Genomic DNA, 113,719 nt, shown 5'->3' with positions numbered 1-113,719 from the left:
GTGGTCGTCTCGGCATGGTCACGGCGGCCGGGCAGGCGGAGCTTCACGGCCCGGAAGTCTACGTGTGTGAGCAACGGAGCCCCGGACGTCGCGCTCGGAGCCGTACAGTGGGTGCGCACGGGAAGCGGAGCCGTTCCGACGGCGTTCGTCCGCGGCAGGACGCGCCTACGCGGACACCCCGGAGGGAGAGGACAGAAATATGACGGTGCAGGACACCACGGCCACCGGCGTCGTGCTCAGCGACGCGGCGGCAGCCAAGGTCAAGGCACTGCTGGACCAGGAGGGCCGCGACGACCTCCGGCTGCGCATCGCCGTCCAGCCCGGTGGCTGCTCCGGCCTGCGGTACCAGCTCTTCTTCGACGAGCGGTTCCTCGACGGTGACCAGACCTACGACTTCGACGGCGTCGAGGTCATCGTCGACCGGATGAGCGGTCCCTACCTCGGCGGCGCGGTCATCGACTTCGTCGACACCATCGAGAAGCAGGGCTTCACCATCGACAACCCCAACGCGCAGGGCTCCTGCGCGTGCGGCGACTCCTTCAACTGACGAAGGACCCCTCTGCCCCGCCGCTCGCGGCGGGGCAGAGGGGGCGTACGAGGCCCGGTTCCCCTTCTGGGGAACCGGGCCTCGTGGTGTTCGCGGGCACCGGTCATGACGAGGGGAGGCCCGGAGTGTCCGCGCGGGCGTGACGAAACGGCTCCACGTGATCGGGGGACGGCACGTGGCCGCGGTGCGATCGGCGAGGATCGCGGTGTCAGAGCCGGACGGGGTAGACCGTCTCCGGGATCTCGGGCGTGATCCGCTCCTCGACGAAGATGCCGTGCCAGACCATGAAGACCAGCAGGGTCCACAGCTTGCGGGAGTGGTCGACCGGTGAGCCGGCGCGCTGGTTCTGCCGGTGGGCGGTGAGCATGGCCAGGACCTGCTGCTTGTCCAGCCACTCGTCGGTCTGGCTGTCCTCGATGATCTGCCGGGCCCAGTCGTGCAGGTCCTCGGCCAGCCAGTGGCGGGTGGGGACCGGGAAGCCGAGCTTGCGGCGGTTCAGCACGTGCGGCGGCACGATCTGCTCCAGCGCACGCCGCAGGGCGTACTTCGTCGTCTCCTTGGTGACCCGCTGGTCCACCGGGATGGTCGAGGCCACCCGGAAGACCTCGGGGTCGAGGAACGGGACGCGCAGCTCCAGCGAGTTGGCCATGGTCATCTTGTCGGCCTTGACCAGGATGTCGCCGCGCAGCCAGGTGAAGAGGTCGACGTACTGCATCGCGGTGACGTCGTCGTAGCCGGCGGCGCGGGTGCGCTCGTACAGCTCCCGGGTGACCGCGACGTGCGAGAGGTCCGGGTCGCGCTTCTCGAGGAAGGTCAGCTCCTCGTCCCGGAAGATCCGCGCGTTGCCGTAGTAGCGCTGCTCCAGCGGGATCGAGCCGCGCCGCAGCAGGTCCTTGCCCCGCATCCCGTCGGGCAGCTTCGTCGACAGCGTGCCGAGGGCACGGCGGAGACCTCGCGGCAGCCGGTCGAAGGCGGCCAGGGACAGCGGCTCCCGGTAGATGTTGTAGCCGCCGAACAGCTCGTCCGCCCCCTCGCCCGAGAGCACCACCTTGACGTGCTTGCGCGCCTCGCGGGCGACGAAGTACAGCGGCACGAGCGCCGGGTCGGCGACCGGGTCGTCGAGGTACCAGACCACCAGGGGGATCGACTCGGCGAACTCCTGCGCCGTGACGACCGTGGTGATGTGCTCCACCCCGATCGCGGCCGCGGACTCGGCGGCGACGTCGATCTCGGAGAAGCCCTCGCGCTCGAAGCCGACGGTGAACGTCCTCAAGTCGGGGTTGTAGCGCTTGGCCAGCGCCGCGATCGCGGTGGAGTCGATGCCACCGGAGAGGAACGAGCCGACGGTGACGTCGGCCCGCATGTGCACGCGGACGGAGTCGTCGAGGACCTCGGCGATCCGGTCGTACAGCGCCTGCTGCTCGTCCTTCGCCACCGGCCGGAGCGGGAAGTCCGGGTGGAAGTACCGCTGCGTGGTGAGCTCGCCGTCGGCGACGGTGAAACTGGTGCCGCTCTCGATCCGCCGGATCCCCCGGTGCAGGGTCGCGGGCTCCGGGACGTACTGCAGCGTCAGGTAGTGCTGCAGGGACGCACCGTCCACACCCCCGGCGGCGACGCTGCCGCCGAGGAGCTCCAGCAGCGCCTTCTTCTCGGAGGAGAAGGCGATGGCCCCGTCGGCGAGGCGGGTGGTGAACAACGGCTTGATGCCGAAGGGGTCGCGCGCGCCGAACACGGTGCGGGTCTGGCTGTCCCAGATCACGAACGAGAACATCCCGCGCAGCCGGGTGACGACGTCCTGTCCCCAGAGGTGGAACCCGGCCACGATCGCCTCGGTGTCGCCCTCCGTGGCGAAGGTGGCGCCCGCCGCGGCCAGCTCCTCGCGCAGCTCGAGGTAGTTGTAGATCTCGCCGTTGAAGACGATGCGGTACCGGCCGTCGGCGTAGGGCATCGGCTGGTGGCTGTGCTCGATGTCGATGAACGACAGGCGGTTGAACCCGTAGACGACGCGGTCGTCGTGCCAGACCTCGTTCTCGTCCGGGCCGCGGTGGCGCAGACAGTGCAGGGCGCCACGGACGTCGGCGACGACGTCGTCGGTCACGCGGGGGGCGTCGGTGGAGAAGTAGGCGAGCAGGCCACACATGGGGCGCGGGACTCCGGGGGTCGGGGGAGGGGTGGCCAGGTCAGACGCGCTCGCCGGCGCGGGTCTTCGCGGTCGCCTTCCGCTCGGCGAAGAACGACAGCACCGGCACGGTGCCGGCGACCAGCGTGAGCACGGTGCCCTTGAACGTCCAGCGGGCGCGGATCGCCAGGTCGACGGTGGCCAGGAAGAAGAGCCCGTACAGGAAACCGTGCGCGGTGCCGAGCACCGCCGACGGCTCCGGGATGCCGGCGAGGTGGTTGAGCGGCACCGCCACGAAGATCAGCAGGATGAGCAGCACGCCCACCACCCAGGCCATGGCCCGGTAGCGCTGCAGCGCCGCTCCGATGCTGCGGTCGTCCCCCCGCCCGGTCGGCGTGGCGGTCCGTTCAGCGGCCATTGCTGCTCCGTTGTCCGAGGGCCCGCTCGTTGAGCTCGGCGAGGTAGGCGTTGTAGGCGGCGAGCTCGGGGTCACCGGTGGTGTCGATGCGCGGGCGCTGGTAGAGCACGACCGCGTTGCCCGGCTGGTCGTCGTCCGGATCGCGGTGGAGCTCGATACGCACCATCCGCACGTAGAACCACAGCCCCATGAAGCCGTACAGCGGCCACTGGAGGGCGTAGCTCCAGTTGACGGCGCCGCCGCCGGCCTCGGCCTTGGAGAGCTGCCAGTAGCCGAGGAAGAAGGTGGCGACGAACAGGGCGACCACGAGCAGGTGCAGGAGCACCCATTTCGGGGTCAGCAGCCGGGAGAACACGGCACCGACTCTAACCGCCACCCAGGCGCGGCCGGTCCGCCCGCACCGGCGCGTCCCGCCGGGCGAGGGCGGCTGATGGGCGGCGGCCGGGTGGGGGGTGAAGCCGCGGACGGGCCGCGGTGGCGGCCGGGGGTGCCGCGCGCCCCGCGGGGAGCGGGCCCGCGACCCGCCGGACCGTCTCCGGTGGTCGGCCGCTGAGGCGGGTCGGCTAGTCTCGGCCCACACTGAGTCCGGCGTGGTTGCACTCTGCCGAGGACCGGTGGAGGGACCCGCTGGAGAGACCGCCCGGACGTCGGGCGGAGGACGAGGAGGCAGCGAGCAGTGGCTCGAGGCAGCAGGCTCGCGCGGCTGGCCGCGCTCGGTCTCCTGGGGGCGCTGACCCTCACCGGATGCGAGCTCGGCGACAGCGCATGGTGGGAGCGCAACTTCATCCGGTGGGGCTGGCCGGAGGGCGTCACCGACGAAGCCGAGGCGATGCGGGAGCTGTGGATCGGCTCCACCTGGGCCGCCCTGATCATCGGACTGGTCGTGTGGGCGCTGATCGCCTACACGGTGATCCGCCACCGCAAGAACAGCGACGAGCTGCCACGCCAGACGGCGTACAACCTGCCGCTGGAGATCGTCTACACGATCTTCCCCTTCCTGGTCATCGCGGGCCTCTTCTTCTTCACCATCACCACGCAGAACCGGGTGATGGAGCGCAGCGAGGACCCCGACGAGGTCATCGCCGTCAACGCCTTCAAGTGGAACTGGCAGTTCGTCTACCCCGAGACGGCGGGTCCGGACGGCGAGCCGGTCGACACGGTAGGGACGAGCACCGAGATCCCGATCCTCGTCGTGCCGACCGACCGGACCGTCCGGTTCGAGCTGGCCTCCGCCGACGTCATCCACTCCTTCTGGGTGCCGGAGTTCCTCTTCAAGCTCGACGTGATCCCGGGCAACGAGAACGGCCGGGACAACGTCTTCGAGGTGACCGTCCGCGAGGAGGGCGCCTACGTCGGCCGCTGCGCCGAGCTGTGCGGCACCTACCACGCCTACATGAACTTCGAGGTCCGCGCGGTGTCGGGCGACGACTACGACGCCTACCTGGCCGCCCGGGAATCCGGCCTGGGCACCTACGAGGCGCTCGAGGAGATCGGGCAGTCCGGCGTGGCCGGCACCACGACCCCGCTGGACCTGGTGCTGGACAAGACCGAGGAGCAGCTGCAGACCGGTGGCTGAGGTCCTCGCATCCGGTAACCGGACCCCCTACACGTACGAGGAGGCGCGGCCGTGAAGGTCGAGGCGCTGATCTTCAATCTGATCGCGGTGTTCTGCTTCGTGTCCGCGGTCGTCTACGGCTTCTGGGCGCGTGAACCCATCGGCACCACGGCGCTGACGCTCTCGGGTGGGCTCACGCTGCTCATCGGTGGCTTCTTCTGGTTCGTCTCCCGCCGGATCGACGCCCGTCCCGAGGACCGCAAGGACGCCGAGATCGCCGACGGCGCCGGTGAGCTGGGCTTCTTCAGCCCCGCCAGCTACTGGCCCTTCACGCTGGCGCTGTGCGCCGGCCTGATGGGTCTGGGCCTCGCGTTCTGGTACATCTGGCTGATCCTGCTGGCCACCATCGCGCTGCTGCTCGCCGTCGGCGGCCTGTTGTTCGAGTACTACGTGGGTCAGAACGCGCAGCAGAGCTGAGCCCTCTCCCCACCACCAGGGCCCCCTCCACCCGCAGCGGGTGGAGGGGGCCTTCGTCGTCCAGGGGTGCGGTGCGACGGCGCACAGTGGTTCCCCGGTGCCGTTCGGCCAGCTGGACGGCTGGAGCGGCCGCCACGGACGCCTGCCCGGGGATCACCTGCGCCCCGGCCGCCGGGTACCGGGGCCGTCGAGGGTTGCCGAGCCGGGGGGCAGCGGGTGTGGTGTGTCCGCGAGGTCCCAGCACCTCCGTGCGGTGGCCCCTCGGAGCGGCGGACGCGTCGCAGCCCCCCCGATCCGGCTCGTCGGCCCGCACCCTCTCGGCCGGGGCCGTGCCAGCTGGCGGCCGTGGGCGTGCTGGGGCCTGGCTGCCGCTAGCGGTGCGCCCGGCCGCCTGCCAGCCGGGCGGTGATCGGCCGAGGCGCCGCCGGACGCCGACGCGTCGACAGGGCGTGGCGGGGCCTGGCCCGGTCCGCTGCACCCGCCCGGCAGCGGAGTACCCCGGAGCGCCCGGTTGGTCGGTGACGGGCTGCGGGGGAGCGGTGGGAAGCCCGATGGCCACGCAGGGCGCGGGTGACCTCGGGTGGTCGTCCCCGCGCCGGCTGCGGGTCGGCAGTCGGCTGCCAGGTCGCGCCCCTGCCGGTCAGCAGATGCAGTAGGGCCCCGGTGGAGATTCCACCGGGGCCCTACTGTCAGACGCTGATCAGTCGCGCGGGTCCTGCGGGCGGCCGCCGTCGGACGGGCGCCCACCCTCGGACGGGCGTCCCGAGGTCGTCAGCTCCCGGTCCGACTCGCTGGCCGAGAGCCCGCGGCCCTCGCCGCGCTGCTCGATCTCGACCGCCGTCGGTTCCTCCACGGGGGAGAAGAAACCGCGGATCGCGCGCCGTGCCGCACCGACCTGGTTCATCTTCTTCGGTACCGGAGCACCGCCGTAGGCGAGCTGCCCGTGGCCGTGGTGGTCCACCGGGCCGATCGGCTGGTGCACCTCGATGAACTCGCCGTGCGGCAGCCGCCGGATGACACCGGTCTCGATGCCGTGCTCGAGCACCTCGCGGTCGTGCTGCTGCAGACCCAGGCAGATGCGGTAGGTGATCACGTAGACGATCGGGGGCAGGAGGACCAGGCCGATCCGGCCCGCCCATGTCATCGCGTTGAGGCTGATGTCGAACTTGTCGGCGATCACGTCGTTCCCGCCCGACAGCAGAAGGATCACGTAGAACGCGATCGACATCATGCCCAGCGACGTCCGCACGGGCACGTCGCGGGGCCGCTGGAGCAGGTGGTGCGATGCGGTGTCACCCGTCAGCTTGCGCTCGATCATCGGGTAGAAGAGCAGCAGCATGAAGATGATGCCGGGCAGAACCGCCGTCGGCCAGAACAGCGCCGGGATCGTGTAGTCACCCGGCAGGTTCAGGTCCCATGCGGGGAACAGTCGGCTGGAGCCGTCCAGCCACATGATGTACCAGTCGGGCTGCGACGCGGCCGAGACCTGCGCCGGGTTGTACGGGCCCCACAGCCAGATCGGGTTGATCTGGGCCAGGCCACCGAGGGCCGCGCAGACCCCGAACACCACGAACAGCAGGCCGGTCGCCTTGCCCGCGAAGGTGGGGAAGAGTCGGTTGCCCACGACGTTGTGCTCGGTTCGCCCCGGTCCGGGGAACTGCGTGTGCTTCTGCTTGACGAGGACCAGCAGGTGCACGGCGATGAGCGCCAGCAGGATCGCCGGGATCAGCAGGACGTGCGCGATGTAGAGCCGGCCGATGATCAGCTCACCGATGTAGTCCCCGCCGAAGACCGCCCAGTGCACCCAGGTGCCCACGACCGGGATGGCCAGGATGATCGCCGACATGATCCGCAGACCGGTGCCGGAGAGCAGGTCGTCGGGCAGGGAGTAGCCCGAGAAGCCCTCGAGCAGCGCCAGGATCAGGATCACGACGCCGATGAGCCAGTTGCTCTCCCGCGGGCGGCGGAAGGCGCCGGTGAAGAAGATGCGCAGCAGGTGCACCACGATCGCCGCCACGAACAGCAGTGCGGCCCAGTGGTGCAGCTGGCGCATGAACAGGCCGCCGCGGACGTCGAAGGACAGGTCGAGGGCGGACGCGTAGGCGATCGACATGTCGAGCCCACGCAGCGGGTCGTAGGACCCGTCGTAGGTGACCTCGGTCATCGAGGCCTGGAAGAAGAAGGTCAGGTACGTGCCCGACAGCAGCAGGATGATGAAGCAGTAGAGCGCGATCTCGCCGAGGAGGAAGGACCAGTGGTCGGGGAAGACCTTGTTGAGGGTCCGCCGGACGGGTCCGGCGACGATCATGCGGTCGTCGAACTCGAGCGCGGCCTTGCCGAGCCGCGTCGTCGGGGCCCCCGGCGCCGTGGCGGTGCGAGCTGCCATCAGATGCGCTCCCGGTTCCAGTACGTGGGGCCGACGGCCTCAGGGTAGTCACTGCGGGCGACGAAGAATCCTTCGTCGTCCACGGTGATGGGCAGTTGCGGCAGTGAGCGGGTGGCCGGGCCGAAGACCGGCTTGGCGCCCTGCGTCACGTCGAACATCGACTGGTGGCAGGGGCACAGGATGCGGCTGGTCTCCTGCTCGTAGAGCGACACCGGGCAGCCGGCGTGCGTGCAGATCTTGGAGTAGGCGACGTAGTCGCCGTAGCCGTAGTCGGCGTGCCCCTCGCGCGGGCGCAGCGACTGGATCTGCTCGGGGCGCAGCCGGATGAGCATGGTGGGCGCATCGGTCTGCCGGTTGCCGCCGGGGACGGCCGGGAAGACCGTCTCCAGCGAGCCGGGTTCCTGGTCGCCGGGCCGGACCGGACTGCCGTCGTAACGGACCAGGCGGACGCCCTCGGCCCACGCGGTGCGCCCGAGCACGTTCCCGGTGCTCGGGTTGTTGATCAGCCCGCCGAGCGGCGCCAGCAGCATGACGCCGACGCCGGCGCCCATGAAGCCGAGCGACCGGGTGATCAGCTTGCGCCGGGGAAGCCCGCTGTTGTGGTACCCGCCGACCAGCGTGGCGCCGGTCGTGACCCGATCGAAGTGCGAGCCGTCGTGCTTGTCCTGGACGGCGGTCTCGTGGGGGAGCAGCTTCTTGGTGTAGAGGACCAGGCCCACGCCCACCAGCGTCAGGGACAGCCCCATGCACAGGCCCAGGAGCGGGGTGAACAGGGCACTCCAGGTGCTCCCCTCCTCGGCCCAGGACCACTCGGGGAGGAACCAGCCGGAGCCGACGTACACCACGAGGAACAGGAAGGCGAAGACCCCGGCGAGGGCGAACGTCCAGCCGACCTGGCGCACCGCCCGCCGCTCCATGGCGGACCCCGGTTCCGGGCCCGGGTCGACGTGGAGGATCTCCACGCCGTCGTACCGCGCGCCGAGCAGGTCGAGCTCCTCACGGCTCATCGCCGCGAGCTGCTCGGGGGTGTAGTCGTCGTCCGGGCCGCCGTGCAGCGGCCCTTCGGTGTCCGCGCCGCCGGCCGAGCCGGGGCGGGTGTCGCGCGTGCTCACGCCTTGCTCCCCATCCAGAAGATGCCCAACATCAGGGCACTGACGCCGACGACCCAGATGACCACGCCCTCGGCGGCCGGCCCCAGCCGGCCGACGCCCGCGCCGCCCGGGTCGGCCATGTTCGTGATGGTCTGGACGTAGGCGATGATCGAGCGCTTCTCCTCCGGCGACAGCTGGTTGTCCCCGAACACCGGCATGTTCTCCGGGCCGGTCAGCATCGCCGTGTAGATCTCCAGGTCGGTCGCGTCGTGCAGGCTCGGGGCGTACTTCCCCGAGGAGAGGGCGCCGCCCTCGCCGACGAAGTTGTGGCAGGACGCGCAGTTGAGCCGGAACAGCTCACCGCCCATGGCGAGGTCCCCGTTGCGCAGGTCTCCGGAGGGCAGCGTCGGCCCGCCGCCGTTGGCCTGCACGTAGGCCATCAGCTGGTCGATCTCCTCGTCGGAGAACACCACGGGCTTGTCCGGCGCCTGGGCCTCCTGGCGCACCAGCGGCATGCGCCCGGTGTGCACCTGGAAGTAGACCGAGGCCTCACCGACGCCGATCAGCGACGGGCCGCGGTTGGGCACGCCCTCGAGGTTCGAGCCGTGGCAGGAGATGCAGCTGCGCTCGTACAGCTCGCGCCCGGCCGCCTCGGCCGCCGACTCGGTCTGCGTGCCGGCCGGAGCGGCCTGCGCCGGCGCGAACACCGAGTACAGCGCCCCGGTGAGGATCAGCGAGGCCATCAGGCCGGCGACGTTGGCGAGACGACGGCGGTGCTTGGACCTCCGTCGCGCGCGGGCCCGCTGGTCCGGGCTCGCGGCGTCGGCGAGCGGGGCGTCGGGGTGAGGGTTCGTGGTGGACACCGGTTCCCTATCGGATGAAGTAGATCGTGGCGAACAAGGCGATCCACACCACGTCGACGAAGTGCCAGTAGTACGAGACCACGATGGCGGAGGTCGCCTGGGCGGGCGTGAAACGGCCCATGGTGGACCGGATGAGGACGAACACGAAGGCGATCAGTCCGCCGATGACGTGCAGGCCGTGGAAGCCGGTCGTGAGGTAGAAGACCGAGCCGTAGGTGGACGACGAGATCGTCGTGCCGTGGTGCACCAGCTCGTAGTACTCGTACGCCTGCCCGAGCACGAAGACGAGCCCCAGGGCGAAGGTGATCGTGAACCACCGGCGCAGCCCGTAGACGTTGCCCTCCTCGGCCGCGAACACACCGAACTGGCAGGTGACCGACGAGCTGACCAGGATCAGCGTGATCACGAGCGCGTACGGGACGTTGAGCTCCGTGGGCTCGGGCGGCCAGCCGCTCTCGGCGCCGGCCCGTGCTCGGGCGGTGAAGTACATGGCGAACAGGCCGGCGAAGAACATCAGCTCGCTGGCGAGCCAGATGATCGTGCCGACGCTGACCATGTTCGGTCGGGTCAGGGAGTGCACCCGCGAGGTGTCGAAGGTGCTGCTCGCGACGGGGGCCGTTGTCACGGGGGTCATCATGGCATCGGCAGGACCCCGTCACGACTGCGGGTGGTGACGGCGTGGCGTCAATGTGACCAGCTCGATACCGACTCACCGGCCGGGCCTGCGCAGACGTCTCCGGGCACTAGGCTCGGCGGCGTGAGTGCTGCCGAGAAGCCCGCCGCCCCGGCCACCGTGCTCGTCTACAGCCACCGTCCGGAGGTGCGCGACGCGGTCCGCGCAGCGGTCGGCCGGCGGCCCGCCGCTGACGTGGGTCCGCTGACCTGGCTGGAGTGCGTGACCGGCGACGAGGTGGTCGCCGCGGTCGACGCCGGAGGGATCGACCTGTGCATCCTCGACGGCGAGGCCCAGCCCGCCGGGGGCATGGCCCTCGCCCGGCAGCTGGAGATGGAGGTCGCCGACCGCCCGGCCGTCTGCCTGCTCGTCGCCCGGCAGCCCGACCGCTGGCTGGCGCACTGGTCGCGCGCCGAGGCGACGCTGGCCCTGCCGGTCGACCCGCTGGTGGCGCCCGGGGTGGTGGCCGACCTCCTGCGCGCTCGCGCGGGACGGTCCGTGGCCCGCCGGTGACGTCCTCGTCCGCCCCCACGTGGCCGGGGCTGCTGAACCGCCTGCTCGCCGGTCAGGACCTCACCGCCGAGGACACCCGCTGGGCGATGCGCGAGGTCATGACCGGCGAGGCGACGCCGGCCCAGGTGGCCGGCTTCACCGTGGCGCTCCGGGCCAAGGGCGAGGCGCCGCAGGAGGTCGCGGGGCTGGCCGCCGAGATGCTGGCGCAGGCGACGCCGGTGCAGCTGCCGATGGACTGCGTCGACATCGTCGGCACCGGTGGCGACGGCGCGCACACGGTGAACATCTCCACGATGGCCGCGGTCGTGACGGCCGCCGCCGGCGCGCCGGTGGCCAAGCACGGCAACCGGGCGGCGTCGTCCTCCTCGGGCGCCGCCGACGTGCTGGAGGCGCTCGGGGTGGTCATCGATCTGCCCGCCGACGCCGTGGCCACGTGCGTGCGGGAGGCCGGCATCGGGTTCTTCTTCGCACCGGTCTTCCACCCCGGCATGCGGCACGCCGCCGCCCCGAGGCGGGAGATGGGCATCGGCACCGTCTTCAACTTCCTCGGGCCGCTGACCAACCCGGCGCGCCCGGTGGCGGCTGCGATCGGTTGCGCCAACGCGCGCATGGCCCCCGTCCTCGCCGAGGTGCTCGCCGCCCGGGGGACGCGGGCGCTGGTGTTCCGGGGCGACGACGGACTCGACGAGCTGACCACCGCGGCGACGTCGGCGGTGTGGACGGTCCGGGACGGCGCCGTGTCGGCCGAGCGGGTGGACCCGGCTGCGCTGGGCATCGAGGCGCCCGCCCCGGACGCGCTGCGCGGCGGGGATGCCCGGGACAACGCCGAGGTGTTCCGGCGGCTCGTGGACGGCGACCGCGGAGCGGTGCGCGACGCCGTGCTGCTCAATGCCGCCGCGGCGCTGGTGGCGTTCGACGAACGGCCCGCGCGTTTGCACGACGCCCTGGCCGCGGGGATGGAGCGGGCCGCCGCAGCGATCGACGACGGTCGGGCGGCGGCGCTGCTGGACCGCTGGATCGCCGTCAGCCGGGAGGTCGCCCCGCCCGGCCGCTGAGCGCCGGCCGCTCAGGCTTCGGTGTCGAAGCCGATGGAGAAGGCTGCCTCGAGGTCGTGGCGCGAGTAGGCGCGGAAGGCGATGTGGGTGTCGGTGTCGAGGACTCCCGCGACCTTGTTGATCCGGCCGGCGATGACCTCCGCGACCTGCTCGAACTCGCGGACGCGGACGATGGCGATCAGATCGGCATCGCCGGCGACGGAGTAGACCTCGCTGACCCCGTCGAGCTCGGCGACGGCCTGGGCGACCTCGGCGATCGAGTCGGTGGCGGCGTCGATCATCACGATGGCGGTGATCACGCGGGGGATGCTATCCGCTCCGGCCGGGCGCGGGTGCCCAGCGACCGCCCGTCGGCGAAGGGGTCCTGCGCGTCACGCCCGGACTCCACCCGCGCCAGGAACCCGCTGTAGGCGCCGGTGCCGGGTGCGGGGGAGGCGAGGGTGCCGGTCAGTTGCACCAACCGGGTGCCGGGCTTCTCCAGCCAGCGGAGGACGAGCTCGGTCTCGTCGACCGACGTCGGGTCGTCCGCACCGGGAACGGTCTCCGCGGTCGCGAGCAGGCCCGGCAACACGCTCCGCACGGTGGTGCCACGCGGCGCGTTCCCGGCCGCGGCGAGGCGCCCCAGCCGGACGACGGACAGCTCCCACCCGCCCTGGCCGTCGGGACGGGCCAGCACGAGCTCGGGCACGGCAGCCAGCGACTCGAGCCGTTGCCGACGGCGGAGGGCCCGGACCAGCACGGCGACCCGGTCGCGCAGCACGGCGGCGTCCTCGTAGCGCTCCTCGGCGGCGAGCCGCTCCACCCGGTCCAGCAGCGGGGCGAGCAGGGGACGGGGGTCGTGGCCCACCGCGGCGGCGAAGACCGCCGCCACGCCGGCGTACTCGGGAACCGACTGGGCGCCGGTGCAGGGGGCGCCGCAACGCCCCATGTCGGCCAGCGCGCAGGCGTTGACCGGCGTGCGGGGGGAGAGCCGGGCGGTGCACTGCCGCAGCGGCAGCACCTCGTGGACGGCAGCCACGGCGGCGTCCGCGGCGCGGCGGTCGGGGAACGGACCGAGGAACACGCCGGCGTCGGGGCGGACCCGGCGGACCACCGACAGCCGCGGGAAGGGCTCGTCGGTGAGCCGGACCCACAGCGCGCGCTCGGGGAAGCGGGACCGCCTGTTGTACCGCGGCTTGTGGCGGGCGATGAGCCGCAGTTCGCGGACCGCGGCCTCGAGCGCGTGCGCGCACGGGATCGGCTCCACCCGCTGGGCGAGGCCGACCATCTCGGTGATGCGGCTGCGCTGCTCGCCCGAGGTGAAGTAGCTGCGGACCCGGCTGCGGAGGTCGCTGGAGGTGCCCACGTAGAGCGGCTCGTCCCCGGGGCCGCGGAACAGGTAGACGCCGGGGCCGCTGGGGACGGCGTCGGCCAGGTGCCGCTTCCGCCGACGCTCCGGATCGACCTGCCGGGTCAGCCCGGTCAGCTCCTCGAGGGTGGTGACGCCGAGGGGGCCGAGCCGCTCGAAGAGGCCGTGCAGCACGTCCACCGTGGCCCGCGCGTCGTCCAGGGCCCGGTGCGTGGGCGAGGTGGCGGCGGAGAAGTACGGGGCCAGGGTGGCCAGCTTGCAGTTGGGCACCTCGTCCCGGCTGAGCAGCCGCCGGGCGAGGACGGCGGTGTCGACGGACGCCGCCGTGGGCCACACCAGGCCGTTCTCGGCGCACGCCGCCTTGAGGAACCCGAGGTCGAACGGGGCGTTGTGGGCGACCAGGACGGCGCCGCGGGCGAACTCGAGGAAGGTGGGGAGCACGGCGCCGATCCGCGGGGCCGTGGCGACCATCGTCGAGGTGATCCCGGTCAGCACGCTGATGTAGGGCGGGATCTCGTGGCCTGGGTCGACGAGGGTCTGGAACTCGCCGAGCACCTGCCCGCCGCGGACGCGCACGGCCCCGATCTCGGTGATGGCGCTGTCCTTCGGGGACCCGCCGGTGGTCTCCAGGTCCACGACGACGAACGTGACCTGCGCCAGCGGTGTCCCGACCTCCTCGATGGAGACCTGCTGGTAGCGCAGCGGTGCGGGGGAGGGTGCCACGGGGCGGACGCTAGGTCGGGGGGCTGACACTCCGGGGGACGCGCGCCGGGGCCGGCCGCGCACCGGCCCCCTGACCGGGGGGTCCGGGGCTGCCCGCATCGAGTGGGACCTGGTGTTCCGGCCCCGATCGGGACACCATGCCTGCCAGTGGCCGTCGCGTCCGGTGCGACCGGCCCGCAGGCAGAGGTGGTCGGTGATGCCCGCGCGCTCCAGGTGGCGCCCGCCCGCCCGGGCCCGGCGGTGCGTGGTGGCCGCGGTGCTGGTGGCGGGCGCGGCCGTGCTGCTGCCCGCCGGGCCGGTGGCCGCCGCGCCCAGCGACCAGCCGGGTGGCACCTCCGGCGTGCTGGACAGCCGCGACCTGGACCAGCTGCAACGGCGGGCCGCCGAGGTCCAGGAGGACCTCCGCGCGCGCCAGGGGCAGGTCGTCGCCGCACGCGAGGCGCTGGCCGAGGCGCAGCGGTCGGTGGACGAGGCGAGGGCGGTGCTCGAGGACGCCCGGGGCGTGCTGGCCGGGCACCAGCGCGAGGTCGCCGGGTACGCCGTCGCCGTCTACCGGGACGGTGGCGCCCTCACCCCTCTCACGCTCCTGCTCGCCGGTGGGGATCCGGGGGAGGTCCTCGCCGGCGTGGGCTTCCTCGACGCCGTCGACGCGCACCTCGCCCACCTCATCGGCATCGCGGAGAGCCACCGGCGCGCCGCCCTGGACCAGCAGCAGCGCGCCCAGGCCGCGCTCGACGCGGCCCAGGGGCGGGCGGACGAGGTGGCCGCGCGGGTGGCCGCGCTGGAGGCGGCCGCCGACGCGGTCACCACGGAGCTGCACGACACGCTCGCCGTCGTCGACCGGCAGCTGGCGGCGCTCCAGGGGGAGCAGGCGTCGGTGAACGAGCAGACGGCGGCCAGCTGGCGGGCCTACGTCGACCAGCTCCGGACCGCCGGCCTCGCGGACGTGCCCGCCGCTGCGCTGCGGGAACCCGAGCGCAGCCTCCCCGACCGCCTGGCTCCGGTGGGCGCCGCCGGGGGCGGCGCGCAGCGCGGGGTGGCCCAGCTGCCCGGGCGGCCGAGTTCGCTCCTGGTGCTGCCCGCCGAGACCCTCGCCGCCGTCAGCGGCGCGATGGAGGCCCTGGGGCAGCCGTACGCGCCGGGGACGGCGGGGCCGGAGTCCTGGGACTGCGGCGCACTGGTCCGGGTGGCCTACGGCCGGGCCGGTGTCCAGCTGCCCGCGACGCAGGAGGAGCTGTTCGCGAGCGCCGTGCCGGTGGACCGCGCCGACGTCCTCCCCGGCGACCTGGTCTTCCTGGGCTCCCCGGAGGCGGGGCTCGGGCACGTGGGCATCGCCCTGGACCCGCGGACCATGCTGACCGCTGACGCGCGGGCCGGCGCGGTCGTGGTGCGCACGCTGCCGGGCGACCAGGTGCTGGCGATCGGCCGCCCGGTCCTCGGCCAGCGGCCCCCTGTCGCCGTCCCGGGGCCGGCCGCGGGGGCGCTGCGGACCGAGTGCGGCAACACCGTCTACCCGCCCAGCTACGACGGAGCCCGCGCATGGGGCGGCTACCCGAACGGCCTCATCCCGCCCAGCGCCATGTGCCCGCTGGGCGTCGGCGGGCACGCGCTGCGCTGCGACGCGGCCGCCGCCTACCGCGCCATGTCGGCGGCCTACGCGACCGCCTTCGGCAGCCCGTTGTGCATCACCGACTCCTACCGGACCTACGCAAGCCAGGTGCGGCTGTACGGGGAGAAGCCGGCCCTGGCCGCGGTGCCCGGCACCAGCAACCACGGCTGGGGTCTGGCGGTGGACCTGTGCGGTGGCGTCGAGACGTTCGGCACCCCGCAGTACGCCTGGATGGCTGCCAACGCCGGCCGGTTCGGCTTCCTGCACCCCACGTGGGCCGATCCGGGCAACGGGCGCGAGGAGCCGTGGCACTGGGAGTTCGCGGGCAGCTGATCCGGCGCGGGCCGTCGGTGGCGCGGCGGAAATGTCGGTGGCCCTTCCTACCGTGCGCAGCAACTCACGGAGGAGAAGAAGCGATGCTCATCGATTGCGACACCTGCACCGCCCGCGGGACCGGCTGCGCCGACTGCGTCGTGACCGTGCTGCTGGGAGCCCCGCCCGGGTGGCAGGGGGGCGACCCGGTCGTCGTGCCGATGACCGGGCGGCCGCGTGGCGGGCCGGCCGCGGCCGCCGAGGACGTCGTCGTGCCACCGCCGGGCGTGGTGGTGGAGTTCGACGAGGTGGAACGCAGCGCCGTGCGCGCGCTGGCCGAGGGCGGCCTGGTTCCCCCGCTGCGGCATCCCGACGGGCACGGCGGGGAGCGGTCCGGACGGCGCACCGGCTGATCGCCGCCGCACCCCGCGGCGAGGGCCGGGTGACCACCCGATCGGGTGAATGCCCAGGTGGGCGGCCAGGCGCCCGTCGCACACGTCTCAGCTGTCCCTGTTTGTCACAGGCGCATCACGGTCGTAGGGTTCCCTCCGTTCGGCCGGGTGGTCGTCATCCATCGATGGATGGCCTCGACCGGACACCGCCTAATCACCGCGTGGCGCGCACCACTGCGCCCGAGGTGTACCGGGGACCCACCGCACTCTGGGGTGAGTTCTCCCGCCGCCGGCTCGCCGGTGGGTGGGGGATAGGGCCAGTCTTCCCAGCCCGAACCCGTCAGCTAACTCGGTCGGCGGTCGAAGTGGAAGAAACGGAGAGCCGCCGCACGTGGCGACCCCTCACGCACTACTGACGCACGCCCCCGAACAACTCCACACCGCCGGCCGGCGCAGCTCCGCCAGCGCCCGCCGCTTCGGACCGCTCCGTTCGGGGCTCCTGGTCAGCGCCGTCGCAGCCCTGACCGTCACCGTCCTCCCGGGTACCGCGTCGGCGGTCCCCGGCACCGCCGACGAGATCGCCGCCCAGGTGGCCGAGGCCAGCCACGAGCTGGAGGTCGTCTCCGAGCAGCTGAACGAGGCGCGCGTCCTCCTCGAGGGCCACCAGCGCGACGCGCAGGCCGCGAGCGAGGCGGTCGCGGAGGCGGAGGGCCGGCTCGGCTCCCTCGACGGCCACATGCGCCGGCTGGCCCGCAGCGTCTACACCGGCAGCGGCATGTCGCCGCTCGACGTCCTGCTGACCAGCACCTCGGCCGACCAGCTGGTCGACCAGCTGGGCACCCTCGACGCCATCGCCGGGCACACCAGCGAGGTGCTCACCGAGGTGTCGCGCGCGGCCGAGGACGCGGAGCAGGCCCGCGACGCCGCCGAGGAGGCCGCGGCGGACGCCCGGCGGACGGTGGAGCAGATCGCCGCCCAGCAGGAGGAGCTCGAGGCGAAGATCGCCGACTACCAGCGCCGGTACGAGGCGCTCACCGCGCCGCAGCAGGAGCAGGTGGCGCAGGCCCACGGTGGTACCGGCCTCCCGGCGCCCACCGGCGCCGTCATCGCGCCGAGCTCGGCCGCCCAGGTGGCGGTGAACACCGCGCTCGCCCAGATCGGCGACCCGTACGTGTGGGGTGCCGGCGGGCCGAACGCCTTCGACTGCTCGGGGCTGACGTCGTACGCCTACGCCGCGGCGGGTGTGATGCTGCCGCACTCCAGCCGGTCGCAGAGCCAAATGGGCAGGCCCGTCTCGCGCGGCGAGCTGCAGCCTGGCGACCTGCTGTTCTTCTACAGCCCGGTGAGCCACGTGGGCATGTACATCGGCAACGGCCAGATGGTGCACGCCTCCACCTCCGGCCAGCCGGTGAAGGTGGCGAGCGTGGACTCGATGGGGAACTACAACAGCGCCCGTCGCATCGCCGGCTGACGGCTCCGGGAGCATCGCAGCGAGGAACGAGGGCCGGTGATCCCGATAGGGGTCGCCGGCCCTCGCGGTCGCTGGCCGGTCAGGTGACCGAGGGCCCGATCCCGAGGACCTCGGGCAGGCCCGGAGGACGGGAACACGGTGAGGGCGGGCCTCGCGACCGGGTCGAGCAGGATGCCGGCCGCCCAGCACGTCCCCGAACCGGGACGGGCCGCTGCGGTTGGCCCGCCTAGGATCGGCCGGGTGAGCGTTCGCCGGGCCGCCCTGGTGGCCGCGGCCCTGCTGGGGATCGCCGTCGTTGTCGTCATCGTCGTCCGCACCCCGTGGGACGTGCTGCCCGAACCGCCCGGAGGGCACACCGAGCCCGACCCGACCGCCGGCCTGGATCCCGCGGCGATCGAGCGCGCGGAGGCCTTCGCCGCCGCCCTGCGACCCGCGTCGCTGCTCTCCCTCGTCCTCGGGCTGGCGGTCTCGGCCGTGCTGGGGCTCACCCCGCTGGGGGCCCGCCTGATGCGGTCGCTGGGGGCGCGGTGGAGGGACCGCTGGGTCGTGCGGGTGGTGCTGGGGGTGCCGGTCCTGCTCCTCCTGGGCCGCGCCGTGACCCTGCCGATCTCCGCCTACGCGGAGTCCGTGCGCACGCGCTACGGCCTGTCCACCCGCGGCTGGGGGCTCTGGCTGCGCGACGTCGCCGTCTCGTGGGCCATCAGCGCGGCGCTGACAGTGGTCGTGGTGCTGGCCTTCCTGTGGCTGGTCCGTCGCGCGCCGCGCACCTGGTGGGCCTGGGGCGGGGCGGCAGTGGCCGGCTTCGTCGTCGTCGGCTCGTTCCTCTACCCGGTGGTCATCGAGCCGGCGTTCAACTCCTTCGAGCCGCTGCCGGCGGGTGAGCTGCGCAGTGACCTGCTGGCGCTCGCCGAGGAGAACGGCACCCCGGTGCAGGACGTGCTGGTCTCCGACGCCTCCCGGCGGACCACGGCGCTGAACGCCTACGTCTCCGGGTTCGGCTCCACCCGGCGCATCGTGGTCTACGACACCGTCCTCGGCGAGCTGCCCGACGCGGAGATCGAGTCGATCGCGGCGCACGAGCTCGGGCACGTCGCCACCGACGACGTCCTCACCGGCACGCTCATGGGCGCGCTCGGCGCGGGCGCGGCGACCGCCCTGCTCGGCTGGTTGCTGATGTGGACGCCGCTGCTGCGCCGCGCCGGGGCGCCCTCGGCCGGCGACCCCCGCGTGGTCCCCCTGCTGCTGTTCCTCGTCGCCGTGGGCAGCCTGCTGGCCACACCCGTGCAGAACCTGGTGTCGCGCCAGGTCGAGGCCCGCGCGGACCTGCACGCCCTCGACCTCACCCGCGATCCGGAGGCCTTCACCGCCATGCAGCAGCGGCTCGCCACGGCCAACCTCGGCGATCCGGACCCGCCGGCGGCCTGGCACTGGTTCTTCGGCAGCCACCCCACGACCGCGCAGCGCATCGCGATGGCCGAGGACTGGGCGCGCCTGGAGGGGCCGTGAGCCGGACGCTCGTCGTCACCAACGACTTCCCGCCCCGGCAAGGGGGCATCCAGACCTTCGTGGCGGCGCTGCTGGAGCGACGGACGCCGGACTCGCTGGTCGTGCTGGCGTCGGACGCACCGGGCTCGGCCGAGCACGACCGATCCCTGCCCTATCCGGTGGTGCGCCGGCCGACCGGGATGCTCCTCCCGACGCGGGCGACCGCCCGCGCGGCCGTGGAGCTGGTGGAGCGGTACGGCTGCGACACCGCGTTCTTCGGGGCGGCCGCGCCGCTGGGGCTGCTCGCGCCCGCGCTGCGCGCCGCCGGGGTCCGGCACCTGGTCGGGGCCACGCACGGCCACGAGACCGGCTGGGTCGCCCTCCCGGGCAGCCGGCAGGTGATGCAGCGGATCGCCACGGGGCTGGACGTCCTCACCTACATCAGCGAGTACACCCGCGAGCGCCTCGCCCCGCCGCTCGGGGGCCGCACCCGGCTGGCCCAGCTCTCGCCCGGGGTCGACGTCGACCGGTTCGCCCCCGGGGTCGACGGGACGGCGGTGCGTGCCCGCCACGGGCTCGGTGACGCACCGGTGGTCGTCTGCGTCTCCCGGCTGGTCGCCCGCAAGGGGCAGGACGTGCTCGTGGCGGGGTGGCCGCGGGTGCTCGCCCGTCACCCGGGGGCCCGGTTGCTGCTGGTCGGTGGTGGGCCGGACGAGGGCAAGCTGCGTCGTGCGATCGCCGCCCGCGGCCTGCAGGGCTCCGTCGTGCTGACCGGCCCGGTGGACCACGACGAGCTGCCGGCGCACTACGCCGCCGGAGACGTGTTCGCCATGCCCTGCCGCACCCGGCGCGGGGGACTCGACGTCGAGGGCCTCGGCATGGTCTTCCTCGAGGCCGCGGCCTGCGCCCGCCCGGTCGTCGCGGGCACCTCGGGCGGTGCGCCGGAGGCGGTGCGCGACGGCGTCACCGGGCACGTGGTGGACCCGCGGTCACCGGAGGCGGTGGCGACGGCGCTGGTGGGGTTGCTCGACGACCCGGGGCGCGCCCGGGCGATGGGCCTGGCCGGGCGGGCCTGGGTGGAGCAGCGGTGGTCCTGGACCTCGATCGCCGCGACGTTCGACGAGCTCCTCACGAAGCACTGAGGCCCGCCGCGCAGGGGCGCGGCGGGCCTCGGTACGCGGCGTTCAGCGGCTGTAGAGCGCGTCCACGTCGGAGCCGAACTCCTTCATGACCACGTTGCGCTTCAGCTTCAGGCTGGGCGTCAGCATCCCGTTGTCCTCGGTGAAGTCGGTGGCCAGCACCGTGAACTTCTTGATCGCCTCGGCCTGGGAGACCGCCTTGTTGGCCTCCTGCACCGCGGCGTCGAGCTCGGCGAGCACGTCGGGGTCCTCCCGCAGCTGGGCCGCGGTGAGGGAGGTGTCCTTGCCCCTGGACTCCAGCCACTGCGGCAGCGCCTCTTCGTCGAGGGTCACCAGCGCGGCGATGTAGGGCCGCTGGTCGCCGACGACGATGCACTGGCTGACCAGCCGGTGGGCGCGCAGCCGGTCCTCCAGCACCGCCGGGGCGACGTTCTTGCCGCCCGCGGTCACCAGGATCTCCTTCTTCCGGCCGGTGATCCTGAGGAAGCCGTCCGAGTCGAGCTCGCCGATGTCACCGGAGTGGAAGAAGCCCTCGGAGTCGATGGCCTCCTTCGTCGCCTCCGGGTTGTTCCAGTAGCCGCGCATGACGATGCCGCCCCGGATGAGCACCTCGCCGTCCTCGGCGATCCGGAACGTGACACCGGGCAGCGGCCGGCCGACGGTGCCGATGCGCAGGGCCGCGTCGTGGTTCACCGAGGCGGCCGCGGTGGTCTCGGTGAGGCCGTAGCCCTCGAAGACGGTGACGCCGATGCCGCGGAAGAAGTGGCCGAGCCGCTCACCCAGCGGGGCACCGCCGGAGATGGCACCCAGGCAGCGCCCGCCCAGGGCGGCCCGCAGCTTGCCGTAGACCAGCTTCTCGAACAGCGCGTGCTGCACGCGCAGGCCCAGCCCCGGGCCGCCGGTGTCCTGGGCGCGGGACCAATCGATGGCCACCTGTGCGGCCCGGTCGAAGATCTTGCCCTTGCCGTCGCCCTCCGCCTTGGCCTTGGCCGAGTTGAAGACCTTCTCGAAGACCCGGGGGACGGCGAGCACGAACGTCGGCCTGAACTCGCCGAGGTCCTCGACGAGGTTCTTCACGTCGGGCGTGTGGCCGATGACGGTGCGGTTCTTGATGGCGCCGACCTGCAGCACGCGGGCGAGCACGTGGGCCAGCGGGATGAACAGCAGGAGCGAGCCCTGCACGTTCATGAACCGGTCGAGCAGCGTGATGCCGTTGCCGATCTCGAACAGGAAGTTGGCGTGCGTCAGCTCGCAGCCCTTGGGGCGGCCCGTGGTGCCGCTGGTGTAGATCAGCGTGGCCGGGCTGTCGGCGTGGAGCGTGGCCCGGCGGGCGTCGAGCTCGCTGTCGGGCACCTCCCGGCCGGTCGCGGTCAGCTGCTCGACCGCGCCGTCGTCGATGACGAAGACGGCCTTCAGCTCGGGCGCCTGGTCCCGGATCGACTCGATGGCGGCGGCGTGCTCGTCGCGCTCGACGACGGCGACCGTGGCCCCGGAGTCGGAGAGGATCCACGCCACCTGGTCGGCACTGGAGGTCTCGTAGACCGGGACGACGACCGCGCCGGCGGTCCAGATGGCGTAGTCGAGGACGGTCCACTCGTAGCGCGTCTTGGCCTGCAGGGCGACGCGGTCGCCGGCGGCCACCCCCGCGGCGATCAGGCCCTTGGCGACGCCGCGGACCTCCTCGCCGAACTGCTGCCAGGTCACGTCGGTCCAGCGGCCGTCCACCCGGCGCCGGAGGCCGACCTCGTTCCCGTGCTCGGCGACGTTGGTCGTGAGCATGTCGGTGAGGGCCTCGTCGGGGCCCACCTCGTGGGTTGCTGGAACGCTGAACTCGCGCACGCCCGGTCCTTTCCTCCCCGACCGTCCGGAGGCACCGTCGCCCGCGGCCCCGGTACGGGGACGTCCGAACAATCTAGCGGCTGGTGCTACCCGGGAGTAGCCGAGTGCCGTGGTGTACGGGGGCCGGGCACGGCGGGGAGCGGCTAGCCTGCTGCCCATGGCCGACCAGTCCACCCAGTCGATCGTCGTCGAGGCGCCTGCGGCCGAGGTCATGGCGGTGATCGCCGACTTCCCCTCGTATCCGCAGTGGGTGACCGCCGCGAAGAAGGTCGAGGTCCTCGAGACCGGCGCGGACGGCCGGGCCCGGCGGGTGCACTTCGTGCTGGACGCCGGCGCGGTGAAGGACGACTACGTCCTCGAGTACACCTGGGACGACGACCGCCGGGTCTCCTGGACGCTGGTCCAGGGACAGATGCAGAAGCGGCAGGAGGGCTCCTACACCCTCGCCGAGACCGGCGGCCGCACCGAGGTCACCTACTCGATCACCATCGACCTCTCCATCCCGATGCTCGGCATGATCAAGCGCAAGGCGGAGAAGGTCATCCTCGACACCGCGCTCAAGGAGCTCAAGAAGCGCGTCGAGGGCTGAGCCGAGTGCGCACCCTCCTGGTCACCGGCCCCGGCGGGACGGGCTCCTCGACGCTGGCGGCCGCCGCGGCCGTCCGCGCCGCCCAGGAGGGCCGGCGCACGCTGCTGCTCTCCCGGCAGCCGCCACCCGTGCCCGGCCTCGACGAGGTCCCGGGGCTGCGCACGCTGCGCGTGCAGGGACGCCGGGCGGTCGAGGACCTGTGGGGAGCCCACGCCGGTGCGCTCGGTGCGCTGCTGCCGCACCTGGAGCTGCCGCCGGCCAGCTCGGTGGTGCCGCTGCCGGGCGCCGAGGAGCTCGCGCTGATGGCGGCCCTCGGCTCCGCCGACGCCGACCTGGTGGTGGTCGACGCCGGCCCCCTGCGGGACGGGCTCGCGCTGGCGGCCCTGCCCGGCGTCCTGCGCTGGTGGCTGGACCAGGCGCTGCCGCCGACGGCCCGGGCGCTGGCCGCCGTGCGGACGGCGACGGTGGCGGCGGGGGCGGCCCGCCAGGGACCGGTGGACGCGCTGCTCGCCGCGCTGCCCGGGCTCGAGCGGCTGCTCGCGCAGGAGCGGCTGGCCGATCCGACCGCCACGGCGGTCTGGCTGGCCGCCGCCGCCCGCGGCCCCGCCGTGCCGGAGCTGCGGAACGCGGCGACCGTGCTGGCCCTGCACGGGTTGCGGGTCGCCACCGTGCTCGCCCGGGTGCTGCCGGTCGGCGGTCCGGGGGAGTGGTGGGCGGGACGCATCGCAGAGCAGGACGCCGCCCGGTCCCGGCTGGCGGAGGTGGCCGCCGTGCACGACGTCCCCGAGCTGCCGGCCTCACCGGCGGACGTGGCCGGTGCCCGGGCCCTGCTGGACGGGCTGGATCTCCCGGCGTCCGGCGGGCCGGCGAGACCGGCCCCGCACCGGGGCGGGTCCGGGTGGCAGTTGGTCGTCCCGCTGCCCTTCGCCGACCGCGCCGCCGTGGGGCTGACCCGGTGGGGCGATGACCTCGTGCTGTCGGTAGGGGAGGATCGTCGTTCGCTGCGCCTGGACTCGCTGCTGCGCCGGTGCGAGGTGACGGGGGGACGGCTGCTCGCCCCCGGCACCGCCGACGCCCGCCTCGAGGTCAGTTTCCGCCCGGATCCGCAGCAGTGGCCGGCCGACCTCCTGGCGGCCGAGGGGAGGATCAGATGACCACCGGTGCCGACTGGCTCGACCAGGCCCGCCGCCTGTTCGACGTCGTCCGGGCCAGCGCCGAGCGGCCCGCCGCCGCTTCCGGCGACGGGCATGGCGGGGACTGCCGCTGGTGCCCGGTCTGCCAGGCGGCCGCCGTCGTCCGTGGTGAGCGTCCCGAGGTGACCGCCGCGCTGGCCGACGTCCTCACCACCACCGCGGCCGCGCTCCGGGCGTTCGCGGAGGACCAGGGCGCCGGCGGCGCCACCTCGGCGACCGGCGACCGCGCCCCCGAGCAGCCCCCCGAGCAGCCCACCGAGCAGTCCACCGGCCAGCCGGCCGTCCAGCGGATCGACATCGCGTGACCGGGCCGGGGGTGACGGCCCGCCCGGCGCTCGGCATCGACATCGGCGGCACCAAGGTCGCCGGTGGGCTGGTGGCGCCCGACGGCACGATCGTGGCCACCGCGCGGCGGGCGACGCCCGGCGCCTCGGTGAGCGACACCGAGGACGCCATCGCGGCCGTCGTCGACGAGCTCGCCGGGGGGCTGGGGGACGAGGTCGTCGGCGTCGGCGTGGGTGCCGCCGGCTGGTTCGACCGCACGGGGGACACCGTGCTGTTCAGCCCGCACCTGGCGTGGCGGAACTCCACCCTGCGCAAGGACCTGGGCGCGCGGCTGCAGCGCCCGCTGTGGGTGGGCAACGACGCCGACGCCGCGGCGTGGGCCGAGTACCGCTACGGCGCCGCCCGGGGTGCCGACCTGGCGCTGATGATCACCCTCGGCACCGGCATCGGGGGCGGCATCGTGCTCGACGGGCGGCTGCGCCGGGGCTCGCACGGGGTCGCGGGGGAGTGGGGGCACATGCGCGTGGTCCCCGACGGGCGGCTGTGCGCCTGCGGCAACCGGGGCTGCTGGGAGCAGTACGCCAGCGGGACGGCGCTGGGCCAGACCGCGCGGGAGGTGGCCCGCACCTCGCCGGCGGCCGCCGCGCTGCTGCTGGAGCGGGTCGACTGCGAGCCCGACCGGCTGACCGGCGAGCACGTGGCCCGCGCCGCCTACGACGGCGACCCGCTGGCGCTCGAGCTGGTCACCGACGTGGGGTACTGGCTGGGCCAGGGGATCGCCGACCTGGCGGCGGTGCTCGACCCCGAGGTCGTGGTGATCGGCGGCGGGGTCAGCGTGCTCGGCGAGATGGTGCTGCGGCCCGCCCGGGAGCGGCTGGAGCGCGCCCTGCCCGGCCGCGGCTTCCGCCCCGGCCCCCGGGTCGTCGTCGCCGAACTGGGGCCGCAGGCCGGCATCGTGGGCGCGGCCGACCTGGTGCGGAGGGCCGTCGCCGAGGGCGAGGCCTAGTCCGCCGGCGCCAGCTCCCGGGCCAGCTGCTCCAGGAACAGGCCGATGTCGGTGACGATGCCGATCGCCTGCGCGCTGCCCCGGTCGGCCAGCTTGGTGACCGTGGCCGGGTTGATGTCGACGCAGACCAGCGGGATCGACGCCGGCAGGATGTTCCCGGTGGCGATGGAGTGCAGCATCGTCGCCACCATGATCGCGAAGCCGACGTCGTGCAGCTCGGCGCGCATCGCGCGCTGACCCTCGATCACGTCGGTGTGCACGTCGGGCAGCGGCCCGTCGTCGCGCACCGAGCCGACCAGCACGAACGGTCTCCCCGCCTGCACCATCGCGTGCATGACCCCGCCGGTGAGGACGCCGGAGTCGACGGCCGCCGGGATGGAGCCGGCCGCCCGGATCGTGTTGATCGCGCGGATGTGGTGCTCGTGGCCGTGCGGCACCCCCGAGCCCTTCGCGAGGTCGACCCCCAGCGAGGTGCCGAACAGCGCCGACTCGATGTCGTGGGTGGCCAGGGCGTTGCCGGCGAAGAGGACGTCGACGTAGCCGGCGCGGATCAGCCGCACCATCGCGGGGGCGGCGCCGGTGTGCACCACGGCCGGCCCGCCCACCCACAGCACCCGCTTCCCGGCGGCCCTGACCTCGCGCATGCGCTCGGCGATCTGCCGGACCAGCAGCGCCTGGGGCTTCTCGCTGGACACCGTGGAGGACATGAACCCGAAGTCGTCCTCCGTGCCGCGTGGGGCCTGCACGGGCAGCTCCACCCGCACCCCCTGGGCCCCGCAGACGACGGTGTCTCCCGCGCGCACGTCGCTCACGGGCACCGTGCGCACGACCGTGCCGGTCTCCTCGGTGGACACCACCAGGCCGCAGTCCATCTCCGGGTTGCGTACCCGCAGCCACTCCCCGTCCAGGCGGACGAGGGTCTCCAGGTTGGTGGTCGAGTAGAAGTCGTCCGGGAAGACCCCGTCCGCGGGGGCGGGGCGGGTCGTCGCCGTCCCCGGGTCGACGGCGTTGGCCCCGTGGACCTGCACCCGCATGAGGATCCGCTCGAGCCGCTCGGCCTCGTCGGCGGTGATCTCGATCAGCGCCGTCGACTCGTCGGCGTGCTCGCGCCCCAGGGCCAGGTCGGCGATCCGGTAGTCCCCGCCGTACTCCAGGACGTCGTCGAGGATGCGGGCGAGGGTGCCGGTGTCCATCAGGTGGCCCGCGACGGTGACGGTGGCGGTGGCGGTGGGCATGCTCAGACCACCGCCCCGTCGTCGCCGTCGTCGGAGCGGTCGCGCATGCGGGAGACCAGCAGCGCCACGCCACCGGCCACCACGCCCACCCCGAGGACGAGGCCGGCGTCGGCCGAGAGGCCGATGATCGAGGGGACGCCGATGAGCAGGATGCCGGCGGCCACCAGCAGCAGGGCGTAGAGGACCGCCGGTGCGGGGACCGGCAGCGGCGGCGGGGCCGGCGGCTCGAAGTGCTCCTCCGGCCGGTCGAGCACCGGCACCTCGTGCGGCGTCGGCGGGGGCGCGTCCGACGGCGCCCCGTCGACGGCCGTGGGGCCGTGCTCGGCCTCGAAGGCGGCCACGATGCGGCGCCACTCGGCGTCCTCGTCGAGGTCGCGCCCGGCGGGCCGGCGGAGCACGCGCGGCTCGGCCGGGTGCTCGTCGGCGTGCTGCTCGACCAGCCCCCGCGCCTCGGCCTGGCGCGACCGGTCGACGAACAGCCGGTCCGACGGCGGGCTGGGGAGGACGACCGACCGGGTGTAGGGGCCGACGTCGGCGGCCGGCTCCAGGTAGGCGGCGATCCCGGCGGCCTCGAGGACGTCGAGGAGGTGCTCGCCCACGCGTGGGTCGACGTCGCGCACCGGGCTCCAGAGCGCGGCGTCCAGGCCGTTGTCGCGGCGGCCCCGGCCGCGCCGCTCGGTCACCGACGCCCGCCCGACGAGGCGCCGGTCTCGTCCACCGGCACGCGCGCGCGGATCCACTCGGCGGACCGGCGGAAGACCAGCGGGGCGTCGTTGTCCAGGGTGGCCACGTGGTAGCTGTCCTCCAGCACGACCTCGGTGGTGTCCGGGCTGGCCACACCGGCCAGCAGCAGGGCGCTGTTCACGGGCTCCACGACGTGGTCCTCGGCGCTGCGGAAGACGATGACCGGCGCCGTGACCAGCCCCAGGTCGGCGCGGGTGGCGGCCCAGAGGCCGCGCAGCTGCAGCATCGCGCGCGTGGGCAGCTTCGGGTAGGCGAGCTCGGTGACGCCGGGCTTCTTGATGTCGCTGGCGATCGGTGCCCAGCGGGGGGTCAGCCGGGCCAGCAGCGGGAGCAGCTTGGCGTCCAGCCGCTGGGTCGTCAGCGCCGGGTTCACCAGGAGCAGTCCGGCGACGTCGCCCGCGCGCACCTCGGCCAGGCGGGTGGCCAGCGTCCCGCCCATCGAGAGGCCGGCGACGAACACCCGGTCGCAGGTGGCGGCGAGCTGGTCGAACGCGTGCTCCACCGTCTGCGTCCACTGGTCGGAGGTGCTGGCGTTGCAGTCCTGCCAGCGGGTGCCGTGGCCGGGCAGCAGCGGGCACCGGACGGCGAAGCCCTCGGCGGCCAGGTGCTCGCCCCAGGGCCGCACGCTCATCGGCGTCGCGGTGAACCCGTGGACGAGGAGCACGCCGGTGCGCCCCGCCGGCCCCTCGCCGCCGGGGAACTCGAACGGCTCGGCGCCGGGCATGACCTCGGGAACGGGGGTCGGTCCGGGCACGGCGCTCCTCCTCGGCATCCGGCGTCGCGCCGGTGTCGGCTACCTCACGACGGGGCCCGGATTGTGATCGGGGCCCCAGGCTCCCTAGTCTGGCAGTCCCCGAGGGAGGCGTGTTGTTCTACTGGTTCCTCAAGTTCGTCGCGATCGGTCCGGCGGTGACCGTGGTCTGCCGCCCGAAGGCCGAGGGCGTCGAGCACGTGCCGGCGACGGGTGCGGCGATCCTGGCGAGCAACCACCTCTCCGCGGCCGACTGGATCTTCATGCCCCTGCAGCTGAAGCGGCGGGTGACCTTCCTGGCGAAGGCGGAGTACTTCACCGGCAAGGGCGTGAAGGGCTTCCTGCAGCGTGCCTTCTTCTCCGGCGCCGGCCAGGTGCCGATCGACCGGTCCAGCGCGTCGGCGGCCGAGAACGCCATCCAGACCGGCCTGCGCATCCTCCGCCAGGGCAAGCTGCTCGGCATCTACCCGGAGGGCACGCGCTCGCCCGACGGCCGGCTCTACCGCGGCAAGATCGGGGTCGCCCGCATGGCGCTGGAGACCGGTGTCCCGGTGATCCCGGTGGCCATGTGCTACAGCTCCCGGAAGCTGCCTTTCGGCAAGGAGCTGATGCGGGTGAAGGTCGTCTTCGGGGAGCCGCTGGACTTCAGCCGCTACGAGGGGCTGGCCGGGGACCGGTTCGTCGAGCGCTCCATCACCGATGAGATCATGTACGAGATCATGACGTTGTCGGGCCAGGAGTACGTCGACGTCTACGGCGCCACGGTGAAGAAGTCGATGGACGCGACGGGCGCCAGCGCCAACGACGTCATCGCGACCCTGCAGCCGCCGGTCACCGAGGCCGCCGACCGCGCACCCACGACGCTCGCCGGCTGACGGGGCAGCAGCCGGTCGAGCACGTCGCGCAGCAGCGTGAGCAGCGCGGCTCGGGGCATCGTGGGGCTCCCGGACCCACTGGGCGACGAGGTCCTCGGTGACGGAGAAGAACGCGCGCACCAGCTGCCGTCGGCGGCGACCTACGGTGGACGGCGTGCGGCGCTTCTTCTACGACACCGAGTTCATCGAGGACGGCACCACGATCGACCTCGTCTCCATCGGCGTCGTCGACGAGACCGGCCGGGAGTTCTACGCCGTGAGCACGGAGTTCGACCCCGGCAAGGCCATTCCCTGGGTGCGCCGCAACGTGCTCGACCAGCTGCCCCCGCCGGCGGACAAGGCGTGGCGCAGCCGCCAGCGGATCCGCGAGGACCTGCTCTCCTTCCTGACCGCACCGGGGGAGGAGATCGAGCTGTGGGCCTGGTTCGCCGCCTACGACCACGTGGCGCTGTGCCAGCTGTGGGGCGCGATGCCGGCGCTGCCCCGGCCCATCCCGCGCTTCACCCGGGAGCTGCGGCAGCGCTGGGACGACCGGGGGCAGCCGCCGCTGCCGCCGAAGCCGCAGGGCACCCACGACGCGCTGGTCGACGCCCGGTACAACCTCGCGCGCTGGCACGCCATCGAGGCCGCGGGCTGACGTGCCCACCACCCGCAGGTGGACCCCGGGGGCGGGAGACGGAACAGTGCCCGGTGTGGGCCGACCCAGCGAGCGCCCGGAGTCCGAGGTGCTGGCGGAGGTGGAGGACGCCTCCGCCCGGGAGCACGGGGTGCCGGCGTCCCTGCTCGACGGGTACCTGACCGCGCTGACCGCCGTGGCGGTGCAGGGGCGCCGGCTGACGGCCGCCGAGGAGGCCCACTGCCGGCAGCTCGGCGCGAGGGCGGCGGAGCAGGGGGTCGGGCTGCCCGCGCTGGTGGACCTGTACATGACCGCGTCGCGCAGGCTCTGGCCCCGCCTCCCGGGCCTCGTGGGTGACTCCCGCGGACGGTCGGGCTCCGTCGACCTGGTGTCCGTCGGCGAGGCGGTGTGGCGCGGGGCGGACACGGCGCTGGCGGCCCTGGCCGCGGGGCACGTCGACGCCGAGCGGGACGTGGTCCGTCGCGAGGAGGCGTTCCGGCGGGAGTTCGTCGACGACCTGCTCACCGGCCGGTCGGAGGTCGGCGCGCTCGTCGAGCGGGCCGCCCGGCTGGGGCTGGCGCTGACCGGCAGCCACACCGTGACGGTGGCGGCGACCGACCGGCCCACCGACTCCGGCATGCCCCTGACCGGGTGGCTGGAGGCGGAGGCGCGCGCCCGCTTCGGCGACCGAGGGCTGCTCGTCGCGGCGAAGGACGGTCGGCTCGTCTGCGTGCTGTCCTCGGTCCCGGCGCCGGGTGGGCGGGCCCCCGACGACGACGCGCTGGCCGAGCTGTCCGGCCAGGCGGTGGGCCGGCTGACCCGCCGTGCGCGGTGGCGGGTGGGGGTGGGGCGCTCGTACCCCGGTCCGCGGGGGGTCCTCCGCTCCTACCGCGAGGCGGTGGACGCCCTCGAGGTCGCGCAGCGGCTGAGCCTCCCCGAACCGGTGGTCCACGCGCGGGACATGCTCGTCTACCGGGTGCTGCTCCGGGACGAGGAGGCGATCGCCGACCTCGTCGGCACGGTGCTCGGTCCGCTGGTGGACGCCCGGGGTGGCCCCGAACCCCTCGTCGCGACGGCAGAGGCGTACTTCGCCGGCGGGCGCAATGCGGCCTCGGCGGCCCGTCGGCTGCACCTGAGCGTGCGTGCGGTGACCTACCGGCTGCAGCGGATCCGGGAGCTCAGCGGGTACGACCCGGCGGATCCGGCCGACCAGCTGCCGCTCCTCGTCGCCGTCACCGGAGCGCGCCTGCTCGACTGGCCGGCGAGGCCCCTCACCCTCCGCTGAGCAGCGGGTTGCCCGGTCGACGCTGCCGGATCTCGGCAACGAGTGGCAGCGGGTGTCGTCCGGCCCGGCCCCTGCCGGCGGCGGGCGCGCAGTCCTAGCGTCGGGACATGGCTCGGACCTCCCACCCGCTCCCGCGGCCCACCGCCTCCCCGGCCACCCCGTCGGTGGCCCGACCCGGCCGATCCGCGCAGCGGCTGCGCGCCGGGCACCCGGCGTCCCGGCACACCGGCGCGGTCGCGGACGGTGCCGAGCTGACCCTGGATATCCGGTGGGGCGGGCGCCGTCCTCTCGTCGAGGTGTCCGGTGAGCTCGACCTGGCGGGCGCTGATCTGTTCGCGGCCCTCCTCGCCCACGTGCGGGCCACCGATCCGGGGCCGATCGCGGTCGACCTCGGCCGCGTCAGCTTCATCGACTCGCACGGGCTCTCCCCGGCGCTCGCCCGCGACGTCGTCCTGGTGGCGGCCTCGCCGGTGGTCGCCCGGGTGCTGCGGCTGCTGGGCCTCCCGATCCCCCCGCCGGGCGAGATCCGGCACGGCGTCGGTCGCCCCCGCCGCGGCCGTCCCCGGTCCGGCGGCGCCTGAGCCGTCGCGGCGAGCCGCTTGCCGCCACCGGGAAGAGACGGCCCCCGGAACGCTGCCCGGTCCCGACCGGGTGCGCTCCCACCGCCCCGGACATCCGCAGCACGTCCGCCACGTCGTCGTGAAGAGGTTCCCCGTGCTCTCCCTGCTCTGGTTGCTCGTCGTCGGTCTGATCGCCGGTTTCCTCGCCCGGGCGCTCGTGCCCGGCAAGGACACCATGAGCCTGGGCGCCACGCTGTTGCTCGGGGTGAGCGGCTCCGTCGTCGGTGGCCTGCTCCTCGGCCTCCTCTTCGGTGGCTTCCGGGACCGCGGCTTCGGTCCCGCCGGGATCATCGGTTCCGTCCTGGGAGCGGTGCTCGTGCTCCTGCTCTACAACCGGTTCTCCGGCCGGCGCCAGGCCGGCTCGGGGGCACGGCGCGGCGTGCGCTGACCTGAAAAGCGCAGAAGGCCCTCTCCCGTCGCCGGGAGAGGGCCTTCCGCCACGCGGCGGCGGCTACACCGTGAAGACGGCGAGCAGCCGGTTGAGCTCCTTGGACAGCCCGTCCAGCTCCTGGGCCGCCGAGCGGGCCCGCTCCACGTCGGTCGCGCTGTCGTCGGCGTCCCGGCTCACCGTGGTCAGCGTGGTGGTGACGGTGCCGGCGCCCTCCGCCGCCGTCGCCACGCTGCGGCTGAGCTCCCGGGTGGTCGCCGTCTGCTCCTCGACGGCGCTGGCGATCGTCGTCTGGTGGTCGTTGATCGCCCGGACCACTTCGGCGATGCGCGAGATCGACCGCACCGCGTCGGTGGTCTCGGACTGGATGCCCTGCACCCGCTGCGCGATCTCCTCGCTGGCCTTCGCCGCCTCCTGCGCGAGCTCCTTGACCTCGTTGGCGACGACGGCGAAGCCCTTGCCCGCATCGCCCGCGCGGGCCGCCTCGATGGTGGCGTTGAGGGCCAGCAGGTTGGTCTGCTCGGCCACCCCGGAGATGACCTTCACGACGTCCCCGATCTCCGCGGAGCTCGCCCCGAGCGCGGCGATCGTCGTCTCGGTCTGCTCGGCGAGGGACGCCGCCTGGCGGCCGACCTCCGCCGCCTCGGCGGCGCTGCGGGCGATCTCGGTGATCGAGACCCCCATCTCCTCCGCGCCGGCGGCCGCGGAGGAGACGCTGCTGCTGATCTCCGCCGCGACGCCGTGGGCCCCCTGCGCCTGGTCCCGGCTGCGGGAGGCCCGCTGCGCCAGGCCGTCGGCGACGGTGGACACCCCTGCGGCGGAGGCGGCGACGTCCTGCGCGCACCGGTGGATGTCGCGCACGGTGCCGGCCACCTTCTCCACGAAGCGGTTGAAGGCGCCGGAGAGCTGCCCGACCTCGTCGTCGCGGGAGTCGTCCATCCGCTGGGTCAGGTCGCCCTCCCCGTCGGCGATCTCGGCCATGCGGTCGCGCAGGTGGGTCAGGGGCTGGGTCAGCCGGTGCCCGACCCACCGGGCGAGCACCCCGCCCAGCACGGCGATCACCAGGCCGGCGACCACCATCGCCCACATCATGGACGAGCGGCCGGACGCGAGGGACTCCTGGGCGCCGGCGAAGTCCTCGTCGCGCGCCACGGTGGCGATGATCCAGTCCCAGGGGGCGTAGTACGACACCCGGACGGTCGTGGGCCCGGCCTGGGGGTCGTCGTAGCGCACGGTCGCCTGCTCGCCGCCTTGCAGTTGCAGGGCGGCGTCGACGATCTGCTGCACGTAGGGCGTGCCGTCGGCGTCGGTGGCCGAGAGCATCTGCTCGCCGTCGCGGCTGCCGTCGGGGCTGATCAGCACGGTGCCGGCGCGGTCCCCCGTGCCGCCGTAGATCTCGACGTGGCCGTTCTCCCCGATGGTGGTGGCCTGCAGGCCCTCGCGGAGCGCGGGCAGGTTCTCCTGCTTCACCCCGACGTAGAGGACGCCGACCACGTCACCCGCGGGCCCGAGGATGGGTTCGTAGGCCGACACCAGCCAGGAGTCGACGACGAAGGCGTTGCCGCGGTAGGTCTCGCCCTTGCTCACGGCGGAGGCGACCGGGTTCGGCGCGCCGTCGGGGTTGACGGCGGGGATGTAGGTGCCGATGGCGCGGGCGCCGCTCGCGGCCTGCACGTTCGTGGCCACGCGCAGGAAGTCGCCCGAGGGCGTCTTCTGGAAGATGGTCACGGTGGCCCCGACCATCGTCTTGACGGTGTCGACCACCGGCGTGGGGACGGCGGCGTCGCTGTTCTTCCCCAGCCACTCGCCGCCGACGAGGACGCGGGGGAGGGTCAGCGGCGTGACCTCGCCGGTCAGCTGGTTCTTGGCGTCCCAGGGGACCAACCCGGTGCCGGAGTCGTCGATCGCGAAGCCGCCGGCCTGCTGCAGGACGTACCGGGCGGTGGCGAGGTCGGAGTCGACCTTGGCGGCGGTGGAGGCGCCCTGGGTGGCGACGACGTCGTAGGTGCCGCGGGCCGCCCGGCTGATGTCCTGCTCGACGAGGGCGTCCATGTGCTGCGCGGCGTCGTCGGCGAACCGGCTGCTCTGCCAGGCGCTGACGCCGCCCATGGCCACGCCGGTCGCGGTGACGCTGGCCACCGCGAGGGCCACGACCTTGGTCCGGATGCCCGTGTTCGAGGGAACCGCCCAGGCGGGCAGGTTCGTCCAGCGCATGTTCTGCCTTCCAGGTAGGGGCGGCGATCTGGGTGCCGCCGCTCGACCGGGATATCGGCAGCTCAGCGCGGGGTTCGCCGCGGGAGCGACCGTCTGTGGCCTGATCGTCACCGCGCGGGGCGGGTGGTGCGCCTGGATGGAGTCGCTCCACGGTCCGCCGGCGTCCGCGCCGGGACGCCGTCCCGCTTCGTGGGACGACTCCCTGGCCAGCGCGGAGGGGTCTCGCCGTACCCTCGGGGCGTGAGCCTCCCCGAACCTGCCGAGCTGGTCCCCGGTCTGGACCGGTGGCGGGAACTACCCGCCGCCCAGCAGCCGCGGTGGCCCGACCGGGCCGCGCTGGACGCCGTGCTGGCGACTCTCTCCTCGGTCCCGCCGATCGTCGCCCCGAGCGAGGTCGACACCCTCCGCGCCCAGCTGGCCGACGTCGCGCAGGGCAAGGCGTTCCTGCTGCAGGGTGGTGACTGCGCGGAGACGTTCGACCTCAACACCGAGCCGCACCTGCAGGCCACCACCCGCACGATGCTGCAGATGGCCATCGTGCTCACCTACGGCGCGAGCGTGCCGGTGGTCAAGGTCGGCCGCGTGGCGGGGCAGTACGCCAAGCCGCGCTCGTCGGACACCGATGCCCTGGGCCTGCCCTCCTACCGGGGCGACATGGTGAACGACCTGGAGCCGGTGCTGGAGAAGCGCATCCCCGACCCGAACCGCCTGGTGCGGGCCTACGCGAACTCCGCCGCCGCCATGAACATGATCCGGGCCTACGCCCGCGGCGGCATGGCCGACCTGCACGCCGTGCACGACTGGAACCGCGACTTCGTCGCCAACTCGCCGGCGGGCGTGCGGTACGAGGTGATCGCCCGGGAGATCGACCGCGCACTGGCGTTCATGCGGGCCTGCGGCATCGACTCCGACGCGCTGCGCGGGGTGGAGCTGTTCAACTCGCACGAGGCGCTGATCCTCGACTACGAGCGCGCGCTGCTGCGCATGCACGAGGGCCGGCCGTACGCCCTCTCCGCCCACTTCGTCTGGGTGGGGGAGCGGACCCGCCAGATGGACGGCGCGCACATCGAGTTCGTGTCGAAGCTGGCGAACCCGATCGGCGTGAAGATCGGCCCGACGACGACGCCGGAGCAGGCCGTGGAGCTCGTCGAGCGCCTCGACCCGGACGGCGTGCCGGGCCGGCTCACCCTGATCAGCCGGATGGGCAACGGGAAGATCCGCGACGTCCTGCCGGGCATCGTGGAGAAGGTCACCGCCAGCGGGCACACCGTCGTCTGGCAGTGCGACCCGATGCACGGCAACACCCACGAGTCCTCGACCGGCTACAAGACCCGGCACTTCGACCGCGTGGTCGACGAGGTGCTCGGCTTCTTCGACGTGCACCGGGCGCTGGGCACCTGGCCGGGCGGCATCCACGTGGAGCTGACCGGTGAGGACGTCACCGAGTGCCTCGGCGGGGCGATGGAGATCAGCGACGAGGACCTCAACAGCCGGTACGAGACCGCCTGCGACCCGCGGCTGAACACCGGTCAGTCGCTGGAGCTGGCGTTCCTCGTGGCGGAGATGCTGCGTGGGTAAGGGCCCCCAGAAGGACCCCATCCTCCCCACCGCTCGCACGCTCGCGGCGGTGCCCTGGACGGGGCCGCCGATCCCTCGCATGCTCGGGACGAGCCTCTGGACGGGGCCGTGATCGACCTCCGCTCGGACACCGTCACCCGGCCCACCGCGGCGATGCGCCGCGTCATGGCCGAGGCGGAGGTGGGCGACGACGTCTACCGCGAGGACCCGTCGATCACCGCGCTCGAGGAGCGGGTGGCGGCGATGTTCGGGCACGAGGCCGGCCTGTTCGTCCCCTCGGGGACCATGGGCAACCAGATCGGCATGCGGCTGGTCTGCGAGCCCGGCCAGGAGGTGCTCTGCGACGCCGACGCGCACGTGGTCACCTACGAGATGGGTGCCGCGGCGGCGGTCTTCGGCATCTCCACCCGCACCGTGGTCTCCGACCGGGGTCGGCTGGACGCGGACCAGGTCATCGCGCAGGTGCGGCCGAAGGACGACTGGCACCTCACCGCCACCGCGGCCGTCGCCGTGGAGAACACCCACAACCGCGGCTTCGGCCGGGTGCAGCCGCTCGACCAGCTCCAGCGGCTGTGGGACTGGTCGCGCGGCGCCGACGTCGCCGTCCACCTCGACGGCGCCCGCATCTGGAACGCGCACGTCGCCTCCGGCGTCGACCTGGCGACCTACGGCCGGCTCGCCGACACCGCCTCGGTGTGCCTGTCCAAGGGCCTGGGGGCGCCGGTGGGGTCGGTGCTGGTCGCGTCGGCGGAGCGGATCGCGGCCGCCCGGCTGTGGCGCAAGCGGCTGGGCGGTGGCATGCGGCAGGCCGGGGTGCTGGCCGCGGCGGGCCTGCACGCCCTCGACCACCACCTGCCGCGGCTGGGCGAGGACCACGAGCAGGCGCAGCTGCTGGCCAAGCGGCTGGGGGTCGACCCGGCGTCGGTGGAGACCAACATGGTGGTCGTCGACGAGGTGCCGGCCCCGATGATCGCCGAGGCGGCCAGGGCGCGGGGCGTGCTGGTCGGGCAGGTCGGCCCGCGCCGGATCAGGCTGGTGACCCACCTGGACGTCGACCGCGTCGCGGTCGACCACGCCGCCGACGTCCTCGCGGACCTCCTCGACCGCTAGCCGCCGGGCGGACCGGTGAGAGCGGCCGGCACCGCCAGATCTGCGATGTGGCCCGCATCGGGCGGCTGATGGGGGCGAGTGTGCAGATCTCGCCCGGGTCCGGCCGGGGTCAGTCGCCGATCAGGGAGTTCAGCAGCTTGATGTCCGCGGCGTGGCCGCCGCACGGGTCGCCGTCGCGCAGGCTCGGCGTCTCCACGACCATGGGCACCCCGGCGGTGGTGCGGTGGCGCAGCAGCTCGGCGAACGGGCCGGTGCCGTACTCGCCCGACCCGATCAGCCCCTCGCCGATGGTCGTGTGCCGGTCGCGCTTGGAACCGCAGGCGTCGAGCGAGTCGTTCACGTGCACCAGGCCCAGCCGGCCGGGGCCCACGGTGGCCTCCAGCGCCTCGAGGGTGGCCGACATCCCGCCGGGGGCCGCGAGGTCGTGGCCGGCGGCCCAGGCGTGGCAGGTGTCGAAGCACACGCCCAGCAGCGGGTGGTGCTCCAGCGCGGCGAAGTAGGGGCCGAGCTCCTCGACCGTGGCGGCGAGGGCCTTGCCGCCGCCGGCCGTCGGCTCGATCAGCAGCCGCGGCCCGTCGGGGTCGGCGGCCTCCAGCACGGGCAGCAGCTGCTCGTGGAGCTGGCGCAGGGCCGGTTCGTACCGGTCCTCCCCGACGGCGGACCCGGCGTGGACGACGACGCCCTGGCAGCCCAGCTGCGCGCCGCGCCGCAGGTTGTGCGCGATCGAGGCGACCGACTGCGTCACGGTCGCCTCGGTCGGCGAGCCGACGTTCACCAGGAACGGGGTGTGGATGAACGAGGGCACGCCGCGCTCGGCGCAGCCGGCGGTGAACCTCGCGTCCTGCGCCGGGTCGCCGTCGGTGAGCTTCCAGCCGCGGGGGTTGCCCACGAAGACCTGGACGGCGCGGGCGGCGACGGCGTCGGTGTAGGCGAGCCCGCCCGTGGCCAGGCCGCCCTTGATCTGGATGTGCGCGCCGATGGCGGGCACACCGGGGGAGGTGTGCGACAAGGACCTATCCGAAGGTGAGCAGGATGGTGACGGGGGTGCCGCGCTCCACGGTCTCGCCGGCAGCGGGGCTCTGCCGCAGCACCCGGTTGCCGAAGAACCGGGTGGCCTCCACCTGCAGGCCGGCGGCCCGCAGGATCGCGGTGGCCTCGTCGCCGCTCTTGCCGACGACGTCGGGCACGGTGACCAGCGGGACGCCCGCCGAGACCTGGATGCGCACGGTGCTGCCGTAGGGGACGGGGCCCGCGCCGGGACCTGGTTCGACGGCCATGACCTCGCCCTTGTCGACCTGGTCGCTGCGCCCGTCCTCGTCGCGCTCGACGGTGAAGCCCTGCGCCTCGAGGTTGGCCCGCGCCTGCTCCGGGGTCTGCCCGGTCACGTCGGGGACGGCGACCGGTGCCCGGCCCTGGCTGACCACGACCGTCACGACCTGGTCGCGCTTGAGCGCGGTGCCCGCGGGCGGGTCGAAGCCGATCACATTGCCCGGGGGCACGGCGTCGTCGTAGGCCTGGCCCCGGGTGATCTGGATCGGCAGGTCGGCCTGCAGGCGCGCCTCGACGTCGTCGACCGGCTGGCCCACGAGCTCCGGCGGCACGGTGTAGCGCTCGGGCCCCTTGGAGACGACGACGCGGACGTCGGTGCCGCGGATGAGCTCGCCCGACGACGGGTCGGTCGAGATGACCACGCCCTCCGGCACCGACTCGCTCCACTCCCGCACGACCGGGTCGGGGTCGAGCCCGGCGTCCTGCAGCAGGTCGATGGCCGCGGCCTCCTGCTTGCCGGTCAGCGCGGGGACGTCGGTCCAGCGGCCGGAGCCCAGCCACCAGCCGACCGCGCCGACCGTGATCGCCATGAGCAGGACGACGGCGACCAGCAGCCGGGCGCGGCGCCGCCGGATGTGGTCGGGGACGCCGGGACGCGGCCGCGCCGGCCCGGGGCGACGGCCCTGCACGTCGGTCGTGGGACCGGCGCCCATCCCCGGCAGCATGCTGGTGCGCCCGGCGCGCGAGCCGCGGCCGCCGAGCACCTCGGTGCCGGGATCGCTGGGGTGGCCGGGCCGGGGCCGGGTCGGGCGGTTGGTGGGCCGCAGCGTGGCCGGGCCGGCCGTGCTCTGCCCGGTCGGCACGGGGACCGGGTCGATGCCGAGGTCGGTGCGGACGTCGTGCAGCTCGGCGAGGAACGCACCGGCGTCCAGGGGTCGCCCGGCCGGGTCGCGGCGGGTGGTCCGGGCCACCAGCTCGTCGACCTGCCAGGGCAGGCCGGGAACCTCCGCGGACGGTGCGGGCACGTCGTGGTGGACGTGCTGGTAGGCCACCGCGAGCGGGGTGTCACCGCCGAACGGCGGATGCCCGGTGAGCATCTCGTACAGCACGATGCCGGCGGCGTAGATGTCGCTGCGGGCATCGGCGCGGCCCCGCTCGAGCTGCTCGGGGGAGAGGTAGGCGACGGTGCCGATGAGCACCCCGCCGGTCTGGCTGGTCTGACCGGTGCCGACGACGGCGCGCGCCAGGCCGAAGTCGGCCACCTTGACCACGCCGTCGACGCCGATGAGCACGTTCTCCGGCTTGATGTCGCGGTGCACGATCCCGGCCCGGTGCGCGGCGGTGAGCCCGGCGAGCACCGGCTCCAGGACGGCGAAGGCCTCGCCGACGGTGAGCCGGCCGCGGGCGCTGAGCAGGTCGCGCAGCGTCCGCCCGCGCACGAGCTCCATGACCAGGAAGACCAGCCCCTGGTCGCTGCCCTGGTCGCTGACCCCGACGACGTTGACGTGGCTGAGCATCGCCGCCGCCCGCGCCTCGCGGGTGAACCGGTCGACGAACGTGGGGTCGTGGGCCAGGTGCTCGGCCATGACCTTGACCGCGACGGTCTTGTGCAGCCGGAGGTCGGTGGCCGCGTAGACGGTGGACATGCCGCCCCGCGCCACCCGCTCCTCGAGGCGGTAGCGCCCCTCGAGAACGAGGCCGACCACGGGGTCGGTCACGGCGGTGTCCACACGGCCGAGTGTAGGAGCGGGGAGGGGCCTGGTCGCTCCACGACGCGGCGACGGGGATCACCGGGGCGCCTGTGACGGATGGAGAAGGACCTCCCCGCAGGGGCCCGGCGCTCGCGAGCTCGCGCCGGGCCCCTGCGGGGAGGCCGCATCAGGCGAGGTCGAGGCCGGGGTACAGCGGGTGCGCGGCCAGCAGCTCGGCGGCCGCCGCCCGGGTGCGGTCGGCGACGCCGTCGGCCACCACGTACCTCGCCTGCGAGGCCGCGCCGTCGCGGGTCGCCGCCGGGGTGGTGGCGGAGAGGACGTCGACGATCAGCTCCGCCGTCCGGTCGAACTCGGCCGGACCGAAGCCGCGGCTGGTCAGCGCCGGGGTGCCCAGCCGGACGCCGGAGGTGTACCAGGCGCCGTTGGGGTCGGCCGGCACTGCGTTGCGGTTGGTGACGATGCCGGCGTCCAGCAGCGCGGACTCGGCCTGGCGGCCGGTCAGGCCGAAGCCGGTGACGTCGATGAGCACCAGGTGGTTGTCGGTGCCGCCGGTGACCAGCCGGGCGCCGCGCTTCGTCAGCCCCTCGGCGAGGGTCTGCGCGTTGTCGGCGACCGCCTGGGCGTAGCCGGCGAACTCGGGGCGGCGGGCCTCGGCGAAGGCGACCGCCTTCGCGGCCATCACGTGCGGCAGCGGGCCACCGAGCACCATGGGGCAGCCGCGGTCGACGGCGTCGGCGTACTCCGGCTGGGCCAGCACGAATCCGCCGCGCGGGCCGCGCAGCGACTTGTGGCTGGTGCTGGTGACGACGTGCGCGTGCGGCACCGGGTCGAAGTCGCCGGTGAGCACCTTGCCCGCGACCAGGCCGGCGAAGTGCGCCATGTCGACGACCAGGGTGGCGCCCACCTCGTCGGCGATCTCGCGCATCGCCGCGAAGTCCACCCGCCGCGGGTAGGCGGAGTAGCCGGCCATGAGGATCAGCGGCCGGAACTCGCGGGCCCGGGCGCGGACGGCGGCGTAGTCGAGCAGCCCGGTCGACGGGTCGGTGCCGTAGGACGACTGCTCGAACATCTTGCCGCTGATGTTGGGGCGGAAGCCGTGGGTGAGGTGACCGCCGGCGTCCAGCGACATCCCGAGCATCCGCTGGTCGCCCAGGGCGCGGCGCAGCTGCGCCCAGTCGGTGTCGGTGAGGTCGTTCACGTGCCGGGCGCCGGCCTCCTGCAGGGCGGGCAGCTCGACCCGCTGGGCGAGCACGGCCCAGAAGGCGACCAGGTTGGCGTCGATGCCCGAGTGCGGCTGCACGTAGGCGTACGGCGCGCCGAACAGCTCGCGGGCGTGCTCGGCGGCGAGCGCCTCGACGGAGTCCACGTTCTGGCAGCCGGCGTAGAAGCGGTGCCCGACGGTGCCCTCGGCGTACTTGTCGCTGAACCAGCTGCCCATGGTGAGCAGCACGGCGGGGCTGGCGTAGTTCTCGCTGGCGATCAGCTTCAGCGAGGCGCGCTGGTCGGTCAGCTCCTGGCTGATCGCGTCGGCGACCCGGGGCTCGACGGCGCCGATCACGGCCAGGGCGTTGCGGTAGGCGGCCGAGGCGGCGGTGCCGTCGAAGGAGTGGGTGATGCGGGGGGCGGTGGTCATGAGGGCTCCTGCGCTGAACGACGGTGAGGTGCCCAGGCGCACGGCGACGGTGGTGCGGGCCGCTCCCCGGTGGTGGCCCACCTCGACGCGCCAGTCACGGCCCTCCGGGAGGTTATCGCGCCGCCGCCACCGTGTCGGCGGGTACCGACCGGACGTCGTCGAGCCCGCACAGGACCATCGTGTGCTCGAGCTCCTCGGCGAGGCCGCCGAGGACCCGCGCCACGCCCTGCTCGCCCCCGGCGGCGAGCCCCCAGACGACCGGCCGGCCGAGGAAGACCGCCGAGGCCCCCAGGGCGAGCGCGGTGAGCACGTCCGACCCGGAACGCATGCCGCCGTCGGCGTAGACCTCCACGTCCTCGCCGACGGCGTCGACGATCTCGGGGAGCGCCTGGGCGCTGCTCACCGCGGGGTCGACCTGCCGGCCACCGTGCGTGGTGACCCACACGGCGGCGGCGCCGGCCTGCACGCAGCGGACGGCGTCGTCGCCCCGGAGCACGCCCTTGACCACCACCGGCAGGCCGGAGAGTTCTCCGAAGCGGGCGATCTCGTCGAAGGTCCAGGTGGCGGTGGCCAGGCCGTCGAGGGTCGGCTCCTCGCCCTCCGGGGGCCGGTTGGCCATCCGCACGCCGGCGCGGTGCACGAAGTCGTGGCGCAGGTCGCGCCGGCGGCGCCCCAGCAGCGGGACGTCGACGGTCATGACCAGCGCCCGGTAGCCGGCGTCCCCGGCGCGGCGGGCGAGGTCGTCGGTGTGCCGCTCGGAGTGCATCCGGTAGAGCTGGAACCACTTCGGGCTGCCGGGCTCGACGGCGGCGACCTCCTCCAGGCTGTGGGTCGCGCTGGTGGACACGGTCATCAGGGCACCGGTGGCGGCGGCGGCCCGGGCGGTGGCGAGCTCGCCGTCGGGGTGCGCCATGGCCTGGTAGGCCCAGGGGGCGATGCCGATCGGGGTGCCCACCGGCGTGCCCAGCAGCTCGGTGGCGAGCGAGGCGGTGGTGGTGCCGCGCAGCACCCGGGGCCGGAGCCGCCAGGTGCGCCAGGCCGCCGTCGCCTCGCCCATCGTCGTCTCGGTCTCGGCGCCGCCGGCGTAGTAGTCGTAGACCGGCCGGGGCAGCAGCTCCCGGGACCGGGCCTCGAGGTCGACGAGGTCGACGAACGGCGGCTCCGGGCGGGGGTCCTCGGCAACCTCGGTGACCTCGGCGGCCTCCGCCCCGTCGTGCCGGCCGGTCGGTCCCGGCACCGGGCTGCCCGCTGGTCCGCTGTTCGCCATAGGCTGACACTCTATGGAGACGCTCACCCCCGCGGAGGTCGCCCAGCTGCTGGGCACCTCCCCGAACCGGGTCCGGCAGCTGCTGCGCGACGGGAAGCTGATGGCCGTCCCCGGCAGCGGGAACGGCAAGATCCCCGCCGACTTCGTGCAGGACGGGGTGGTCCTCAAGCACCTGCCCGGGCTGCTGACGGTCCTCCGGGACGGCGGCTTCAGCGACGAGGAGGCCTTCGAGTGGCTGTTCCGGGAGGACGAGTCGCTGCCCGGCACCCCGGTGCAGGCGCTGCGGGACGACCGGCACACCGAGGTCACCCGGCGGGCGCAGGCGCTGGCGCTCTGAGCCGGGTGCATCCGGGGGCGGGCCGGGGACGGAAGCGGGTTCCGTGGAGCGGCTGACGTACCTGGGCCTGCTGGTCGGCTGCCTGGTGGTGACCGCACCGCTGGAGCTGCTGCTGGGCGTGCGCGTCTACGCGCGCTGGCGGCGGTTCCTCCTCGCCGTCCTCCCGATGTTCGTCGTCTTCGTCGGCTGGGTGCTCTACGCCATCGCGCAGGGCCACTGGGACTACTCGGCGGCGCGCACCGTCGGCGTCCGGCTGCCCGGGGGGATCCCGGTGGAGGAGGTCCTGTTCTTCCTCGTCGTCCCGCTGTGCTCGGTGCTCGCGCTCGAGGCGGTGCGGAAGGTGACCGGCTGGGATGCGGGCTATCCGGCGAGGGAGGCCGAGAGGTGAGCTACAGCGCCCTGGCGGTGACCGCGGTCGCCGCCGTCCTCGTGGTGGACCTGGCGGTCCTCCGCACCCGCATGGTCACCCGGCGGGTGTTCTGGGTCGCCTACGCGATCATCGTGTTCTTCCAGCTGCTGATGAACGGCGTGCTCACCGGGCTGGACGTGGTGACCTACGACCCGGCCACGATCTGGGGGCCGCGGATCGCCTACGCGCCGGTGGAGGACCTGCTCTTCGGCTTCGCCATGGTCACCCTCACCCTCGCCACCTGGGCGGCGGTCAACCGCCGGGCGAACACGGCCAGGCGGCGCGGCCTGGAGACCGACACCCGCCGGTCGAGCACCCGGTAGTCGGCCCGCTCGATCTCGGTGAGGATCCCGCCGTAGAGGGCGGTGGCCGCGCGCACGCAGTCGCGCGACTCCGGCGCCAGCATCGGGGTGCCGGGCGCGGCGTCGTCGTACCGGCGGCGCACGATCGCCACCATCTCCCGCATCAGCTGCCGGAACCGGTCGTCGAACCGCTTGGCCGCCAGCTGCTCCCGGGTCACCCCGTGCGCGGCCATCAGGTCGGCGGGCAGGTAGACCCGGCCGCGGTCGACGTCCTCGCCGACGTCGCGCAGGAAGTTCGTCAGCTGGAACGCCTCGCCGAGGGCGACGGCGTGCGGTGCCGCCTCCTCGCGGGCGATGCCCGGAGCGGTGCCCAGCACGGGGAGCACCTGCAGGCCGATGACCGACGCCGACCCCCACATGTAGCGGTCCAGCGCGTCGAGGTCGGCGTAGCCGGTGACGTCGAGGTCGCTGGTCATGGCGGCGAGGAAGTCGACCAGGTGCTCGACCGGGATGCCGTAGCGCCGGTAGGTGTGCACCAGCGCGAGCCGCACCGGGTCGTCGGACCAGCCCGTCTCCAGCTCGGTGAGCAGCGCCGCCGACCAGGTCATCAGGTCGCCGGCCGGGTCGGCGCCGGGGTGGTCGACGAAGTCGTCGGCGACCCGCGCCGCGGCGTAGAGGGCGTGCACCGCCGGCCGCCGCTCGGGGGTGAGCAGGCGGGTGGCCAGGTGGTAGCTCTTGCCGTGCTCCGCGGCGATGGCGGCGCAGTGCCGGTAGGCGGCCGCCAGCTGCGCCTGCCGGGCGGCCTGGGTACCCGGCGGCCGGAGCGGGCTCACCGCGCCACCGGCCCGGTGATCCGCTCGGCGGCCAGCCGGCCGCTGATCAGCACCATGGGGACCCCGACGCCCGGCTGCACCGACGACCCGGCGAGCACCACGTTCTCGGGGCCGCGGCGGGGCAGCGTCGGGGTGCGGAACGGGCCGGTCTGGCCGAAGGTGTGCGCCAGCGCGAACGGCGTTCCGGCCGCCATGCCCTGGGCGGCCCAGGTGGCCGGGGTGTCCATGTGCTCCACCTCGATCGCGCCGGTGACGCCGGTGAACCCGCGGGCCTCCAGGGTGGCCAGCAGCTCGTCCCGGTAGCGGGGCCCGAGGGCCGCCCAGTCCAGGTCCGGGTTGCCGCCGCTGCGCGGGTCCAGGTTCGGGGTGGGCGCGACGACGCTGAGCACCTGCCCGCCCTCGGGGGCCAGGGACCGGTCGGTGACCGAGGGCATGCTGATCAGCAGGCTGGGGTCGCTCATCGGCCGGCCGTCGCGGGTGAGCTCGTCGAACACCCCGCGCCAGGAGTGCCCGAAGCTGATCGTGTGGTGCGCCTGCCCCGGCAGCTCGGCCCGCACGCCGAGGTGCAGCGCGACGCAGGAGGGCGAGTAGACCGGGCGGCGGGGGCCGCGCAGCCCCGGCACCAGCGCGTGCGGCGCGTCGGTGGTGACGACGACGGCGTCGGCGGGCAGCCGATCGCCGTCGGCCAGGACCACGCCGGTCACCCGGTTGCCGAGCGTCTCCAGCTCGCCGACGGCGGTGTCGTACCGGAGGACCACCCCGGCGTCGGCGGCGGCGCCGGCCAGCGCGCGCGGCACCGCGCCGATCCCACCCACCGGGTGCCACACGCCGGCACCGATGTCGAGCTGCGCGATCACCGCGTAGGCGGCGATGGCGCGGAAGGGGGAGACCCCGGCGTAGAGGGCCTGGAAGCTGAACAGCCGGCGCAGCCGGTCGTCGGCGAAGTACCGCGCGACGTGCCGGGACAACCGGCCGAAGCCACCCCGGCGGGCGAGCGCCAGGAGCTCGGGGCCCAGCAGGTCCAGCGGCGAGTCCAGGTTGCGGTCGATGAACGTGGTGAGCTGCAGCCGGTACAGCTCGGCGAGGTCGGCGAGGTAGCGCCGCAGGGCGGCGGCCTCGGCCGGCCCGCACAGCGCGGCCACCTCGGCGGCGAACGCCGCGGGGTCGGCGTGCACGTCGAGCGAGGTGCCGTCGGCGAACTGCGCCCGGTAGCTCGTCCGCAGCGCGCGCAGCTCGAGCCGGTCCTCCAGCCGCTCGCCGACGGCGGCGAGGGTCTCGGCCACGATCTCCGGCGCGGTGAACACCGACGGCCCGGTGTCGAGCGCGTAACCGCGGCGCTCGATGCGCCCGGCCCGCCCGCCGGGCCCCCCGGCGCGCTCGACGACGGTGACCTCGCGGCCGGCCCCGCGCAGGCGCAGCGCCGCGGCCAACCCCGCGAGCCCCGCCCCGACGACGACGACGCGGTCGGTGCGACCCGGAACGGTGCGCACCATCAGGCGGTGCGTGACGTCGCGGCGACCGCGAGCGCGTCCAGCGCCGCGCGGGCGTCCTCGGCGAGGGGTGCCTCGGCGATGGCCTGGCGGGCCCGGGCGGTGCTGGCGGCGATGCGCTCCTCCACCCGGTCGCGGGCGCCGGTGGTGACCAGCAGCGCGCGCAGCGCCTCGAACTCGTCGGGCCCGGCCGCGGGGTTGCCGAGCAGGTCGCCGAGCAGCCGGCGCCCGGCGTCGTCGGCGGCCTCCTCGGCCAGCGCGACCAGCAGCGTCTGCTTGCCCTCGCGCAGGTCGTCGTCGACGGACTTCCCGGTGACCTCGGGGTCGCCGAAGACCCCGAGCAGGTCGTCGCGGAGCTGGAACGCCTCGCCCAGGGGCAGCCCGATGGCCGAGCAGGCCTCGACCACGGCCGGGCCGGCCCCGGCGATGGCGGCGCCCAGCTGCAGCGGGCGCTGCACCGTGTACCCCGCGCTCTTGTAGCGGGCCACGGTGAGCGCGCCGTCGGGCCCGGGCAGCCCACCGGCGGCGCGCAGCAGGTCCAGGTACTGGCCGGCGGTGACCTCGGTGCGCATGGCGTCCCAGACGGCGCGCGCCCGGCCCAGGGCCGGCTCCGAGATGCCCGAGCAGCGCAGCATCTCGTCGGACCAGACCAGCGCCAGGTCGCCGACGAGGATCGCCGCGCCGACGCCGAAGAGGTCCTGGTCGCCGGAGAAGCCGTGGGTGGTGTGCCGGTCGGCGAAGCCGATGTGGGTGGTGGGGCGGCCGCGCCGGGTGCCGGCGGCGTCCATGACGTCGTCGTGCACCAGCGCGCTGGCGTGCACGAACTCCAGGGCCGCGACCGCGCGCAGGACGGCGTCCTCGTCCTCGCCGGCGCCCGGGCCCTGTCCGCGCGCTCCCCGCCATCCCCAGTAGGCGAACGAGGGGCGCAGCTTCTTGCCACCCGCGGCGACGGCGCAGACCTCGTCGACCACCGGGACGAGGCTGGCGTCCATCGCGGCGAGCGTGCTGCGCTGCTGGTCGAGGAAGCGGGTGAGCGCCTCGGCGACCGCGGCGCGCACCCGGTCCAGGTCGGCCACCGACAGCGGAGGTGCGGGGCGGGCGGACTCGCGCGGCTGCGCCCCGACGATCATCTGGTCAGTATCGCCCGATCCGGTGGGGTGCCGCCGCACCAGCAGGGCGGCGGGGGTGCTCCGCTGCATCGTTCCTCCGTCGCTCGGTGGTCGGGACACGCCCTCTTCCGGGCGCGGGAGCGCTGCGGATGCACCTGCCGGGGGAGTTCTCCGACAGGACGGTCGCGGGCGGGCTGCCGCACCGCCCGTACCCTCGGGTGCCGTGACACCCACCGTCCGTGAGCTCCTGGCCACCGAGCGCCCGACGTGGTCGTTCGAGTTCTTCCCGCCGAAGACCCCGGCGGGTGAGGAGCTCCTCTGGACGGCGCTGCGCGAACTCGAGCGGTTGCACCCCTCGTTCGTGTCGGTCACCTACGGCGCTGGCGGCTCGACCCGCGAGGGCACCGTGGCGATGACCGAGCGGATCGCGGCGGACACCACGATGACGCCGCTGGCGCACCTGACCGCGGTCGACCACAGCGTCGCGGAGCTGCGGCACGTGATCAGCCGCCTGGCGGCGGCAGGGGTCCGCAACATCATGGCCCTGCGGGGTGACCCACCGGGTGCCGATCCGCAGGCGGAGTGGGTGGCCCACCCGGAGGGGCTGCGCTACGCCGCCGAGCTGGTGGAGCTGATCCGCTCGGTCGGCGACTTCTCGGTGGGCGTCGCCGCCTTCCCCGAGCGCCACCCGCGCTCGCCGGACTTCGACACCGACGTCGAGATGTTCGTGGCGAAGTGCCGGGCCGGTGCCGACTTCGCCATCACCCAGATGTTCTTCCGGGCCGAGGACTACCTGCGGATGCGGGACCGGGTCGTCGCCCGCGGGTGCGACGTCCCGGTCATCGCCGGGGTCATGCCGGTCACCAACGTCCGGCAGATCACCCGGATCGTCCAGCTGTCCGGTCAGGCGTTCCCGGCGGAGCTCGCCGACCGGTTCGCTGCGCTGGACGGCGACCGGCCGGAGGACAAGGCCGCGGTGCGGGCGCTGGGCGTGGAGGTGGCCACCGACCTGTGCCGGCGGCTGCTCGACGAGGGGGTGCCGGGGATCCACTTCATCACCATGAACCGGTCCACCGCCACGCGTGAGGTCTTCGCCAACCTGGCCGGGAGCGCACCGGCCGTCCGCTGACCAGGGTCTGCCCGGGCGCGCGACGGGGCATGGAGGCCCCATGGTCGCGGAAGAGGAGCAGGTGGATCGGTACTCCTGGCTGGTGCGCGCCGGGCGGCGGGCCTGGGCCGCGCTCGGCGTGCTCGCCCTGGCGGTGCTGGCGTACCTGCTGCTGCGCGAGGTCAGCGTCGTCGCCACCCCGCTGGCGATCGCCCTGTTCCCGGCCGCCGTGCTCTGGCCGGTCGCGGCCTGGCTGAAGCGGAAGGGGCTGCCCTCCACCGTCGTCGCGCTGCTGCTGCTGATCTCCCTCCTCGGGCTGCTGGGGCTGGCGATCTGGTTCGTGGTGCCGCGCTTCGCCGACGAGATCCCGGCGCTGGCGGAGAGCGTCGAGGAGGCGCTCAGCGACCTGGCGGAGCTGGTCGCTGACACGCCCTTCTCGCTGCCCTTCGACGTCGGCGACGGTGGGCTCGCCGACATGGCCCAGCAGGCAGCCGGTGCGCTCGGCGGCGGCGGCAGCGACGTCGTCGACCGCGGGCTGCAGGTGGCGCGGACGCTCGGCGACGTCGCCACCGCCGTCGTCCTGTTCCTGGTGGCCCTGTTCTTCTACCTGCGCGACGGGGGGCGCATCTGGTCGGGGATCATCAGCCTGCTGCCCGAGCGCACCCGGCAGCACGTCGGTCGGGTGTCCGGGCAGCTGTTCTGGACCCTCGGCGCCTACTTCCGCGGCCAGCTGATCGTCGCCCTCGTGGACGCCGTGGCGATCGGGATCGGGCTGGTCCTCCTCGGCGTCCCGCTGGCCATGCCGCTGGCGGTGCTGGTCTTCCTGGGCGGGTTCTTCCCCATCGTGGGGGCCTTCGTCTCGGGGCTGCTGGCCGTCCTCGTCGCGCTGGCCGACCAGGGGCTGACGACGGCGCTGCTGGTGCTGGCCCTCGTCGTGGTGGTGCAGCAGGCCGAGGGGAACCTGCTCGAACCGCTGATCCTGAGCCCTGTGCTGCGGCTGCACCCGTTCGCGATCATCCTCGCGGTCACGGTGGGGGGCGTGACCTACGGCGTCCTCGGCGCCTTCCTGGCGGTGCCGATCGCCGCCTGCGTGGCCCGGGTCGTGGACTACCTGCGCGGCCGGGAGCCTGCTGCCGGGCCGGGCTGGCGCGACCCGGAGCGGGACGACGCGCAGGACGAGAGCCGGGACGAGGACCGGGACGAGGGCCGGGGCGGTGCCCGGGACGCCGCCCCCGCGGAACCGGCGAGCGCCCGCACCGGGTAGGGCGGACTGCCGGGGCGGCCGGCCCGCACCACCTGGGCGTCAGCCCTGCCGCGTCCCCTCCAGCAGGTCGGCGGCGCGGGCAGCCGCCCGCCGCAGCCCCTCGCGCTCGGAGGCGTACCCGCCGGCCACACCGACGACCGGCAGGTTCGACAGGGCGCGGGCGAACAGCTTCCCCTTCGGGCGGGCGTCCAGCGCGTCGTCGATTCGGCCGAGCAGCCGAGCCGCCCGCCACAGCGTGCGGACGGCGCCCTTCGCCCCGCGGCGCTCGTCCCGGGGGCCGAACGCGCCCTCCACGTAGGTGCCCTTGCTCCGGGTGAGCAGCGGCTCGACCTGGGTCGGCGTGAGCTCCCGGCGCAGCAGGACCCGCGCCAGCAGCGACACCCGGTCGGCCGGGGCGGTCACCCCGTGCTCCCCGGCGACACCGAGCACCACCAACGACTGCACCGCGGTGCCGACGCTGTTCTGCAGCGGCAGCAGATCGGCGAGTTTGCCGGCGAAGCGGGGGACCGCCGACACGCCCGCGGCCACCCGGGACACCCGGTCGGCCCACCAGCGGTCGCGCTCCTCGCGCGGCAGCTCCGGCGGCCGGCCCATCCGGTCCGCCAGCGGGGTCAGCAGCCGGTCGAGCCGGCGGAGGACGTCGACGACGACGGCGTCGCTGATCTGAGCAGCCATGGGCACGGGGTGCCCCGTACCCGGTTTCTCGATGCGTGGCGGTGGTGTGGCGCTCAGTACGGCGGCGGCGAGGTGGTGGCGACCAGACCGCTCGGGGTGGTGACCGTGAGGGTCCCCTCGCTGCCGAGGTCGTGGCGCCACCCCGGTGCCTGGTGCTTGCCGCGGTGGTCGGTGGTGCAGTAGCCGGCGAGGTTGCCGGCGCTGGTGGGACCGTCCGGATACGGGCGGTGGTGGTCGAGCTCGCCGCCGCGGGGCACCCGTCGACGGCAGCCGGGGAACCGGCAGCGACGATCCCGCGCCCGCACCCACCGATCCAGCTCGCCCGAAGGGCGGTAGCCGGTGCTGGGCCCCGGGGCGCCGAGGCCGGGCCGGTCGGAGAGGTCGTGGGTGCAGCGACCGGTGCTCCGACGGCAGCACGGACGGTCGCAGCTGCCCGCGCGGCGCAGACCGGGCAGGTCGGTCAGGGCCAGCAGCGTGCCGGACAACGCGTCGGTCAGGGCGATCCTCGGCCGCTCGGCCAGCCCACCGCCACCGGTGCTCCCCAGCAGGTCGGCGAGCCACGCCCGTTGCCCGTCGGAGGCCGACCGCAGCGCCGCCAGGGCGTCCTCCGCTGCGGTGAGCCGCCCTCCGGGGCCGGCCCGCCAGGTGGCCTCGTCGTCGGCGTCGGCCGTGACTGCCGTGCGGACCAGTCGACCGGCGCGGGAGAGCTCCTGCTCCGCGCGGAGCACGGCGAGGCCGGCGGTCTCGACCGCCTCGTCGGCCAGCGTCCACCAGCCGGTTCCGGGCGAGGTGGCCGCCGGCCCGGGAGGTACCGCCCCGGCCGTGGTCGCTGCTGCCGGTGAGGAATTGTCGGCATCCGGCGGGGTGTCCTCCGGTTCCGGCGCCGGAGGATCACCGCGCCGCCGGTCTGGCCCTCGCGACGTCGGTGAGGCTGCGGTGCACCCCCGGCGCTCCTGGGCCACGGCGGCGTCGGTACCGGCGTCGGTACCGGTGTCGGCGCGGGGCGCGTCCTCGATCTCGGCGTCCTCGATCGTGTCGCCCGGGAGTGCGTCGTGGGTGGTGGCGGGGTCGCCGGCGACGTCCGGGGGAAGGGCGGGGTCGCCGGCGACGTCCGGGGGAGGGGCGAGGTCGCCGTTGCCGTCGGGGTCGGGATCGACCAGCTCACCGCTGAGCAGCCGGCGCTCCGTCTCGGCCAGCCACCACTCCAGCTCGGCCTGCTCCTGCGCCTGCCACGACATCGAGCCGGACGGCTGCCCCGGGGCCGGCTCCGCGGAGTCGGATCCCAGCGGCCGGCCGGTGAGCGCTGTCAGGAAGTGGCGGATCATCTCGGCCGGCACGACCTGCCCGTCGATCTCCCCGGAACCGTCTCCGCCGGCGAGGGTGGCCAGCGAGGCGACGACGGTGAGCAGCACCTGCACCGGCGGCAGATCGGTCTCGCCCGGGCGCAGCACCAGGTCGAGCAGGCAGTCGACCATCTTCTGGCCCCGCGTGCGCTGATCGTCGTCGCCGTCGAGCGCCTCCGCGCAGGCGGTCAGTGCCCGGTACAGCGCCTGGGCCTCCGGCATGGTGGCGTACACGCTCACGGTCGCCATGCCGTCGACGGCATCCGGGCGGATGTGGACCCCGCGCCGCTTCAGCGCCTCCTGCAGCGTGCGGGCCGCGGCGCGGGCGTCCCGCTGGGCCACCTCGCGGCGCGCCTTGTCGTTCAGCTGCGCAGGCGTCACCACCCGGCCCGCAGCCCAGCGCAGCAGCTCCGCCTCGACCTCGGCACGCACCCGGTCGTCGGCGATGGGAGCGACCTTCTCGAGCATGGTCCAGAGGTGCCCGGGGTGCAGGGCCCCCGCCTCCAGGGCGGCCAGCGTGCCGGGCAGCCGCTCCACGAGCGTCAGCGAGCGGACCAGCAACGCTTCCGCGGCCCGGGCGGAGAGCGAGAGGGCGATCATGAGCTCCTGCGTCGCCCACTCGCTCACCCCGCGCAGCACCTCGGGACGCGCGGCCCACCGCTCCGGGCTCATCGCGCCCGGCTCACCCTGGGCACGGTCGCCGTCGGCGGGCCGGTCCGCGGCGAACCTGGCGACCGCGCGGGCGCGCAGCGCGGTCTGCCGGGCGATCTCGCGGTCCGCGGCCTGCACCTCGCCGAGCGGGCCGGCGGCCAGCCTCACCGGCGGGGCGAACTCGGGCCACTCGGTGGACGCCTCGCGGGCTCGCCGGCGCCGTCCGGCGGCCACCGCCCGGGCGCGGGCGGTGGCGTACCAGTCGCTCACCGCCCCGACGTCCGCCATGCATCGAACATACGTTCGATCGCCCCGGAAAGCAAGACGGATTTGTGCGAAGGTGCTGCTCAGCGCGGTGCGGCCCCGGGCGCGGAGTCGTGTCGTCCCGCGCCGCGGTGGCCACCCGGACCGGGTCAGACGCCGCTGCCGTGCCTGCCCTCCCCGGCGGCGAAGCGTGCGGCCCCCGGCAGCGCGTCGACGGCGAGGGAGGCCATGCCGTGGCGGAACTCGTTGGCCATGGCCGCCTCCTCGTCGAGGCCGTCCTGCTCCAGCAGGGAGGCCCGGTCCTCCCGCAGGCAGGTCTGGGGGAAGGCGGCGATCCGGGCGGCCAGCGCCCGGGCCTCGGTCAGCGCCTGCCCGGCGGGCACGACCCGGTTGACCAATCCGATCTGCAGCGCCTCGGCGGCGTCCACCCCTCGCCCGGTGAGCACCAGGTCCATGGCCCGGGAGGTGCCGATCAGTCGCGGCAGCCGCACGGTGCCGCCGTCGACCAGTGGCACGCCCCAGCGGCGGCAGTAGACCCCGAGAATCGCCGTCTCGTCGGCGACCCGCAGGTCGCACCACAGCGCGAGCTCCAGGCCGCCGGCGACCGCGTGCCCGGCGATCGCGGCGATGACGGGCTTGCGCAGCCGCATCCGTGTGGGGCCCATGGGCCCGTCCCCGTCGGTCTCGGTGCGGTTGCCGCGGTCGGTCCCGATGGCCCGCAGGTCCGCGCCGGCGCAGAAGGTGCCGCCCTCGCCGTGCAGCACCGCCACGGCGGCCTCGTCGTCGGCGTCGAAGGCCCGGAACGCGTCGGCGAGCGCGGCGGCGGTGGGCCCGTCGACGGCGTTGCGTGCCGCCGGGCGGGACAGTCGCACCGTCGTCACCGGACCGTTCCGCTCGACGGTCACCGTCTCGCTCACGACGAGCGCCCCGCGGCGTCGGCCCACAGCGGCTCGCGCAGGGCCCGGCGGAGGATCTTCCCGACGGGGGAGAGGGGGAGCTGGTCGACGACGTGCACGGTCTTGGGGACCTTGTAACCGGCGAGCGCGCCGCGCACCGCGTCCCGCAGCTCGTCGGGGGTGGCGCTCGACCCGGCGCGGAGCGTGACGAAGGCGGTCACCGCCTCCACCCACGTCGGGTCGGGTGCGGCGACGACGGCCGCACCGGACACCGCCGGGTGGGCCATGAGCACCTCCTCGACCTCCCGCGGGTACACGTTGTAGCCGCCGGTGATGATCATGTCGCTGGTCCGGTCGACAAGCGTGAGGTAGCCGCGGTCGTCCAGCCGGGCCAGGTCGCGGGTGGCGATCCAGCCGTCCCCGCTGATCGTCTCGGCGGTGAGGGTGGGCGCGTCGTGGTAGCCGGCCATGCCGAAGGGGGCACGCACCTGGAGCTCGCCGATCTCGCCGGCCGGCAGGGCGCCGCCGTCGCTGCCGACGACCCGGACCTCGGCGTCGACCGAGGGGTGGCCGCACGAGCCGGCCAGGGACGGGTCGGTGTGGTCGAGGGCGTCGAGCACGGTGATCGCCAGGGGTGCCTCCGTCTGCCCGTAGTACTGCACCAGGCGTGGACCCCACACGTCGAGGGCCTGCGCCAGCACCGGGCCGGGCATGGGGCTGGCGCCGTACACCGCCGTGCGAAGGCTGGAGACGTCGGCGCGCTCGGCGGCGCCGGAGGACAGCAGCATGCCGAGCATGGTGGGTACCAGGTTGATCTCGGTGGCCCGGTAGCGGGCGAGTGAGTCCAGGTAGCTGGCGGGGTCGAAGCCCGGCAGGACGGCGGCCGCGCCGCCGCGGATCCAGTAGGGGAGCACGAACGTGCCGCTGGCGTGGATCAGCGACGCCGCGTGCAGCATGACCGAGTCCCGGCCGGGGGAGACCAGGTTCGCCAGGATGTTGGCGCAGATGGCGGCGTAGCTGGCCTGGGTGTGCACCACCGCCTTGAGCGCGCCGGTCGTGCCCGAGGTGTAGAGGATCAGCACCGGGTCGGTGGGCTCGGCGGGCAACCGCGGGTCGGCGGCGCTCGCGTCGGCCATCTCGTCGAGCAGGTCGAGTGCCTCGACGTCGGAGGTCTGGCCCAGGCTGACCAGCCGGAGGCCGTCCACCCGCCCGGCGAGCTCCGCCGCCCGGTCGGCGAGCGCCGCACCGTGGATGAGCATCCGGACGCCGGTGGCGGCGAGCATCCGCGCCTGCTCGTCGGCCGACAGCCGGGCGTTGAGCGGCACGCGCGCGGCGCCGGCCTTGAGGCAGGCGAAGTCGATCGGCACCGACCACAGCCCGTTCTCGACCAGGAGGCCGACCCGGTCCCCACGGGCCACCCCCAGCCCGATCAGCACGTGCGCCATCCGGTTGGCGGTCTCGTCCACCTCCCGGAAGGTCAGCGACGCATCGCCGCTCATCACTGCCGTGCGGTCCGCGAACCGCCGGGCGCCCCTCCGCACCAGCTCCACCGTCAACACCGGTCACCACTCCCTCTCGAGTCGGACGGCAACTTACAGTCCGTTCGGACGGTTTGTCAGTACCTATCCTGACGCGGTGACGGAGCGACGTACCCAGGAGCAGCGCCGGGCGGACACCCGGGCGCGGCTGCTCTCCGCGACCATCGACTGCCTGGTCGAGCACGGCTACGCCGGGACGACGACGCAGCGGGTGCAGGAGCGGGCGGGGCTGTCCCGCGGGGCGCTGCTGCACCACTTCGCCACCAAGGAGGCGCTGCTGGTCGCCGCCGTCTCGCACGTCGCCGACGCGCAGATCCAGCAGGTGCGCGCCGATGCCGCGACCGGCCGGGTGGCCAGCGAGGTGGACCTCCTGCACCGGGTGATGTCCGGCCCGCTGTTCCTGGCCGGGCTGGAGCTGTGGGCCGCCGCACGCACCGAGCCGGTGCTGCGCGCCGCGCTGCTTCCCGCCGAGCGGCGGGTGGGGGCGGCCGTCCGCGACCTGGTCGCCGAGCTGTTCCCCGGCTCCTCCCGGGACCGGACCGAGATCGACGGCCTGCTCGCCCTCTACCGCGGGCTGGCTCTCACCAGCGTCCTGCGCGAGGACGGCGACCGCGACCGGCGCGTGCTGCAGCTGTGGGTCGGCCGGGTGCTCGGCGCCGCGCCCGTGGTGTCCGTGGACCGAGCCGCCCGATAGCCCTCCCGGTGAGTTCCCGGTGAGGATCGCCGCGGGACCCACCGGGCCGGCCGGGGCTACGGTGACCGCATGGCGTCCGGACCGCGGGCGGCGGCTCCGCGCTGGGCCGTCGTGGGGGCGGTCGTCGCGGTCCTCGTCGCGCTCCCGGCGCTGGTGGGCGCGCTCCCGGTCGAAGACTCGGCGGTGCCCGCGGCCGAGCTGCGTGCGGCGGTCCTGGCCTCGCGGGACGTGCAGTACTCCGGGTACGCCGAATCGGCCGGCGGGCTGGCCCTGCCGGTGACCGACCAGCTGGACTCCCTCGCGGACCTGTTCAGCGACCGCACGGAGATGCGCGTGTGGTGGCGGGGCCCCGACGACCATCGGGTCGCCGTCATCACCACGGCCGGTGAGACGGGCATCCACCGCGATGCCCGGGGCACCTGGACCTGGGAGTACGAGCGCGCCACCGCGACGTGGGCGGACGCCACGCCGTTCGCCCTCCCCGCCCCACCGGACCTGCTGCCCGCCACCCTGGGCCGCCGCTTGCTGTCCGAGGCCGCCGACGAGGAGCTGACCCGCATCGGGGCCCGGCGGATCGCCGGGCGTGATGCCCTCGGGCTGCGCTCGACCCCGGCGGACCCCGCCTCGTCGGTGCGGCAGGTCGACGTGTGGGTGGACCGGGCCAGCGGCCTGCCGGTGCAGGTGGTGGTCCTCGGCAAGACCTCCGAGGTGCCGGCGCTGGACACCCGCTTCCTGGACCTGGAGCTGGCGGTCCCGGATGCCGCGACCACGTCCTTCGCCCCGCCCCCGGACGCCCACCTGCGCACCGCCGACCAGGCCGAGATCGTGCTCGAGGCGGGGCGGCGGCTCCCGCCGGTGCGCTTCCTCCCCACGCTGGCCGGGCTGCCGCGCCGGACGCTCGACGGCGCTCCGCCCGGCATCGGGCTCTACGGGCGCGGTGTCACCCTGCTCGCCGTCGCCCCCGTGCCGCGGCTGGTGGCGGAAGCCTTGCGCCGCACGCTGGCGCAGAGCCCGGACGCCGTCACCGACGAGACGAGCACCCGCATCGCGGCCGGCCCCGTCGCACTCATGCTCGTGGACCCGCAGGACGCGGAACCGTACCTGCTCACCGGGACGGTCACCCTCGACGCACTGGTCGAGGCCGCCGCGGAGCTGCCGGTGCTGGGGCGGCAGCGGTGAGCACGGTCATCGCCACCCGCGGTCTGGCCAAGCAGTACGGGCGGGTGCGCGCCGTCGACGGCATCGACCTGGACGTGCGCGCCGGCGACGTCTACGGCTTCCTCGGCGCCAACGGCTCGGGGAAGACGACCACCGTGCGGATGCTGCTCGGCCTCGTCCTGCCGACCCGCGGGGAGATCGACCTGCTCGGCGGGCGGATGCCGCGCGCCGGCCGCCGCGTGCTGCCCCGGGTGGGAGCGCTGATCGAGTCGCCTGCCGCCTACGGCCACCTCTCCGGCAGGGAGAACCTCGCGCTGCTCGACGCCGCTGGCCCCGGTGGACCGCGCCGCGACCGGCGCCGGCGCGTCGCCGAGGTGCTCGACCAGGTCGGGCTGGGGGGCGTGGGACGCCGGCCGGTGAAGGCCTATTCGCTCGGCATGCGGCAGCGCCTCGGCCTGGCCGGCGCGCTGCTCCGCCGTCCCGAGCTCCTGGTGCTCGACGAGCCGACCAACGGGCTCGACCCGCAGGGCATCTCCGAGATCCGCGAGCTGCTGCTGGAGCTGCACCGCGGCGGGACGACGGTCTTCCTCTCCAGCCACCTGCTGGCCGAGGTCGAGCAGCTCTGCACCCGCGTGGGCGTGCTCGACCGCGGCCGCCTCGTGCTGCAGGACGACCTGGCCACCCTCACCGCCCCGACCGGCGCCACCGTCATCCGCACGCCCGCGCCCGGGCAGGTGCGCGCGGTGCTCGACGGCCGCGTCACCGCCGTGGACGGCGAGCGGGTGGTGGTGCGCGGCGGCGACCCCGCCGAGGTCAACGCGCTGCTGGTGCGCGCCGGCGTACCGGTCACCGGCCTCGCGGCCGATCGCCCGACGCTCGAGGAGGTGGTGCTGGCGGCCGCGGCCACCAGCGCCGACCGGGTGGAGCGCGCACGGTGATCGCCGTGGAGCTGCGCAAGCTGTTCCGGCGGCCGCGCACCTGGGCGACGATCGCCGTGCTCAACGCGCTGCCGGTGCTCGTGGCCGTGCTGCTCGTGCTCACCGACCTGGCCCCGCGGCCGGGCGAGGGCCCGCCGTTCCTCTCTGCCGTCCTCACCAACGGCGCGCTGTACCCGCTCGCCGCGCTGGCGATCGTGCTGCCGCTGTTCCTGCCCATCGCGGTGGCGGTGGTCGCCGGCGACTCGATCGCCGGCGAGGCGCAGGCGGGCACGCTGCGCTACCTGCTGGCCCGGCCGGCGGGGCGGACCCGGCTGCTGGTGGCCAAGCTCGTGGCCGTCTTGGCCTTCGTGCTGGTCACCGTGGTCGTGGTCGCGGCCGTCGGGTACCTCGTGGGGACGACGCTGTTCGAGGCGCGGCCGGGTACGGGGACGTCGGTGTCGGGGACGTCGCTCAGCGCGGAGGAGCTGGGCATGCGCACCGTGCTGGCCGTCGGCTACGTCGGGATGTCCATGCTCGGCGTCGCAGCGTTCGCGCTGTTCTTCTCGACCCTCACCGACTCACCGCTCGGCGCGACGATGGGCGCGCTCGCCGTGCTGGTCACGTCCTCGCTGCTGTTCACCCTCGACGCCGCCTCGCCGATCGCGCCCTACCTCCCGACGCGCTACTGGCTGGCGTTCGTCGACCTGTTCCGCGACCCGATCCTGTGGCGGGACATCACCCGCGGGCTCGCGCTGCAGGCGGTCTACGTCGGCGTGCTGCTCGCCGCCGCCTGGGCGAACTTCACCACCAAGGACGTCACCAGCTAACCGCTCAGGCGGGCGCAGTCGGCGGCGTCCAGCGCCACCGGCTCCCCGGCGGTGAGCTGCTCGAGCACGATCGACTGCACCAGCGGGTCGCCGGGCAGCTGCCCGTGCCCGACCCGGCTCTCCGCGCACACCGACTGCACGGTCAGGTTGAGCGCACCGTCGAGCCGGGCCGAGTCCGGCGGGGTGACCGTGCGGTCGAGCGTGGTCCAGACCGACACCCAGCCCACGTCACCCGGCGTCTCGTCGCCCGCGTTGAGCCGGGCGAGGACCGGGCTGTCGGTGGCCAGCTGCCGGCACCCCTCCGGGCAGGAAGACGGCGCCACCTGCCCGGCCAGGTCCGCGAGCCCCGTGCCGTGGTGCGGCGAGCCGAGCGTCACGACGCGGCGGGTCACCTCCGCGCCGCCGTCGGCGACCCACAGCCGGGCGATCACCCCGCCGGCCGAGTACCCGACGACGTCCACGCTCTCCTCGCCGGTGCGATCCAGGGCCGCGCGGGCGGCCTCGTCGAGCGCCGCGGCAGCCTCGCCCAGGTCGCCCGTGCCGTTCCCGGGCAGCGGCACCACGGTGGCGTCGCGGCCGGCCTGCTCCAGCCGGTCGGCCAGCGTCACCAGAGACGCCGTCCCTCCGCCGTACCCGGGCACCAGCAGCACCGGCCCCGGCCGCGCCTGCGGACCCGGGCCCGGGCCCTCGACGTCGGTGGTCCGGGTGGCCAGCAGCACGCCGAGGCCCACGACCGCGGCGGTGACGAGGACGAGCACCGCGACGACCAGACGGCGGCGGGCGGGGGAGAGACCGGCGAGCACTCACCTACTGTCCCTGGCGGAGGGGCCGGCGTCACCGGAGGGCGCCGGTCGCGGGAGGGGGCGCCGTGCTGAGCCGTGACGAGTACCTCGAGGCCTGGTCGCGCTGGCACGGCGGCGCCGACACACAGGCACCGATCGTGCGGGGCTGGCTGACCCTCGCGCACGCGCTCGCCCGCCCCCTCGCGGCGCTGCCCCCGTCGCTCGCCACGGCCGCCGGCGTGGTCGTCGCGGTCGCGGCCGTGCCCCCGGCGGCCGCGGGCGGCGCCTGGCTCCTCCTGGCCGGCGTGCTGGTGGGGCTCTCCGGCCTGCTGGACAGCCTCGACGGGGCGTTGGCGATCGGTACCGGGCGCGCCTCCCAGCGCGGCTTCGTCCTGGACTCCGTGGTCGACCGGCTCACCGAGGCCGCCTACGCGGCGGCGCTGTGGGTCGCCGGGGCGCCCGGCTGGCTGGCGGTCGCCTTCGGGGCGCTGTGCTGGCTGCCCGACTACCTGCGCGCCCGCGCCGGGCAGGCCGGTGTGGACCGGACCGGCCCGATCTCGCTGTGGGAGCGGCCCACCCGGGTGGCCATGGCGGGACTGACGCTCGGCGGTGCCGGGGTGGTCAGCGGGCTGGAGGTCGCGGGGGTCGACGGCGCCACCCTGGCCGTCACCGCCGGCGCCGCCGCGGGCCTCCTCCTCGGCGTCGTGGGCACGGTGCAGCTCGGCCGGTGGCTGGGGGCCGAGCTGGCCGGTCCCGGTGAGGACGTCGCACCGCCGCACTGACGGCCCTCGGGGCGGCGGCGTCCGTGCGCGGCACCTAGGGTGTGCGGTGCCCGACCCTCGCCGTTCCTCTCCCGTTCCCCGCCCGGTACCCGCGGCGCAGCGGGCCGGAGGCAGCCCGACCCGGAGGAGCGCCTCTCGTGCCCGTCGTCGTCACCGGATCCATCGCCACCGACCACCTGATGACCTTCCCCGGTCGGTTCACCGAGCAGTTCGTCGAGGGGCAGATGGAGAACGTCTCCCTCTCCTTCCTCGTCGACGACCTGGTGCAGCACCGCGGCGGCGCCGGGGCCAACATGGCCTACGGGCTCGGCCTGCTGGGGCTCGCACCCGTCCTGGTGGGGGCGGTCGGCAGCGACTTCGCCGACTACGACGCCTGGCTGTCGCGCCACGGGGTGGACACCGGCAGCGTGCACTGGTCGGAGCTCAAGCACACCGCCCGCTTCGTGTGCACCACCGACGAGGCCAACAACCAGATCGCGTCGTTCTACTCGGGCGCGATGGCCGAGGCCGCGCAGATCGAGCTCGCACCGGTCGTCGACCGGGTGGGCGGTCCCGACCTCGTCGTGGTCGGGCCGAACGACCCCACCGCGATGGTGCGCCACACGCAGGAGTGCCGGCAGCGCGGCTACGCCTTCGCCGCGGACCCCAGCCAGCAGCTGGCCTGGGCCGACGGCGAGATGATCCGCGAGCTGGTGCACGGCGCGGAGGTGCTGTTCACCAACGAGTACGAGTCGGCGCTGCTCCTGCAGAAGACCGGCTGGACGGCCGACGAGGTGCTCGCCCGCGTGGGCATCTGGGTGACCACCCGCGCCGCCGACGGCGTCCTGGTGCGGCGGGCCGGCGAGGAGCCGCTGTCGGTGATCGCGGTGCCCGAGACCAAGCCGGTGGAGCCCACCGGGGGTGGCGACGCGCTGCGCGCCGGGTTCATCGCCGGACGGACGTGGGGGCTGGGCCTGGAGCGCGCCACCCAGCTGGGCTCCGCCGTCGCCACCGCCGCGGTCGAGGTCATCGGCACGCAGGAGTACGACCTGCCACGGGAGAGCTTCCTGGCCCGCTTCGCCGAGGCGTTCGGGGCCGAGGCCGCCGACGAGGTCGCCGCCCACCTGCCGGGCTGACCGCGGTCACTCCCCGCGGACGGCCTCCCCGATCGCGGGGTCCTCGGCCCACCGGCGGTAGGGGATGCGCGCGATCTCGCGGATCTCGCCCACCGTCGTCCACTCGTTGCCGCCGAGCCGGGCCAGCGGCTTGAGGTGCTCGATCCGCGGCCGCCCGTCCCGCACGGCGTCGGCCCACACGCTGATGTGCCGGACCCGGCCGAGGACGACGGTGCTGTCGCCCAGCCGCAGGGTCGAGTGCAGGACGCACTCGATGGACACGGGGGACTCCGCCACGCGCATCGCGGCGACCGTGTCCGCGGGCTCGAGCCGCACCCCGGCCTGCTCGGCCTCGCTGGTGTCCGGCGGGAAGTCGGTGGCGGTGGCGTTGACCTGCTCGAAGAGGGCCTCGGGCGTCAGGTTCACGGTGAACTCGCCGGTGGCCTCCACGTTGCGCAGCGAGTCCTTGCGGCCCACCGAGGTGAACTGGACGACCGGCGGGTCGACGCAGGCGACGGTGTAGAAGGAGTGCGGGGCGAGGTTGTGCACGCCGGCGGCGGAGCGGCTGCACACCCACGCGATCGGGCGGGGCACGACGACGGAGTTCAGCACCCGGTAGAAGGCGCCGGCGTCCATCGCGGCCGGGTCGAACGAGGTGCGTGGGCGCTGCTGCTCGGCGGAGGTCACCGGCTCATCGTCGCCGACGCCGCCGGCCGGGTCGCGCCGACGGGTCGGCCGCGCCAGCGCAGGGTGCCCCGCCGACGCCCCCGGACCGACCGGATCATCAGGACGTCCAGGGCCAGCACCGACACCGGGTGCGCGAGGGCGTCCGGCCAGGCGCGCGCTCCGCTGGCCCGTGCACCGGCGAGGCGGCCGGCCATCCCGGCCAGGTAGCCCACCAGCCCGGCGGGCGAGCCACGGAGGGCAGCCAGGGGCGGGACGACGTAGACGGCGGTCAGCGTGGCCGCGGCCGCCAGCCCGGCCACCGGCGTCCCGCCCACGGAGGCCCACAGCGACTTCGCGTAGCCGTCGCGGACCGCTGCCCACCCGTCGTACATCCGGCAGGCGGCGAGGCACGAACCGTCGATCGGCACGCCCCGCCCGCCGGCGCGCTTGACCGCCCGCAGCAGGGCGATGTCCTCGAGCACCTCCCCGCGCACGGCCGCATGGCCCCCGGCGCGCTCGTACGCCGAGCGCCGCACCACGAGGAACTGGCCGTTGGCGGCGGCCAGCGACGGGCGGGGCGAGCGCTCGGCGAGCCGCAGGGGCAGGGTCGTCAGCCAGAGCCACGGGGCCAGGGGCTGCACCAGGCGCTCCGCCGGGCCCACCGCCAACGGCCGCGGCCACGGCGAGACCAGGTCCAGGCGGTGGGCGTCGAGCACCGCCACGGCCGCGGCGACGGCGTCGGGGAAGAGGCGGACGTCGGCGTCGACGAACACCAGCACCTCGGCGTCCCCGGCCTCGGCCGCCCCCACCGCGCAGGCGTGCGGCTTGCCCAGCCACCCGGCCGGCAGGGTCGGGGCGGTCACCAGCCGCACCCGCGGGTCGCCCACGGCCCGGACGACGTCGGCGGTGCCGTCGGTGGAGCCGTCGTCGACCACGACGACCCGGAGCCGCTCGGCGCCGCGCTGGTCGAGCAGCGCCGCCAGGCAGCCGGCGACCTGCTCGGCCTCGTCGCGCACCGGCAGCACGACGGTGACCGGCCGGTCCACCGCCGGGGGATCCGCCGGCGGGCGGCGCAGCAGCGCGGTGTTGACGGCAGCGTGCACGGCGCCGGCGACCGAGACACCGGCCAGCGTGCGCAGCAGGCGCCCGCTCACGGCCGCCCCGCGCGCCGGCGCTGCAGCGCCAGGACGGCCAGGACGCAGGCGCCCAGCGCCGCCCCCCAGGCCGCCGAGCCGGGCAGGCCCAGCCAGCCGGCGTGCGCGAGGGCGCCGCCGAGGGTCATCCACGCCAGCGCGAACAACGGGGCGCCCGGGCCGACGCGTGGTTCGCTCGCGGTGCGGGCGACCAGCACGTCGAGCAGCGTCATCAGCACCAGCCCGGCCAGCAGCCACCCGGCGAGGTTGGTCAGCGGCACGGTCTCGATGCCCGGCAGGCCGGGGGAGGGGTGCTCCCACGTCCAGTAGCCGGCCTGCACCAGCTGCGGGTCGAGGACGACGTCCCACGCCGCGAAGACCGCCGCCGCCCAGGCGACCCGCGCCGGCCGGCGGCGGCTCGCGCGTACCGGGCGGGCCAGCACCTCGCCGAGCAACCAGCTGGGCCAGGCCATCATCAGCCAGGCCAGCGGCACCAGGAACGGGACGCCGAGCAGGGTGGGGCCGAGGACGTCGCTGTAGCGGTAGCTGCCGTAGGGGAACCCGGTGGCCACCCCGACCGACTCGAACGCGATGGCGACCGACGCGACCAGCACGAGCACGCCCAGCCCGGTGCGGGCACCCCGGCTCAGCCCCGCGTGCGCGACCGACAGCGCCGAGCCGAGCAGCACGATGCCCCAGGAGACGACGTCCCGGTCGGGGCCCGAGGTGAGCGGGTAGGCGATCGCCGTGGCGACCAGCGCCGCGACCAGCAGGACGGGGACCACGCGCGCCGCGGTCGGTGCCGGCGGTGCCGCGGTGGTGGTCGTCACGCCCTTCCCGCTCCGTCCCGGATCCGGCGGACCGCGCGGCCGGCCGCCGCCCGCGCGCGGGGCAGCGCCCGGCGGTCGGCGAGGACCGTGCGGGCCGCCGTCCGCCCGGAGTTGCCCGAGACCCCGCCGCCGGGGTGGGTGGAGGCGCCGGAGAGGTACAGGCCGGGGAGCCCGGGCACGCGGTAGCCCGACAGGCCAGGGGCCGGGCGCAGGGCGAACATGCTGGCCAGGCCCATCTCCACGTGCATGACGTTGCCACGGGGGAGGGACAGCTCCCGCTCGAGGGCCAGTGGGGTCTGCACGTACGTCTCCCGGACCGAGGCGGCGAACCCGGGGGCGTGGCGGTCGACGGCCTCGATCAGCCGCCGGGCCTCGGTGTCGGCCAGGGCGTCCCAGTCGCCGCCGTCGGCCAGTGCGTACGGGTACCACTGGCCCCAGATCGTGACCACGTGCCGCCCGGGCGGGGCCAGGGTGTCGTCGCTCGCGGAGAACGACATGGCCAGCGGCACCGGCTCGCGGGGCAGCTGCCCGGCACCCCAGTCGCCGTGCGCGGCGGCCAGCTGCGCCCGGTCGGTGCAGAGCAGCTGGAGGCCCTGCAGCGCCTCCGGCCCGGCACCGGGGTAGGACGGCGGGGCGTCGGTCAGGGCACGGACCACCAGGCCGAAGCCGTTGCCGACCGGTGGGGCGGCGTCGGCCAGGACCGGCGGGGCCGCGTCGCCGGCCAGCTCCCGGGTGACGCCGATGTGGCAGGCGGCCACCACCGCCGGGGCCCGGACCACCCGGCCGGCGCGGGTCTCGACGCCGGCGACCCGGCCGTCCTCCACGAGCAGCCGCGCGGCGCCGTCGCCGAGCACGACCCGGCCGCCGTCGGACTCCAGCCGCCGGCGCAGCGCCTGGGTCAGCCCGCCGGAGCCGCCCACGGGGTGCCCGGGTGGGACGTCGTGCAGCAGCGCCACCCAGCCGACCATCGCCGCGGTGCCGGGCTCGGACATCGGTGGGCCCGACTGGGCGCCGAACCACGCCAGCGCCGCCTTGAGCCGCTCGCTGCCGAACCACTTGTCCAGCAGGGCGTCGCCGGAGCCGAGGAAGTCGACCGCCAGCTCACCGCCCGGGGTGCGCGGCCGTCCCTCGGTGGGCGCACCCAGCGGCCAGAACGACCGCACCAGGCCACCGGCCGACGGTGCGCGGCCGAAGGAGGCGACCACGGCCCGGCTGCGGGGACCCCAGACCTCGACGAACCGGCGGTAGGCCGCGGCGTCGGCCGGTCCGCAGGCGGCCGCGATCGAGGCGCAGGTGGCGTCGAGGTCCACGGCGAAGACCAGCGGCCGGCCGGCCGGCCCGGGATCGCCGGGCGAGGGGGCCGGCGCGAAGCCCCACGGGTCGCAGTCGACGTAGCGCAGCCCGTGGGCGGCGAGGTCGAGCTCCTCGACGATGCCGCTGTGCCGGACGATGACGTGCGCGCTGGACCCGCGGTCCACGCGGACCCCGGGCCAGCGCTCCACGGTGGAGACCGCCCCGCCGAGGACGTCGTCGGACTCGACGACCTCCACGGACAGGCCCTCCCGGGCGAGGTAGCAGGCGGCCACGAGGCCGTTGTGGCCGGAGCCGACGACGACGACGTCCACGGGTGCGGCGGGTTCGGGGGCGGTCACGACCGGGAGTTCGTCGCGGAGGGGTCGCGCGGATGCAGCGGCAGCCGTGCGCCCAGGATCGCGAAGGGGCGGGAGTCGCCGGGGAAGTGGTAGCCGCGGGCCAGGTCGACGAACCCGTCGGCGCGGTACAGCCGGAACGCCTTGGTGTCGGCGTCCGGTGTGGAGAGCAGGGCGACCGGGTGCGGCAGGCCCTCGACCAGCGCGTGCAGCAGCCGCCGGCCCAGCCCCTGGCTCTGCGCGTCGGGGTGGACGTGCAGCTCGCAGACCTCGAAGGCGCCGGGCAGCCACTTCTTCGCCGTGCGGCGGTCCAGCGCCGCGCGCACCTGGTCGTGCCACCACTGCCCGGGGGCGATGAGGTAGCCGTACCCGAAGCCGACCAGCCGCTCGCCCTCCGGGGTCTGCGCGAAGGCCCCGACGGCGCGGAAGCCGGGCCGTTCGGTGTGCTGGATCGCGTAGCCGTACCGGCCGGCGACGATGCCGGAGTCGTAGCCCATGGCCAGCCCGTAGATGGCCAGCACCTCGTGCATGTGCTCCCGCATCCAGGGGACGGGGAGCTCGAGGATCCGGGTGGCCGGGCGGGTGCCCGTCACGGCGCGACCCCGGTGGCGTCCGACAGGTCGCCGCCGCCGACCGTCGTGGCGGTCCCGTCGAGCGGACCGCCGCCCACCTCGGCCGCGGTGCCGGCGGTGATGCGGAGCAGCTCGTCGTAGCTGGTCGGGAAGACCGCCGTCGGGTGCCCCGCCGCGGCCCACAGCCGGTCGTACCGGGCGAGCTCCACGTCGACGAGGGTGCCGAGGGGGGCCGGATGCCCCACCGGGGCCACCCCGCCGATGGGCTGGCCGGTGTGCTCGCGGACGACGTCCGCGGGGGCGGGCGCCAGGGAGCCGACGCCGAGCAGCGCCGCGACCTGGACGACGTCGACGCGGTGCGCGCCGCTGGTGAGGACGAGCAGGGGCGCGCCGTCGGCGAGGAAGAGCAGGCTGTTGACGATCGCACCGACCGGCACGCCCAGCGCGGCGGCGGCTGCGGCCGCGGTGCGGACCTCGGCGGGGAGGACTCTCACCTCACCCTCGGCGCCGGCCGCGGCGAGGGCCCGGGCGACGGCGGCCACCCGGGGGTGCGGGGGTGGGCTCATGCACTGATCCTGCCACCGCCCGGAAAGAGGCGCGCCCGGTGTGTCCCGTCCGGCGGGGGGTGCGGGCGCGGTCGACGGACACGCCGTGGCCTGGCTTGACGAGGGGTGGGCGCTCGGGTCTACTGGTCGTCGTTCGAACGCGTGTTCGAACGACGTCCGGCCCGTCCTTCCCGGCTCTCTTCCCCGCCGGTGGGGTGGCGGGCGTGCGCGCGGGGTGAGGCGTGGGGAGGCTGTCATGAGCCGGGTGCTCGGTGAGGTCGTCGGTCGGGCCGGCGAAGAGGTGCAGGTCGAGCGCGGCCCGCTGGGGCCGGTGCAGTTCTGGCGCGGGCAGTCCCGGTACGTCGTGGGCGAGCTGCTCGACTCCTGGCTGGAGACCGCGCCGTGGTGGCTGCGGGACGCGGAGGCGGGCGGTGCGTCCGACGACCTGGTGGCGCCCCGTGAGGTCTGGCGGGTGGAGGCGGTGCGGGCCGGGCGGTCCCGGATGAGCTTCGCCGGCGTCTACGACCTGACGTGGGACGCCGCCGGCAACCGCTGGTGGCTCGTCCGGGTGCACGACTGATGGGCGCCGCACGAGCCGTGCCGGCCGGCCAGCTGCCGCTGCCGCCCGCGTTGCCCGCCGCGGCCGCCGGGCTGCTCCGCCAGGCGCACCGCGGCCTGGCCGAGGCGGCCGCGGCCACCGATCCGCGGGAGCGGTACGCCACCGCGCACCTGGCGGCGCTCCGGGCCGCCGCCGCGGTGCTGGCCGCCCGCACCCGTCCCGAGGGCGGCCGCCGGCGGCCGCGCAGCGCCTGGGTCCTGCTGGGGCAGGTCGCCCCCGAACTGGGGGAGTGGGCCACCTTCTTCGCCGCCGGTGCGGCCAAACGCGCCGCGGCGGAGGCGGGGTTGTCCCGGGCGGTCACCGAGCGGGAGGCCGACGACCTGGTCCGTGACGTGCGGGGCTTCCTCGCCGTGGTCGAGGCCGGGCTCGGGGTCGACGCACCGCCCGAGCCGCCCCGCTACCCGAGGCCGCACGTGGTCGGCGGGGCGCCGTCCCGGTCGGGGTCCCGGTCCACCGGGTCCCGGACGTGAGTGACCCCTTCGTCCACCTGCACGTCGCCTCCGGCTACTCCATGCGGTACGGGGCCAACCACCCCGCCGATCTGGTGGCCCGGGCCGCCGAGCACGGCATGCCGGCGCTGGCCCTGACCGACCGGGACGGGCTCTACGGCGCGGTGAAGTTCGCGCTGGCCTGCCGGTCGGCCGGGGTGCGGCCGATCTTCGGGGTCGACCTGGCGGTGGCGCCGGCGCTGGGTACCAGCGTGCCGCCGGCGCTCGCGCACGTGCTGGGGGAGGAGCCCTCCGCGGCCCGGTCCTCGCGGTCGCGGGCCGCGGCGCCCCCGCGCCGGACCCCGGCCCGGGGCGGGGTGAACGTCGACCCGCGGCTGCCCAGGGTCACCTTCCTCGCGCGGAACGGGGCCGGCTGGCGGTCGCTGTGCCGGCTGACCAGCGCCACCCACCTGCGCGGCACCCGCGGCGAGCCGGTGAGCTCGCTGGCGATCGCCGCCGAGCACGCCTCCGGGCTGGTCCCCCTGCTCGGTCCCGACTCCCCGGTGGGCCGGGCGCTGCTGGCGGGTCGGGCCGACCTGGCCGGCCAGCAGCTGGACGCCTGGCGGGCGGTCTTCGGGCCGGGGCTGGCGCTGGAGGTGGTGCACCACCGGGGCCGGGGTGACCGGCAGCGCGCCCAGGCGCTGCTCCGGTTCGCCGCCGAGCAGCAGGTGCCGGTGGTCCTGAGCAACGCGGTCCGGTACGTCGACGCCCTCGACGCCCCGACCGCCGACGTGCTGGACGCCGCCCGGCGGCTGGTCCCGCTCGGCGCCCGGCACGTCGACCGCACCACGGCCGAGGGCTACCTGAAGTCGGGCAAGGAGATGGCCGAGGTCGCCGAGGACCTGACCGGCCCCGACCGGGACGCCGCCCTGCGGCTGCTCGAGCGCACCGCCCGGCTGGCCGAGCAGTGCGCCGTGGACCCCGCGGGCGACCTGGGCATCGGCAGCGTGCGGTACCCCGAGCTGGACGTCGTCACCACGCCGGCGGAGCGGGGGATGGGCCCGGCGCAGGTGCTGCGCGCCCGGTGCGAGGCGGGGCTCGGGCGGCGGGGCGTGGTGCCCACGACCCGGGTGCGGCAGCGGCTGGAGGAGGAGCTCGGGGTCATCGACTCCCTCGGCTACCCGTCCTACTTCCTCACCGTCGCGGACGTGGTCGACCTCATCAAGAGCTTGAGGGTTCGCGCGGCGGCTCGCGGCTCGGGCGCCGGCAGCCTGGTCACCTACCTGCTGGGCATCTCCGACGTCGACCCGCTGCGCTACGGGCTGCTGATGGAGCGGTTCCTCTCGCCGCTGCGCCACCAGCTGCCCGACATCGACATCGACGTGGAGTCCGCGCGCCGGATGGAGGTCTACGACGCGGTGATCGACCGCTTCGGCGCCGACCGGGTCAGCTGCATCTCGATGATGGACACCTACCGGGTGCGCCACGCGATCCGCGACGTCGGGGCCGCGCTGGGCCTGCCGCAGGCGGAGGTCGACGCCGTCGCCAAGGCGTTCCCGCACATCCGGGCCAACCAGGTGCACGCCGCGCTGCGCGACCTCCCCGAGCTGCGGGCCAGCCGGTACGGCTCGCGCCGCGCCGGCGGCACCGGCGACCTCGACCTGCTGTTCGACCTCGTGTCCCGGCTCGACGGGCTGCCCCGGCACATCGCCCTGCACCCGTGCGGGGTGCTGCTCTCCGACGCCACGCTGCTGGACCGCACCCCGGTGGAGAGCAGCTACCTCGGCTACCCGATGAGCCAGTTCGACAAGGACGACGTCGAGGAGCTGGGGCTGCTCAAGCTGGACCTGCTCGGCATCCGGATGCAGTCGGCGATCGCGCACGCCCTCGACGAGATCGAGCGGGTCGACGAGGAGGCGGTCGACATCGACGCCGTCCCGCGGGACGACCCGACGACCTTCGAGCTGATCCGCAGCACCCGCACGCTCGGCATGTTCCAGATCGAGTCGCCGGGGCAGCGCGAGCTGGTCGGCAAGTTCGGGCCGCGGACGTTCGAGGACATCATCATCGACATCTCGCTGTTCCGGCCCGGACCGGTGAAGAGCGACATGGTCACCCCCTTCCTCATGGCCCGGAACGGCTGGCGCGAGGTGGAGTACCCCCATCCGGACCTGGAGTTCGCGCTCGCCGAGACCGCCGGGGTGGTCGTCTTCCACGAGCAGGTGCTGCAGGTGGTGGCCCGGATGGCCGGCTGCACGCTGGCCGAGGCCGACGAGGTGCGCCGCGCCCTGGGGGAGAAGGACGCCCACCCGGAGGTGCGGGCGTGGTTCGTGCCGCGGGCGCTGGCTGCCGGCTACCCGGTGGAGGTGGCCGAGCGGGTGTGGGAGGTGCTGGCGTCCTTCGGGTCGTTCGGTTTCTGCAAGGCCCACGCCGCGGCGTTCGCGCTCCCCACCTACCAGTCGGCCTGGCTGAAGACCCACCACCCGGCGGCCTTCCTGGCCGGGGTCCTCACCCACGACCCCGGCATGTACCCGAAGCGGCTGATCCTCGACGACGCCCGCAACTTCGGCATCCGGGTGCTCGGCCTGGACGTCAACGCTTCGACCGGCAGCTACCGCGTCGAACGGCTGGTCGCGGACGACGACGTGGACGACGACGCGACGAGCCCTGACCGTGAGGTGGAGGCTGAGAGTTCGGGCTGGCGGCGTCCGGAGTGGATGCCCGCGGCGATGCCCGACCCGACGCGGTATGGCATCCGGCTGTCGCTGGCCGACGTGAAGGGCATATCCGACGACGAGGTGGCGCGGGTCGTCGCCGGCCAGCCCTATCGGTCACTGACGGATTTCTGGGCGCGGGCGTCGGTATCCCGCCCGGTGGTCGAGCGGCTGGTGCTGGCCGGTGGTTTCGACTCGCTCTACGGCTTCGGCATGCGGGACCGGGAGGCCGGCCGGCCGACCCGCCGGCGCCGGCAGGTGACCCGGCGCGACCTGCTGCTGCAGATCAGCGAGCTCGACCGGTGGAGCCGCAGCGGCGCGCGGGCGACGTCCGACGGGCAGCTGAGCCTGGACCTCATGGGGCTGGAGCTGTCCGAAGAGTCCGCCGGGGAGCCGGCCGGCCCGGAGTGGGCAGAGAGCAGCGGATTGCCCGAGTTCACCGACGCCGAGCTGGTGCGGGCAGAGCTGGAGGTGCTCGGGCTGGACGCCAGCCGGCACGTGATCGACTTCTACCGGCCGTTCCTGTCGGCGCTCGGCGCGGTGCCGGCCGGTGAGCTCCTCGGCTGCCGCAGCGGCGCGGAGGTGCTGGTGGCCGGCGTCAAGGTGGCCACCCAGACCCCGCCGATCCGGTCCGGGCGCCGGGTGGTGTTCGTGACCCTCGACGACGGCACCGGCTGCACCGACTCGACCTTCTTCGAGGACGCGCAGGGCCCCTACGCCGCGACGGTCTTCCACTCGTGGCTGCTGGTCATCCGCGGGGTGCTGCGCCGGACGGGGCCGCGCGGGGTGTCGCTGCGGGCCACCGGGGCGTGGGAGCTCCCGGCGCTGCACGAGGCCTGGGAGGCCGGCGGGCTCGAGTCGGTCGCCGAGCTGATGGCGGCTCCGGGGGAGTACACCGAGCAGGCGATCGCGGGGGCCGCGGCCTCGCACGGCTCCCGGCCGGTGGTCGTGCGGCCGGTCCTGGTCCACCCGACCGGGTTCCGGATGTCGCCCTACGCCGACATCAAGCCCGCCGGCGACGAGACCAAGGGCGCCGCCCGGCGGGCCGCGGCCGCGCCACCCCGCAAGCTCTGGCACTCCAGCCCGGGCAGCTCCGGTCACTGAGGTGGGCTCCCGACCGCACGCTCGCCCGTCAGTGCTCGGCGCGCTCGGGCAGCGCGCGCAGAGCGAGCGCCTGCGCGGCGGCGGTGACGAGCGCGGCGCCGACGATCGCCACGTAGAACACCCACCCCGGTCGGCCGTGCGCGACGACGAACGCACCGGCGCAGAGCAGGACCGCGATGGCGATGTCGGAGCCGTACCGCTGACCACGGGGGAGCGACTCGGACACGTGCCACCTGCGCGGCGGCGGTCCCGAGGAGGCCGCGGCGAGCCGTACCTGGAGCACGGCCACGGCCGCCCCGGCGAGGATCAGCCCGGCACCGATCAGGACCGTCACGGGCAGCAGGCTAGCCGCGATCCCGCCCGAACCGGAACCGTGCGTTCCGGTGGTCTGCGGCCAGTGCGCTCAGCCCTCGCCGTCGGTGGCGTCCTCGACCTCCTGCTCGACGTCGTCGACGCCCTGCTCGATGTTCTGCTCCACGTCGTCGTCGACCACGTCGTCCCCGCAGGCGACCGTCGTGAGGGACGCGGCGGTGATGGCGAACGCGGCCGCGGTCCGGCGGATCAGGCGGGGGCGGGCGGAACGGCCCATGGGGATCTCCTCGTGGTCGGCGTGTGATGACCCGTTCGGGTGCCCGTCGACGAGGGCCGGCCAAACGATCGACCAGCGCAGGGTCGACGGACCGATGAGTCCACGGGCCGGGCGCGGTCCGACCACCGACGTCGGCATCCGGCCGGCGCGAAGGAGGACCGGCCATGCCCAAACAGATCCCGTGCCTGTGGTTCGACGGCACCGCCGAGGAGGCCGCGGCGCTCTACACCTCGGTCTTCCCGAACTCCGGCATCGGGAAGGTCACCCGCTATGGGCCCGGCCTGCCCCCACCGATGAAGGAGGGCGACGTCGTGACCGTGGACTTCACCCTCGACGGCCAGGAGTACACCGCGCTCAACGGGGGCCCGGAGTTCTCGTTCACCGAGGCGGTCTCCTTCCAGATCATGTGCGCCGACCAGCAGGAGGCCGACCACTACTGGCACCGGCTCACCGAGGGCGGCGAGGAGAGCATGTGCGGGTGGCTCAAGGACCGCTTCGGTGTCTCCTGGCAGGTGATCCCGGCGGAGCTCATGACGCTGCTCGGTGACCCCGACCCCGGCCGCGCCCAGCGTGCCACCCAGGCGATGCTGCAGATGCGCCGCATCGACCTGGCCGAGATCCGGCGGGCCGCCGACGGCGCGGACGCGTAGCCCGGGCCCGCGGCGCCCACCGGCGGGGAAGCGGTGGGCGCCGCGCTCCGCCACTAGGCTCCGGTGGGTGCCGACCGTTCCCGCTCCGCCGACCGCGGAGCAGCTGCCCGCCCGCACCGCCGCCGTGTGGGCCGCGCTCGACCCGCTGGTCGACGCCGGTGACGCGCTGCGCGTGCTCGACGTCGGCGGGGGGAGCGGGATGTTCGCCGTCCCGCTGGCCCGCCTGGGGCACACCGTCACCGTCGTCGATCCCAGCGCCGACGCCCTGGCCACCCTGCGCCGGCGTGCCGAGACGGCGGGTGTCGGCGGGCGGGTGCGCGGTGTCCAGGGGGACGGCGACCTGCTGCACGAGGTCCTCGCCGACGACGAGGGCGGGTACGACCTCGCGCTGTGCCACTCGGTGCTCGAGGTGGTCGACGACCCCGGGGTCACGCTGGCCGAGATCGCCGGCGCGCTGCGGCCCGGCGGCCGGGTGAGCCTCGCCGTCGCCAACCGGGCCGGCGCGGTCCTCGCCCGAGCCGTCGGCGGCCACCCCGCGGAGGCGCTGGCCCAGCTCCGGGACCAGGACGCCCACCCCGGCCGGCCGCTCCGCCGCCGGTTCAGCCCCGACGAGCTCCTGGCGCTCGTCGGCGGTGCCGGTCTGACCCCCGGCGCCTGGCGCGGGATTTCCGTCGTCGCCGACCTGCTCGACTCCGCCTCCGGGGCCGATCCGGCCGCCGTCCGGGACCTCGAGCTCGCGCTCGCCGAGACCTCGCCCTACCGCGAGGTCGCCGCAGGCCTCCACCTGCTGGCGACCCGCGCGTGACCGGGGAGGGCGACGGCGTGCTGCCGCCCGACCTGCACCGGCCGGCCTACGGCGTCGCCACCCTCGCCGACGTGCTGCCCGGCGTCGCGGCGGCGCTGGGGACGCCGGTGCCCCGGGGGGACCTGCCCGCCGACCCGCTGGGCCTGGCCGACGCGCTGCACGGGGCCCGCCGCGTGGCGGTCCTGCTCGTGGACGGCCTGGGCGCCGACCTCGTCCGGGCGCACGCCGACCTGGCGCCCACGCTGGCCGGCATGAGCAGCCCGGCCGGAACCCTGCAGGCGCCCTGTCCCAGCACCACCCCGGTCAGCCTCACCACCATCGGCACCGGACTGCCCCCGGGCAGCCACGGGATCCTGGGCTTCGTCACCGAGGTGCCGGGGGAGGGGCGCACCCTCAACCACACCCAGTGGACCGACGACCCCGACCCCGCCGACTGGCAGGCGCAGCCCACCGTCTTCGAGCGCGCCGCCGCCGACGGGGTGGCGGTCACCGCCGTCGGGCCGTGGGCCTATGCGGGATCGGGCCTCACCGTGGCCGCCTACCGCGGGGCCGAGTACACCGGGGCGGTGGGGCCCGGGGACCTCACCGCGCTCATGCGCTCGGGCCTGGAGGCGGGCCGACGGTCCCTGGTCTACGGCTACATGGCCGAGCTCGACCTCACCGGCCACGTCCGCGGGGTCGACTCGCCCAGCTGGCGCGCGCAGCTCGCCCTGGTCGACCGCGTCGTCGCGCAGCTGGTCGACGGCCTGCCCGACGACGCCGCGCTGCTGGTCACCGCCGACCACGGGATGCTCGACGTCCCCGCCGCGACGCGGCTGGACCTCGACGACGAGCCCGACCTCGCCGACGGGGTGCGGGTGCTCGCCGGTGAACCCCGCGCCCGGTACGTGCACACCGAGCCCGGGGCGGAGGCCGACGTGCTGGCCCGCTGGCGCGGGGTCCTCGGCGACCGGGCGTGGGTGGTGGGGCGCGACGAGGCCGTCGCCAGCGGAATCTTCGGGCCGGTGGACGACGCGCTGGCGGCCCGCATCGGGGACGTCGTGGCGCTGGCCCGCGGTAGCTGGGCGCTGGTCAGCCCCCGGCTGGAGCCGGGGCCGAGCCGGCTGGCCGCCTACCACGGGTCGTTGACCGCGACGGAGCTGGCGATCCCGCTGCTCGCCGCCCGGGGACGCGCGCTCCGCTGAGCCGGGCGGGTCAGCCCGGCGGTGCCGACAGCGACAGGTGGTGCCAGGTGCGCACCCGGCCGGCCGTGGTGGCGGAGCAGGTGAGGTGCACCGTCTCCGGTGACGGCCGGCTCTCCACGGTGACGGTGACCGGCCCCGCCGGGCCGGTCAGGATGACCTCCCACCGCTCCGCGCCCGGGTCCGCCGCTTCCCGCCGGGTCGAGCGGACCGGCGGCAGCTCGTCGACGCCGAGGACGCCGAGCTCCTCGCGCGCGTAGTGCTGGGCGGCCTGCACCGGTGCGGGCAGCCCTGCCCGTCCGCGCAACCACGGCAGAGCCACCTGCCCCCGGTCGTGCGCGGCGACGACCAGCCCGCCGTCCCCGGGGACCTGCCCGTAGTAGAAGCCGTGCGGCAGCACCAGCACGTTCGCCGCGAACCGGTCGCCCCCGAGGTGGCTGCACTCCCACACGTCGGTCGGGCCGGGCGCGGGCAGGGCACGGGCCAGCGGACGGCCGCGCAGCGCGCAGCAGGCGTCGTGGCCGCCGTGCGTGCACACCAGGTAGGCCGGCCCGGACGCCGGCTCGCCGACCGACCCGTCCCACGGCGCGCTGAGCAGGTCGGCGTCGGTCGAGCGCACCGACCACCACAGCCCCTCCCGGCCCAGCCGGCTGTCGGCGTAGGCCCAGCGCCGGCCGGAGTCGGCCAGCCGGTCGCCGGGCCGGCGGACCAGCAGGACCCGGACCCCCTCCCGCTCGGCCCGCTCGGCGAGCAACCGGGCCACGCGTGCGTCGAACCTCGACTGGAGCAGCGCCTGCCGTCCCCACGGCCCCGGCTGCTCGACCAGCAGCCAGCGGGACACCGGTGAGGCCGTCCCCACCCCCGAGTCGCCGCGCTCGAGCGCCTGCACCGAGCAGCGGCCGGCGTCGAGCCGGCCCGGCGGGCGGGCGGGGACCTCCGTGCGGCAGAAGTCGTCCTTCCCCGCCGGGTCCGGTGCGGTCACGCCCTCCACCGGGTCACCGGGGTTCCCCGGACGCCGCCCCCCGCCCGCCGTGCCCGGTGGCGGGCAGGGTCGCGTCGGGCACGGTGGCGATCGACTCGGTCACCAGCCGGCGGGCCAGCGTCAGGCGGTCCGCCGGGTCGAGGCCGGGCAGGTCGCCCACCTTCAGCTCGCCGGCGGCCAGCAGCTCGGTCAGCGCGGCCCGGGCGTCCTCCGGGAAGGAGTGGGTGCGCCGGCCCGCCACGAGGGTCACCCGGCCGTCGTCGGCGTCGCGCAGGGTGCACCGCAGGTGGCGGCGCAGTCGCAGCACCGTCCCCGGGTCCAGCGCGGCCGCGGCGACGGACTGCGCCAGGGGTGCGACCGGTTCCGGCCGCACCTGCGCCCAGGTCCGGGCCCGCAGGCGGTCGGCGACGTCGGCCGGGTCCACCCGGCCCAGCCACTCCCGCAGTCCCTCGACGACGGCGGCGACGTCGTCGGCCAGGGCGTCGGGATCGGACAGGTCGACGCCGAGGGGCAACGAGCTCCGCAGCGCGCGGTCCTCGGCCGCCAGCGTGCGCACCAGGTCCAGCACCGACTCGGCCGCCGCCCAGCGGGTCACCGAGTGGATGCCGACGGTCAGGTGCGCGCTGATCTCGCCGAGGGCCTTCGCCGAGTGCAGGAACCCACGCGGCAGGTAGAGGGCGTCGCCGGGCCGCAGCACCGCGTCGATCACCGGTGCCCGTTCGGCGGCCGCGGCCACCTCGGCAGCGCGGTCGTTCCACGGCTGGGTGCGCAGCGGATCGGGCAGCACCGGCTCGTGGATGGTCCAGTGCTTCTCACCGGCCACCTGGAGCACGAAGACGTCGTGCACGTCGTAGTGCGGGCTGAAGCCCTGCGACGACGGCGGGGTGACGTAGGCGTTGACCTGCGTCGGGTGGCCGAGGTCGGCGGCCAGCTGGTCGGCGAACTCGATCAGCGGCGGCCAGAGCCGGTGCAGCCCCTGGAGGACGACGGTGCTCCCGTCGGCGAACAGCCGCAGCACCGCGTCCGAGGAGACCTGGTCGGCGATCTCCGCGCCGGCCCCGCCCGACGTGGTGAACCGCTTCGCGTCGACGACCGCGCCGTCCTTGGCGATCCGCAGGAACGGTGTGCGCAGGCCGCGTCGGGAGAGCAGCTCGTCGACCGCCGGCAGGTCGAGCAGGTCGGTGAAGGAGTTGCCGGTGTCCTCGGCGCGGGTCAGGAGCGGGCGCCGTGCCCAGTGCTCCCGGGCGAACTGCTCGGGGGCCATGTTCGTGCACCGCCGCAGGGCCGGGCGGAGCTGTGGCTCCGTCCGGCCCCGCGGGGTCGGGTGCTCGTTCAGGCCGAACCATCCGCGCCGCCGTCGGCACCGCCGTCGGCGCCGCCGTCCGCGCCGCCGTCCGCGCCGCCGTCGGCACCGCCGTCGGCACCGCCGTCCGCGCCGCCGTCGGCACCGCCGTCGGCGCCACCGTCCGCGCCGCTGTCGGCACCGCCGTCCGCGCCACCGTCATGGGCGCCCGGGGTGCCCGAGGCGCCGCCGTCGGCCGGGCCCTCCGTGCTGGTCATGTCGTCGTCGTCGAGCGCCATGGCATCTCCGTCCAGGTCGATCAGGGGCGGCCGGCCGGCCGTCCCTGCGTCGCTGCTTACCTCCCTCACCCGGGTCTGACACCTGCCGTCCGGCCAGCGGTTTCCGCTGTGCGGGGAGGGTCACGATCGCGTGACGGCTCGGCGTCCGGTGCAGTCGTCTCCTTCCTGGCGGGCATCTCGTGTGGGTCCACCCCTGAGGGGCACCTCTGAGGGGTCAGAGGCACGAGACGACGCACGAGGAGGAGATGTCATGACAGAGGGTCGTACGCAGACAGGCGCGAGCGCCGACGTGACCCAGGAGACGTCGGGTGGCCGGCTGGACCCGGCCAGGGACGAAGGGGCGAGCCGCGTAGGCCTCCGGGACACGCACCACCAGACGCCGCCCACGCGCCGGGACCGCGTCCGCTGGGGCCCGGTCTGGGCCGGCCTGATCGTCGCGGTGCCCACCTTCCTGCTGCTGCAGCTGGCCACGCTGGCCCTGGGCTGGTGGGACATGGGAGGTGGTGACGGGAACAACGCCGACCTGATCAGCGGCATCAACGGGCTGCTCGCCCTCTTCCTGGGTGGTCTCACCGCCGGGGCGACCGCGCTGTGGCGCGGGGTCAGCGAGGGGCTGCTCCACGGCATCCTGGTGTGGGCGCTGACCGTGGTCACCATCGTGCTGCTGACGCTGTTCGGTGGCGGTGCCCTGCTGGGTTCCCTGGCCGGCGTGGTCACCGACGTCGCCGGCATCCAGCAGGCCAACCTGCCCGACATCCAGGCCGGCCAGGCCGCCGAGACGGCGCGCTCGGCCGCCAGCTGGGCGGTCCTCGGGCTGGGTCTGTCGATCATCGCCTCCGCGCTCGGCGGGGTGATCGGCGCCAAGATGTGGCCGGGCAAGCAGGACACCGAGGTCGTCGCCCGCTGACCTCGGCGGGCCGGGGCGCGCCGGTCGGCCGCCCCGGCGCCGGACCGTTATCGTTCCCGTGGGTCGAACGCATGTTCGATCCACGGGGACGTGCGGGAGGTGGCGGTGGCGGGCGGCGTCGGACGGGCGGACGGGTGCACCGTCCTGCACATCGACATGGACGCCTTCTTCGCCAGCGTCGAGGTGCGCCGGCGCCCGGAGCTGGCCGGCACGCCGGTGATCGTCGGCGGGGCCGGGAACCGCGGCGTGGTCACCTCGGCCACCTACGAGGCCCGCAGGTACGGGGTGCACGCGGCCATGCCCACCGCCCGCGCGCTGCGGCTGTGCCCGACGGCGACGGTGCTGCCGGGGGACATGGCGCTCTACGCCGAGGTGTCCCGGGCGGTCATGGCGCTGTTCCGGTCGATCACCCCGCTGGTCGAGCCGCTGAGCCTGGACGAGGCGTTCCTGGACGTCTCGGGCGCCGGCCGGCGGCTGGGTGACCCCGTGGCCATCGGCGAGTACCTCCGCGCCCGGGTGTTCGACGAGCAGGGCATCACCTGCTCGGTCGGGGTCGCCGGCACCAAGTTCGTGGCGAAGCTCGCCTCCACCCGGGCCAAGCCCGACGGGCTGCTCGTCGTCCGCCCCCCGGAGGTCATGGGTTTCCTGCACCCGCTGCCGGTGGGTGCGCTCTGGGGAGTGGGTCCGAAGACGGAGGAGACGCTCCTGCGGCTCGGGCTGCGGACCGTGGGCGACCTGGCCCACGTGCCGGCGAAGACCCTCCAGCGGGCGCTGGGTGCCGCCGCGGGCGCCCACCTGCACGAACTCGCGTGGGGGCGCGACCCCCGGCGGGTCGTCCCCGACGAGCCCGAGCGCTCCACCGGCGCGGAGGAGACCTTCGCCGCCGACGTCGACGACCCCAGGGTGGTCCACCGCGAGCTGCTGCGGCTGGCGGAGCGGACGGCCGGGCGGCTGCGCTCGACCGGCTGCCTGGCCCGCACGGTCAGCATCAAGGTCCGCTTCGCCGACTTCACCACGATCACCCGCAGTCGCACGCTGGCCGCGCCCACCGACGTGGGGCAGGAGCTCTACGACACGGCCCGCGCCCTCTACGACGCCCTGGGCCTGGACCGGACCCGCATCCGGCTGGTCGGCGTCCGGGCCGAACGGCTCGTCGAGGCGGGTTCCGCCCCCCGGCAGCTGGAGCTCGGCGCGCGCGAGCACGGCCGCCGGGAGGCGGAACTGGCCGCCGATCGCGCCGCCCGGCGCTTCGGAGCGGGAGCGGTCCGGCCGGCGACGCTGCTGGGCTCCTCGGGGCCGGTCGGGCGGGCGGCTCGCTGACCAGGCACGACGCGCCGCGGGCTGCACCCGGAGGAGTGATCGGCCGGCGCGTCGGGCCGGTCACCGTGGCGTCGCCTTTCGCCGCGTCCAATCGGCTCGTATCCTCGGAGATACCGTCGGCGGGAGCCTCCGACGGAACTGGCTCCGCCCATTTGGAGGTCGACGTGCCGCTCTCCGAGCACGAGCAGCGTCTGCTGGAGCAGATCGAGCGCGCCCTCGTCGATGACGACCCGAAGTTCGCATCCTCGGTCCGCACCGGCGATCGCCGTCAGAAGGCTCGCCGCAAACTGCAACTCGGTGCCCTGCTGGTGCTGGTCGGCCTCGCCGTCCTGGTCGCCGGCGCGGTCGCCGAGTCCGTCCCGCTCGGCGTCCTGGGATTCCTGGTCGCCTTCGGCGGTGCCGCCCTCGGGGTGCTGCACTACCGGGGGGCCACCGGTGCGGTCGAGGCCGCCGGGCCCGCCGGGCCGCGCGGCTCCTCGGCCGCCGGCCGCGGTGGCAAGCGCGGGCGGCAGCCGATGAAGAACCGGCTCGAGGAGCGCTTCCGCCGCCGCTACGACCAGTAGCCCTCGCGCACCGACCTCCCGGCCGCCGTCCGCCCCGGACGGCGGCCGGAGCCGTACCGGGCCCACCGGGCGCCCCGTTCCCGGATCTCGGCCACCAGTGACGCCGGCCACAGCAGCGCCCGCACCCGCACCGCCCGCGGGCGCGCCCCGAGCAGCCCCCGGCGGGCCGTCCGCAGCGCCGCCTGCAGCTCGGCGTCCGGTCGCGCGCTGCCCGGCCGCCCGTAGCTGGCTGCCTCCTCGGCGCGGGCCAGCCGGCGCACGGCCGCCACCGACGACTCCACCGACGGTCCGCCGGGCCCCCGGGTCAGGGTGAGAGCCAGCGCGTCGGCCACCCGGCGCGGGGTCCACGAGGGATGCAGGTGCACGCCCAGGTCCGTGGCGGTGGCGCGCAGCTCCGCCCACGTCCCGCCCCCGGCCAGCCGGCGGCGGCGCTGCAGGGCACGCGCGGAGCCCGGGGCGGCCAGGACGACGGCGCCGAGCGCCAGCAGTCCCGCGCCGATCAGCAGCGGACCCCGGTCGGCCCCGGTCTGCGTCGGGGCGGCGACCTGGGGCGCCGCCTGCGGGAGGCGGTCCGTCCGGGGGGCCGCCGGCGGAGGCGCCACCGACGGCGCGGGGACGGCCGGTGCGGCGTCCAGCCGCTCCTGCGCCGTGGTCCGCGGCGACCAGGGGAGCTCCACCTGCCGGTCGGCGGCCAGCGGCGTGGGGTCGAAGGGCACCCACCCGATCCCCTGGAACCAGACCTCCACCCAGGCGTGGGCGTCGTCGCTGGTGACCAGCCGGGTTCCGTCGGGCGAGACGTCGCCGGGCGTGTACCCCAGCGCCACGCGGGCGGGCAGCCCCGTCTGGCGGACCAGCACCGCCATGGCGCCGGCGTACTGCTCGCAGTAGCCGCGCTTGAGCCGCAGGAAGTCCACCAGGTCGTCGCCGCTGGTGCCGGGGGCGGTGGAGAGGCTGTAGACGAACCCGTTGGACCGGTCGGTCAGGTACGCCTGGATGCGCAGCACGCGCTCGTACGGGGTGCCTGCGCCCTCGGTCAGCCCGGCGACCAGGTCGGTGATCGCCGGGTCCAGCTCGGGCAGCGCGCCGAAGCGCTGCTGCAGGGGGTCGTCCGCGGGGAGCGGGGCCGCGCGCGCGAGCAGCTCGTCGGACGGGCGCGGCTCGATCGCGGTCACCCGGTACGTCAGCCCAGCGGTGGTGATCCCGCGGCCGAACACGGTCCCGGTCGCGTCGTCGAAGCGCCACGCGCCGTCCTCGCCGTCGGTGCGGACCGAGAGGGGGGAGGTCGGCACGGGGAGGAACCGGTCGTCGTGGTCCAGCACCTGCACCTCGGCGACCACCTGGCGGGCCGGCTGGCGGGCCGGCGGCGGAGCGAGGAGGTCGTCCTCGGCGACCGAGACCTCGCCGTCGAGGTTGCTCAGCGACCAGCCCTCCACCGGGTCGTACTCGTCGAGCGCCACCGCGCGCAGGTAGCCGGGGTCCTCCACCGAGGTGTCCACGCGCAGCAGCTCGATCGGCTCGGGCAGGGTCAGCTGCCCCCGCAGCTCCGCCGCCGGGTCCAGGGAGGTCCCCGTGGCCGACCCCGCCCCGCCGCCGAGCCCGGTGGCGAACGAGCCCTCGGGGAGGGTGGGCACCGCGGTGCCCAGGACGGCGCCCGCCGCCACCGCGACCACGCCGATGCGCACGGCGGTGCCACCGCCGGTGGGTCCCTCCAGGGAGCGGCGCTGGTCGGCCCACAGGAGCACGGCGAAGCCGGCGGCCGGCCCGACCAGCGCCACCAGCCCGATGCCGCCGGTCACCGTCGCCACGGGCACGCACACCAGGGGGAGCAGCGCGGCCCCGGCCACCGCCGCCTGCCGCACGGTGACCGCCAGCAGGTCCACCGCGACGGCCACCAGCCCGACGAACAAGGTGGTGAGGGCGAGCAGGCCGGTCAGCGGGAGCGCGGGCGTGGCCTGCTCCTGGATCTCGGCCGCCCCCGCCCCGAAGACCTCGGCGAGCCGGGCCAGCGCGGCCGGCGTGGGCAGCACCCCGGCCGGCGCGGCATCCGGCACGAACACGGCCGTGAGCACGCAGGCGACGAGGACGAGCTGACCGACCGGCACCACCACGGGGCCCAGCGCCTCGACCGGCCACGAGCGTGCGCGGTCGCCGGCGAGCCGGGCGACCGCCGCGCGCAGCGCCAGGCCGCCGGCCAGCACGGCGACGACGACCGTCACCACCGGTGGCACCCACGCCCGGCTGGTGAAGACGGGGGAGAGCGCCAGCGCGCCGAGCAGGGTCGCTGCCGCGGCGGCGACCGGGGTGCGGACGTCCGTCGCGGTCATGCCGGCGCCCCGACGGGAGTTCCGGTCAGCGCGGCCCACGCCTCGCCGACGTCCTGCCCGGCCGACGCGGTGGTCACCCGCCAGCCGGCCGCGGCGAGGGCGGCGACGGCCTGGTCGCGCTGGGCCGAGAGCGCGTCCAGCGCGGCACCGGTCGCGCTGCGCCGGCCGCGGCCCGGCTCGCCCCAGGTCGCCACGTCCAGCAGCACGGCGAGGCCGGGCACCGGTCCCTGGCGCAGCCGCACGAGGTCGGCCACGTCGTCGGGTCCGACCGCGCCCAGCAGGCAGATCAGCGGCCCGTCGCCGGCGGCGCGGCACGCGGCCGACGCGGCGTCGGACAGGTCGCCGACCCGGGAGGCCCCGACGACGGCCAGCCGGTCCAGGAGCTCCTCGGCGCCGAGCGCCGCGGCGCCGGGATCGGGCGTCAGCTCCCCGGTGCTGGTCACGACCCGCAGCCGGGCGCCGCGCCGGGCCAGCGCGACCCCGATGCTGGCCGCCGCCTCGACCAGCCACTCCAGGCTGTCGGCGGGTGGCTGGTCGTCGCCCGGCGGCCCCGGAGCGCGCCGGGAGGCGTCCCACGCCGGAGCCAGCAGGTGCGCGCGCGCCCGGGTGTCCAGCAGCAGGGTGCCCTGGGCGCGCCACGGTTGCTCCTCGAGCCGCACCATGAGCTCGCCGGTGCGCGCGCTCGCCCGCCAGTGCACCCTGCGCAGGTCGTCACCGCGCCGGTACTCGCGGACGCTGATGTCGTCGTCGCCGTGGACGGCGAACGCGCGGTGCGTGCCGTCGTCGCCACCCCGGCCGCCACCCGGGCCACCGCGCCCCAGCGGTCGGACGCGGGGCACCACGACCAGGGGAGCGGTGTCGGAGCCGACGGCGGTGCGCTCGACCAGGCCGAACGGGTCGACGACCCGCAGCCGCAGCGGCCCCAGCTGGTAGCGGCCGCGGTGTCGACCGACCAGCCGGTACCTGACGGTGGTGCCGGCGCCCGGGGCCAGGCCGGCCACCGTGAACCGGTGCGAGCGGCCCAGCGCCGCCGGCAGCTGCTCGGTCAGCAGCCAGAGCCCGCCGCGCCGCGCGTCGGCGTTCTGCAGCTGCAGCTCGACCTCGGCCGGCGTGCCGCGCGGCACCCGTTGCGGGGTGACGGTGCGCCGGGTGGTGACCCGGAACCGCCCCCGCGCCACGCTGACGGCGGCGAGCAGCGGCAGGACCAGGACGAAGGCGGCCAGCTGCACCAGCGACCGCTCGCCGAGCACCGCCCCCACCAGCCCGAGCGTCAGGCCCCCGGCGAGGAGGCAGCGGCCGCGGGTCGTGAGGGCCCCGACGGACCGGCCGGGAACGCCGCGCACGCTCAGCGCCCGCGGAAGACCGGCACGGAGGCCACCAGCGAGGCCACCACCTGCTCGGCGCTGCGCCGGCCGACCACGGCCTCCCCGCTGAGCAGGAGGCGGTGGGCCAGCACCGGCACGGCGAGGGCCTGGACGTCGTCGGGCAGCACGTGGTCACGCCCGTCGAGGGCGGCGGAGGCGCGGGCGGCCCGCAGGAGCTGCAGGCCGGCGCGCGGGGAGGCGCCCAGGCGCAGGTCGGGTGACCGGCGGGTGGCCTCGACCAGGGCGACGACGTACCGGCGGACGGCCTCGGCGACGTGCACCCGGCCCACGGCGGCGACCAGGGACCGGACGAGGGTGGCGTCGGCCACCGGGCGCAGGGCGGTCAGCGGGTCGGCGGTGGAGCGGTCGTCGAGCATGGCCAGCTCCGCGGCCGGATCGGGATACCCCATGGACACGCGGGCGGTGAACCGGTCGCGCTGGGCCTCGGGGAGGGGGTAGGTGCCCTCCATCTCCAGCGGGTTCTGCGTGGCCATGACCAGGAACGGGCGGGCCAGCTGGTAGCTCACGCCGTCGACGGTGACCTGCCGCTCCTCCATGCACTCCAGCAGCGCCGACTGGGTCTTGGGGGAGGCGCGGTTGATCTCGTCGGCCACGACCAGGTTGGCGAAGATCGCCCCCGGCTTGAACTCGAACGCCCGGGTCTCCTGGTCGTAGACAGCCACCCCCGTCACGTCGCTCGGCAGCAGGTCGGGCGTGAACTGGATGCGCCGGACGCTGGCGTCGACGGCGCCGGCCAGCGCCTTGGCCAGCGTGGTCTTGCCGACCCCGGGCACGTCCTCGATCAGCAGGTGGCCCTCGGCCAGCAGCACGACCAGTGCCAGCCGGACGACGTCCTCCTTGCCCTGGACGACGCGGCTGACCGCGGCCGCGATGCGTGCGCCCTCCGCGGCGACGTCGACCGACGCGTCGGCCGTCCCGTCGGCGGACCGTGTCGCCTCCGTCACCGCTCCACCGTACGTGCGCAGTCGACCCCCCGTCCCGGACGCGGATCACGGTGCTCCGCGACCCCGGTCGCGAGGGCGTTCCGCGAGGTGGGGGCGGTGGGTCACGACACGGCCTCAGGTGGTGTCCAGTGGGGGCCAGTGGGTTACTGTGTCGCCTGGTGGGGAGGCAGGGTCCCGTCCGGGGGAGCTGCAGAGCCATGGGAGGACCGATGCAGGGGGTGATCCGGTGTTCGTCGGCAGCTACCAGTTGCGCCTCGACGAAAAGGGCCGGCTCGCCCTCCCCGTCCGCTTCCGCGACCAGGTGGCCGACGGCATGGTGATCAAGAAGGGCCAGGAGCGCTGCATCTACGGGCTGACGATGGCCCGGGTCGCCGAGCAGAGCGCCGCGATGGCCGCCATGGCACCCTCCGACACCGCCGCGGCGCGCATGCGCGCCCGCATGAGCTTCGGCTCGATGGTGGAGCTGGAGCCGGACAAGACGGGCCGCATCACCATCCCCGCGAGCCTGCGCGAGTACGCCCACCTGGACCGCGACGTCGTCGTCGTCGGCGTGGACACCCGCTTCGAGATCTGGGACTCCGCGACCTGGGACGCCTACGTGGCCGAGCAGGAGGCCGCCTTCGCCGACATGGAGAGCGAGGGGATGCCGACGCTGTCGTGATCCCGGGATCGCCCCACCCGCTCCCACCGGCCTCCGCGACGCACCCGTTCGAGCCGCCTTCCCCGCGGCTCGACCGGACCGGGCCCCAGCCGCCTTCCCCGCGGCTCGGTCCCACGAGGAGGACCGCACGGATCAGCGGGCCGGCCCCTCGCCGGCAGGGGGTGACCCACCGGCCCCGCGGAACCCCACCTGACGCTCTTCCCCGACGCCAGGCGGAGCCGCGGGGCCGGACACCCCCCCCGGATCCGGCCTCCCGCCGCCCCACTGCGCTCCACCGGCCCCACTGCGCCCCACCCACCCCACCGCGCCCCACCCACCTCCTGCCCCCCACCCGCCCGATCCCGCACGCCCCCGCTTCCGCGTCCCCCAGCGGCCGCCCGCGGCGCGGCACCATCGCGGGACCCGTCAGGACCACTCGAGAGGCAGCAGACGATGAGCAGCACCGGACCTGCCGCGGCCCCCGGGCCCGGGCAGCCCCCGGTGCACGTGCCGGTGCTGCTGGACCGGGTCCTCGAGCTCCTCGGCCCGGCGTGCGCCGCCGACGGTGCCGTGATGGTCGACGCGACGCTGGGGCTGGCCGGCCACACCCTCGCGATGCTCGAGGCGAGCCCGGGGTTGCGGGTCGTCGGGCTGGACCGCGACCCGGACGCCCGCGCCGAGGCCACCCGACGGATCGAGGCCGCCGGGCACGCCGGGCGCGTGACGGTCGTGCCCGCCGTCTTCGACGAGCTCCCCGAGGTGCTCGACCGGCTCGGCATCGACGAGGTCCAGGGCGTCCTGTTCGACCTCGGGGTCTCCTCGCTCCAGCTGGACCGGCCCGACCGGGGGTTCAGCTACTCCACCGACGCCCCGCTCGACATGCGCATGGACCCGGGCGCCCCCCGGACGGCAGCCGACGTCGTGAACACCTACCCGCCGAAGGACCTCGCGCGCGTGCTGCGGGTCTACGGCGAGGAGCGGTTCGCCTCGCGGATCGCCGCCGCCATCGACCGCGAGCGGGCCCGCGAGCCGTTCACGGGCACCGCCCGGCTGGCCGAGCTCGTCCGCGAGTCCATCCCCGCGGCCACCCGGCGGACCGGTGGCCACCCCGCGAAGCGGACGTTCCAGGCTCTGCGCATCGAGGTCAACGACGAGCTCGGCGCGCTGGAGCGTGCCCTCCCTGCCGCGATCGACGCCCTCGCCGTGGGCGGTCGCGTCGCCGTCATCACCTTCCACTCCTTGGAGGACCGGATCGTGAAGCAGACCCTGGCCGCGGGAGCCGCGGACCGCACCCCGCCGGAGCTACCGGTGCCGCTCCCGGAGCACGGGCCGGTGCTGCGCCTGCTCACCCGCGGTGGCGAGGCCCCCGGGCCGGAGGAGACGGCCGGCAACTCCCGGGCGGCGTCGGCCCGGGTGCGGGCGGCCGAGCGCATCCGGCGGGCGGCATGACCCGGGCCGCCGCCGTGCGCACGCCCCTGCCGCGCGCCACGGCTCCCCGCACCCCCCACGCCCGCACCGCTCCCTCCCGGGCCACCGGTCCGGCTCCGCGCACCTCGCCGTCGGGTGCGCGCGGCACCGGCCGGGCCACGCCCCGCCCGGAGCTGCGGCTGGTACCGACCGGTGCCGCCGCCCGGCCGCGCCGGAGGGTGCGGAGCGCCGCGCGTTCCCGCAAGGCGCCGTTCGTCCTCCTGGTCGTCGCGCTCCTCGCGCTCACCACCCTCGGGCTGCTGGTGCTCAACACCGCCATCGCGGTGGACAGCCTGAAGGCGACCCAGATGCGCGGCGAGAACGCCGCGCGTGCCCAGGAGGTGCAGCGGCTGGAGCAGCTCGTGGTGGCCGGCAACACCCCTGCGGACGTCGCGCGGGCGGCGGTGGAGGCCGGGCTGGTCCCGGCCGGGGTCGCCGGCTACCTGGTGCTCGGCCCCGACGGCACCACGACGCTGCGCGGTGCACCCGAGCCCGCTCCCGCTCCCGAGCCCGCGCCCGAGCCTGAGCCCGAGCCCGCGCCGCCGGGCGGGAACTGACCCGTGCCGAGCAGCGTCCGCGGACCCGGCGCCCGCGCCCCCCGCCCGTCCCCGGCCGGCCGGGGGGAGACCGGGCCGTTCGTCCCCCGTCGCATCCCCGGTACCCGGCGCAGCGGTGCCGGGCTGTCGGTCGAGCAGCGCGGCCGCCGCAACCGGTGGGGGCTGGCCGTCCTGATCACCCTCCTCGTCGTCGTCGTCGGACGGCTGGTGGTGCTCCAGGGCATCGACGGCGGCTCCTACGCCAGCGCGGCGGAGCAGGACCGGCTGCGCACCATCCCGCTGGCGGCGATCCGCGGCCAGATCCTCGACCGGGACGGCGACCCGCTCGCCTACACCGTCGACGCCTCGAAGGTCGTGGCGGACCCGACCGTGGTCCGGGACCCGGCGCGCACCGCGCTCGCCCTCACCACGCTGCTCGACGTCCCGGTGCCCGAGCTCACCGAGAAGCTCTCCGCCGACAGCCGGTACGTGGTCCTGGCCACCCAGATCGCCCCGGAGACGGCCGACGCGGTCGCGGAGCTGGAGCTCGCCGGCGTCTACCTCCGGGACGACCCGGTGCGGCTCTACCCGTCCGGGGCGGTGGGCGGCCAGGTGGTCGGCTTCGTCGGACGCGAGGGCAACGGGCTGGCCGGCATCGAGCAGGTCTTCGAGGACCAGCTCTCCGGTTCGCCGGGGGAGCGGACCGTGGAGGTCGGCAGCGGCGGTCACCCGATCCCCTCGGGCATCGACGAGGTCACCGAGGCCGTCGACGGCCGGGACGTCACCCTCACCCTCGACCAGGACCTGCAGTTCGTCACCGAGGAGCGGCTGGGGCAGGCCTGTGCCGACGGCGCGACCACCCGGGCCTCGGCGGTGGTCCTGGAGGTGGCGACCGGACGCGTCGCGGCCATGGGCTCCTGCCCCGGGTACGACCCGGGCAGCTACGCCACGACCGACCCCGCCCTGCTGGGCAACCCCGTGGTCTCCGACGTGTTCGAGCCCGGCTCGGTCATGAAGGCGGTGACGCTCGCGGCCGCCGTCGAGGAGGGCGTCGCGACGCCCGACCGGGTGCTGACCGTCGACGGCCAGATCGAGGCCGGCGACCGCGTCGTCAAGGACGCGCACAACCACGACCCCGTCGACTGGACCGTCACCGGCATCCTGGCCAAGTCCAGCAACGTCGGCACGATCATGCTGGCCCGCGAGGTCGGTGACGAGAAGCTCGAGGAGTACCTGCGGGCGTTCGGCGTCGGTGAGAAGACCGGCATCGAGCTGCCCGGCGAGAGCCGCGGCATCCTCCAGGAATCGGGCGAGTGGAGCGAGGTGCGGGCCGCCAACGTGGCCATCGGCCAGGGCGTCTCGGTGACCACGCTGCAGATGGCCTCGGTCTACCAGGCGATCGCCAACGGCGGGGTGCGGGTGGAGCCCCGGATCGTGTCGTCGGTGACCGGCGCCGACGGCCGCCCCACGTCGCCCGGGGAGCCGGCCCGGACGCGCGTCGTGAGCGAGTCCACCGCCGAGCAGATGGCCTACATGCTCGAGGCCGTCGTCGGCACGGGCGGCACCGCGCCGCTGGCCCAGGTCGAGGGCTTCCGGGTGGCCGGCAAGACCGGCACCGCGCAGCGCGCCAACCCCGAGTGCAACTGCTACGCCGGCGGCGGCTACGTGACCACGTTCGTCGGGTTCGCCCCGGCGGACGACCCGCAGTACGTCGTCGCGGTGGACCTGGAGCGACCCACCAGCTCGGCCGAGGGCGGCCAGGTGGCCGCGCCCGTGTTCGCCGACATCATGCGGGCCGCGCTCATGGCCGACGGTGTCGTGCCGTCGGGCACCGCGCGCCCCGAGTTCACCCTGACCGGCGCGCCCTGAGGAAGGACCCCGCTGCCCCCCACCGCTCGCGAGCTCGTGGCGGGGCCCTGCAGCGGCGCCCGGGCGCGGTGACGCCGTGCGGACATCCGCCGCCGGTAGATTGGAGTCCCGTGACCCCGACCGACCCCGGGACGGCCCCGCGGCCGACGGGGAACCGCCCGCTGTCCCTCGCCCGGCTGGCCGACCTGATCGGCGCGCCCGAGGGCTCCGCCGCCGACGTCGCCGTCTCCGGGCTCACGCTGGCGTCCGGCGAGGTGCGCCCCGGCTTCCTGTACGCCGCCCTTCCCGGCGCCCGCACGCACGGCGTGCGCTACGCGGCCGACGCCGCCGCCCGGGGCGCCGTGGCGCTGCTCACGGACCCGGCCGGCCGGGCCGACGCGCTGGCGACCGGCCTGCCGGTGTGCGTCGTCGACGACCCACGGCAGGTGCTCGGGGCCGTCGCCGACCGCGTCTACGGGGAGCCCAGCCGCCGGCTCACCGTCCTGGGGATCACCGGCACCAACGGCAAGACGACGACGAGCTACCTGGTCGAGGCGGGGCTGACCGCCGCCGGGCGGGCCACCGGCTTGATCGGCACGGTCCAGACCCGGACCCGCTCCGCGGACGGCACCGTCAGCGCCCTCCCGAGCGTCCGCACCACCCCGGAGGCGCCCGCCCTGCACGCGCTGCTCGCCGGCATGGCCGACGCCGGGGTGTCCGCCGTCGTCATGGAGGTCTCCAGCCACGCGCTGGTCCAGGGGCGGGTGGGCGGTGTGCGGTTCGCCGCGGCCGGGTTCACCAACCTGGGCCGGGACCACCTGGACTTCCACCGCGACATGGAGGACTACTTCCAGGCCAAGGCGCTGCTGTTCGACGGCCGGGCCGACGTGGAGGTCGTCGACGTCGACGACGCCTACGGCCGCCGGCTGGCGGCCCGGGCCGACCGCCCGCGGCCGGTCACCGTCGCCAGCAGCGAGGGGGCGGTGGCCGACTGGACCGCCTCGGACGTGGCCACGGCGCCCGGAGGTGGCTCGACCTTCACGCTGCACGGGCCCGGGGGCCGGAGTTGGCCGGCGCGGCTGCGGCTGCCCGGCAGGTTCAACGTGGCCAACGCGGTGCTGGCGGTGGCCCTGCTGGACGGCATCGGCGTCGCCGTCGAGGACGCGCTCACCGGGCTCGCCGCCACCGTGGTCCCGGGGCGCATGGAGCCGGTGGAGGCCGGCCAGCCCTTCGTCGCCGTCGTCGACTACGCGCACACCCCCGACGCCGTGCGCACCGCGCTCGCGGCCCTGCGGGGCGCCACCCCCGGGCGGCTGATCACCGTGCTCGGGTGCGGTGGTGACCGGGACCCGGGCAAGCGCCCGGAGATGGGCCGGGTGGCCGCCGAGGGCAGCGACGTGCTGGTGGTCACCGACGACAACCCGCGGTCGGAGGACCCGGCCGGCATCCGCGCCGCGGTGCTCGCCGGGGCCCGGGAGGTGCCGGCCGACCGTCGCGCGGAGGTGCTCGAGGTGGGGGACCGCCGCGCCGCCCTGGCGACGGCGGTGCGGCTGGCGGAGGCCGGCGACACCCTGCTGGTCGCCGGCAAGGGGCACGAGACGGGCCAGGAGGTGGCCGGCACGGTGCACCCGTTCGACGACCGCACGCAGCTGCTCGAGGTGCTCGCCGGCTCGGGGACGCCGGCATGATCCGGCTGTCGCTGGCCGAGGTGGCGGAGCTGACCGGAGGACGGCTGTCGGTCCCGTCCGACGGCGCGGTCACCGGGAAGGTGACCCTGGACTCCCGCGCGGTCGCCGCGGGCGACCTCTTCGTCGCCGTGGTGGGGGAGCGGGCCGACGGTCACGACTTCCTGGGGGCGGCGGCGGCCGCCGGCGCGGTCGCCGCGCTCGCCACGCGCCCGGATCCGGCCCTCCCGTGCGTCGTCGTCGACGACCCGGTCGACGCGCTCGGCCGCCTCGCCGCCGGCGTCCACGTGCGGCTGACCGCCGCGGGCGTGCGCACGCTGGCCATCACCGGCTCGTCGGGGAAGACCTCCACCAAGGACCTCCTCGGCCAGGTCCTCGCCTCGGCCGGCCCCACGGTGAGCCCGCCGGGCTCCTACAACAACGACATCGGCCTGCCGCTGACCGTGCTCTCCGCCGACGTCACGACCCGGTTCCTCGTGCTCGAGATGGGCGCGCGCGGGCCGGGGCACATCGCCCGCCTGTGCCGGGTGGCCCGGCCCGAGGTCGGGATCGTCCTCAACGTGGGCTCGGCCCACCTGGGCGAGTTCGGCAGCGCCGACGGCATCGCGCAGGCCAAGGGGGAGCTCGTGGAGGCGCTGCCCCCCGAGGGGACCGCCGTCCTCAACGCCGACGACGCGCGGGTGCTCGGCATGGCCGGCCGCACGCGCGCCCGGGTGCTGACCACGGGCCGCGCCGCGCAGGCCGCGGTCCGCGCCGTCGACGTCGGGCTGGACGAGAACGCCCGCGCCCGCTTCACGCTGGTCGCCGGGGGCGAGCGCCACCCGGTGGCGCTGCGGGTGGTCGGCGAGCACCAGGTCGCCAACGCGCTGTCGGCGGCCGGCGCCGCGCTGGCCGTGGGCCTCGCCCCGGCCGCCGTCGCCGCGGCGCTGTCGGCAGCGGAGAGCCGCAGCCGATGGCGCATGGAGGTCGACCGGCGGGCCGACGGCGTCACCGTCGTCAACGACGCCTACAACGCCAACCCCGAGTCGATGCGCGCGGCGCTGGCGGCGCTGACCGGGCTGCCGGGGCAGCGGCGCATCGCCGTCCTGGGGGGCATGGCCGAGCTGGGGCCGGACGCCGCCGCCGAGCACGAGCGGCTGGGCCGCGACGCGGCCGCGGCAGGGGTCGACCTGGTCGTTGCCGTCGGCGCCGATGCGGTAGGCATAGCGGAAGGCGCGGCCGCCGCAGGGCGGCGCGCAGGGGAGGAGTCGGTGCACGTGCCGGACCGGGGCGCTGCCCTCGCGTGGCTCACGGAGGTGCTGCGCCCGGGGGACGTCGTCCTCGTGAAGGCCAGTCGCTCCTACGGCCTGGAGCTGCTCGCGGCCGATCTGCTGGGCGGTGCCGCGCAGTGAGGAGCGTCCTCATCGCTGCGGCCGTCGGTCTGATCATCTCGATCCTCCTGACGCCGCTGGCCATCCGGGCCTTCCGCCGGCAGGGCCTGGGTCAGGAGATCCGCGACGACGGCCCCGAGAGCCACCTGTCGAAGAAGGGCACGCCCACGATGGGCGGCACCGTCATCGTGGGTGCCACCGTGGTCGGCTACGTCGCCGCCCACCTGGTGTTCGTCGGCGAGTCCGGCTGGGGCTTCAGCGCCACCGGGCTGCTGCTGCTGTTCCTCATGGTCGGCATGGGCACCGTCGGATTCCTCGACGACTACCTGAAGATCCGGCACCGGCGCAGCCTGGGGCTGAACAAGACGGCCAAGCTGGTGGGGCAGCTCGTCGTCGGTGTCACCTTCGCGGTGCTGGCGATCAACTTCCCGGACGGGAACGACGTCACCCCGGCGTCGACGGTCGTCTCCTACGTCCGCGACATCGCGCCGCTGGCCCTCGGGCCGATCGCGTTCGTGATCCTGGCCTACCTGTTCATCGCCGGGTTCTCCAACGCGGTGAACCTGACCGACGGGCTGGACGGGCTGGCCGCCGGCGCCTCGGCGATGGTGCTGGCGTCCTACATCGTCATCTCGTTCTGGCAGTTCACCCACGACTGCGCCAACGAGCTGATCGAGGGCTGCTACACCGTCCGGGATCCGCTCGACGTGACCCTCGTGGCCGCGGCGGGCATGGGGGCGTGCCTGGGCTTCCTGTGGTGGAACACCAGCCCGGCCCGCATCTTCATGGGCGACACCGGCTCGCTCGCCCTCGGTGGGCTCCTCTCGGGCCTGGCGATCGTCACCCGCACCGAGCTGCTCCTCGTCGTCCTCGGCGGGCTGTTCGTCGCGGTGACGCTGTCGGTGATCATCCAGGTGGCCTTCTTCCGGGCCACCCGGCGGCGGGTCTTCCGCATGGCACCGCTGCACCACCACTTCGAGCTCGCCGGCTGGACCGAGAACACCGTGATCGTGCGGTTCTGGCTGGTCACCGGCATGGCGGTCGCCTTCGGTCTCGGGCTGTTCTACGCCGACTGGCTGAACTTCGTGGGCCTGTGAGCGTGGCTGCCCCGGCGGTTGCCGGCCGCACCGTCCTCGTCGCCGGGCTGGGCGTCTCGGGCGCCGCAGCCGCGCGGGTGCTGCTGCGCTCCGGCACCCGGGTGCTGCTCGCCGACGCCGCCCGGCCGGAGGTGGTCGACGAGCTGACCGGCGCCGGCGCGGAGTGGCTCGGCGCCACCGAGGCGCTGCCCGGGGGCGTCGACCTCGTCGTCACCTCCCCGGGCTGGCGGCCGGACGCCCCGCTGCTGGTCGACGCCGCGGCTCGCGGGGTCGAGGTGATCGGCGAGCCGGAGCTGGCCTGGCGGCTGCGCATCGCCGGCCCGGGCGGGGAACCGGCACCGTGGCTCGCCGTCACCGGCACCAACGGCAAGACGACGACGGTCACCATGCTGGAGGCGATCCTCATCGCCGCCGGCCACCGCGCCGTGGCGGCCGGCAACGTCGGGCGTCCGCTGGTCGAGGTGGTCACCGCGCGGGACGCCGACGGCGCCCCCGCCTACGACGTCATCGCCGTGGAGCTCTCCAGCTTCCAGCTGCACTGGTCCTCGTCGCTCGCACCCGCCGCCGCTGCCGTGCTCAACGTCGCGGACGACCACACCGACTGGCACGGCTCCTTCGCCGCCTACCGCGACGCGAAGGCCCGCATCCTCGAGCGCGCCCCGGTCGCCGTCGCCGACGCCGGCAACGCGGTGGCCGCCGCACTCGTGGCCGCCCATCCCCGCCCGGTCACCGTGACCCTGGGCGAGCCGGCGCCGGGCCAGCTCGGCGTGCGCGCCGGCGCGCTGGTCGACCGGGCGTTCGCCGTCGACGCGGCGGGGGAGCACCTGCTCACGCGCGGGGACCTACCGGTACCGGGGCCGCACAACACGGTCAACGCCCTGGCCGCCGCGGCGCTGGCCCGCGCGATCGGGGTGCCGGCCGAGGCGGTCGCCCGAGGGCTCGCCCGCTTCCGGGGCGGCGCGCACCGCAACGTGCTGGTCGCCACCGTCGACGGCGTCGACTACGTCGACGACAGCAAGGCGACCAACCCGCACGCCGCCGGAGCATCGCTGGCGGCCTACCCCCGGGTGGTCTGGGTCGCCGGCGGCCTGCTCAAGGGCGCCGACGTCGACCCGCTCGTCGCGGCGGTCGCGCCCCGGCTCGCGGGAGTGGTCCTGCTGGGCCGCGACCGCGCGCAGGTGGCCACCTCGCTGGCGCGACACGCCCCGTCGGTCCCCGTCGTCGAGGTCCCGAGCGGCGACGATGACGGGGTGGGTGGGACTGGTGTGACGGCAGAGGCGACGATGGCCCGCGTCGTCGCCGCGGCCCGCGGGCTGGCGCAGCCGGGGGACACCGTGCTGCTGGCCCCGGCCGCTGCGTCCATGGACGTCTTCCGGGACTACGGCCACCGCGGGCGCGCCTTCGCCGACGCGGTGCGCGGGCTGGCGGCCGGGCGATGACGACGACCGAACGCCCGGTGCGGACCCCGCGGCCGGCCCGCGGTCGCGCCCGAGCCTCGGCGCCCCGCACCCCGCCGCGTCGCTGGACCGGCCCCGCCTGGCTCGACGGTCCGCTGACCAGCTGCCACCTCGTGCTGGGCGCCGCCGGGCTGCTCCTGCTCATCGGCCTGGTCATGGTCTTCTCCGCCTCCGCGATCGAGGCGGCGCTGGCGGACCAGCCGGCGTGGGCGCCCGGCGTCAAGCAACTGGTGCTGGCGTGCATCGGCCTGGGCGCGATGGTGGTCGCGATGCGGCTGCCCGTGGGACTGGTGCGCCGCTGGTCACCCATCGCGCTGCTCGTGGTGATCGGCCTGCTGGTCCTCGTGCTGATCCCGGGCATCGGGCTGGAGCGCAACGGGGCCCGGCAGTGGATCCCGCTGGGCGTCACCGACTTCCAGCCGTCGGAGGCGGGCAAGCTGGTCTTCGCGCTGTGGGGCGCGCACGTGATCGCGCTCCGCGAGCGCTACCTGACGACGAAGTCGCTCCTCGTCCCGGTGGTCCCGGTGTTCGCCCTGCTGGCCTTCCTGCTCATCCTCGAGCCCGACTTCGGCGGGGTGGTGAGCCTGGGCCTGGTGCTCGTCGGCCTGCTGTGGGCCGGCGGGATGCCGATGCGCTGGTTCGCCGCATTCGCCGGCGTCGCGCTGGTGGCGATCGTGGTCATGGTGAAGGCGGCGCCGTACCGCATGGCCCGCATCACCGCGTTCCTCGACCCGTTCGCCGATCCCGACCACACCGGCTTCCAGGCGATCCGCGGCATGTACGCGCTGGCGACCGGCGGCCTCTGGGGCGTCGGCCTGGGCAACAGCGCGATGAAGTGGAACATCCTCCCGGAGGCCGAGTCCGACTACATCTTCGCGATCATCGGCGAGGAGCTGGGCTTCCTCGGGTGCCTGGTGGTCGTGACGCTCTACGGGGTCCTGGCCTACGCCGGTTTCCGCATCGCCCGGCGCTCGGCCGATCGGTTCGTCCAGCTGGCCTGCGTCGCGATCACCGTGTGGCTCATCGGGCAGGCGACCATGAACATGGGGTACGTGGTCGGACTCCTGCCGGTGACCGGGGTGACGCTCCCGCTGATCTCGGCGGGCGGCACCTCCTTGATCCTGACCCTCTTCATCGTCGGCCTGCTCGCCCGGTTCGCCCGGTCCGAGCCGGCCGCCATCGAGGCCCTGCGGACCGCCGAGCGCGGCCGCCTGGCCCGCCTGCTCGCGCCCGCCCCGACCGTGGCCGTGGACCAGGTGCGCCCGCGGCGCTCCGCCGCGGGCGACCTCCCCGAGCGGCCGGTGGTGGGCGGCGCCCGCACGCTCCTGCACGCGCGCGGGGCCGAGCCCCGGCGGTCGCCGGCGCCGGCCGGGCGTCCCGGTGCGGCGGGGCGCCCGCGTGCCGCGGTGCGCACCCCGGCAGCGGCGCGGGAGCCCGTGCGCGCCGCCGCCCCGCGGCAGCGACCGGTCGCGCCGCGCGGCGGCCGCCCGGGAAGCGACCGATGACCGCGGTCCGGTCGGTCGTCCTGGCGGGGGGCGGCACTGGCGGGCACATCGAGCCGATGCTGGCCCTCGCCGACGCGCTCCGGCGGCGGGACGGCGGCCTGCGCCTCACCTGCCTCGGCACGGCGCGCGGGATGGAGACCCGGCTGGTGCCCGCCCGCGGTTACGATCTGCGCCTCATCCCGCCCGTGCCGCTGCCGCGCAAGCCCACGCCCGACCTGCTGCGCGTGCCGGGCCGGGTGGTCCGGTCGGTGTCGCAGACCCGTGCGCTGCTCGACGAGCTGGCCGCCGACGTGGTGGTGGGCTTCGGCGGCTACGTGGCCCTCCCGGCCTACCTGGCCGCCCGCCGGGGCAAGGTGCCGGTGGTCGTGCACGAGCAGAACGCCCTGCCGGGGCTGGCCAACCGCGTCGGAGCCCGCATCGCCGCCCGCGTGGCGGTCACGGTGCCCGGCACGCCGCTGCACCGGGGCGAGCACGTCGGCATGCCCCTGCGCCGGGCCATCTCCTCGCTCGACCGGGCCGCCCTCCGGGCGGAGGCGCGGGCGGAGTTCGGGCTGGACCCCGACCGGCCGACCCTGCTGGTGTTCGGCGGCTCGCAGGGCGCCGCGTCGCTCAACCGCGCCGCAGTCGCCGCGGCCGATGCGCTGACCGGCGCAGGGGTGCAGGTACTGCACGCCCGCGGGCCCAAGAACACCGACGTCACCGTCCCCGCCCGCGCTGTGGGGCAGGCGCCGTACGTCGTCGTCGACTACCTGGAGCGCATGGACCTCGCCTACGCCGCCGCCGACCTGGCGCTGTGCCGCTCCGGCGCGGTCACCGTGGCCGAACTCTCGGCCGTCGGGCTGCCCGCGGCGTTCGTCCCGCTGCCCATCGGCAACGGCGAGCAGCGGCGCAACGCGCTGCCGGTGATCGAGGCCGGCGGCGGGCTCCTGGTGGAGGACGCCGACCTCGGCCCCGAGTGGATCACCGGCACCCTGCTGCCGCTGCTCACCGACCCGACCGCCCTGGCCGGGCTCGCCCGGCACGCCGCCGCGGCCGGCGTGCCCGACGCCGACGAGCGGCTGGCCGACATCGTCTGCGAGGTGGCGAGCGCATGACTGCCCACTCCGTCGCGGCCTGGACCGGGCCGGTCCCGTCCCTCCCCGAGCTGGGGGCCGTGCACTTCATCGGGATCGGAGGGGCCGGCATGAGCGGGATCGCCCGGATCCTGCTCGCCCGCGGGGTCCCGGTCTCCGGCTCCGACCGGCGGGACAGCCCCACCCTCCTGGCGCTGCGGGCCCTCGGTGCGCGGGTGGAGCTGGGGCACGACGGCGCGCACGTCGGCGAGGCCGACACGGTCGTCGTCTCCACGGCGATCCGGGCGGACAACCCCGAGCTCGCCGCCGCCCGGGAGCAGGGCCTGCGCATCCTCCCCCGGGCGGTCGCCCTGGCCGCGGTGATGGCCGGGCGGCGCAGCGTCGCCGTCGCCGGCACGCACGGGAAGACCTCGACCACCTCGATGCTCACCGTCGCCGCCCAGGCCTGCGGGGTCGACGCCTCCTTCGCGATCGGCGGCAACCTGAACGAGTCGGGCAGCAACGCGCACGCGGGGGAGGGCGACGTCTTCGTCGCCGAGGCCGACGAGAGCGACCGCTCGTTCCTCCTCCTGTCGCCCTTCGCCGCGATCGTCACCAACGTCGAGGCCGACCACCTGGACAACTACGGCGACCTGGCGGCCGTGGAGACCGCGTTCGACCAGTTCCTGCAGACGGTCGACCCCGGCGGTTTCGTGGTGCTCTGCGCCGACGACCCGGGCGCCGCGCGGTTGCGGACGGTGCCCGCCCCGGCGCGGGTGCGCACCTACGGCACGGCCGAGGACGCCGACCTGCGGCTGGTCGACCTCGCGGTCGGCCGCGAGCACACCACGTACACGGCGCTCCTGGGCGGCACCGAGCTCGGCCGGGTGCGGATCCGGGTCCCCGGCGAGCACATGGCGCGCAACAGCGCGGCGGCGCTGCTCGCCGGCCTGGAGCTGGGGCTGCCGGCGGAGGGCCTGATCGAGGGGCTGGGCCGGTTCGGCGGCGTGCACCGCAGGTTCGAGCTCAAGGGGACCGCCGGGGGCGTGCGGGTCTATGACGACTACGCCCACCACCCGACCGAGGTCGCCGCGCAGCTCCGCGCCGCCCGGGCGGTGGCGGGGGAGGGGCGCCTGGTGGTGGCCTTCCAGCCGCACCTCTACAGCCGGACCCAGGAGTTCGCCGAGGGCTTCGGCGCGGCGCTGGGCCTCGCCGACGAGGTCGTGGTCATGGACGTCTACGGCGCCCGGGAGGACCCGGTGCCGGGCGTGACCGGGGCGATGGTGGCCGACGCCGTGCCGCTGCCGGCCGAGCAGGTGCACTTCGAACCGTCCTGGTCGGCCGCCGGGCCGGCGCTGGCGGCCCGGGCCCGTCCCGGGGACCTGGTCATGACGATGGGCGCCGGGGACGTCTCCATGGTGGGGCCCGAGGTGCTCGACGCGCTGCGCGCCGCGGAGGGGACGGCCGGGGAGGGCGACACGGCGGACACCGGTCGGTGAACAGGACCGGCAGCACCACCCGCGATCGGACGCGGCGCAGCCGTGGCCGGGCCGACCGCCCGCCGGCCGACCGCAGGCCTGCCGACCGCCGCGGCGCCCGGGTCACCCCGCTGCCCGATCGGCGTCCGTCGCGGCGGAGCACCCGCCGGCGGCGTTCCCTGCAGGTCGCGACGGCGGTGACGGTCGTGGCCGGGCTCTGCTGGCTGCTGTGGCTGGGCCCGGTGCTGGCGGTCCGCACGGTGCAGGTGGACGGGACGGCGACGCTGTCGGCCGACCAGGTACGCGAGGTGGCGCGGGTGCCCGACGGCGTACCGCTGCTGCGGGTCGACCTGGGCGCCGTCGAGGACCGCGTGTCCCGGCTGCCGCAGGTCCGCGACGTCCAGGCGGCGCGCGGATGGCCCGACCGGATCGTCGTCACCGTCGCCGAGCGGGTGCCGGTGGCCGTCGTCGGCCCGCCCGGCCGGCGGTCGCTGGTCGACGCGGACGGGGTCCTGTTCGACAGCCTCACCGGCCCCGCGCCGCGCGGGGTGGTGCCGCTGGTCGTGACCGATCCGGGACCGGACGACGCCGCGACCCGGGCCGGGCTGGCCGCGATCGGCGCGCTGCCCGGCCGGCTGCGCGAGGACGTCGTCGAGGTCGCCGCCCCCGACGCGGAGTCGATCAGCCTCGCGCTGACCGACGGCACGGTGGTGGCCTGGGGCGGTGCCGAGGAGTCGGCGACCAAGGGCGAGGTGCTCGTCGCGCTGCTGGACCGGATCGCTGACGGCGAGCTCCCACCGGCGGAGCTGATCGACGTCAGCGCGCCGGACGCCGTCGTCCTGCGCTGACCGTGCGGCCGCCCGTGGCGGACCGTCGCCAGGTGGCTGCGCAGCGGCTCGGCTGAGCCGTCCGGGCGACACGCCGGTCGGTGCGACACGCCCGACACGCGCTCCGGCCCCGGATCTTTCTGCTCACCCCGGCCGGTGGGGCCTGCAGCCCGGGATGAGACGGATCCGGGGCGAGTCGTCACACCTCGTGGTGAGAATGTGACCAGTGAGTCCCGAGGGTTCGGTGCGATTCGGCACCGCCGACACGCCGACCCGGAGAGGGTGCTTGTAGCGCCGTTCGGCACACACCTAACTTCATCCCCGTCGACCGAGTTGACATAACTGTAAGGCTGAACTTGAGGATGAGGGTCCAGTTGGGGAGCGCCGCATGACACCTCCGCACAACTATCTAGCGGTCATCAAGGTCGTCGGCATCGGCGGCGGCGGGGTGAACGCGGTCAATCGCATGATCGAAGTCGGCCTCAAGGGGGTCGAGTTCATCGCGATCAACACCGATGCGCAGGCGCTGCTGATGAGCGACGCCGACGTCAAGCTCGACGTCGGCCGCGAGCTCACCCGCGGGCTCGGCGCGGGCGCGCAGCCCGACGTCGGCCGGCAGGCCGCCGAGGACCACCGCGAGGAGATCGAGGAGGTCCTCAAGGGCGCCGACATGGTCTTCGTGACCGCGGGGGAGGGCGGCGGCACCGGCACCGGTGGCGCGCCCGTCGTCGCCTCGATCGCCCGCAAGCTCGGTGCGCTGACGATCGGCGTCGTGACCCGTCCCTTCGCGTTCGAGGGCAAGCGTCGCGCCGTGCAGGCCGAGTCGGGCATCGAGGAGCTGCGCAACGAGTGCGACACGCTCATCGTCATCCCGAACGACCGGCTGCTGCAGCTGGGCGACCGGAACGTGAGCGTCATGGACGCCTTCCGCACCGCCGACCAGGTGCTGCTCTCCGGTGTCCAGGGCATCACCGACCTGATCACCACGCCCGGCCTGATCAACCTGGACTTCGCCGACGTCAAGTCGGTCATGTCCGGCGCGGGCTCGGCGCTCATGGGGATCGGCAGCGCGCGCGGTGACAACCGCGCCCTGCTGGCGGCGGAACAGGCGATCGCCTCGCCGCTGCTGGAGGCGTCGATGGAGGGCGCCCACGGCGTCCTGCTGTCGATCTCGGGCGGGTCGGACCTCGGTCTGTTCGAGATCAACGAGGCCGCCTCGCTGGTCTCCGATGCCGCGCACCCGGACGCCAACATCATCTTCGGCGCGGTCATCGACGACGCGCTCGGGGACGAGGTCCGGGTCACCGTGATCGCCGCGGGCTTCGACGGCGGCCGGCCCAACACGCGCTCGGACGGGGCCGCGGTGACCAGTGCGGTCCAGGCACCGGTGTCCACCGGCGGCGCCTCGCCGTTCGCGGCGCCCCGTCGGCCGGTGGCTGCCCCGCCGGTCGCCAGCGCCCCGCCGCCCGCCGCGGCGCCGGCACCCGCCCCGGCCCCGGCCGCCCCGCCGGCCACCGGTGAGCGGCTCGCCCAGCAGGCGCCGTCGGGCTCCGCGGGCCGGCCGGCTGCGGGGGGCGGGCTGACCGTGCCGCCGCTGCCGCCCATCCCGGGGCCGGCCGCGAACGGCCGTCGGCCGCTGTCCAACGAGGACTTCGAGGAGGAGCTGGACATCCCGGAGTTCCTCAAGGGTTGAGGACCCCCTCGCCCCCCGCGCCTCGCACGCTCGCCGCGGGGGCCTTCCAGAGGGGGCCAGGGCAGTAGGCTCACGTTCCGATGCCTACGAATCCGGCCGCTCCGTCGGCGGTGCGACCCCGCAGGGTCGTCACCGACCGGCGGGGCGGCCGTTCCCGTTCTCCGTACGACTCCTTCAACCTGGGGTCCCACGTCGGTGACGATCCCGGGGACGTCGCGGCCAACCGGGCCCGCGTGGCCCGGGAACTCGGCGTGCCGCAGGGCCACCTGGTGTGGATGGACCAGGTCCACGGCACCGGCGTGGCCGTCGTCGACGGGCCGCAGGACCGGCCGGTCGCCGCCACCGACGCCCTGGTCAGCGCCACCCCGGGGCTGGTGCTCGCCGTGCTGGCCGCCGACTGCGTGCCCGTGCTGCTGGCCGACCACGAGACGGGTGTCGTCGCGGCCGTGCACGCCGGCCGCGAGGGGGTCCGGCAGGGGGTGCTGCCCGCGGCGCTGTCGGCGATGGCGAGCCTGGGCGCCCGTGCCCGGCACGTGACCGCCCTGCTCGGCCCCGCGGTCTGCGGTGCCTGCTACGAGGTGCCCGAGGCGATGCAGGCCGACGTCGCGCGGGTCGCACCGGCGGCCGCGGTCCGCACCCGCTCGGGCACCCCCGGGCTCGATCTCCGGGCCGGGGTGGAGGAGGTCCTCCGCCGCGCCGGAATCCCGGAGGTGGTGCAGGACCCGCGCTGCACCGTCGAGGACCCCACCCTCTTCTCCCACCGGCGCGACGGCGTCACCGGCCGCCAGGCCGGGCTGGTCTGGCTGGCATGAGGACCCCCGTGCCCCCCGTCGCTCGCCGGCTCGCGGCGGGCCCCTGCGCGGGGGCCGGTCGCTGGGAGGACACTCCAGGACGTGAGCTCGCTCGCTGAGAACCTGCGCGCGGTGCGCGCCCGCATCGACCGCGCCGCCCGGGCCGCCGGGCGCGACCCCGCGACCGTCTCCCTCCTCGCGGTGAGCAAGACCTGGCCCGCGGACGACGTGCGCGCGCTGGCCGCGCTCGGCCAGCGGGACTTCGGCGAGAACCGCGTGCAGGAGCTGCTGGGGAAGGCCGCGGCGCTCGCCGACGTGGAGCTGCGGTGGCACGTCGTCGGCCAGCTGCAGCGCAACAAGGCCGCCGCGGTGGCCCGGACCGGGGCGGTCGTCCACTCGCTGGACCGAGCCGCCCTGGCCGCGACGCTGGACCGCGCCGGCCAGGAGACCGGCCGGCCGGTGGACGTGCTCGTGCAGGTGGACCTCGGCGGGCCCGAGGGCCGGCTCGCCGCGCGTGGCGGGGCGCGCCCGGAGGAGGTCCCCGCGCTCGCCGACCTCGTCGCGTCGGCGCCGGGGCTGCGGCTGCGCGGGCTCATGGCCGTGGCTCCCCGGGGCGAGCGACCGGCCCCCGCGTTCGCCCGGCTGGCCGCCCTGGCCGACCGCCTGCGCGCCGACCACCCGCAGGCGGTGGAGGTCTCCGCGGGCATGAGCGCCGACCTGGAGGAGGCGGTCGCGGCGGGCGCGACGATCGTGCGTGTCGGAACCGCCTTGTTCGGTGCCCGCCCCCTACCCTGCGGTGAGTTCGAGGAACACCAGCCACGCGAGTCACAGCAGTCACACGAGCCGCTCGAGCACCGGGCGGACGGGGACGATGTGACGACGACCGTGCAGACGCGACGCTGAGGACACCAGCAGAGGGGGAGGTCCGATGGCCGGAACCATGCGGAGGATGGGGATCTACCTGGGGCTCGTCGAGGACGACGACCCCCGCGGCTACGGCCGGTACGACGCCCGCCCGTCGGACGAGCTCGACCGCGACCGTCGCTACGGCCGCTACGAGGAGGACCGCTACGGCGAGGGCTACGCCGATCGCGGCTACGCCGATGACGACGACTACGCCGACGGGTACGCCGACGACGAGCCCGCTCCCGCCGAGGTCCCCGCGGCCCGCGACCCCGAGCCCATCTCGGTGCGCCGCATCCAGGCCCGCCCGCTCGGCCTCGCGCCGGTCGGCGCCGGGTCCGGGTCGACCGGCGCCCGCGCGCTGAGCACCACCAGCGGCCCCGTCGCCGCGGCCGGCCTGGCCGTCCGCGAGCCGGTGGCGGCCCCCGAGCCCGAGCCGGAGGCGGCGCCCGCACCCGCGGCCAAGAGCTACCAGGTCGTCACGCTGCACCCGCGCACGTACAACGAGGCGCGCACCATCGGGGAGCGCTTCCGCGACGGCATGCCGGTCATCATGAACCTGACCGAGATGGACGACGCCGACGCCAAGCGGCTCGTCGACTTCGCTGCGGGCCTGAGCTTCGGACTGCGCGGTAGTATCGAGCGCGTCACGGCGAAGGTCTTCCTGCTCAGTCCGCAGGATGTCGCCGTCACCGCTGAGGACAAGGCGAAGATCCGCGAGGGCGGGTTCTCCGACAAGTCCTGAGCGGCGTGGAGTGGAGTCGGCACCCGGGGGTGCCCTGATCGAGCGGGGCCCGTGTCTCTTTTCTGGCAGATCGTCTCGTCGGTGCTGCTCGTCTTCCTCATCCTGCTCTTCGCGCGCTTCGTCGTCGACTGGGTGATGGTGCTGGCGCGCAGCTGGCGGCCCTCGGGCGCCGTCGCGGCCGGACTCGAGATCGTCTACTCCACCACCGACCCGCCGTTGCGGGCGGTGCGGAAGGTGATCCCGCCGCTGAACCTGGGGTCCATCCGACTGGACCTCGGGTTTATGGTGCTGCTGATCGCCGTGGTGGTTCTCCGGAACGTCACGCTCGCACTCGCATGACCGCTGAAACCCCCCGGGTCAGTGCCGTCGGACGGTGGCGCTCCGCCGCCGGTCCCACCACGTACCTGTTCCCGCCGTCCGACCTGAGGTGACCTGCGATGCCACTCACGCCTGCCGACGTGCACAACGTCGTCTTCAAGAAGCCGCCCATCGGCAAGCGGGGCTACGACGAGGACGAGGTCGACGCGTTCCTCGACGTCGTGGAGGCCGAGCTGGCCCGCCTGATCGAGGAGAACAACGAGCTGCGCTCCAGCGTGGGCCGTGCCGGCGCCCGCGCGGAGGAGCGGCCCGAGCCGCCGGCTCCCGCCCCCGCACCGCCGGCCGCCCCGGCGCCGCCGCCGGTCCAGCAGCCCCGGGAGGACGACAGCGCCCGGGCCTCGCGCATGCTCGCGCTGGCCACCGAGACCGCTGACCGCTACGTCAACGAGGCCAAGACCCAGGCCGAGCAGATGCTCAGCGGCGCCAAGACCAACAGCGAACGGCTGATGAGCGACGCGCGCGCCAAGAGCGAGCAGATGGTCGCCGAGGCCAAGCACCGCGCCGACTCCATGATCGGCGACGCGCGGACCCGCGCGGAGACGGTCGAGCGGGAGGCCCGCGCCAAGGCCGCCGCGCTCGACCAGGACGCCGAGCGCCGGCACATCGAGGTCATGGGCAGCCTCGAGGAGAAGCGCAGCAGCCTGGAGCGCAAGATCGAGGAGCTGCGCACGTTCGAGCGCGAGTACCGCACCCGGCTGCGGTCCTACCTCGAGTCGCACCTGCGCGACCTCGACAGCCGCGGCTCCGCCGAGCCCGCCAGCGCGGGCCGGCAGAACCAGCACGCCAGCGCCTGAGAAAGGCCCCCTCCTCCCCACCCCTCGCACGCTCGGGGCGGGACCCGGGAGGGGGTCGAAGGCCCCGGACCCCACGGTCCGGGGCCTTCGTCATGTGCGGGTGCGCGCGGCCGGCAGCGCGCGGTCGCCCTCGCCCCACGGCGAGGGCCCCGGACCGATCCGGTCCGGGGCCCTCGGTGCAGCGGGGGAGAGGGGCTCAGCCCTTGACGCTCCCGGCCAGCAGGCCGCGGACGAAGTAGCGCTGCAGGGCGAGGAACACGATGAGCGGGACGATCATCGAGACGAACGCGCCCGCCGCGAGCAGGAACCAGTCCGAGCCGCGGGAGCCCGCCAGCTCCGCCACCCGCACCGTCAGCGGCGCCACGTCCGAGCTGCCGCCGGCGAAGGTGAGGCCGACCAGCAGGTCGTTCCACACCCACAGGAACTGGAAGACGCCGAACGCGGCGATGGCCGGCGTGAGCAGCGGCAGCAGCACCTGGAAGAAGATCTTCACGTGCCCGGCGCCGTCCATCCGGGCCGCCTCGACGAGCGACGCCGGGATCTCCTTCATGAAGTTGTGCAGCAGGAAGATCGCCAGGGGGAGCGCGAAGATCGAGTGGGCGAGCCACACGGTCCAGAACGAGCCGGCGATGTCCGCGTCGACGAAGAGCCGGAGCAGCGGGATGAGGGTCACCTGCAGCGGAACCACCTGCAGGGCGAACACCGCGACGAAGAGCATGTTGCTGCCGCGGAACGGGATCCACGCGAAGGCGTAGGACGCCAGCAGCGCCAGGCTGATGGGGATCACCACGGCGGGCAGCGTGATGACGACCGAGTTGACGAAGAGCTGGGCGAAGTTGGTGCTACCCCCGTAGAGGACCTCGTTGTAGTTGTCGAGGGTGAACTCGGGGTTGCTGAACGCCGTCCACCAGCCGGAGCGGCGGATGTCGATCTCCGGGCGGAACGAGGTGATCAGCAGCCCGAGCGTCGGCACCGTCCAGAGCACTGCGATCACGATCGCGATGATCGAGGCCGCCGGGGAGCTCAGCTTCTTCTTCGCGGCGGCCGAGCGCCGTCCCGGGCGGCCGAGCTTGCGGTCCTCGGGCGGAGCGGGCGCCATCACCGGCACGGTGGTGGTCATCGGATCTCCTCGGCCAGCCGCAGCTGGCGGACGTTGTAGGCGATGATCGGGATCACGAGGATGAACAGCAGCACCGCCAGCGCGGCCCCGAGGCCGAAGTTGAACTGGCGGAAGGACTGCGTGTAGAACTCGTTGGCCACCACGCTGGTGCCGAAGTTGCCGCCGGTCATCGTGCGCACCACGTCGAAGACCTTGAGCGAGACGATCGCGACGGTGGTCAGCACCACGACGAGCGCCGGCCGGATGCTCGGCACCGTGATGTGACGGAACATCTGCAGCCCGGTCACCCCGTCCAGTCGCGCGGCCTCGACCACGTCGTCGGGGATGGCCTTGATCGCCGCCGACAGCACCGTCATCGCGAAGCCGGCCTGGATCCACACCATGACGGCGATCAGGTAGAAGGTGTTGGACGGCTGGTTGAGCAGGAACTGCTGCGGTTCGATGCCCACGAGCGTCAGCAGCTGGTTGAGCAGGCCGATCTGGTTCACCCCCGGCTGGTCGGGGCGGAACTCGTACATGAACTTCCAGATCACCCCGGCGCCGACCATGGAGATCGCCATGGGCAGGAAGACCAGCGCCTTGGCCAGCGACTCGAAGCGGGTGCGGTCGACCAGATAGGCGTAGACCAGCCCGAGGCCGGTGGTGAGCAGCGGCACCAGGACCACCCACAGGACGGTGTTGCGCAGCACCGTCTGGAAGTTGTCCTCGGTGAAGACGGTGACGTAGTTGTCCCAGCCGACGAACTGCGAGGTGTCCCGGTTGTAGAAGGAGGCGCGGATCGTCTCCACCGCCGGGTACACGAGGCCGACCAGGAGCATGAGGAGCGTCGGGCCGAGGAAGCCGGCGACGACCACCCAGGTGGGCACCCGCTTCGGCCGGTCGACGGCGAGGAGGATGCCGCCCATCACGAGCACGAACAGGACGATGGCGACCGCCATCAGGGCGAACTTGTGCCCCGTGGTGGTGGCGTCGAGGAACCACTGCACTGCGCGCGACCTCTCCCGCGACGGCGGAGGCCGGGGGACCGCAGGGCACTGCGATCCCCCGGCGTCCGGGGTGGTGGGGGCCGGTCAGCCGTGCGGCCGACCGGCCCCCGTGGTGGAGTGCGTCAGGACGCCGGCCAGGCGTTCTCGACGTCGGTCAGGACGGCCTCGGTGGGCTTGTCGTTGGAGATCCAGTTGGTCAGCTCCGTCCAGAGCCGGCCGGCACCGATCTCGCCGGGCAGCAGGTCCGAGCCGTCGAAGCGGAACACCGACTCGGGGTCCTGGAACAGCTCCGCCGACAGCTGGTCGATCGGCGACTCCAGGTTGTCGATCTCCAGACCGGTGTTGGCGCTGACCCAGCCGGGACCGGAGACCTGGGCCTTGACGTTGGCCCAGTCGGCCGTCGACAGGTAGGTCTGCAGGGCCTGGGTGGCCGGGCGGTCGTTGAAGGCCGCGACGAACTCGCCACCGCCCAGGACCGGGGCCGAGTCCCCGTCGATGGGCGGCAGCGGGAAGGCGAAGACGTCGCCGTCCTCACCGATCTCGGTGCCCTCGGGCCAGTTGGCCTGGTAGAACGACGCCGCGCGGTGCATCCAGCAGGTGCCCTCGAGGATCGGGTTGCCCGCATCGGTCCACTCGGTGGAGGCGATCGACTGCACCCCGCCGAAGCCGCCGTTGACGAAGTCCTCGTTCTTCAGGATGTCGCCGACGGTGTTCAGTGCCTCGACGACCGCGGGGTCGTTGAACGGGATCTCGTGGTTGACCCACTGGTCGTAGACCTCGGGGCCGGCCGTGCGGAGGAGGACGTCCTCCAACCAGTCGGTGGCCGGCCAGCCGGTGGCCTCGCCGGAGCCGATGCCCGCGCACCACGGCTTCGCGCCGGTGGCGGCGATCTCCTCGGACAGGGCGATCATCTCGTCCCAGGTCTCGGGGATCTCGTACCCGGCCTCCTCGAACATCGAGGGGGAGTACCAGACGAAGGACTTGGCGTTGGCGCCGAGCGGAGCGGCGTAGAAGGTGTCGTCGACGGTGCCGTACTCCTTCCAGCTCTCGTCCCAGTACTCGTCGACGTTCTGCCCCACCTGGGCCGGGGGCTCGACCACGTCACCGGAGTCGACCAGGTTCGCCAGCAGGCCGGGCTGCGGGATGAAGGCCAGGTCGGGGGCGTTGCCGCTCTGGGTGCGGACGACGAGCTGCGCCTCGAACTCGCGCGAGCCCTCGTACTGCACGTCGACGCCCGTGCACTCCTCGAACGGCACGTAGGAGTCGATGTGCGGCTGGTCCTCGGGGGCGACGATGGAGCTGTAGACGCTGACGGTCTCACCCTCCAGGTCGCCGAACTCCTCGTAGGGCGCGCAGTCGATCTCCAGGTCGGCCGCGGCCTGGCTGCCGCCGCCGCCACCTCCGCCGGACGTCTCGTCGGCGCCGCACCCGGTGAGCAGGAGCGTCAGCCCCACCCCGCCGGCCAGGGCTGCTGCGCCGCGGCCTCTCGCACGCTTGGTCATGTGGTCCCCTCCAGACTCCTGCGGCTTCGTCGCCGCATCGTGTGACTCCGTGCCCGGCACCCGCTGGCGGGTGCGGCCGCTCACATCCGTCGGCGACCCTAGCCGCGCGGCAAGCCCCCGGCGGCCACGGTCCCGTAACGGTTGCGCAACCTCCGAGCGGTAGTGGCCCGTTCGTCGGTGCTGTGTCCGGGAGCATATGGGAGCGCTCCCACGCTGTCCCGTCGTCAGCGCACGATCGGGGGAGGAATCGCGACCCCGGGGGTGACCCGGACGGGGACGACGGCGCGGGCACGGTGGTCGTACCGGCCCCCGGCGTGCCAGAGTGACGACACCGCTCGGCGCAGGAAGGGACCCATGGCCGCCATCACGTACGACCACGCCACGCTCGTCTACCCCGGGGCGGAGCACCCGTCGGTCGATGCGCTGGACCTCCAGATCGCCGACGGCGAGTTCCTGGTCCTGGTCGGCCCGTCGGGCTGCGGCAAGTCGACGTCGCTGCGGATGCTGGCCGGGCTGGAGGAGGTCACCGACGGCAGGATCCTGGTCGGCGACCGCGACGTCACGCACCTGCCGCCGAAGGACCGGGACATCGCGATGGTGTTCCAGAACTACGCGCTGTACCCGCACATGACGGTCGCCGAGAACATGGGCTTTGCCCTGAAGATCGCCGGCGTCTCCAAGGAGGAGCGGCAGACCCGGGTCCAGGAGGCCGCGCGCATCCTCGACCTCGAGCCCTACCTCGACCGGAAGCCCAAGGCGCTGTCGGGCGGGCAGCGGCAGCGGGTGGCGATGGGGCGGGCGATCGTGCGCCAGCCCCAGGTGTTCCTCATGGACGAGCCGCTGTCCAACCTCGACGCCAAGCTGCGCGTGCAGACCCGTACCGAGATCGCCGCGCTCCAGCGCCGGCTCGGCGTCACCACGGTCTACGTCACCCACGACCAGGTCGAGGCCATGACGATGGGCGACCGGGTCGCGGTGCTCAACGCGGGGGTGCTCCAGCAGGTCGACACCCCCCGCAACCTGTACGACGCGCCGGCCAACGTGTTCGTCGCGGGCTTCATCGGCTCACCGGCCATGAACCTCGTGCCCGTGACGCTGACCGAGGGCGGCGCCCGCGTGGGCGAGCACCCGGTGCCGCTGCCCCGGGAGGCGCTGTCGGCGCTCGCCCACGAGGGCGGCACCACCGCCACCCTGGGCTTCCGGCCGGAGTCGGTCGAGTTCGTGGGCGCCGGGGAGGGCATCCCGGTCGAGGTCCTCATCGTGGAGGAGCTCGGCTCGGACGCCTTCGCGTACGGCCGGCTCGCCACGGGGCAGACCGGCGGCGACGACGAGCAGGTGGTGCTCCGGGCCGACCCCCGCCGCCCGCCGCAGAAGGGCGACGTCGTGCACGTGGCGATCCGCCCGGGAGAGGCGCACCTCTTCTCCGCACAGACCGGGCTGCGGGTCACCCAGGCCCCCGGCTGACCCTCGCGGCACGGCGCGCGGCGGGCGCCCGTCGGACGGCGCGCCCTACAGTCCAGCTGTGATCGTGATCGCCGCAGTGCTCCTGCTGCTGGGCCTCGGGCTCTTCATCGGCGGGCTGCTCACCGGCACCACCGCCCTGTACTGGGGCTGCGTGGCCGCCTGCGTCGTGGCCGCGGGCGTCCTGGTCGTGGCCCGGCGGCAGATCCCGGAGCGGACGGCTCCCACGACGACGGCTCCCACGACCACGGCTCCCACGACCACGGCTCCCACGACCACGGCCGCCGCCGACGCCGCCCCGGCGGCGACCGGGCCCGACCTCTCGACCGGCGCGACCGCCGTCCCGCCCGCGGACCCACCGGCCGTCGCCGAGTCGGTGGCGGGCGGGGAGCAGCCGGCAAGGGGGAGCGAGCGGCCCCCGTCAGGAGCGGGCCGCGCCCGGGGTGCCGCACCCGAGGCCGGGGAGCCGCCGGTCGAGGAGGTCGAGGTCACCGATCTGCTGATCGTCGTGGACCTCACCGACGACGTCCTGGTGGTCGACGAGCACCCGCGGTACCACGTCCCCGGCTGTCTCCACCTCCAGGGCCACGAGCCCATCCCGCTGCCGTTGGACGAGGCGCGCACCGACGGGTTCACCCCGTGCGGGGCGTGCCGCCCGGACCGCACGCTCGCCGACCGGGCCCGCGCCCGCAGGGGCAGCGGCGCCTGAGCCGCTGCCCCGCCCGCTCCCCGGCGAGCGGGGCGGACAGCTACGAGCCGGCCCTGGCCACCCAGAAGCGCGAGCCCTCCGGACCTTCGACGCCCTCGCCCGCCCCGGCGGTGCCGGCGTGCACGGCGACGGCGAGCACCTCGCCGGCCAGCTGCTCCTCGTGCTCGGTGAGCGCCTGCGCCATGGCGCCGTCGGCGGTCCAGAACAGCTCGATCCGGTCGCTGACCTCCAGCCCACCGGCCTTGCGCGCCTCCTGCACCAGCCGCACCGCCTCACGGAACAGCCCGGCCCGCTCCAGCTCGGGGGTGAGCGTGAGGTCCAGCGCCACCGTCAGACCCCCGGCGCTGGCGACGGTCCAGCCCTCGCGCGGGGTCTCGGTGACCACCAGGTCGCCCTCCTCGAGCGGCACGGGGGAGCCGTCGACCTCCACGCTCGCGGTGCCGGCCCGGTAGGCCGCCACCAGGCTGGGGGCGTCGGCAGCGGCGACCGCCTTGGCCACCGCCTGCACCTGCTTGCCCAGGCGGCGCCCCACGGCGCGGAAGTCGATCTTGACGTTGACGTCGACCAGGTCGCCGCCGACCGCGGCGAGCTCGAGCACCTCCGCCACGTTGAGCTCGTCGGCCACCTCGGCGACCAGGTCGCGGGGGAGCGCCCCCCACCCCGGCGCGGCCACGACGGCGCGGGCCAGCGGCTGCCGGGTGCGAACCCTGGCGGAGGTCCGGGCCGAGCGCCCCTGCTCCACCAGGCGGCGCACCAGTGCCATCTGCTCGACCAGGGCGCCGTCCAGCGCGTCCTCGTCGACGGCCGGCCAGGAGGCCAGGTGCACCGAGTCCGGCGCCTCCGAGCCGCCCAGGCCCGGGACGACGGCGCGGGTCCACACCTCGTCGGTGACGAACGGCGTGAAGGGGGCCATGAGGCGGGTCAGGCCGTCGAGCACCTCGTGCAGCGTGCCCAGGGCGGAGGCGTCGCCGTCCCAGAAGCGGCGCCGCGACCGCCGCACGTACCAGTTGGAGAGGTCGTCGACGAACTGGGCGAGGAGCCGGCCGGCGCCCTGGGTGTCGAAGTCCTCCAGGGCCGCCGTCACGTCGCGGGTCACCGCGGCCAGCTCCGCGAGGGCCCACCGGTCCAGCAGCGGGCGCTCGGCGCGGGCGGGCGCGGGCGCGGTGGCGGGGTCCCAGCCGTTGGTCTCGGCGTAGAGCGTGAAGAAGCTGGCGGTGTTCCAGTAGGTGAGCAGCACCTTGCGGACCACCTCGGACAGCGTCTCGTGGCCGACCCGGCGGGCGGACCAGGGCGAGCCGCCGGCCAGCATGAACCAGCGGACGGCGTCGGCGCCGTGCCGGTCCATCAGCGGGATCGGCTCGAGGATGTTGCCCAGGTGCTTGCTCATCTTGCGGCCGTCCTCGGCCAGGATGTGGCCCAGGCACAGCACGTTCTCGTACGAGCTCTGCCCGAACACCAGCGTGCCGACGGCCATGAGCGAGTAGAACCAGCCGCGGGTCTGGTCGATGGCCTCGGCGATGAACTGCGCCGGGTAGGCGGCCTCGAAGCGCTCCTGGTTGCGGTGCGGTGCCCCCCACTGGGCGAAGGGCATCGAGCCGGAGTCGTACCAGGCGTCGATGACCTGCGGCACCCGCCGGTAGGTGCCCGCCTCGCCCTCCCGCGTGAAGGTGATCTCGTCGATGAACGGCCGGTGCGGGTCGAGGTCGGAGAGGTCACGGCCGGTCAGCTCCGACAGCTCGGCCAGGGACTCGACGACGACGATGCGCGACGGGTCCTCGTCGTTGCGCCACACCGGCAGCGGGGTGCCCCAGTACCGGTCGCGCGACAGCGCCCAGTCGACGTTGTTGTTCAGCCAGTCGCCGTAGCGGCCGGTCTTGATGTTCTCGGGGTACCAGCGGGTCTTCTCGTTCTCGGCGAGCAGCTGGTCCTTGATCGCGCTGGTGCGGATGTACCAGGACGGCTGGGCGTAGTACATCAGCGGCGTGTGGCAGCGCCAGCAGTGCGGATAGCTGTGCTCGTACCGGATCTCCCGGAACAGCACGCCGCGGGCCTGCAGGTCCTCGACCAGCGCCGCGTCGGCCGCCTTGAAGAAGTGCCCGCCGACCAGCGGGATCTCGGCCAGGAAGTGCCCGGTCGCGTCGATCGGGTTGACCACCGGCAGCCCGTAGCCGCGGCAGACCGCGAGGTCGTCGGCGCCGAAGGCGGGGGACTGGTGCACCAGGCCGGTGCCGTCGTCGGTGGTCACGTAGTCGGCGAGCACCACGTAGTGGGCGTCCCCGTCGGGGAACTCCACCAGCTCGAACGGTCGCCGGTAGTGCGTGCGCTCCCAGTCGCGGCCGGGGGCGCTACCGAGCACCTCGACGTCCTCACCGAGGACGGCGGCCACCAGCGGCTCGGCCACGACGACCGGCACGTCGTCGCTACCGGCGGCGCGGGCGACGACGTAGGTGACCTCCGGGTGCACGGCGACGGCGGTGTTGCTGGGCAGCGTCCACGGCGTCGTCGTCCAGATCAGCAGGTCGGCCCGGCCGGCCCACTCGCCGTCGAGGACCGGCAGCCGCACGTACACCGACGGGTCGGTGATGGTCTCGTACCCCTGGGCGACCTCGTGGTCGGAGAGGCCGGTGCCGCAGCGCGGGCAGTACGGGGCCACCCGGTGGTCCTCGACCAGCAGGCCCTTCTCGAAGACCTGCTTGAGCGACCACCAGACGCTCTGGACGTACGCCGGGTCCATCGTCCAGTAGGCGGTGGACATGTCGACCCAGTAGCCCATGCGCCGGGTCAGCTCGGTGAAGGCGTCGACGTGCCGCTCCACCGAGGCCCGGCAGCGGGCGTTGAACTCGGCGATGCCGAACCGCTCGATGTCCGGCTTGCCGGCGAAGCCCAGCTCCTGCTCCACCGCGATCTCCACGGGCAGGCCGTGGCAGTCCCACCCGGCCCGGCGGGGCACGTGCCAGCCCTGCATCGTCTTGAACCGCGGGAAGACGTCCTTGAACGCGCGCGCCTCGATGTGGTGGGTGCCGGGGCGGCCGTTCGCCGTCGGCGGGCCCTCGTAGAAGTTCCACTGCGGGCGGCCCTGCGAGGCCTCCAGCGACCGGTCGAAGACCTTCTCGCTCTCCCAGCGCTCCAGGATGCCGCGCTCCAGGGCGGGGAGGTCGACCTGCGGGGGCAGCGCGGAGAAGGGGCCGGGTGAGGTCACGGGCACCATCATCCCCGACCCGGGCGGGGGGGGGGGGGGGGGGGGGCGCGGGGGGGGGGCCCCGCCGCCCGCGCCCCCCCCCCCGCCGCGAGGCGGACGCCCGCCCGGGGGCGGCGCCCAGGCAACA

The 113,719-nt window shown here is 75.1% G+C and carries 105 protein-coding genes, 1 pseudogene and 2 riboswitches (1 of these 108 cut by a window edge); of the genes and pseudogenes, 61 read left to right on the top strand and 45 right to left on the bottom strand.

The features are described from left to right. Positions 1–47, bottom strand: the start of a protein-coding gene (locus tag ACI8AP_RS11890) for a DUF3043 domain-containing protein (protein ID WP_456589553.1). 571 nt of this gene lie to the left of the window's left edge; only the first 47 of its 618 coding nucleotides appear in the window; its start codon is at positions 45–47; its stop codon lies off the left edge, out of view. 152 nt (positions 48–199) lie between these two features. Between ACI8AP_RS11890 and ACI8AP_RS11885 the strand changes: the two genes are divergently transcribed. Next, complete coding sequence (locus tag ACI8AP_RS11885) at positions 200–547, top strand: HesB/IscA family protein (RefSeq protein ID WP_456589552.1); 348 nt, start codon at positions 200–202, stop codon at positions 545–547. Between the two features lie 208 nt (positions 548–755). Here the strand turns inward: ACI8AP_RS11885 and asnB are convergent, their stop codons facing one another. From asnB to ACI8AP_RS11870, 3 genes are read right to left on the bottom strand one after another with little or no spacing between them, the layout of a single operon-like run. Then, the gene (gene asnB, locus ACI8AP_RS11880) at positions 756–2,687 is read right to left on the bottom strand and encodes an asparagine synthase (glutamine-hydrolyzing) (RefSeq protein WP_456589551.1); all 1,932 of its coding nucleotides are present in this window, start codon (positions 2,685–2,687) and stop codon (positions 756–758) included. A gap of 40 nt (positions 2,688–2,727) precedes the next feature. Next, positions 2,728–3,084 (bottom strand): DUF3817 domain-containing protein, encoded by a 357-nt coding sequence (locus tag ACI8AP_RS11875; RefSeq protein ID WP_456589550.1) that lies wholly within the window; start codon positions 3,082–3,084, stop codon positions 2,728–2,730. After that, a complete protein-coding gene (locus ACI8AP_RS11870) occupies positions 3,074–3,439 on the bottom strand; it encodes a metalloprotease (protein ID WP_456589549.1) in 366 nt (121 codons plus the stop codon). Before ACI8AP_RS11870 ends, ACI8AP_RS11875 begins: the two co-directional genes overlap by 11 nt. A 321-nt stretch (positions 3,440–3,760) precedes the next feature. On the opposite strand from ACI8AP_RS11870, the gene ctaC reads away from it, so the two are divergent. Next, on the top strand, positions 3,761–4,660 hold the full coding sequence (gene ctaC, locus ACI8AP_RS11865; RefSeq protein ID WP_456589548.1) for an aa3-type cytochrome oxidase subunit II: 900 nt from the start codon (positions 3,761–3,763) through the stop codon (positions 4,658–4,660). 51 nt (positions 4,661–4,711) lie between these two features. Beyond that, positions 4,712–5,116: a cytochrome c oxidase subunit 4 gene (locus ACI8AP_RS11860; RefSeq protein WP_456589547.1), complete on the top strand. Its 405-nt coding sequence runs from the start codon at positions 4,712–4,714 to the stop codon at positions 5,114–5,116. 700 nt (positions 5,117–5,816) lie between these two features. On the opposite strand, the gene qcrB is transcribed toward ACI8AP_RS11860, so the two are convergent. The 4 genes from qcrB to ctaE are packed head-to-tail and all read right to left on the bottom strand — an operon-like array spanning position 5,817 to position 10,090. Continuing rightward, positions 5,817–7,502, bottom strand: coding sequence for a cytochrome bc1 complex cytochrome b subunit (gene qcrB, locus ACI8AP_RS11855; protein WP_456589546.1), 1,686 nt, complete (start codon positions 7,500–7,502; stop codon positions 5,817–5,819). Continuing rightward, positions 7,502–8,614: a cytochrome bc1 complex Rieske iron-sulfur subunit gene (qcrA, locus tag ACI8AP_RS11850; protein WP_456589545.1), complete on the bottom strand. Its 1,113-nt coding sequence runs from the start codon at positions 8,612–8,614 to the stop codon at positions 7,502–7,504. Before qcrA ends, qcrB begins: the two co-directional genes overlap by 1 nt. Beyond that, positions 8,611–9,456 (bottom strand): cytochrome bc1 complex diheme cytochrome c subunit, encoded by an 846-nt coding sequence (qcrC, locus tag ACI8AP_RS11845; protein WP_456589544.1) that lies wholly within the window; start codon positions 9,454–9,456, stop codon positions 8,611–8,613. Before qcrC ends, qcrA begins: the two co-directional genes overlap by 4 nt. Positions 9,457–9,463: 7 nt before the next feature. Further along, a complete protein-coding gene (ctaE, locus tag ACI8AP_RS11840; protein ID WP_456589543.1) occupies positions 9,464–10,090 on the bottom strand; it encodes an aa3-type cytochrome oxidase subunit III in 627 nt (208 codons plus the stop codon). A 123-nt stretch (positions 10,091–10,213) separates the two neighbouring features. On the opposite strand from ctaE, the gene ACI8AP_RS11835 reads away from it, so the two are divergent. Together ACI8AP_RS11835 and trpD are read left to right on the top strand one after the other, a co-directional pair. After that, positions 10,214–10,642 (top strand): hypothetical protein, encoded by a 429-nt coding sequence (locus ACI8AP_RS11835; protein WP_456589542.1) that lies wholly within the window; start codon positions 10,214–10,216, stop codon positions 10,640–10,642. Continuing rightward, complete coding sequence (trpD, locus tag ACI8AP_RS11830; protein WP_456589541.1) at positions 10,639–11,697, top strand: anthranilate phosphoribosyltransferase; 1,059 nt, start codon at positions 10,639–10,641, stop codon at positions 11,695–11,697. Before ACI8AP_RS11835 ends, trpD begins: the two co-directional genes overlap by 4 nt. An 11-nt stretch (positions 11,698–11,708) precedes the next feature. On the opposite strand, the gene ACI8AP_RS11825 is transcribed toward trpD, so the two are convergent. Together ACI8AP_RS11825 and ACI8AP_RS11820 are read right to left on the bottom strand one after the other, a co-directional pair. Further along, the gene (locus tag ACI8AP_RS11825) at positions 11,709–11,996 is read right to left on the bottom strand and encodes an Lrp/AsnC family transcriptional regulator (RefSeq protein ID WP_456589540.1); all 288 of its coding nucleotides are present in this window, start codon (positions 11,994–11,996) and stop codon (positions 11,709–11,711) included. Then, complete coding sequence (locus ACI8AP_RS11820) at positions 11,993–13,768, bottom strand: DEDD exonuclease domain-containing protein (RefSeq protein ID WP_456589539.1); 1,776 nt, start codon at positions 13,766–13,768, stop codon at positions 11,993–11,995. Before ACI8AP_RS11820 ends, ACI8AP_RS11825 begins: the two co-directional genes overlap by 4 nt. A 196-nt stretch (positions 13,769–13,964) precedes the next feature. Between ACI8AP_RS11820 and ACI8AP_RS11815 the strand changes: the two genes are divergently transcribed. The 5 genes from ACI8AP_RS11815 to ACI8AP_RS11795 all read left to right on the top strand — a co-directional run bounded on the left by ACI8AP_RS11815 (position 13,965) and on the right by ACI8AP_RS11795 (position 20,179). Beyond that, complete coding sequence (locus ACI8AP_RS11815) at positions 13,965–15,710, top strand: D-alanyl-D-alanine carboxypeptidase family protein (protein ID WP_456589538.1); 1,746 nt, start codon at positions 13,965–13,967, stop codon at positions 15,708–15,710. Between the two features lie 83 nt (positions 15,711–15,793). After that, positions 15,794–16,102, top strand: coding sequence for a hypothetical protein (locus ACI8AP_RS11810; RefSeq protein WP_456589537.1), 309 nt, complete (start codon positions 15,794–15,796; stop codon positions 16,100–16,102). A 176-nt stretch (positions 16,103–16,278) separates the two neighbouring features. Next, positions 16,279–16,455, top strand: a riboswitch (cyclic di-AMP (ydaO/yuaA leader). Between the two features lie 17 nt (positions 16,456–16,472). After that, entirely contained in the window at positions 16,473–17,552 is a 1,080-nt protein-coding gene (locus ACI8AP_RS11805) for an NlpC/P60 family protein (protein WP_456589536.1), read from the top strand. Positions 17,553–17,792: 240 nt separating this feature from the next. Then, on the top strand, positions 17,793–19,058 hold the full coding sequence (locus ACI8AP_RS11800; protein ID WP_456589535.1) for a M48 family metallopeptidase: 1,266 nt from the start codon (positions 17,793–17,795) through the stop codon (positions 19,056–19,058). Beyond that, positions 19,055–20,179: a glycosyltransferase family 4 protein gene (locus ACI8AP_RS11795; RefSeq protein WP_456589534.1), complete on the top strand. Its 1,125-nt coding sequence runs from the start codon at positions 19,055–19,057 to the stop codon at positions 20,177–20,179. Before ACI8AP_RS11800 ends, ACI8AP_RS11795 begins: the two co-directional genes overlap by 4 nt. A gap of 42 nt (positions 20,180–20,221) precedes the next feature. Here the strand turns inward: ACI8AP_RS11795 and ACI8AP_RS11790 are convergent, their stop codons facing one another. Beyond that, a complete protein-coding gene (locus ACI8AP_RS11790) occupies positions 20,222–22,015 on the bottom strand; it encodes an AMP-dependent synthetase/ligase (protein WP_456589533.1) in 1,794 nt (597 codons plus the stop codon). 157 nt (positions 22,016–22,172) lie between these two features. Between ACI8AP_RS11790 and ACI8AP_RS11785 the strand changes: the two genes are divergently transcribed. Genes ACI8AP_RS11785 through ACI8AP_RS11770 form a run of 4 tightly spaced genes read left to right on the top strand, consistent with a single transcriptional unit; the run spans position 22,173 to position 25,088 of the window. Beyond that, positions 22,173–22,604, top strand: a complete 432-nt coding sequence (locus tag ACI8AP_RS11785; protein ID WP_456589532.1) for an SRPBCC family protein — start codon at positions 22,173–22,175, stop codon at positions 22,602–22,604. Positions 22,605–22,609: 5 nt separating this feature from the next. Continuing rightward, complete coding sequence (locus tag ACI8AP_RS11780; protein WP_456589531.1) at positions 22,610–23,758, top strand: ArsA family ATPase; 1,149 nt, start codon at positions 22,610–22,612, stop codon at positions 23,756–23,758. Beyond that, positions 23,755–24,102, top strand: a complete 348-nt coding sequence (locus tag ACI8AP_RS11775) for a hypothetical protein (protein WP_456589530.1) — start codon at positions 23,755–23,757, stop codon at positions 24,100–24,102. Before ACI8AP_RS11780 ends, ACI8AP_RS11775 begins: the two co-directional genes overlap by 4 nt. Beyond that, on the top strand, positions 24,099–25,088 hold the full coding sequence (locus ACI8AP_RS11770) for an ROK family glucokinase (RefSeq protein ID WP_456589529.1): 990 nt from the start codon (positions 24,099–24,101) through the stop codon (positions 25,086–25,088). The genes ACI8AP_RS11775 and ACI8AP_RS11770 overlap by 4 nt, the downstream gene beginning before the upstream one ends. Here ACI8AP_RS11770 and ACI8AP_RS11765 read toward each other — a convergent pair. Genes ACI8AP_RS11765 through ACI8AP_RS11755 form a run of 3 tightly spaced genes read right to left on the bottom strand, consistent with a single transcriptional unit; the run spans position 25,085 to position 27,821 of the window. After that, positions 25,085–26,323 carry an ornithine cyclodeaminase, nickel-pincer nucleotide-dependent gene (locus ACI8AP_RS11765; RefSeq protein ID WP_456589528.1) on the bottom strand — a complete coding sequence of 413 codons (1,239 nt, stop codon included), beginning with the start codon at positions 26,321–26,323 and terminating at the stop codon, positions 25,085–25,087. The two genes, ACI8AP_RS11770 and ACI8AP_RS11765, sit on opposite strands and share 4 nt — an antisense overlap. A 2-nt stretch (positions 26,324–26,325) precedes the next feature. Next, positions 26,326–27,006 carry a hypothetical protein gene (locus tag ACI8AP_RS11760; protein ID WP_456589527.1) on the bottom strand — a complete coding sequence of 227 codons (681 nt, stop codon included), beginning with the start codon at positions 27,004–27,006 and terminating at the stop codon, positions 26,326–26,328. Continuing rightward, positions 27,003–27,821, bottom strand: a complete 819-nt coding sequence (locus ACI8AP_RS11755; RefSeq protein ID WP_456589526.1) for an alpha/beta hydrolase — start codon at positions 27,819–27,821, stop codon at positions 27,003–27,005. The genes ACI8AP_RS11760 and ACI8AP_RS11755 overlap by 4 nt, the downstream gene beginning before the upstream one ends. Positions 27,822–27,931: 110 nt before the next feature. Between ACI8AP_RS11755 and ACI8AP_RS11750 the strand changes: the two genes are divergently transcribed. The 5 genes from ACI8AP_RS11750 (at position 27,932) to ACI8AP_RS11730 (ending at position 31,602) form a co-directional block, all read left to right on the top strand. Beyond that, positions 27,932–28,693 carry a lysophospholipid acyltransferase family protein gene (locus ACI8AP_RS11750; RefSeq protein WP_456589525.1) on the top strand — a complete coding sequence of 254 codons (762 nt, stop codon included), beginning with the start codon at positions 27,932–27,934 and terminating at the stop codon, positions 28,691–28,693. A gap of 154 nt (positions 28,694–28,847) precedes the next feature. Then, on the top strand, positions 28,848–29,330 hold the full coding sequence (locus ACI8AP_RS11745; RefSeq protein ID WP_456589524.1) for a polyadenylate-specific 3'-exoribonuclease AS: 483 nt from the start codon (positions 28,848–28,850) through the stop codon (positions 29,328–29,330). A 55-nt stretch (positions 29,331–29,385) separates the two neighbouring features. Continuing rightward, positions 29,386–30,594 carry a PucR family transcriptional regulator gene (locus tag ACI8AP_RS11740; protein WP_456589523.1) on the top strand — a complete coding sequence of 403 codons (1,209 nt, stop codon included), beginning with the start codon at positions 29,386–29,388 and terminating at the stop codon, positions 30,592–30,594. Between the two features lie 107 nt (positions 30,595–30,701). After that, a complete protein-coding gene (locus tag ACI8AP_RS11735) occupies positions 30,702–31,175 on the top strand; it encodes an STAS domain-containing protein (protein WP_456589522.1) in 474 nt (157 codons plus the stop codon). A gap of 118 nt (positions 31,176–31,293) precedes the next feature. Continuing rightward, a complete protein-coding gene (locus ACI8AP_RS11730) occupies positions 31,294–31,602 on the top strand; it encodes a GlsB/YeaQ/YmgE family stress response membrane protein (protein ID WP_456589521.1) in 309 nt (102 codons plus the stop codon). A 63-nt stretch (positions 31,603–31,665) separates the two neighbouring features. Here ACI8AP_RS11730 and ACI8AP_RS11725 read toward each other — a convergent pair whose 3' ends face one another. Beyond that, positions 31,666–33,816, bottom strand: coding sequence for a methyl-accepting chemotaxis protein (locus tag ACI8AP_RS11725; protein WP_456589520.1), 2,151 nt, complete (start codon positions 33,814–33,816; stop codon positions 31,666–31,668). Between the two features lie 240 nt (positions 33,817–34,056). On the opposite strand from ACI8AP_RS11725, the gene ACI8AP_RS11720 reads away from it, so the two are divergent. Together ACI8AP_RS11720 and ACI8AP_RS11715 are read left to right on the top strand one after the other, a co-directional pair. After that, positions 34,057–35,394, top strand: a complete 1,338-nt coding sequence (locus tag ACI8AP_RS11720) for a class II 3-deoxy-7-phosphoheptulonate synthase (RefSeq protein WP_456589519.1) — start codon at positions 34,057–34,059, stop codon at positions 35,392–35,394. Positions 35,395–35,502: 108 nt separating this feature from the next. Beyond that, entirely contained in the window at positions 35,503–36,504 is a 1,002-nt protein-coding gene (locus tag ACI8AP_RS11715; protein ID WP_456589518.1) for a threonine aldolase family protein, read from the top strand. A gap of 109 nt (positions 36,505–36,613) precedes the next feature. On the opposite strand, the gene ACI8AP_RS11710 is transcribed toward ACI8AP_RS11715, so the two are convergent. The 4 genes from ACI8AP_RS11710 to ACI8AP_RS11695 all read right to left on the bottom strand — a co-directional run bounded on the left by ACI8AP_RS11710 (position 36,614) and on the right by ACI8AP_RS11695 (position 42,385). Further along, the gene (locus tag ACI8AP_RS11710; protein WP_456589517.1) at positions 36,614–37,513 is read right to left on the bottom strand and encodes a deoxyribonuclease IV; all 900 of its coding nucleotides are present in this window, start codon (positions 37,511–37,513) and stop codon (positions 36,614–36,616) included. A gap of 4 nt (positions 37,514–37,517) precedes the next feature. Then, a complete protein-coding gene (gene pknB / locus ACI8AP_RS11705; protein ID WP_456589516.1) occupies positions 37,518–39,503 on the bottom strand; it encodes a Stk1 family PASTA domain-containing Ser/Thr kinase in 1,986 nt (661 codons plus the stop codon). A 148-nt stretch (positions 39,504–39,651) separates the two neighbouring features. Next, positions 39,652–41,118: a glycine hydroxymethyltransferase gene (locus ACI8AP_RS11700; RefSeq protein ID WP_456589515.1), complete on the bottom strand. Its 1,467-nt coding sequence runs from the start codon at positions 41,116–41,118 to the stop codon at positions 39,652–39,654. Between the two features lie 23 nt (positions 41,119–41,141). Then, positions 41,142–41,226: riboswitch (ZMP/ZTP riboswitch) on the bottom strand. A gap of 4 nt (positions 41,227–41,230) precedes the next feature. Continuing rightward, positions 41,231–42,385: an alpha-hydroxy acid oxidase gene (locus tag ACI8AP_RS11695; protein WP_456589514.1), complete on the bottom strand. Its 1,155-nt coding sequence runs from the start codon at positions 42,383–42,385 to the stop codon at positions 41,231–41,233. 13 nt (positions 42,386–42,398) lie between these two features. Here ACI8AP_RS11695 and ACI8AP_RS11690 point away from each other — a divergent pair, with 13 nt between their 5' ends. The 3 genes and pseudogenes from ACI8AP_RS11690 to ACI8AP_RS11680 all read left to right on the top strand — a co-directional run. Beyond that, entirely contained in the window at positions 42,399–42,722 is a 324-nt protein-coding gene (locus ACI8AP_RS11690; RefSeq protein WP_456589513.1) for an Rv2175c family DNA-binding protein, read from the top strand. A 43-nt stretch (positions 42,723–42,765) separates the two neighbouring features. After that, positions 42,766–43,110 carry a lycopene cyclase domain-containing protein gene (locus ACI8AP_RS11685; RefSeq protein WP_456589512.1) on the top strand — a complete coding sequence of 115 codons (345 nt, stop codon included), beginning with the start codon at positions 42,766–42,768 and terminating at the stop codon, positions 43,108–43,110. Beyond that, positions 43,029–43,316: pseudogene (locus tag ACI8AP_RS11680) on the top strand (hypothetical protein); the annotation flags it as partial. The gene ACI8AP_RS11685 and the pseudogene ACI8AP_RS11680, both read left to right, overlap by 82 nt. Here the strand turns inward: ACI8AP_RS11680 and ACI8AP_RS11675 are convergent. The 3 genes from ACI8AP_RS11675 to ACI8AP_RS11665 are packed head-to-tail and all read right to left on the bottom strand — an operon-like array spanning position 43,313 to position 46,955. Beyond that, the gene (locus ACI8AP_RS11675) at positions 43,313–44,266 is read right to left on the bottom strand and encodes a phytoene/squalene synthase family protein (RefSeq protein WP_456589511.1); all 954 of its coding nucleotides are present in this window, start codon (positions 44,264–44,266) and stop codon (positions 43,313–43,315) included. The pseudogene ACI8AP_RS11680 and the gene ACI8AP_RS11675 overlap by 4 nt on opposite strands. Beyond that, entirely contained in the window at positions 44,263–45,759 is a 1,497-nt protein-coding gene (gene crtI / locus ACI8AP_RS11670; protein WP_456589510.1) for a phytoene desaturase family protein, read from the bottom strand. The genes ACI8AP_RS11675 and crtI overlap by 4 nt, the downstream gene beginning before the upstream one ends. Beyond that, positions 45,759–46,955, bottom strand: coding sequence for a polyprenyl synthetase family protein (locus ACI8AP_RS11665; protein WP_456589509.1), 1,197 nt, complete (start codon positions 46,953–46,955; stop codon positions 45,759–45,761). The genes crtI and ACI8AP_RS11665 overlap by 1 nt, the downstream gene beginning before the upstream one ends. A gap of 133 nt (positions 46,956–47,088) precedes the next feature. Between ACI8AP_RS11665 and metF the strand changes: the two genes are divergently transcribed. Both metF and ACI8AP_RS11655 read left to right on the top strand, forming a co-directional pair. Next, positions 47,089–47,994, top strand: a complete 906-nt coding sequence (gene metF / locus ACI8AP_RS11660) for a methylenetetrahydrofolate reductase [NAD(P)H] (RefSeq protein ID WP_456589508.1) — start codon at positions 47,089–47,091, stop codon at positions 47,992–47,994. 40 nt (positions 47,995–48,034) lie between these two features. Beyond that, positions 48,035–49,237 (top strand): AI-2E family transporter, encoded by a 1,203-nt coding sequence (locus ACI8AP_RS11655; protein ID WP_456589507.1) that lies wholly within the window; start codon positions 48,035–48,037, stop codon positions 49,235–49,237. Between the two features lie 39 nt (positions 49,238–49,276). Here the strand turns inward: ACI8AP_RS11655 and ACI8AP_RS11650 are convergent, their stop codons facing one another. From ACI8AP_RS11650 to ACI8AP_RS11635, 4 genes are all read right to left on the bottom strand, one after another. Beyond that, positions 49,277–49,912 carry a hypothetical protein gene (locus ACI8AP_RS11650; protein WP_456589506.1) on the bottom strand — a complete coding sequence of 212 codons (636 nt, stop codon included), beginning with the start codon at positions 49,910–49,912 and terminating at the stop codon, positions 49,277–49,279. Positions 49,913–49,965: 53 nt separating this feature from the next. After that, positions 49,966–52,194 (bottom strand): DUF222 domain-containing protein, encoded by a 2,229-nt coding sequence (locus ACI8AP_RS11645; protein WP_456589505.1) that lies wholly within the window; start codon positions 52,192–52,194, stop codon positions 49,966–49,968. 125 nt (positions 52,195–52,319) lie between these two features. Further along, positions 52,320–53,087: a crotonase/enoyl-CoA hydratase family protein gene (locus ACI8AP_RS11640; RefSeq protein WP_456589504.1), complete on the bottom strand. Its 768-nt coding sequence runs from the start codon at positions 53,085–53,087 to the stop codon at positions 52,320–52,322. Beyond that, positions 53,084–54,625: a class I adenylate-forming enzyme family protein gene (locus ACI8AP_RS11635; RefSeq protein ID WP_456589503.1), complete on the bottom strand. Its 1,542-nt coding sequence runs from the start codon at positions 54,623–54,625 to the stop codon at positions 53,084–53,086. Before ACI8AP_RS11635 ends, ACI8AP_RS11640 begins: the two co-directional genes overlap by 4 nt. A gap of 76 nt (positions 54,626–54,701) precedes the next feature. Here ACI8AP_RS11635 and ACI8AP_RS11630 point away from each other — a divergent pair, with 76 nt between their 5' ends. The 4 genes from ACI8AP_RS11630 (at position 54,702) to ACI8AP_RS11615 (ending at position 58,200) form a co-directional block, all read left to right on the top strand. Then, positions 54,702–55,298 (top strand): TetR/AcrR family transcriptional regulator, encoded by a 597-nt coding sequence (locus tag ACI8AP_RS11630; protein ID WP_456589502.1) that lies wholly within the window; start codon positions 54,702–54,704, stop codon positions 55,296–55,298. A 69-nt stretch (positions 55,299–55,367) separates the two neighbouring features. Then, the gene (locus ACI8AP_RS11625; RefSeq protein WP_456589501.1) at positions 55,368–56,477 is read left to right on the top strand and encodes a LolA family protein; all 1,110 of its coding nucleotides are present in this window, start codon (positions 55,368–55,370) and stop codon (positions 56,475–56,477) included. Further along, positions 56,474–57,394 (top strand): ATP-binding cassette domain-containing protein, encoded by a 921-nt coding sequence (locus tag ACI8AP_RS11620; protein ID WP_456589500.1) that lies wholly within the window; start codon positions 56,474–56,476, stop codon positions 57,392–57,394. The genes ACI8AP_RS11625 and ACI8AP_RS11620 overlap by 4 nt, the downstream gene beginning before the upstream one ends. Before the next feature lie 5 nt (positions 57,395–57,399). Beyond that, positions 57,400–58,200: an ABC transporter permease gene (locus ACI8AP_RS11615; RefSeq protein WP_456589499.1), complete on the top strand. Its 801-nt coding sequence runs from the start codon at positions 57,400–57,402 to the stop codon at positions 58,198–58,200. On the opposite strand, the gene ACI8AP_RS11610 is transcribed toward ACI8AP_RS11615, so the two are convergent. Next, the gene (locus tag ACI8AP_RS11610) at positions 58,197–59,003 is read right to left on the bottom strand and encodes a lipase family alpha/beta hydrolase (RefSeq protein WP_456589498.1); all 807 of its coding nucleotides are present in this window, start codon (positions 59,001–59,003) and stop codon (positions 58,197–58,199) included. The genes ACI8AP_RS11615 and ACI8AP_RS11610 overlap by 4 nt on opposite strands. 65 nt (positions 59,004–59,068) lie before the next feature. Between ACI8AP_RS11610 and ACI8AP_RS11605 the strand changes: the two genes are divergently transcribed. Both ACI8AP_RS11605 and ACI8AP_RS11600 read left to right on the top strand, forming a co-directional pair. Further along, positions 59,069–59,764, top strand: a complete 696-nt coding sequence (locus ACI8AP_RS11605; protein WP_456589497.1) for a CDP-alcohol phosphatidyltransferase family protein — start codon at positions 59,069–59,071, stop codon at positions 59,762–59,764. Between the two features lie 137 nt (positions 59,765–59,901). Continuing rightward, a complete protein-coding gene (locus ACI8AP_RS11600; protein WP_456589496.1) occupies positions 59,902–60,879 on the top strand; it encodes a carbohydrate kinase family protein in 978 nt (325 codons plus the stop codon). 6 nt (positions 60,880–60,885) lie between these two features. On the opposite strand, the gene ACI8AP_RS11595 is transcribed toward ACI8AP_RS11600, so the two are convergent. Genes ACI8AP_RS11595 through ACI8AP_RS11570 form a run of 6 tightly spaced genes read right to left on the bottom strand, consistent with a single transcriptional unit; the run spans position 60,886 to position 66,274 of the window. Continuing rightward, a complete protein-coding gene (locus ACI8AP_RS11595) occupies positions 60,886–61,545 on the bottom strand; it encodes a flavin reductase family protein (protein WP_456589495.1) in 660 nt (219 codons plus the stop codon). Next, the gene (locus ACI8AP_RS11590) at positions 61,542–62,678 is read right to left on the bottom strand and encodes a glycosyltransferase (protein WP_456589494.1); all 1,137 of its coding nucleotides are present in this window, start codon (positions 62,676–62,678) and stop codon (positions 61,542–61,544) included. The genes ACI8AP_RS11595 and ACI8AP_RS11590 overlap by 4 nt, the downstream gene beginning before the upstream one ends. After that, on the bottom strand, positions 62,675–63,487 hold the full coding sequence (locus ACI8AP_RS11585; protein WP_456589493.1) for a carotenoid biosynthesis protein: 813 nt from the start codon (positions 63,485–63,487) through the stop codon (positions 62,675–62,677). Before ACI8AP_RS11585 ends, ACI8AP_RS11590 begins: the two co-directional genes overlap by 4 nt. Next, complete coding sequence (locus ACI8AP_RS11580; protein WP_456589492.1) at positions 63,484–65,139, bottom strand: phytoene desaturase family protein; 1,656 nt, start codon at positions 65,137–65,139, stop codon at positions 63,484–63,486. Before ACI8AP_RS11580 ends, ACI8AP_RS11585 begins: the two co-directional genes overlap by 4 nt. Next, positions 65,136–65,729, bottom strand: a complete 594-nt coding sequence (locus ACI8AP_RS11575; RefSeq protein ID WP_456589491.1) for a GNAT family N-acetyltransferase — start codon at positions 65,727–65,729, stop codon at positions 65,136–65,138. Before ACI8AP_RS11575 ends, ACI8AP_RS11580 begins: the two co-directional genes overlap by 4 nt. Then, positions 65,726–66,274, bottom strand: coding sequence for a YbaK/EbsC family protein (locus ACI8AP_RS11570; protein WP_456589490.1), 549 nt, complete (start codon positions 66,272–66,274; stop codon positions 65,726–65,728). Before ACI8AP_RS11570 ends, ACI8AP_RS11575 begins: the two co-directional genes overlap by 4 nt. A gap of 235 nt (positions 66,275–66,509) precedes the next feature. Between ACI8AP_RS11570 and ACI8AP_RS11565 the strand changes: the two genes are divergently transcribed. Genes ACI8AP_RS11565 through ACI8AP_RS11555 form a run of 3 tightly spaced genes read left to right on the top strand, consistent with a single transcriptional unit; the run spans position 66,510 to position 71,118 of the window. After that, positions 66,510–66,833, top strand: coding sequence for a DUF6504 family protein (locus ACI8AP_RS11565; RefSeq protein ID WP_456589489.1), 324 nt, complete (start codon positions 66,510–66,512; stop codon positions 66,831–66,833). After that, positions 66,833–67,342 carry an SAV_6107 family HEPN domain-containing protein gene (locus ACI8AP_RS11560; protein ID WP_456589488.1) on the top strand — a complete coding sequence of 170 codons (510 nt, stop codon included), beginning with the start codon at positions 66,833–66,835 and terminating at the stop codon, positions 67,340–67,342. Before ACI8AP_RS11565 ends, ACI8AP_RS11560 begins: the two co-directional genes overlap by 1 nt. Next, complete coding sequence (locus tag ACI8AP_RS11555; RefSeq protein ID WP_456589487.1) at positions 67,339–71,118, top strand: DNA polymerase III subunit alpha; 3,780 nt, start codon at positions 67,339–67,341, stop codon at positions 71,116–71,118. Before ACI8AP_RS11560 ends, ACI8AP_RS11555 begins: the two co-directional genes overlap by 4 nt. A 28-nt stretch (positions 71,119–71,146) precedes the next feature. On the opposite strand, the gene ACI8AP_RS11550 is transcribed toward ACI8AP_RS11555, so the two are convergent. Both ACI8AP_RS11550 and ACI8AP_RS11545 read right to left on the bottom strand, forming a co-directional pair. Next, the gene (locus ACI8AP_RS11550) at positions 71,147–71,452 is read right to left on the bottom strand and encodes a hypothetical protein (RefSeq protein ID WP_456589486.1); all 306 of its coding nucleotides are present in this window, start codon (positions 71,450–71,452) and stop codon (positions 71,147–71,149) included. 69 nt (positions 71,453–71,521) lie between these two features. Next, the gene (locus tag ACI8AP_RS11545) at positions 71,522–71,707 is read right to left on the bottom strand and encodes a hypothetical protein (protein ID WP_456589485.1); all 186 of its coding nucleotides are present in this window, start codon (positions 71,705–71,707) and stop codon (positions 71,522–71,524) included. Positions 71,708–71,871: 164 nt separating this feature from the next. Here ACI8AP_RS11545 and ACI8AP_RS11540 point away from each other — a divergent pair, with 164 nt between their 5' ends. From ACI8AP_RS11540 to ACI8AP_RS11530, 3 genes are all read left to right on the top strand, one after another. Further along, positions 71,872–72,357, top strand: a complete 486-nt coding sequence (locus ACI8AP_RS11540; protein WP_456589484.1) for a VOC family protein — start codon at positions 71,872–71,874, stop codon at positions 72,355–72,357. Between the two features lie 67 nt (positions 72,358–72,424). Then, positions 72,425–73,162 (top strand): class I SAM-dependent methyltransferase, encoded by a 738-nt coding sequence (locus tag ACI8AP_RS11535; protein ID WP_456589483.1) that lies wholly within the window; start codon positions 72,425–72,427, stop codon positions 73,160–73,162. Next, positions 73,159–74,346, top strand: a complete 1,188-nt coding sequence (locus tag ACI8AP_RS11530) for an alkaline phosphatase family protein (protein WP_456589482.1) — start codon at positions 73,159–73,161, stop codon at positions 74,344–74,346. Before ACI8AP_RS11535 ends, ACI8AP_RS11530 begins: the two co-directional genes overlap by 4 nt. Before the next feature lie 10 nt (positions 74,347–74,356). Here ACI8AP_RS11530 and ACI8AP_RS11525 read toward each other — a convergent pair whose 3' ends face one another. The 3 genes from ACI8AP_RS11525 to ACI8AP_RS11515 all read right to left on the bottom strand — a co-directional run bounded on the left by ACI8AP_RS11525 (position 74,357) and on the right by ACI8AP_RS11515 (position 76,906). After that, complete coding sequence (locus tag ACI8AP_RS11525; RefSeq protein ID WP_456589481.1) at positions 74,357–75,325, bottom strand: sucrase ferredoxin; 969 nt, start codon at positions 75,323–75,325, stop codon at positions 74,357–74,359. A gap of 13 nt (positions 75,326–75,338) precedes the next feature. Next, complete coding sequence (locus ACI8AP_RS11520) at positions 75,339–76,589, bottom strand: cupin domain-containing protein (RefSeq protein ID WP_456589480.1); 1,251 nt, start codon at positions 76,587–76,589, stop codon at positions 75,339–75,341. Positions 76,590–76,657: 68 nt separating this feature from the next. Further along, complete coding sequence (locus tag ACI8AP_RS11515; protein WP_456589479.1) at positions 76,658–76,906, bottom strand: BatC protein; 249 nt, start codon at positions 76,904–76,906, stop codon at positions 76,658–76,660. A 250-nt stretch (positions 76,907–77,156) separates the two neighbouring features. Between ACI8AP_RS11515 and ACI8AP_RS11510 the strand changes: the two genes are divergently transcribed. From ACI8AP_RS11510 to ACI8AP_RS11500, 3 genes are all read left to right on the top strand, one after another. Next, positions 77,157–77,813 (top strand): permease, encoded by a 657-nt coding sequence (locus tag ACI8AP_RS11510; RefSeq protein ID WP_456589478.1) that lies wholly within the window; start codon positions 77,157–77,159, stop codon positions 77,811–77,813. Between the two features lie 90 nt (positions 77,814–77,903). Then, on the top strand, positions 77,904–79,133 hold the full coding sequence (dinB, locus tag ACI8AP_RS11505) for a DNA polymerase IV (protein WP_456589477.1): 1,230 nt from the start codon (positions 77,904–77,906) through the stop codon (positions 79,131–79,133). Positions 79,134–79,297: 164 nt separating this feature from the next. Further along, positions 79,298–79,696 (top strand): DUF3040 domain-containing protein, encoded by a 399-nt coding sequence (locus tag ACI8AP_RS11500; protein ID WP_456589476.1) that lies wholly within the window; start codon positions 79,298–79,300, stop codon positions 79,694–79,696. On the opposite strand, the gene ACI8AP_RS11495 is transcribed toward ACI8AP_RS11500, so the two are convergent. From ACI8AP_RS11495 to ACI8AP_RS11485, 3 genes are read right to left on the bottom strand one after another with little or no spacing between them, the layout of a single operon-like run. Then, positions 79,684–82,020, bottom strand: a complete 2,337-nt coding sequence (locus ACI8AP_RS11495) for a transglutaminase family protein (protein ID WP_456589475.1) — start codon at positions 82,018–82,020, stop codon at positions 79,684–79,686. The two genes, ACI8AP_RS11500 and ACI8AP_RS11495, sit on opposite strands and share 13 nt — an antisense overlap. After that, complete coding sequence (locus ACI8AP_RS11490; protein WP_456589474.1) at positions 82,017–83,363, bottom strand: DUF58 domain-containing protein; 1,347 nt, start codon at positions 83,361–83,363, stop codon at positions 82,017–82,019. Before ACI8AP_RS11490 ends, ACI8AP_RS11495 begins: the two co-directional genes overlap by 4 nt. Before the next feature lie 2 nt (positions 83,364–83,365). After that, entirely contained in the window at positions 83,366–84,349 is a 984-nt protein-coding gene (locus tag ACI8AP_RS11485; protein WP_456589473.1) for an AAA family ATPase, read from the bottom strand. Positions 84,350–84,575: 226 nt separating this feature from the next. Between ACI8AP_RS11485 and mraZ the strand changes: the two genes are divergently transcribed. The 18 genes from mraZ to wag31 all read left to right on the top strand — a co-directional run bounded on the left by mraZ (position 84,576) and on the right by wag31 (position 104,615). After that, positions 84,576–85,010 carry a division/cell wall cluster transcriptional repressor MraZ gene (gene mraZ / locus ACI8AP_RS11480; protein WP_456589472.1) on the top strand — a complete coding sequence of 145 codons (435 nt, stop codon included), beginning with the start codon at positions 84,576–84,578 and terminating at the stop codon, positions 85,008–85,010. Positions 85,011–85,442: 432 nt separating this feature from the next. Then, positions 85,443–86,438, top strand: a complete 996-nt coding sequence (gene rsmH / locus ACI8AP_RS11475) for a 16S rRNA (cytosine(1402)-N(4))-methyltransferase RsmH (protein WP_456589471.1) — start codon at positions 85,443–85,445, stop codon at positions 86,436–86,438. After that, on the top strand, positions 86,435–87,013 hold the full coding sequence (locus tag ACI8AP_RS11470; RefSeq protein WP_456589470.1) for a hypothetical protein: 579 nt from the start codon (positions 86,435–86,437) through the stop codon (positions 87,011–87,013). The genes rsmH and ACI8AP_RS11470 overlap by 4 nt, the downstream gene beginning before the upstream one ends. A gap of 3 nt (positions 87,014–87,016) precedes the next feature. Next, positions 87,017–88,861: a peptidoglycan D,D-transpeptidase FtsI family protein gene (locus tag ACI8AP_RS11465; RefSeq protein ID WP_456589469.1), complete on the top strand. Its 1,845-nt coding sequence runs from the start codon at positions 87,017–87,019 to the stop codon at positions 88,859–88,861. Between the two features lie 110 nt (positions 88,862–88,971). Next, positions 88,972–90,528, top strand: a complete 1,557-nt coding sequence (locus ACI8AP_RS11460) for a UDP-N-acetylmuramoyl-L-alanyl-D-glutamate--2,6-diaminopimelate ligase (protein ID WP_456589468.1) — start codon at positions 88,972–88,974, stop codon at positions 90,526–90,528. Then, the gene (locus ACI8AP_RS11455; protein WP_456589467.1) at positions 90,525–91,916 is read left to right on the top strand and encodes a UDP-N-acetylmuramoyl-tripeptide--D-alanyl-D-alanine ligase; all 1,392 of its coding nucleotides are present in this window, start codon (positions 90,525–90,527) and stop codon (positions 91,914–91,916) included. Before ACI8AP_RS11460 ends, ACI8AP_RS11455 begins: the two co-directional genes overlap by 4 nt. Further along, on the top strand, positions 91,913–92,992 hold the full coding sequence (gene mraY / locus ACI8AP_RS11450; RefSeq protein WP_456589466.1) for a phospho-N-acetylmuramoyl-pentapeptide-transferase: 1,080 nt from the start codon (positions 91,913–91,915) through the stop codon (positions 92,990–92,992). Before ACI8AP_RS11455 ends, mraY begins: the two co-directional genes overlap by 4 nt. Further along, on the top strand, positions 92,989–94,431 hold the full coding sequence (murD, locus tag ACI8AP_RS11445) for a UDP-N-acetylmuramoyl-L-alanine--D-glutamate ligase (protein ID WP_456589465.1): 1,443 nt from the start codon (positions 92,989–92,991) through the stop codon (positions 94,429–94,431). Before mraY ends, murD begins: the two co-directional genes overlap by 4 nt. Next, the gene (gene ftsW / locus ACI8AP_RS11440; protein WP_456589464.1) at positions 94,428–95,954 is read left to right on the top strand and encodes a putative lipid II flippase FtsW; all 1,527 of its coding nucleotides are present in this window, start codon (positions 94,428–94,430) and stop codon (positions 95,952–95,954) included. Before murD ends, ftsW begins: the two co-directional genes overlap by 4 nt. Then, on the top strand, positions 95,951–97,048 hold the full coding sequence (murG, locus tag ACI8AP_RS11435) for an undecaprenyldiphospho-muramoylpentapeptide beta-N-acetylglucosaminyltransferase (RefSeq protein WP_456589463.1): 1,098 nt from the start codon (positions 95,951–95,953) through the stop codon (positions 97,046–97,048). The genes ftsW and murG overlap by 4 nt, the downstream gene beginning before the upstream one ends. Beyond that, positions 97,045–98,505, top strand: a complete 1,461-nt coding sequence (gene murC, locus ACI8AP_RS11430) for a UDP-N-acetylmuramate--L-alanine ligase (protein WP_456589462.1) — start codon at positions 97,045–97,047, stop codon at positions 98,503–98,505. The genes murG and murC overlap by 4 nt, the downstream gene beginning before the upstream one ends. Next, positions 98,502–99,332 carry a cell division protein FtsQ/DivIB gene (locus ACI8AP_RS11425; protein WP_456589461.1) on the top strand — a complete coding sequence of 277 codons (831 nt, stop codon included), beginning with the start codon at positions 98,502–98,504 and terminating at the stop codon, positions 99,330–99,332. The genes murC and ACI8AP_RS11425 overlap by 4 nt, the downstream gene beginning before the upstream one ends. 367 nt (positions 99,333–99,699) lie before the next feature. Beyond that, positions 99,700–101,004 (top strand): cell division protein FtsZ, encoded by a 1,305-nt coding sequence (gene ftsZ / locus ACI8AP_RS11420; RefSeq protein WP_456589460.1) that lies wholly within the window; start codon positions 99,700–99,702, stop codon positions 101,002–101,004. An 80-nt stretch (positions 101,005–101,084) separates the two neighbouring features. Continuing rightward, a complete protein-coding gene (pgeF, locus tag ACI8AP_RS11415; RefSeq protein WP_456589459.1) occupies positions 101,085–101,816 on the top strand; it encodes a peptidoglycan editing factor PgeF in 732 nt (243 codons plus the stop codon). A gap of 81 nt (positions 101,817–101,897) precedes the next feature. Next, a complete protein-coding gene (locus ACI8AP_RS11410; protein ID WP_456589458.1) occupies positions 101,898–102,698 on the top strand; it encodes a YggS family pyridoxal phosphate-dependent enzyme in 801 nt (266 codons plus the stop codon). Between the two features lie 25 nt (positions 102,699–102,723). Beyond that, positions 102,724–103,443: a cell division protein SepF gene (locus ACI8AP_RS11405; protein WP_456589457.1), complete on the top strand. Its 720-nt coding sequence runs from the start codon at positions 102,724–102,726 to the stop codon at positions 103,441–103,443. Between the two features lie 51 nt (positions 103,444–103,494). Beyond that, positions 103,495–103,782 carry a YggT family protein gene (locus tag ACI8AP_RS11400; RefSeq protein ID WP_456589456.1) on the top strand — a complete coding sequence of 96 codons (288 nt, stop codon included), beginning with the start codon at positions 103,495–103,497 and terminating at the stop codon, positions 103,780–103,782. Between the two features lie 98 nt (positions 103,783–103,880). Continuing rightward, positions 103,881–104,615: a DivIVA-like cell division protein Wag31 gene (wag31, locus tag ACI8AP_RS11395; protein ID WP_456589455.1), complete on the top strand. Its 735-nt coding sequence runs from the start codon at positions 103,881–103,883 to the stop codon at positions 104,613–104,615. Between the two features lie 196 nt (positions 104,616–104,811). On the opposite strand, the gene ACI8AP_RS11390 is transcribed toward wag31, so the two are convergent. From ACI8AP_RS11390 to ACI8AP_RS11380, 3 genes are all read right to left on the bottom strand, one after another. Next, positions 104,812–105,735, bottom strand: a complete 924-nt coding sequence (locus ACI8AP_RS11390; RefSeq protein ID WP_456589454.1) for a carbohydrate ABC transporter permease — start codon at positions 105,733–105,735, stop codon at positions 104,812–104,814. After that, positions 105,732–106,721 (bottom strand): carbohydrate ABC transporter permease, encoded by a 990-nt coding sequence (locus ACI8AP_RS11385; RefSeq protein WP_456589453.1) that lies wholly within the window; start codon positions 106,719–106,721, stop codon positions 105,732–105,734. The genes ACI8AP_RS11390 and ACI8AP_RS11385 overlap by 4 nt, the downstream gene beginning before the upstream one ends. Positions 106,722–106,843: 122 nt before the next feature. Next, positions 106,844–108,223, bottom strand: coding sequence for an ABC transporter substrate-binding protein (locus ACI8AP_RS11380; protein WP_456589452.1), 1,380 nt, complete (start codon positions 108,221–108,223; stop codon positions 106,844–106,846). Between the two features lie 354 nt (positions 108,224–108,577). Here ACI8AP_RS11380 and ACI8AP_RS11375 point away from each other — a divergent pair, with 354 nt between their 5' ends. Further along, positions 108,578–109,687, top strand: a complete 1,110-nt coding sequence (locus tag ACI8AP_RS11375) for an ABC transporter ATP-binding protein (RefSeq protein ID WP_456589451.1) — start codon at positions 108,578–108,580, stop codon at positions 109,685–109,687. A gap of 58 nt (positions 109,688–109,745) precedes the next feature. After that, positions 109,746–110,393, top strand: coding sequence for a hypothetical protein (locus ACI8AP_RS11370; RefSeq protein ID WP_456589450.1), 648 nt, complete (start codon positions 109,746–109,748; stop codon positions 110,391–110,393). Positions 110,394–110,433: 40 nt separating this feature from the next. Here the strand turns inward: ACI8AP_RS11370 and ileS are convergent, their stop codons facing one another. Then, positions 110,434–113,601, bottom strand: a complete 3,168-nt coding sequence (gene ileS / locus ACI8AP_RS11365; protein WP_456589562.1) for an isoleucine--tRNA ligase — start codon at positions 113,599–113,601, stop codon at positions 110,434–110,436. Positions 113,602–113,719 lie beyond the last annotated feature (118 nt).

Source organism: Blastococcus sp. SYSU DS1021 (genome assembly GCF_054050995.1).
This window is presented reverse-complemented; position numbering and strand designations above follow the sequence as displayed.

Bases quoted from the DNA above. Each gene is read 5' to 3' on its own strand.
- ACI8AP_RS11885 (WP_456589552.1), top strand. From the start codon at position 200: ATGACGGTGCAGGACACCACGGCCACCGGCGTCGTGCTCAGCGACGCG.
- asnB (WP_456589551.1), bottom strand. From the start codon at position 2,687: ATGTGTGGCCTGCTCGCCTACTTCTCCACCGACGCCCCCCGCGTGACC.
- ACI8AP_RS11875 (WP_456589550.1), bottom strand. From the start codon at position 3,084: ATGGCCGCTGAACGGACCGCCACGCCGACCGGGCGGGGGGACGACCGC.
- qcrB (WP_456589546.1), bottom strand. From the start codon at position 7,502: ATGGCAGCTCGCACCGCCACGGCGCCGGGGGCCCCGACGACGCGGCTC.
- ctaE (WP_456589543.1), bottom strand. From the start codon at position 10,090: ATGACCCCCGTGACAACGGCCCCCGTCGCGAGCAGCACCTTCGACACC.
- ACI8AP_RS11815 (WP_456589538.1), top strand. From the start codon at position 13,965: ATGCCCGCGCGCTCCAGGTGGCGCCCGCCCGCCCGGGCCCGGCGGTGC.
- ACI8AP_RS11810 (WP_456589537.1), top strand. From the start codon at position 15,794: ATGCTCATCGATTGCGACACCTGCACCGCCCGCGGGACCGGCTGCGCC.
- ACI8AP_RS11785 (WP_456589532.1), top strand. From the start codon at position 22,173: ATGGCCGACCAGTCCACCCAGTCGATCGTCGTCGAGGCGCCTGCGGCC.
- ACI8AP_RS11775 (WP_456589530.1), top strand. From the start codon at position 23,755: ATGACCACCGGTGCCGACTGGCTCGACCAGGCCCGCCGCCTGTTCGAC.
- ACI8AP_RS11765 (WP_456589528.1), bottom strand. From the start codon at position 26,323: ATGCCCACCGCCACCGCCACCGTCACCGTCGCGGGCCACCTGATGGAC.
- ACI8AP_RS11735 (WP_456589522.1), top strand. From the start codon at position 30,702: ATGGCTCGGACCTCCCACCCGCTCCCGCGGCCCACCGCCTCCCCGGCC.
- ACI8AP_RS11725 (WP_456589520.1), bottom strand. From the start codon at position 33,816: ATGCGCTGGACGAACCTGCCCGCCTGGGCGGTTCCCTCGAACACGGGC.
- ACI8AP_RS11700 (WP_456589515.1), bottom strand. From the start codon at position 41,118: ATGACCACCGCCCCCCGCATCACCCACTCCTTCGACGGCACCGCCGCC.
- ACI8AP_RS11695 (WP_456589514.1), bottom strand. From the start codon at position 42,385: ATGGCGAACAGCGGACCAGCGGGCAGCCCGGTGCCGGGACCGACCGGC.
- ACI8AP_RS11690 (WP_456589513.1), top strand. From the start codon at position 42,399: ATGGAGACGCTCACCCCCGCGGAGGTCGCCCAGCTGCTGGGCACCTCC.
- crtI (WP_456589510.1), bottom strand. From the start codon at position 45,759: ATGGTGCGCACCGTTCCGGGTCGCACCGACCGCGTCGTCGTCGTCGGG.
- ACI8AP_RS11665 (WP_456589509.1), bottom strand. From the start codon at position 46,955: ATGCAGCGGAGCACCCCCGCCGCCCTGCTGGTGCGGCGGCACCCCACC.
- ACI8AP_RS11655 (WP_456589507.1), top strand. From the start codon at position 48,035: ATGGTCGCGGAAGAGGAGCAGGTGGATCGGTACTCCTGGCTGGTGCGC.
- ACI8AP_RS11650 (WP_456589506.1), bottom strand. From the start codon at position 49,912: ATGGCTGCTCAGATCAGCGACGCCGTCGTCGTCGACGTCCTCCGCCGG.
- ACI8AP_RS11645 (WP_456589505.1), bottom strand. From the start codon at position 52,194: ATGGCGGACGTCGGGGCGGTGAGCGACTGGTACGCCACCGCCCGCGCC.
- ACI8AP_RS11625 (WP_456589501.1), top strand. From the start codon at position 55,368: ATGGCGTCCGGACCGCGGGCGGCGGCTCCGCGCTGGGCCGTCGTGGGG.
- ACI8AP_RS11570 (WP_456589490.1), bottom strand. From the start codon at position 66,274: ATGAGCCCACCCCCGCACCCCCGGGTGGCCGCCGTCGCCCGGGCCCTC.
- ACI8AP_RS11565 (WP_456589489.1), top strand. From the start codon at position 66,510: ATGAGCCGGGTGCTCGGTGAGGTCGTCGGTCGGGCCGGCGAAGAGGTG.
- ACI8AP_RS11560 (WP_456589488.1), top strand. From the start codon at position 66,833: ATGGGCGCCGCACGAGCCGTGCCGGCCGGCCAGCTGCCGCTGCCGCCC.
- ACI8AP_RS11545 (WP_456589485.1), bottom strand. From the start codon at position 71,707: ATGGGCCGTTCCGCCCGCCCCCGCCTGATCCGCCGGACCGCGGCCGCG.
- ACI8AP_RS11540 (WP_456589484.1), top strand. From the start codon at position 71,872: ATGCCCAAACAGATCCCGTGCCTGTGGTTCGACGGCACCGCCGAGGAG.
- ACI8AP_RS11520 (WP_456589480.1), bottom strand. From the start codon at position 76,589: ATGGCCCCCGAGCAGTTCGCCCGGGAGCACTGGGCACGGCGCCCGCTC.
- ACI8AP_RS11515 (WP_456589479.1), bottom strand. From the start codon at position 76,906: ATGGCGCTCGACGACGACGACATGACCAGCACGGAGGGCCCGGCCGAC.
- ACI8AP_RS11510 (WP_456589478.1), top strand. From the start codon at position 77,157: ATGACAGAGGGTCGTACGCAGACAGGCGCGAGCGCCGACGTGACCCAG.
- ACI8AP_RS11495 (WP_456589475.1), bottom strand. From the start codon at position 82,020: ATGACCGCGACGGACGTCCGCACCCCGGTCGCCGCCGCGGCAGCGACC.
- rsmH (WP_456589471.1), top strand. From the start codon at position 85,443: ATGAGCAGCACCGGACCTGCCGCGGCCCCCGGGCCCGGGCAGCCCCCG.
- ACI8AP_RS11470 (WP_456589470.1), top strand. From the start codon at position 86,435: ATGACCCGGGCCGCCGCCGTGCGCACGCCCCTGCCGCGCGCCACGGCT.
- ACI8AP_RS11455 (WP_456589467.1), top strand. From the start codon at position 90,525: ATGATCCGGCTGTCGCTGGCCGAGGTGGCGGAGCTGACCGGAGGACGG.
- ftsW (WP_456589464.1), top strand. From the start codon at position 94,428: ATGACGACGACCGAACGCCCGGTGCGGACCCCGCGGCCGGCCCGCGGT.
- murG (WP_456589463.1), top strand. From the start codon at position 95,951: ATGACCGCGGTCCGGTCGGTCGTCCTGGCGGGGGGCGGCACTGGCGGG.
- murC (WP_456589462.1), top strand. From the start codon at position 97,045: ATGACTGCCCACTCCGTCGCGGCCTGGACCGGGCCGGTCCCGTCCCTC.
- ftsZ (WP_456589460.1), top strand. From the start codon at position 99,700: ATGACACCTCCGCACAACTATCTAGCGGTCATCAAGGTCGTCGGCATC.
- pgeF (WP_456589459.1), top strand. From the start codon at position 101,085: ATGCCTACGAATCCGGCCGCTCCGTCGGCGGTGCGACCCCGCAGGGTC.
- ACI8AP_RS11405 (WP_456589457.1), top strand. From the start codon at position 102,724: ATGGCCGGAACCATGCGGAGGATGGGGATCTACCTGGGGCTCGTCGAG.
- wag31 (WP_456589455.1), top strand. From the start codon at position 103,881: ATGCCACTCACGCCTGCCGACGTGCACAACGTCGTCTTCAAGAAGCCG.
- ACI8AP_RS11390 (WP_456589454.1), bottom strand. From the start codon at position 105,735: ATGACCACCACCGTGCCGGTGATGGCGCCCGCTCCGCCCGAGGACCGC.
- ACI8AP_RS11380 (WP_456589452.1), bottom strand. From the start codon at position 108,223: ATGACCAAGCGTGCGAGAGGCCGCGGCGCAGCAGCCCTGGCCGGCGGG.
- ACI8AP_RS11375 (WP_456589451.1), top strand. From the start codon at position 108,578: ATGGCCGCCATCACGTACGACCACGCCACGCTCGTCTACCCCGGGGCG.
- ileS (WP_456589562.1), bottom strand. From the start codon at position 113,601: ATGGTGCCCGTGACCTCACCCGGCCCCTTCTCCGCGCTGCCCCCGCAG.